The 114,227-nt window shown below is 71.1% G+C and carries 97 protein-coding genes (2 of these 97 only partly in view); 58 read left to right on the forward strand and 39 right to left on the reverse strand.

The annotated features are described in order from the left end of the window. The 3 genes from ACSHV8_RS09580 to ACSHV8_RS09590 all read left to right on the forward strand — a co-directional run. Nucleotides 1-1,724, forward strand: the end of a protein-coding gene (locus ACSHV8_RS09580; protein ID WP_436531475.1) for a HEAT repeat domain-containing protein. Its footprint begins 2,548 nt before the window's first position; only the last 1,724 of its 4,272 coding nucleotides appear in the window; the start codon falls outside the window, past its left edge; the stop codon is at nt 1,722-1,724. 87 nt (nt 1,725-1,811) lie between these two features. Beyond that, entirely contained in the window at nt 1,812-2,534 is a 723-nt protein-coding gene (locus ACSHV8_RS09585) for an alpha/beta fold hydrolase (protein WP_436531477.1), read from the forward strand. A gap of 20 nt (nt 2,535-2,554) precedes the next feature. Further along, nucleotides 2,555-3,238 carry a hypothetical protein gene (locus ACSHV8_RS09590; protein ID WP_436531479.1) on the forward strand — a complete coding sequence of 228 codons (684 nt, stop codon included), beginning with the start codon at nt 2,555-2,557 and terminating at the stop codon, nt 3,236-3,238. A gap of 40 nt (nt 3,239-3,278) precedes the next feature. Here the strand turns inward: ACSHV8_RS09590 and ACSHV8_RS09595 are convergent, their stop codons facing one another. Beyond that, nucleotides 3,279-4,184 carry an NmrA family NAD(P)-binding protein gene (locus ACSHV8_RS09595; RefSeq protein WP_436531480.1) on the reverse strand — a complete coding sequence of 302 codons (906 nt, stop codon included), beginning with the start codon at nt 4,182-4,184 and terminating at the stop codon, nt 3,279-3,281. Between the two features lie 93 nt (nt 4,185-4,277). Between ACSHV8_RS09595 and ACSHV8_RS09600 the strand changes: the two genes are divergently transcribed. Then, entirely contained in the window at nt 4,278-4,838 is a 561-nt protein-coding gene (locus ACSHV8_RS09600; RefSeq protein WP_436531482.1) for a TetR/AcrR family transcriptional regulator, read from the forward strand. A 19-nt stretch (nt 4,839-4,857) separates the two neighbouring features. On the opposite strand, the gene ACSHV8_RS09605 is transcribed toward ACSHV8_RS09600, so the two are convergent. Then, complete coding sequence (locus ACSHV8_RS09605; RefSeq protein ID WP_436531484.1) at nt 4,858-5,967, reverse strand: FAD-dependent oxidoreductase; 1,110 nt, start codon at nt 5,965-5,967, stop codon at nt 4,858-4,860. Nucleotides 5,968-6,030: 63 nt separating this feature from the next. Between ACSHV8_RS09605 and ACSHV8_RS09610 the strand changes: the two genes are divergently transcribed. From ACSHV8_RS09610 to ACSHV8_RS09625, 4 genes are all read left to right on the forward strand, one after another. Beyond that, nucleotides 6,031-6,492 (forward strand): MarR family winged helix-turn-helix transcriptional regulator, encoded by a 462-nt coding sequence (locus tag ACSHV8_RS09610; RefSeq protein WP_436531486.1) that lies wholly within the window; start codon nt 6,031-6,033, stop codon nt 6,490-6,492. Nucleotides 6,493-6,503: 11 nt separating this feature from the next. Further along, nucleotides 6,504-6,671 carry a hypothetical protein gene (locus ACSHV8_RS09615; RefSeq protein WP_436531488.1) on the forward strand — a complete coding sequence of 56 codons (168 nt, stop codon included), beginning with the start codon at nt 6,504-6,506 and terminating at the stop codon, nt 6,669-6,671. 175 nt (nt 6,672-6,846) lie between these two features. Next, complete coding sequence (locus ACSHV8_RS09620) at nt 6,847-10,014, forward strand: LamG-like jellyroll fold domain-containing protein (RefSeq protein WP_436531489.1); 3,168 nt, start codon at nt 6,847-6,849, stop codon at nt 10,012-10,014. A 98-nt stretch (nt 10,015-10,112) separates the two neighbouring features. Continuing rightward, entirely contained in the window at nt 10,113-12,920 is a 2,808-nt protein-coding gene (locus tag ACSHV8_RS09625; RefSeq protein WP_436531491.1) for an ATP-binding protein, read from the forward strand. Nucleotides 12,921-13,261: 341 nt separating this feature from the next. Here ACSHV8_RS09625 and ACSHV8_RS09630 read toward each other — a convergent pair whose 3' ends face one another. Together ACSHV8_RS09630 and ACSHV8_RS09635 are read right to left on the reverse strand one after the other, a co-directional pair. Then, on the reverse strand, nt 13,262-14,512 hold the full coding sequence (locus ACSHV8_RS09630) for an Ig-like domain-containing protein (protein ID WP_436531493.1): 1,251 nt from the start codon (nt 14,510-14,512) through the stop codon (nt 13,262-13,264). 137 nt (nt 14,513-14,649) lie between these two features. Continuing rightward, nucleotides 14,650-16,710, reverse strand: coding sequence for a serine/threonine protein kinase (locus ACSHV8_RS09635; protein ID WP_436531495.1), 2,061 nt, complete (start codon nt 16,708-16,710; stop codon nt 14,650-14,652). 101 nt (nt 16,711-16,811) lie between these two features. On the opposite strand from ACSHV8_RS09635, the gene ACSHV8_RS09640 reads away from it, so the two are divergent. The 4 genes from ACSHV8_RS09640 (at nt 16,812) to ACSHV8_RS09655 (ending at nt 27,935) form a co-directional block, all read left to right on the forward strand. After that, a complete protein-coding gene (locus ACSHV8_RS09640) occupies nt 16,812-17,471 on the forward strand; it encodes a Type 1 glutamine amidotransferase-like domain-containing protein (protein WP_436531497.1) in 660 nt (219 codons plus the stop codon). Between the two features lie 457 nt (nt 17,472-17,928). Continuing rightward, nucleotides 17,929-21,165 carry a LamG domain-containing protein gene (locus ACSHV8_RS09645; RefSeq protein ID WP_436531498.1) on the forward strand — a complete coding sequence of 1,079 codons (3,237 nt, stop codon included), beginning with the start codon at nt 17,929-17,931 and terminating at the stop codon, nt 21,163-21,165. Between the two features lie 8 nt (nt 21,166-21,173). Continuing rightward, nucleotides 21,174-27,314 (forward strand): RHS repeat-associated core domain-containing protein, encoded by a 6,141-nt coding sequence (locus ACSHV8_RS09650; protein WP_436531500.1) that lies wholly within the window; start codon nt 21,174-21,176, stop codon nt 27,312-27,314. A 117-nt stretch (nt 27,315-27,431) separates the two neighbouring features. Continuing rightward, nucleotides 27,432-27,935 (forward strand): hypothetical protein, encoded by a 504-nt coding sequence (locus ACSHV8_RS09655; RefSeq protein WP_436531502.1) that lies wholly within the window; start codon nt 27,432-27,434, stop codon nt 27,933-27,935. Between the two features lie 23 nt (nt 27,936-27,958). On the opposite strand, the gene ACSHV8_RS09660 is transcribed toward ACSHV8_RS09655, so the two are convergent. Beyond that, nucleotides 27,959-31,522, reverse strand: a complete 3,564-nt coding sequence (locus tag ACSHV8_RS09660) for an nSTAND1 domain-containing NTPase (protein ID WP_436531504.1) — start codon at nt 31,520-31,522, stop codon at nt 27,959-27,961. Nucleotides 31,523-31,525: 3 nt separating this feature from the next. Then, entirely contained in the window at nt 31,526-31,933 is a 408-nt protein-coding gene (locus tag ACSHV8_RS09665) for a hypothetical protein (RefSeq protein ID WP_436531506.1), read from the reverse strand. A 190-nt stretch (nt 31,934-32,123) separates the two neighbouring features. On the opposite strand from ACSHV8_RS09665, the gene ACSHV8_RS09670 reads away from it, so the two are divergent. The 5 genes from ACSHV8_RS09670 to ACSHV8_RS09690 all read left to right on the forward strand — a co-directional run bounded on the left by ACSHV8_RS09670 (nt 32,124) and on the right by ACSHV8_RS09690 (nt 34,811). After that, nucleotides 32,124-32,552: a VOC family protein gene (locus ACSHV8_RS09670; protein WP_436531508.1), complete on the forward strand. Its 429-nt coding sequence runs from the start codon at nt 32,124-32,126 to the stop codon at nt 32,550-32,552. Between the two features lie 167 nt (nt 32,553-32,719). After that, on the forward strand, nt 32,720-33,226 hold the full coding sequence (locus ACSHV8_RS09675; RefSeq protein ID WP_436531510.1) for a MarR family winged helix-turn-helix transcriptional regulator: 507 nt from the start codon (nt 32,720-32,722) through the stop codon (nt 33,224-33,226). A 73-nt stretch (nt 33,227-33,299) separates the two neighbouring features. Then, a complete protein-coding gene (locus ACSHV8_RS09680; protein WP_436531511.1) occupies nt 33,300-33,494 on the forward strand; it encodes a hypothetical protein in 195 nt (64 codons plus the stop codon). Further along, complete coding sequence (locus ACSHV8_RS09685; protein ID WP_436531512.1) at nt 33,491-34,213, forward strand: molybdopterin-dependent oxidoreductase; 723 nt, start codon at nt 33,491-33,493, stop codon at nt 34,211-34,213. The genes ACSHV8_RS09680 and ACSHV8_RS09685 overlap by 4 nt, the downstream gene beginning before the upstream one ends. Beyond that, nucleotides 34,194-34,811 (forward strand): cytochrome b/b6 domain-containing protein, encoded by a 618-nt coding sequence (locus ACSHV8_RS09690; RefSeq protein WP_436531514.1) that lies wholly within the window; start codon nt 34,194-34,196, stop codon nt 34,809-34,811. The genes ACSHV8_RS09685 and ACSHV8_RS09690 overlap by 20 nt, the downstream gene beginning before the upstream one ends. A 3-nt stretch (nt 34,812-34,814) precedes the next feature. Here ACSHV8_RS09690 and ACSHV8_RS09695 read toward each other — a convergent pair whose 3' ends face one another. Further along, nucleotides 34,815-35,375: a TetR/AcrR family transcriptional regulator gene (locus ACSHV8_RS09695; RefSeq protein ID WP_436531516.1), complete on the reverse strand. Its 561-nt coding sequence runs from the start codon at nt 35,373-35,375 to the stop codon at nt 34,815-34,817. Between the two features lie 107 nt (nt 35,376-35,482). Here ACSHV8_RS09695 and ACSHV8_RS09700 point away from each other — a divergent pair, with 107 nt between their 5' ends. Beyond that, on the forward strand, nt 35,483-36,520 hold the full coding sequence (locus ACSHV8_RS09700; RefSeq protein ID WP_436531518.1) for a lysylphosphatidylglycerol synthase transmembrane domain-containing protein: 1,038 nt from the start codon (nt 35,483-35,485) through the stop codon (nt 36,518-36,520). Nucleotides 36,521-37,040: 520 nt separating this feature from the next. On the opposite strand, the gene ACSHV8_RS09705 is transcribed toward ACSHV8_RS09700, so the two are convergent. Beyond that, a complete protein-coding gene (locus tag ACSHV8_RS09705; RefSeq protein WP_436531520.1) occupies nt 37,041-37,409 on the reverse strand; it encodes a VOC family protein in 369 nt (122 codons plus the stop codon). 62 nt (nt 37,410-37,471) lie between these two features. Between ACSHV8_RS09705 and ACSHV8_RS09710 the strand changes: the two genes are divergently transcribed. After that, a complete protein-coding gene (locus ACSHV8_RS09710) occupies nt 37,472-37,915 on the forward strand; it encodes a MarR family winged helix-turn-helix transcriptional regulator (protein ID WP_436531522.1) in 444 nt (147 codons plus the stop codon). Here the strand turns inward: ACSHV8_RS09710 and ACSHV8_RS09715 are convergent, their stop codons facing one another. After that, complete coding sequence (locus tag ACSHV8_RS09715) at nt 37,916-40,732, reverse strand: BTAD domain-containing putative transcriptional regulator (RefSeq protein WP_436531524.1); 2,817 nt, start codon at nt 40,730-40,732, stop codon at nt 37,916-37,918. Between the two features lie 78 nt (nt 40,733-40,810). Here ACSHV8_RS09715 and ACSHV8_RS09720 point away from each other — a divergent pair, with 78 nt between their 5' ends. From ACSHV8_RS09720 to ACSHV8_RS09730, 3 genes are all read left to right on the forward strand, one after another. Beyond that, a complete protein-coding gene (locus ACSHV8_RS09720; protein WP_436531525.1) occupies nt 40,811-42,331 on the forward strand; it encodes an MFS transporter in 1,521 nt (506 codons plus the stop codon). 30 nt (nt 42,332-42,361) lie between these two features. After that, complete coding sequence (locus ACSHV8_RS09725; RefSeq protein ID WP_436531527.1) at nt 42,362-43,096, forward strand: SGNH/GDSL hydrolase family protein; 735 nt, start codon at nt 42,362-42,364, stop codon at nt 43,094-43,096. Nucleotides 43,097-43,234: 138 nt separating this feature from the next. Continuing rightward, entirely contained in the window at nt 43,235-44,755 is a 1,521-nt protein-coding gene (locus tag ACSHV8_RS09730) for an alpha-N-arabinofuranosidase (RefSeq protein WP_436531529.1), read from the forward strand. On the opposite strand, the gene ACSHV8_RS09735 is transcribed toward ACSHV8_RS09730, so the two are convergent. The 3 genes from ACSHV8_RS09735 to ACSHV8_RS09745 form a co-directional block, all read right to left on the reverse strand. Continuing rightward, complete coding sequence (locus tag ACSHV8_RS09735) at nt 44,722-46,395, reverse strand: glycoside hydrolase family 43 protein (protein WP_436531531.1); 1,674 nt, start codon at nt 46,393-46,395, stop codon at nt 44,722-44,724. The two genes, ACSHV8_RS09730 and ACSHV8_RS09735, sit on opposite strands and share 34 nt — an antisense overlap. 298 nt (nt 46,396-46,693) lie before the next feature. Then, nucleotides 46,694-47,989, reverse strand: coding sequence for a cellulose binding domain-containing protein (locus tag ACSHV8_RS09740; RefSeq protein ID WP_436531533.1), 1,296 nt, complete (start codon nt 47,987-47,989; stop codon nt 46,694-46,696). Nucleotides 47,990-48,009: 20 nt separating this feature from the next. Continuing rightward, nucleotides 48,010-49,368: an endo-1,4-beta-xylanase gene (locus ACSHV8_RS09745; protein ID WP_436531535.1), complete on the reverse strand. Its 1,359-nt coding sequence runs from the start codon at nt 49,366-49,368 to the stop codon at nt 48,010-48,012. 394 nt (nt 49,369-49,762) lie between these two features. Between ACSHV8_RS09745 and ACSHV8_RS09750 the strand changes: the two genes are divergently transcribed. The 11 genes from ACSHV8_RS09750 (at nt 49,763) to ACSHV8_RS09800 (ending at nt 66,484) form a co-directional block, all read left to right on the forward strand. Beyond that, nucleotides 49,763-50,842 carry an RICIN domain-containing protein gene (locus ACSHV8_RS09750; RefSeq protein ID WP_436531536.1) on the forward strand — a complete coding sequence of 360 codons (1,080 nt, stop codon included), beginning with the start codon at nt 49,763-49,765 and terminating at the stop codon, nt 50,840-50,842. Next, nucleotides 50,842-52,464 (forward strand): glycoside hydrolase family 27 protein, encoded by a 1,623-nt coding sequence (locus tag ACSHV8_RS09755; protein ID WP_436531537.1) that lies wholly within the window; start codon nt 50,842-50,844, stop codon nt 52,462-52,464. Before ACSHV8_RS09750 ends, ACSHV8_RS09755 begins: the two co-directional genes overlap by 1 nt. Then, nucleotides 52,464-53,840 carry a glycoside hydrolase family 43 protein gene (locus ACSHV8_RS09760; RefSeq protein WP_436531539.1) on the forward strand — a complete coding sequence of 459 codons (1,377 nt, stop codon included), beginning with the start codon at nt 52,464-52,466 and terminating at the stop codon, nt 53,838-53,840. The genes ACSHV8_RS09755 and ACSHV8_RS09760 overlap by 1 nt, the downstream gene beginning before the upstream one ends. Before the next feature lie 62 nt (nt 53,841-53,902). After that, a complete protein-coding gene (locus ACSHV8_RS09765) occupies nt 53,903-55,411 on the forward strand; it encodes a sigma-70 family RNA polymerase sigma factor (RefSeq protein ID WP_436531541.1) in 1,509 nt (502 codons plus the stop codon). Between the two features lie 221 nt (nt 55,412-55,632). Beyond that, nucleotides 55,633-57,684 carry a family 43 glycosylhydrolase gene (locus ACSHV8_RS09770; RefSeq protein ID WP_436531542.1) on the forward strand — a complete coding sequence of 684 codons (2,052 nt, stop codon included), beginning with the start codon at nt 55,633-55,635 and terminating at the stop codon, nt 57,682-57,684. 10 nt (nt 57,685-57,694) lie between these two features. After that, nucleotides 57,695-59,164, forward strand: a complete 1,470-nt coding sequence (locus ACSHV8_RS09775; RefSeq protein ID WP_436531543.1) for a non-reducing end alpha-L-arabinofuranosidase family hydrolase — start codon at nt 57,695-57,697, stop codon at nt 59,162-59,164. Between the two features lie 67 nt (nt 59,165-59,231). Beyond that, nucleotides 59,232-61,523 (forward strand): beta-L-arabinofuranosidase domain-containing protein, encoded by a 2,292-nt coding sequence (locus ACSHV8_RS09780; protein ID WP_436531544.1) that lies wholly within the window; start codon nt 59,232-59,234, stop codon nt 61,521-61,523. Between the two features lie 22 nt (nt 61,524-61,545). After that, a complete protein-coding gene (locus ACSHV8_RS09785) occupies nt 61,546-62,922 on the forward strand; it encodes a non-reducing end alpha-L-arabinofuranosidase family hydrolase (RefSeq protein ID WP_436531546.1) in 1,377 nt (458 codons plus the stop codon). Between the two features lie 410 nt (nt 62,923-63,332). Beyond that, nucleotides 63,333-64,808 carry an endo-1,4-beta-xylanase gene (locus ACSHV8_RS09790; RefSeq protein ID WP_436531548.1) on the forward strand — a complete coding sequence of 492 codons (1,476 nt, stop codon included), beginning with the start codon at nt 63,333-63,335 and terminating at the stop codon, nt 64,806-64,808. Nucleotides 64,809-64,919: 111 nt separating this feature from the next. After that, on the forward strand, nt 64,920-65,438 hold the full coding sequence (locus ACSHV8_RS09795) for a DUF3558 family protein (protein ID WP_436531550.1): 519 nt from the start codon (nt 64,920-64,922) through the stop codon (nt 65,436-65,438). A gap of 173 nt (nt 65,439-65,611) precedes the next feature. Then, nucleotides 65,612-66,484 carry a fructosamine kinase family protein gene (locus tag ACSHV8_RS09800; protein ID WP_436531552.1) on the forward strand — a complete coding sequence of 291 codons (873 nt, stop codon included), beginning with the start codon at nt 65,612-65,614 and terminating at the stop codon, nt 66,482-66,484. On the opposite strand, the gene ACSHV8_RS09805 is transcribed toward ACSHV8_RS09800, so the two are convergent. Together ACSHV8_RS09805 and ACSHV8_RS09810 are read right to left on the reverse strand one after the other, a co-directional pair. Continuing rightward, nucleotides 66,481-66,936, reverse strand: a complete 456-nt coding sequence (locus tag ACSHV8_RS09805) for an NADAR family protein (protein WP_436531554.1) — start codon at nt 66,934-66,936, stop codon at nt 66,481-66,483. The genes ACSHV8_RS09800 and ACSHV8_RS09805 overlap by 4 nt on opposite strands. Before the next feature lie 43 nt (nt 66,937-66,979). Further along, nucleotides 66,980-67,810 (reverse strand): helix-turn-helix transcriptional regulator, encoded by an 831-nt coding sequence (locus ACSHV8_RS09810; protein ID WP_436531556.1) that lies wholly within the window; start codon nt 67,808-67,810, stop codon nt 66,980-66,982. Between the two features lie 102 nt (nt 67,811-67,912). On the opposite strand from ACSHV8_RS09810, the gene ACSHV8_RS09815 reads away from it, so the two are divergent. After that, entirely contained in the window at nt 67,913-68,746 is an 834-nt protein-coding gene (locus ACSHV8_RS09815) for an oxidoreductase (protein ID WP_436531558.1), read from the forward strand. A 97-nt stretch (nt 68,747-68,843) separates the two neighbouring features. On the opposite strand, the gene ACSHV8_RS09820 is transcribed toward ACSHV8_RS09815, so the two are convergent. Both ACSHV8_RS09820 and ACSHV8_RS09825 read right to left on the reverse strand, forming a co-directional pair. Then, complete coding sequence (locus tag ACSHV8_RS09820) at nt 68,844-69,011, reverse strand: hypothetical protein (RefSeq protein ID WP_436531560.1); 168 nt, start codon at nt 69,009-69,011, stop codon at nt 68,844-68,846. Between the two features lie 214 nt (nt 69,012-69,225). After that, nucleotides 69,226-69,804, reverse strand: a complete 579-nt coding sequence (locus tag ACSHV8_RS09825; protein ID WP_436531561.1) for a TetR/AcrR family transcriptional regulator — start codon at nt 69,802-69,804, stop codon at nt 69,226-69,228. A gap of 91 nt (nt 69,805-69,895) precedes the next feature. Between ACSHV8_RS09825 and ACSHV8_RS09830 the strand changes: the two genes are divergently transcribed. Next, a complete protein-coding gene (locus ACSHV8_RS09830; protein ID WP_436531563.1) occupies nt 69,896-70,342 on the forward strand; it encodes an anthrone oxygenase family protein in 447 nt (148 codons plus the stop codon). Nucleotides 70,343-70,422: 80 nt separating this feature from the next. Here the strand turns inward: ACSHV8_RS09830 and efeU are convergent, their stop codons facing one another. The 3 genes from efeU to ACSHV8_RS09845 form a co-directional block, all read right to left on the reverse strand. Continuing rightward, nucleotides 70,423-71,256: an iron uptake transporter permease EfeU gene (gene efeU, locus ACSHV8_RS09835; protein WP_436531564.1), complete on the reverse strand. Its 834-nt coding sequence runs from the start codon at nt 71,254-71,256 to the stop codon at nt 70,423-70,425. Between the two features lie 65 nt (nt 71,257-71,321). Then, the gene (locus tag ACSHV8_RS09840; RefSeq protein ID WP_436531566.1) at nt 71,322-72,041 is read right to left on the reverse strand and encodes a polysaccharide deacetylase family protein; all 720 of its coding nucleotides are present in this window, start codon (nt 72,039-72,041) and stop codon (nt 71,322-71,324) included. Nucleotides 72,042-72,052: 11 nt separating this feature from the next. Continuing rightward, complete coding sequence (locus tag ACSHV8_RS09845) at nt 72,053-73,180, reverse strand: glycosyltransferase (protein ID WP_436531568.1); 1,128 nt, start codon at nt 73,178-73,180, stop codon at nt 72,053-72,055. A 90-nt stretch (nt 73,181-73,270) separates the two neighbouring features. On the opposite strand from ACSHV8_RS09845, the gene ACSHV8_RS09850 reads away from it, so the two are divergent. Next, nucleotides 73,271-73,894 carry a DedA family protein gene (locus ACSHV8_RS09850; protein ID WP_436531569.1) on the forward strand — a complete coding sequence of 208 codons (624 nt, stop codon included), beginning with the start codon at nt 73,271-73,273 and terminating at the stop codon, nt 73,892-73,894. On the opposite strand, the gene ACSHV8_RS09855 is transcribed toward ACSHV8_RS09850, so the two are convergent. After that, nucleotides 73,870-74,553, reverse strand: coding sequence for a response regulator transcription factor (locus tag ACSHV8_RS09855; RefSeq protein ID WP_436531571.1), 684 nt, complete (start codon nt 74,551-74,553; stop codon nt 73,870-73,872). The genes ACSHV8_RS09850 and ACSHV8_RS09855 overlap by 25 nt on opposite strands. Before the next feature lie 86 nt (nt 74,554-74,639). On the opposite strand from ACSHV8_RS09855, the gene ACSHV8_RS09860 reads away from it, so the two are divergent. Beyond that, entirely contained in the window at nt 74,640-76,001 is a 1,362-nt protein-coding gene (locus tag ACSHV8_RS09860) for an ATP-binding protein (protein ID WP_436531573.1), read from the forward strand. A gap of 42 nt (nt 76,002-76,043) precedes the next feature. Here ACSHV8_RS09860 and ACSHV8_RS09865 read toward each other — a convergent pair whose 3' ends face one another. Beyond that, nucleotides 76,044-76,937 carry a M56 family metallopeptidase gene (locus ACSHV8_RS09865; protein ID WP_436531575.1) on the reverse strand — a complete coding sequence of 298 codons (894 nt, stop codon included), beginning with the start codon at nt 76,935-76,937 and terminating at the stop codon, nt 76,044-76,046. Further along, the gene (locus ACSHV8_RS09870) at nt 76,934-77,302 is read right to left on the reverse strand and encodes a BlaI/MecI/CopY family transcriptional regulator (protein WP_436531576.1); all 369 of its coding nucleotides are present in this window, start codon (nt 77,300-77,302) and stop codon (nt 76,934-76,936) included. The genes ACSHV8_RS09865 and ACSHV8_RS09870 overlap by 4 nt, the downstream gene beginning before the upstream one ends. Nucleotides 77,303-77,359: 57 nt before the next feature. Here ACSHV8_RS09870 and ACSHV8_RS09875 point away from each other — a divergent pair, with 57 nt between their 5' ends. Further along, entirely contained in the window at nt 77,360-78,025 is a 666-nt protein-coding gene (locus tag ACSHV8_RS09875; protein WP_436531577.1) for a phosphatase PAP2 family protein, read from the forward strand. Here the strand turns inward: ACSHV8_RS09875 and ACSHV8_RS09880 are convergent. Genes ACSHV8_RS09880 through ACSHV8_RS09900 form a run of 5 tightly spaced genes read right to left on the reverse strand, consistent with a single transcriptional unit; the run spans nt 77,994 to nt 82,751 of the window. Continuing rightward, nucleotides 77,994-78,863: a decaprenyl-phosphate phosphoribosyltransferase gene (locus ACSHV8_RS09880; protein ID WP_436531579.1), complete on the reverse strand. Its 870-nt coding sequence runs from the start codon at nt 78,861-78,863 to the stop codon at nt 77,994-77,996. The genes ACSHV8_RS09875 and ACSHV8_RS09880 overlap by 32 nt on opposite strands. Before the next feature lies 1 nt (nt 78,864). Next, complete coding sequence (locus tag ACSHV8_RS09885; protein ID WP_436531581.1) at nt 78,865-79,947, reverse strand: phosphodiester glycosidase family protein; 1,083 nt, start codon at nt 79,945-79,947, stop codon at nt 78,865-78,867. Further along, nucleotides 79,944-80,639, reverse strand: coding sequence for an HAD-IB family hydrolase (locus tag ACSHV8_RS09890; RefSeq protein ID WP_436531582.1), 696 nt, complete (start codon nt 80,637-80,639; stop codon nt 79,944-79,946). Before ACSHV8_RS09890 ends, ACSHV8_RS09885 begins: the two co-directional genes overlap by 4 nt. Beyond that, a complete protein-coding gene (locus ACSHV8_RS09895; RefSeq protein WP_436531584.1) occupies nt 80,636-81,403 on the reverse strand; it encodes an SDR family NAD(P)-dependent oxidoreductase in 768 nt (255 codons plus the stop codon). The genes ACSHV8_RS09890 and ACSHV8_RS09895 overlap by 4 nt, the downstream gene beginning before the upstream one ends. Further along, nucleotides 81,396-82,751 (reverse strand): FAD-binding protein, encoded by a 1,356-nt coding sequence (locus ACSHV8_RS09900; protein WP_436531586.1) that lies wholly within the window; start codon nt 82,749-82,751, stop codon nt 81,396-81,398. Before ACSHV8_RS09900 ends, ACSHV8_RS09895 begins: the two co-directional genes overlap by 8 nt. 136 nt (nt 82,752-82,887) lie before the next feature. Between ACSHV8_RS09900 and efeO the strand changes: the two genes are divergently transcribed. Both efeO and ACSHV8_RS09910 read left to right on the forward strand, forming a co-directional pair. Further along, nucleotides 82,888-84,024 carry an iron uptake system protein EfeO gene (gene efeO, locus ACSHV8_RS09905; protein WP_436531588.1) on the forward strand — a complete coding sequence of 379 codons (1,137 nt, stop codon included), beginning with the start codon at nt 82,888-82,890 and terminating at the stop codon, nt 84,022-84,024. 47 nt (nt 84,025-84,071) lie between these two features. After that, entirely contained in the window at nt 84,072-85,034 is a 963-nt protein-coding gene (locus tag ACSHV8_RS09910) for an undecaprenyl-diphosphate phosphatase (RefSeq protein ID WP_436531589.1), read from the forward strand. 17 nt (nt 85,035-85,051) lie between these two features. Here ACSHV8_RS09910 and ACSHV8_RS09915 read toward each other — a convergent pair whose 3' ends face one another. Further along, nucleotides 85,052-85,705 (reverse strand): DedA family protein, encoded by a 654-nt coding sequence (locus ACSHV8_RS09915; protein ID WP_436531591.1) that lies wholly within the window; start codon nt 85,703-85,705, stop codon nt 85,052-85,054. Between the two features lie 123 nt (nt 85,706-85,828). Between ACSHV8_RS09915 and ACSHV8_RS09920 the strand changes: the two genes are divergently transcribed. Both ACSHV8_RS09920 and ACSHV8_RS09925 read left to right on the forward strand, forming a co-directional pair. Then, nucleotides 85,829-86,362: a phosphatase PAP2 family protein gene (locus tag ACSHV8_RS09920; protein ID WP_436531593.1), complete on the forward strand. Its 534-nt coding sequence runs from the start codon at nt 85,829-85,831 to the stop codon at nt 86,360-86,362. Nucleotides 86,363-86,376: 14 nt separating this feature from the next. Further along, a complete protein-coding gene (locus ACSHV8_RS09925; RefSeq protein WP_436531595.1) occupies nt 86,377-87,075 on the forward strand; it encodes a response regulator transcription factor in 699 nt (232 codons plus the stop codon). On the opposite strand, the gene ACSHV8_RS09930 is transcribed toward ACSHV8_RS09925, so the two are convergent. Further along, nucleotides 87,054-88,247: a sensor histidine kinase gene (locus tag ACSHV8_RS09930; protein WP_436536735.1), complete on the reverse strand. Its 1,194-nt coding sequence runs from the start codon at nt 88,245-88,247 to the stop codon at nt 87,054-87,056. The two genes, ACSHV8_RS09925 and ACSHV8_RS09930, sit on opposite strands and share 22 nt — an antisense overlap. Before the next feature lie 90 nt (nt 88,248-88,337). On the opposite strand from ACSHV8_RS09930, the gene ACSHV8_RS09935 reads away from it, so the two are divergent. Genes ACSHV8_RS09935 through ACSHV8_RS09950 form a run of 4 tightly spaced genes read left to right on the forward strand, consistent with a single transcriptional unit; the run spans nt 88,338 to nt 92,795 of the window. Further along, the gene (locus ACSHV8_RS09935; RefSeq protein ID WP_436531597.1) at nt 88,338-88,940 is read left to right on the forward strand and encodes a hypothetical protein; all 603 of its coding nucleotides are present in this window, start codon (nt 88,338-88,340) and stop codon (nt 88,938-88,940) included. Next, nucleotides 88,937-89,590 carry an ABC transporter ATP-binding protein gene (locus tag ACSHV8_RS09940; protein WP_436531599.1) on the forward strand — a complete coding sequence of 218 codons (654 nt, stop codon included), beginning with the start codon at nt 88,937-88,939 and terminating at the stop codon, nt 89,588-89,590. The genes ACSHV8_RS09935 and ACSHV8_RS09940 overlap by 4 nt, the downstream gene beginning before the upstream one ends. Next, complete coding sequence (locus ACSHV8_RS09945) at nt 89,587-90,201, forward strand: ABC transporter ATP-binding protein (RefSeq protein WP_436531601.1); 615 nt, start codon at nt 89,587-89,589, stop codon at nt 90,199-90,201. Before ACSHV8_RS09940 ends, ACSHV8_RS09945 begins: the two co-directional genes overlap by 4 nt. After that, a complete protein-coding gene (locus ACSHV8_RS09950; RefSeq protein WP_436531603.1) occupies nt 90,198-92,795 on the forward strand; it encodes an ABC transporter permease in 2,598 nt (865 codons plus the stop codon). Before ACSHV8_RS09945 ends, ACSHV8_RS09950 begins: the two co-directional genes overlap by 4 nt. Nucleotides 92,796-92,798: 3 nt before the next feature. On the opposite strand, the gene ACSHV8_RS09955 is transcribed toward ACSHV8_RS09950, so the two are convergent. After that, nucleotides 92,799-93,239: a flagellar basal body-associated FliL family protein gene (locus tag ACSHV8_RS09955; RefSeq protein ID WP_436531604.1), complete on the reverse strand. Its 441-nt coding sequence runs from the start codon at nt 93,237-93,239 to the stop codon at nt 92,799-92,801. Between the two features lie 327 nt (nt 93,240-93,566). Between ACSHV8_RS09955 and ACSHV8_RS09960 the strand changes: the two genes are divergently transcribed. After that, nucleotides 93,567-94,028, forward strand: a complete 462-nt coding sequence (locus ACSHV8_RS09960) for a hypothetical protein (RefSeq protein ID WP_436531606.1) — start codon at nt 93,567-93,569, stop codon at nt 94,026-94,028. A 16-nt stretch (nt 94,029-94,044) separates the two neighbouring features. On the opposite strand, the gene ACSHV8_RS09965 is transcribed toward ACSHV8_RS09960, so the two are convergent. Together ACSHV8_RS09965 and ACSHV8_RS09970 are read right to left on the reverse strand one after the other, a co-directional pair. After that, nucleotides 94,045-94,701: a response regulator gene (locus ACSHV8_RS09965; protein ID WP_436531608.1), complete on the reverse strand. Its 657-nt coding sequence runs from the start codon at nt 94,699-94,701 to the stop codon at nt 94,045-94,047. After that, entirely contained in the window at nt 94,698-95,894 is a 1,197-nt protein-coding gene (locus ACSHV8_RS09970) for a histidine kinase (RefSeq protein WP_436531610.1), read from the reverse strand. Before ACSHV8_RS09970 ends, ACSHV8_RS09965 begins: the two co-directional genes overlap by 4 nt. 99 nt (nt 95,895-95,993) lie before the next feature. Here ACSHV8_RS09970 and ACSHV8_RS09975 point away from each other — a divergent pair, with 99 nt between their 5' ends. The 3 genes from ACSHV8_RS09975 (at nt 95,994) to ACSHV8_RS09985 (ending at nt 98,429) form a co-directional block, all read left to right on the forward strand. After that, nucleotides 95,994-96,719, forward strand: a complete 726-nt coding sequence (locus ACSHV8_RS09975) for an ABC transporter ATP-binding protein (RefSeq protein ID WP_436531612.1) — start codon at nt 95,994-95,996, stop codon at nt 96,717-96,719. Next, a complete protein-coding gene (locus ACSHV8_RS09980; protein ID WP_436531614.1) occupies nt 96,716-97,504 on the forward strand; it encodes an ABC transporter permease in 789 nt (262 codons plus the stop codon). Before ACSHV8_RS09975 ends, ACSHV8_RS09980 begins: the two co-directional genes overlap by 4 nt. 91 nt (nt 97,505-97,595) lie before the next feature. Next, a complete protein-coding gene (locus ACSHV8_RS09985) occupies nt 97,596-98,429 on the forward strand; it encodes a COG4705 family protein (protein ID WP_436531616.1) in 834 nt (277 codons plus the stop codon). Nucleotides 98,430-98,493: 64 nt separating this feature from the next. Here the strand turns inward: ACSHV8_RS09985 and ACSHV8_RS09990 are convergent, their stop codons facing one another. From ACSHV8_RS09990 to ACSHV8_RS10005, 4 genes are read right to left on the reverse strand one after another with little or no spacing between them, the layout of a single operon-like run. Further along, on the reverse strand, nt 98,494-99,681 hold the full coding sequence (locus ACSHV8_RS09990) for an ABC transporter permease (RefSeq protein WP_436531617.1): 1,188 nt from the start codon (nt 99,679-99,681) through the stop codon (nt 98,494-98,496). Next, complete coding sequence (locus ACSHV8_RS09995; protein ID WP_436531619.1) at nt 99,678-100,364, reverse strand: ABC transporter ATP-binding protein; 687 nt, start codon at nt 100,362-100,364, stop codon at nt 99,678-99,680. Before ACSHV8_RS09995 ends, ACSHV8_RS09990 begins: the two co-directional genes overlap by 4 nt. Next, complete coding sequence (locus ACSHV8_RS10000) at nt 100,361-101,449, reverse strand: hypothetical protein (RefSeq protein ID WP_436531621.1); 1,089 nt, start codon at nt 101,447-101,449, stop codon at nt 100,361-100,363. The genes ACSHV8_RS09995 and ACSHV8_RS10000 overlap by 4 nt, the downstream gene beginning before the upstream one ends. After that, nucleotides 101,446-101,988 (reverse strand): hypothetical protein, encoded by a 543-nt coding sequence (locus ACSHV8_RS10005; RefSeq protein WP_436531623.1) that lies wholly within the window; start codon nt 101,986-101,988, stop codon nt 101,446-101,448. Before ACSHV8_RS10005 ends, ACSHV8_RS10000 begins: the two co-directional genes overlap by 4 nt. Before the next feature lie 129 nt (nt 101,989-102,117). Between ACSHV8_RS10005 and ACSHV8_RS10010 the strand changes: the two genes are divergently transcribed. The 3 genes from ACSHV8_RS10010 to ACSHV8_RS10020 all read left to right on the forward strand — a co-directional run bounded on the left by ACSHV8_RS10010 (nt 102,118) and on the right by ACSHV8_RS10020 (nt 105,372). Further along, a complete protein-coding gene (locus ACSHV8_RS10010) occupies nt 102,118-103,611 on the forward strand; it encodes a sensor histidine kinase (RefSeq protein WP_436531625.1) in 1,494 nt (497 codons plus the stop codon). Next, entirely contained in the window at nt 103,608-104,261 is a 654-nt protein-coding gene (locus ACSHV8_RS10015) for a response regulator (protein WP_436531627.1), read from the forward strand. Before ACSHV8_RS10010 ends, ACSHV8_RS10015 begins: the two co-directional genes overlap by 4 nt. A gap of 328 nt (nt 104,262-104,589) precedes the next feature. Then, entirely contained in the window at nt 104,590-105,372 is a 783-nt protein-coding gene (locus tag ACSHV8_RS10020; RefSeq protein ID WP_436531629.1) for a COG4705 family protein, read from the forward strand. A 102-nt stretch (nt 105,373-105,474) separates the two neighbouring features. Here the strand turns inward: ACSHV8_RS10020 and ACSHV8_RS10025 are convergent, their stop codons facing one another. The 3 genes from ACSHV8_RS10025 to ACSHV8_RS10035 all read right to left on the reverse strand — a co-directional run bounded on the left by ACSHV8_RS10025 (nt 105,475) and on the right by ACSHV8_RS10035 (nt 108,030). Next, entirely contained in the window at nt 105,475-106,071 is a 597-nt protein-coding gene (locus ACSHV8_RS10025) for a cadmium resistance transporter (RefSeq protein ID WP_436531631.1), read from the reverse strand. A gap of 159 nt (nt 106,072-106,230) precedes the next feature. Next, complete coding sequence (locus tag ACSHV8_RS10030) at nt 106,231-106,761, reverse strand: RICIN domain-containing protein (protein WP_436531633.1); 531 nt, start codon at nt 106,759-106,761, stop codon at nt 106,231-106,233. 54 nt (nt 106,762-106,815) lie between these two features. Then, a complete protein-coding gene (locus ACSHV8_RS10035) occupies nt 106,816-108,030 on the reverse strand; it encodes an MFS transporter (protein WP_436531635.1) in 1,215 nt (404 codons plus the stop codon). A 115-nt stretch (nt 108,031-108,145) separates the two neighbouring features. Between ACSHV8_RS10035 and ACSHV8_RS10040 the strand changes: the two genes are divergently transcribed. From ACSHV8_RS10040 to ACSHV8_RS10060, 5 genes are all read left to right on the forward strand, one after another. Beyond that, nucleotides 108,146-109,069 carry a LysR family transcriptional regulator gene (locus ACSHV8_RS10040; protein ID WP_436531637.1) on the forward strand — a complete coding sequence of 308 codons (924 nt, stop codon included), beginning with the start codon at nt 108,146-108,148 and terminating at the stop codon, nt 109,067-109,069. A gap of 155 nt (nt 109,070-109,224) precedes the next feature. Then, complete coding sequence (locus tag ACSHV8_RS10045; RefSeq protein WP_436531639.1) at nt 109,225-110,718, forward strand: CHAP domain-containing protein; 1,494 nt, start codon at nt 109,225-109,227, stop codon at nt 110,716-110,718. A 45-nt stretch (nt 110,719-110,763) separates the two neighbouring features. Then, a complete protein-coding gene (locus ACSHV8_RS10050) occupies nt 110,764-112,224 on the forward strand; it encodes a hypothetical protein (protein WP_436531641.1) in 1,461 nt (486 codons plus the stop codon). Between the two features lie 192 nt (nt 112,225-112,416). Beyond that, the gene (locus tag ACSHV8_RS10055) at nt 112,417-114,003 is read left to right on the forward strand and encodes a BTAD domain-containing putative transcriptional regulator (protein WP_436531643.1); all 1,587 of its coding nucleotides are present in this window, start codon (nt 112,417-112,419) and stop codon (nt 114,001-114,003) included. A gap of 150 nt (nt 114,004-114,153) precedes the next feature. Then, nucleotides 114,154-114,227, forward strand: partial view of an AfsR/SARP family transcriptional regulator gene (locus tag ACSHV8_RS10060; protein ID WP_436531645.1) — the 5' end (the start) only. It continues 790 nt past the right edge of the window; only the first 74 of its 864 coding nucleotides appear in the window; it begins with the start codon at nt 114,154-114,156; its stop codon lies off the right edge, out of view.

Below are 114,227 nucleotides of genomic sequence, written 5' to 3' on the forward strand. Positions count from 1 at the left end.
CCGGGTCCGACCCGCACATCCGCCCGGCCGTTCTGCGTCTCACCCTGCGGATCTGCCCCGCTCCCTGGTCACCGGCCGAGGTCGAGTCCTTCGCCCGGGCCGCCGCCACCCTGATCGACGGCCTGGCCGACGACCGCGACGAACTCTTCGGCGTGCTCGACGCGGTCGTGCCCACCATGAACGCGGCCCAGGCCCTCGACATCGCTTCCCGGATCCGCGCGCTCGCCCCGGCTCCGGCCGGGCGCCGATCGCCGCTGGCGCTGCTTCGCCGATGCGGAGCAATTCTTTCCCGTACGGACGTGGATCACGCGCTGGCCTCGGCCTCCCTGGGACCCGACCCGTGGCCGGCCGAGAGCGCCCGGCTGCGCGAGGCGTTCGCGCCCGGACCGGACCACGACGCGGAGTGGCGGCGCATGCTTGAGAGTGCGGTGCTCACGCCGTACACAATCGGGAATTTGCGGTTGAGAAATGACGACACGGTGTCGTCGCGGGCGAAGCTCAACGCGCTGATCGACGTCTTCCCGTCGGCCGGTCCCGAGGCGCGCGCCGCCGTGCTCGACTGGATGGAGTCGCTGCAGCCGATCGACGCACCACGATGGACCCTCGCCGAGAACGCAGGTCCACCTGCGGCTCCGGCCCGGATCCCGCACGACGGCGATCTGGACCAGCCAAGGTCAAAGGCTTTGCGCGTACGTCTTCTGGCCCTTCTCGACGCCCCGGAAGCCACCCGCCGTGACGCCGCCGCAGCCGCCCTGCGCGACTGGCCAGAACCGGACACCCGGCGGGCCGTGCTCCGCGCGTTCCTGCACGGGCGGGCCGACGTGGCACTCACCCCCGATCTCGCCGCCGCCCTGACCGAGGTCGACGAGAACGCCGTTCCCGAGCGGGTGGCTCGCGTGGCGTCGCACCTGGATCCGTCGGGTCTGGAGCGGCTGATCCCGCAGTTGTTGTCGTGGTGGGAGCACGGCGACCCGGCCACCCGGGCGGCGGCCGGACGCGCCCTGCGGAAGGTTCCGGCGGATCACCTCGCCGACAAGCTGCGGGAACGCCTCGCCGCCGGCAACTGGGGTTTCCTCGACCTGTTGGCTCGGCGGCCCCTGTTGCGTACGCCGGCCCTGGACGAGATCTCCCGTCAGCTGCGCGATCCGCTCCTGCTCGTGGACGGCCCGCTCCGCAGTGCCGGTGCCGCCGCCGACGACGCGGCCTCCCTGGCGGCGCTGCGTGAACGACCGCAGCCCGCGTCCGGCCCGGACGGCCCGTCCCGGCCGGAGCTGATCGACCTGATCCGTAACGGTCAGCCGGGTCAGATCCGGCGCGCGCTCACCGAGCTCGCCGAGACCGGCGACCCCGAGCTGGAGAAGTTGCTGGCCGAGCTGCTGCACCACCCCGAGTCCCGGGTGCGGGTGCACGCGCACCGCATCGGTCGCCGGGTTCTCGACCGCGCCACCTACCTGGATTACACACTGGTGCTGCTCGACGACCCCGAACCCGGCGTGATCAGGTCGGCGGTCGCCACCGTCAGCCACGCCGGGCACCGGCCCGCGATCCCGGCCGTCGTCGGCCTGCTCGCGCACGGCCGGGCCACGGTCCGGCAGGTCGCGGCCGACGGGCTCGTCCGATTCGGGCCGGCGGCGGTCCCCGCGCTCACCCGCGCGGCCGCCCACGCCCGCCCGGACCGGCGGCAGCGGTACACCGACGTGCTCGAACGGATCGACCGAGCTTGATTCATTGACGGTTCAGTGTTTCTCCACAGCCGGCCACCAGCATCAGGGGTGTCTTCGTCGTCACGAACCTCGGGCTGGGAGTCCACCATGGTGAAACCTACGATCGTCCTCGTGCACGGCGCCTGGGCCGACGCGTCGAGCTGGAACGGGGTCGCGTCGCGGCTGCGTGAGCAGGGCTTCGACGTGCTGGTGCCGCCGAACCCGCTGCGCGGGGTGGCCTCCGACGCGGCGTACCTGTCGTCGTTCCTCACCCAGCGGACCAGCGGGCCGGTCGTGCTGGCCGGCCACTCGTACGGCGGTGTCGTCATCGGCAACGCCGCCGGTGGTGACGTGCGGGCCCTGGTCTACGTGAACGCGTTCATCCCGGCCGAGGGCGAGAGCATCTTCCAGATCCTCGGCGGCTCGGGGTCGGCGCTCGACGTCCCGGACCCGACCACCGTTCTGGACGTCGTCGGCTACCCGGGCGCCCCCGAGGGTGACGCCGAGGCCTTCCTCAAGCCGGACACCGTGTACCGGCTGTTCGCGCAGGACCTCCCCGAGTCCGACGGCTGGCTCGTGCTGGCCGGCCAGCGGCCGATCACGCTGAGCGCCAACGCCGCGCCGACCGAGGCCACCGCGTGGCGGACGCTGCCCAGCTGGGCCGTCATCGGCACCGACGACCTGGTCATCCCCGAGGCGACCCAGCGGTCCATGGCCGAGCGGGCCGGGGCGAAGATCTCCGAGGTCGCGGCCTCCCACCTGTCGATGGTGTCGCACCCGGAGGTGACGGTCGAGGCGATCCTGGCGGCGGCCGCGCACGTCGCCGGATGATGCGGCGCCGGAGAACACAGGTGCGTTTAACCCGTCTCGTCGTCGCCGGGGTGGCCGGCCTGGTCACCACCGTGCTGGCGGCCTGCGGCGACAGCCCGCCCACGCCGGCCGCCGCCGCTTCCTCGCCGGCCGCCCCGCCGTCCGTTCCGGCCGCGTCGCCGACCACGGCAGCGACCACCGCACCGGCGACCACCTCGCCGACCCGCAGACCGACCACGACCCCGGCCACCACCACGACCGGATCCAAGCCGGGGACCGTGTCGGACGTGTCCGCGCTCAAGGCGGTCGGCATCGACATCGACACCAGCGTGATCCTCGACGTCGCCGACGACGGCGTGGACCGGTTCCTGCAGGTCGGCAGGGGTGGCGTCGTCGACTTCACCGGCACCACGAGGACCGACTCCACGATGATGGCGCTGCGGGCGGCCGAGGTGAAGGCGGCCGGCCGGGTGGTCATCAAGCCGCCGTTCTGGAACGAGGACCTGGGTGCCGGCTCCTGCGTGGCCGACACGTCCGGCGCCGCGCTGAAACTGGAGACGTGCCGGCCGGGGAAGGCCTCGCAGACCTGGCAGGTGATCCCGGCCGGGGACTCCGGCCAGTTCGAGCTCAAGGGCGCCTACGGCATCCTCAGCATCGACAACGGCAAGCTCACGACCGGTTCGGGTGGCCGCACGGGCCTGCAGACCCTCGACTTCGCGAGCTGACCGATCGGCCCGCGACCGGAAGCGGTCGCGGGCCCGCCATTCACCCCGCGGCCGGGGCCATGTGGGTGTGGGCCCACTCGTCGAAGGACGTGACCGGGATGCCGAGCGCCCGGGCGAACTCCGGCCGGGCCGGCTGGCCGGCCACGTTCATCAGCTCCATGGGCAGGCCCGCGTAGGCCGGCATGCCCGCGGCCAGGGCCTGCGCCTCGGTCATGTCCGGGGCGGTGAGCGGCACGCCGAGCGCGCGCGACAGGATCTCCGCGATCGACGTCATCGGCCGGTAGTCGCCGGCCAGTTCCAGCTCCACCTCGTGGAAGCGCTCCGGCTCGGCCACGGCCGCCGCGACCGCCGCGCCGATGTCCTCGACCGCGATCAGGGACAGGAACGTCGACGGTTTGAGCACCGTCGCGATGCCCCCGGCCACGCCCCGCGGCAGCAGGTAGGCCGCCGAGAGCAGGAAGTTCTCCATGAAGAAGGCCGGCTTGAGCAGCGTCCACGATTCAAAATCGGCTTCCCGTACGGCATCCTCCACGCCCTGCTTGGCGGCGTAATACGGTTCGAGCGGCCTCCACCGGCCGGTCTCGTGGCCGGGTGCGGTCGCGAGCCGCCCGGAGCCGGACACCGACGAGTGCACGAACTGGGGCACGCCGGCCGACCGGGCGGCGTCGATCAGGTTGACCGCCTGGCGCAGTTCACCGTCGAAGTCGTAGGCGCCGTCGCGCACCTCGGGCATCTGCATCGAGAAGACGGCCCGGACGCCGTCGACCGCTCCGGTCAGCGATTCCCGGTCGCGCAGGTCGCCGACGACGGTCTCGACGCCGAGGGCGGACGCTTTGGCCGGGTCGCGGACCAGTGCCCGTACGGGAAAATCGGCTTTGCGAAGTGCCCGGAGGACGGCGCCGCCCTGCTGCCCGGTGGCGCCGACGACGAGGACAGGATCGGACATGGTGCCTCCCTGGAGATAAACGGCGGACCCCGCCGTTTCCATGGGAGTTAAGATACGGCGGCCCCCGCCACTTGGCAACCGTGAGGAGACGCGATGACCGGCCAGCGCGCCGACGCCCGCCGCAACTACGCGCTGCTGCTGGCCGTGGCCGAGCAGGCCATCGCCGACCAGGGGGCCGACGCGTCACTGGAGCAGATCGCGCGCACCGCGGGCGTCGGATCGGGCACCGTCCGGCGGCACTTCCCGACCCGGCACGCCCTGCTCACGGCCGTTTTCCAGAAGCAGACCGACGTGCTCGCCGACCGCGCCCGCGACCTGGCCGACCGCCCGGACAGCCGGGCCGCCCTGCTGGACTGGCTGGGCGACCTGCTGAGGTTCGCCGCGACCACCCGCGGCCTGGCCGAAGCCCTCAACCGCGACCACAGCGCCGCCGACGAGACGCACGACCACTGCGCCACCGCCCGCCTGATCGAAGCCGGCCGGCCCCTGGTCGACCGCGCCGCGGCCGACGGTGTGCTGACGCCGGGCGTGACCATCGGCGACCTGCTCAGCCTGATCACCGGCATCGCCCTGGCCACCGAACACCACCCGGACGCCTCCGTCGAGGCCGGCCGCCTGCTCACCCTCACGATCGCCGGCATCAGCCCACCCTGACTCGGGCGACGGTCGTGTCTCAGCCGGTGAAGACGCTGATCAGATTCTCGGCGGCGTCGGGGCCGAGCAGGTTCTGGTTGAGGATGCGGCCCTCGGTCGCGGCTTCGGTGGCTCGCGGGAACATCGGGGCCTCGTAGGCGGCCAGCGCGGCCTCCACGTCGCCCGGGTGGGCGGCGATGGCGGTGGCGAGTTCGGCCGCCTCCAGCATGGCCAGGTTGGCGCCCTCGCCGTTCGGGGGCTGGACGTGGGCGGCGTCGCCGAGCAGGGTGACGCCGGGGACGCGGTTCCAGCGGTGGTCGATCGGCAGGCCGAAGTGGGGGCGGTGCGCCGGCGGGGTGTCGCTGTCGGTGATCAGCGCGGCCAGTTCGGGCGACCAGCCCTCGATCTCGGCGGCGAAGCGGGCGGGCGCGTCCGGGCCGGTGAACCAGTCCAGCGGGCGCGACAACCACAGGTAGGCGTGCAGGTTGCCGTCGCTCTCGCGGTGGGCCAGCAGCAGTTTGCCGCTGACCGAGCGGTCGAAGACGAACAGGGAGCCACCGCCGACGGCCTTGGCCGAGGCGGGGTGGCGGCTGTCGGCGTCGAACAGGAACGTCTCGACGGCCGAGGCGCCCCGATACTCCGGCACGGCGTCGCTGAGCAGCGGGCGGACCCGCGACCAGGTGCCGTCGGCGCCGACCAGCAGGTCCGTGGCGACGGTGCCGCCGTCGGCGAAGGTCAGCTCGTGGCGGCCGTCGCCGAGCGGTCGGGCCGCGCGGACCCGGTGACCCCAGCGGACCGTGCCGGCCGGGAGCGAGTCGAGCAGCATCGTCCGCAGCGCTCCGCGCTGGACCTCGGGGCTGTCGCCCGTACCCTCGTCGGCCTTGTCGAACAGGATGCGGCCGTCGCGGTCGGTGACCCGGTAGGACTCGCGGCCCGGGAGGACCAGGCGGCGGAACTCGGCGGTCAGGCCGGCCGCGGCCAGGGCGGGCTGGCCGTTGTAGTCGTGGATGTCGAGCATGCCGCCCTGGGTGCGGGACGTGGGGGAGGGCTCGGCCTCGAACACGGTGGCCGGGATCCCGTGCCGGTGCAGGACGCGGGCCAGGGTGAGGCCGCCGAGACCGGCGCCGACGATGGTGACAGGAGTGGACATAGTTGCTCCCTCGTGAAGTAGCTCCGCGATAAAGCTACTTCACCGGGGTGCTAGATTCAACCCGTGACCGACGAGCACGAGCGGGTTGTCCAGAGCCTGCAGACCTTCGCCTCGACCCGGGGTGAGCTGGCCCGGCTCTTCGCCCGCAGCCAGCGCCTGCACACCACCGACGCCGCCGCGATCGTCGAGATCATCAACGCCGAGGAGCGGGGGCAGGCCCTGACCCCGGCACGTCTCGCCGAGCGGCTCGCCCTCACCACCGGGGCGACCTCGACGCTGCTGAACCGGCTGGAGGACGGCGGATTCGTCAGCCGGTCCCGGGGGCACAGCGACCGGCGCATGGTCACGCTGCACGCGACAGCGGCGGTCGAGAGCGCGGCCGACGCGTTCTTCGACCCGCTCGCCCAGCAGCTCAGGGCCGCGACGAGCGGCTACTCGGCGGCCGAGCTGGCCCTGGTCGGCGAGTTCGTCGACCGGCTGCGCGCGACCATGACCGCGTACATGGAATCGGTCGACCTGGAGTAGAACATCGCGTCGTGCGGCCAGGCGGCGTGCTGGGCGATCCGGACGCGGCCGCGGTGCTGCACGACGCCCTGACCGACGCCGCCCGGGGCGGCGCCACCGAGCATCCGGTCATCGTCGAGTCGCTGTTGGAGGCGCTGCGCACCAAGGTCGTCCGAGCCTGCGACGGCCTGCGCTTTTAGCCCGGCCGCACGGTCCGGGAGGTGTCGCGGCGGTCCGGAGCGGTGGCACGGGCCGGACCGCGCCGTACGGGAAAATCTTGCGAACGCGTTTGTTCCTGTTTCTTTTCGTTGACATCACACATGTAACTGCCTCAATGTGAACGTGTTACGTCGTATGGCGAAGGGAAACAACTCGATGCCGCGATCGCCGTGGAGACCGCTGCTCCTGGCCGCCCTCTTGGTCCTTTCCGTCCTGGTCGCGCCGGTGGGAGCGCAGGCCGCCGTCACCGTGCACGGCCTCAAGGGCGAGTACTTCCGGATGTCCGCCCCGGGCGCCCGGGACTTCGCCGAGCTGGGCGGGATCTCGCTGGACCCGAACATCGACCTGTCCGACCTGACCGGCAGCTTCCAGTCGTTCCTCGGGCGCACCGAGAACACGACGGCCCGCTGGACCGGCAAGCTGACCGCCCCGGCGACCGGGGACTACACGTTTTTCATGATCGGCGACAACGGTTTCCGGTTCTTCCTCGACGGGCAGCCGGTGATCGACCACTGGGTCGGTGACTGGGACGTGGAGCAGACCAGCGCGTCGGTGCACCTGACCGCGGGCGAGGCCCATGACGTCCGGGTCGAGATGTTCCAGGACGTCGGTGGCGCGAATCTGTTCCTGCGCTGGTCGGGCGCCGGGCTCGCGAAGCAGATCGTCCCGGAGAGCGCTTTCACGCCGCCGGACGGCTTCCAGGTCTTCCCGGTGAGTTTCGAGGTCGGTGCCGACGGCCGCAAACTGGTCGCCACCTTCGACGCGCCGGTCACCGCGCTCGGCTCGATCGCCACGCACCTGACGGTCGAGGCCGACACCACCCCGATGCCGATCGCGTCGGTCAGGAAGAGCGGCACGAAGCTGACCGTCACCCTGGCCGAGCCGATTCAGGCCGGTCAGAAGGTGCGGGTCAACTACGACGGCGCGGGCGGCCTGGTCGTCGACGGCGAGACCGTCCCGCAGATCATCCGCTCGGCGACCAACGCGTCCACGCATCGCCTGACCACGCCGTGGGGCGACAAGGTCGACACCCGGCACCCGCTGCCGGAGTACCCGCGCCCGCAGCTGACCCGCGATCAGTGGCTGAATCTGAACGGCCCGTGGGAGTTCGCCGGCGCCACCGCGACCCAGCAGCCGGTCTTCGGTCAGAAGCTGGCCGAGCGGATCATCGTGCCGTACCCGGTGGAGTCGCAGCTGTCCGGCATCGAGCGGCGCGAGTCGCACATGTTCTACCGCAAGCTGGTGACCGTCCCGAAGGGCTGGAAGGACCGGGTCAAGCTCAACTTCGGCGCGGTCGACTACCAGGCCAAGGTGTACGTCAACGGCACGCTGGTCACCGAGCACACCGGCGGCTACACCGCGTTCACCGCCGACATCACGAGCGCGCTGCGCGGTCACGGCCCGCAGGAGATCCTGGTCGACGTCACCGACGTGACCGGTCCGGATCAGCCGAAGGGCAAGCAGTCGCTGAACCCGGGCGGCATCGTCTACACCCCGTCGTCGGGCATCTGGCAGACGGTCTGGCTGGAGCCGGTCGCCGACGCGAGCATCGACGCGATCGTCACCACGCCTGACCTGACCACCAACTCGCTCAAGGTGGTCGTGAAGTCGGCGTCGGCGAAGGCCGGCACGAAGGTGACCGCCGTCGCGAGGGACAAGAAGGGCCGCAAGGTCGGGACCGTCACCGGGGTCGTCGGGGCGGAACTGAACCTGAAGATCGACAAGCCGCACCTGTGGACGCCGGACGACCCCTACCTGTACGACCTGGACGTCACGCTCGGCCGGGACGCGGTCGGCAGCTACTTCGGGATGCGGTCCATCGCCGTACAGAAGGTGGCCGGTTTTCCGAAGTTGGTGTTGAACGGGAAGCCGATCTTCTCCCTGGCCACCCTGGATCAGGGCTTCTTCCCGGACGGGCTGTACACCGCGCCGAGTGACGCGGCGCTCAAGTTCGACCTGGTGGAGACGAAGAAGCTCGGCTTCAACGCGGTCCGCAAACACATCAAGGTCGAGCCGGCGCGCTGGTACCGGCACGCCGACGAGCTCGGTCTGCTGGTCTGGCAGGACTTCGTCTCGGCCGACATCACCGGCCCGGCCGGGCAGCAGGCCTGGTACAGCCAGGGCCGGGAGATGATGGACCAGCTGCACAACGCGCCGTCGGTGATCGGCTGGGTGGTGTTCAACGAGGGCTGGGGCGAGTGGGACCGCACCGCCACCGGCCAGATCGCCGAGCAGGTCAAGGCCGCCGACCCGACCCGGATCGTGAACGCGCACAGCGGCGTCAACTGCTGCAATTCGCACGGCGACTCGGGTAAGGGTGACGTCATCGATCACCACGACTACAACAACACCGACCCGGCCTACCCGGACGCGACCCGGATCGCCATGGACGGCGAGCACGGCGGCTTCACGCTGCGCACCCCCGGGCACATGTGGCCGGGCACGCCCGCGGTGATCTACAGCGGGGTCGCCGACAAGGCGGCGCTGACTGCCAAGTACGTCGACAACACCGAGCGCTTCTACCTGGAGGCGGCCGGGGCCGAACTGTCCGGTTCGGTCTACACGCAGATCACCGATCTGGAGACCGAGCTGAACGGCCTCTGGACCTACGACCGGCGTCAGATCAAGGTCGACCCCGCGGCGGTACGGGCGGTGAACCAGCGCGTGATCGCCGCCGGGGCGAGCGCCGCGCAGAAGCCGCCACCGCCCGGTCACGGTGACTGGGCCCTGGACGAGAACTCCGGCCCGGTCGCGCACGACAGCGGCGGGACCAGCGACCTCACCCTGGCCGGGAACGCCACGTGGACGCCGGGCGTGTCCGGGTCGGCGCTGAAGTTCGACGGCGACGGCGACTACGCGGACAGTGCCGCGCCGGTCGTCGACACCACCGGCGACTACACGGTCACGGCCTGGGTCACCCTGGACAGGCTGCCGGGCAACTACGCGACCGTGGTCAGCCAGGACGGCCGGGTCACCGAGAATCCGTTCTACCTGCAGTACGGGCAGGGCGCGTTCGCGTTCAGCACACCCGGCGGCAACCGGGCCCGGCTGGTGGTCACCCCCGACCTGAACCGCTGGTACCAGCTGGCCGGGGTTCGCGACCACGCCACCGGCCAGGTCCGGCTCTACGTCGACGGCAAGCGGGTCGCGGCCACCGCCGCGGGACCGGATGTGATCAGCACCGGGCCGCTGTCGGTCGGTCGGGCGAAGTACGCCGGCAACAAGACCGACTACTGGTCCGGGAACATCGACCAGGTTCACGCCTTCGGGCGGGCCCTGACCGACGAGGAGATCGGCGCCCTGTACGCAGCCGAGGTCCGCTGAGGCGACGGTGGCGCGGGCCGGACGCCCGCGCCACCGTTTGTTGCTACGGGGGAGCGGATTTTCTCAAGCGCTCAGAGCAGTCACCGATAGTGCGGGGCATGTCGCAGAGTGTGAAGGAACGGCGCCGCCAGGCATTGCGCTCCACCGGCCTTCTCGATGCCGGGCAGGTGCCCTCGCTGGACAGGTTGACGTCTCTGGCCGCGCGTCTCCTGGACGCCGGCGGGGCCCTGGTCACCCTGATCGACACCGACCGCCAGCATTTCGTGAGCGCGCACGGCTTCCCCGGCCTGCCTGCGCACACGCCGCTACGCGGCTCCTACTGCAAGTTCGTGGTGCAGGACGAGGCGCCGCTGATCGTGCCCGACGCGCGCCTCGACGACCGGCTCCGGGAGATCGCCGACGTGCGGGCCGTCGCCTACGCCGGATACCCGCTGGCCACCCCCGACGGCTGCGTGCTCGGCTCGTTCTGCGTCGTCGACTCCCAGCGCCGCGACTGGAACGCCGACGAGCTCGGCATCCTCGAGGACCTGGCCGCGGCCGCCTCGATGGAGGTCGCCCTGCGGCTGGCCTGCGCCCGGGAGAGCACCGCCCGGATCCGCACCGAGGCGATCCTGCAGGGCACGCACGACGCGTTCGTCTCCACCGACCACTCCGGCCACGTCCTGACCTGGAACGCCGCCGCCGAGCGGATGTTCGGCTACACGGCCGCGCAGGCCCGGGGCCGGTCCCTGGCCGAGCTGATCATCCCGGCCCGCTTCCACGACCTGCCGTCGGTGCTCGGCCAGCAGATGTCGGTGACCGTGTCCGGCAGCGCCGGCAAGGAGTTCCCGGCCGAGATGATGTCGCAGGTCGTCGACGACGTGCTCTACTACTCGTTCGCCCCGGACAGCGCGTTCCTGCAGGCGCTGCTGGACAGCCTGGACGCCGGGGTGGCCGCCTGCGACAGCCAGGGCCGGCTCACCTACTTCAACCGCAGCCTGCGCAAGATGCTCGACGGCAAGGATGCCGACGCCGACCTGCCGATGGCCGAGTGGGGGAACTACTACGGGGTCTACACGCCGGACGGCCGGAACCGGGTCGAGCGGCCGCCACTGGTCCGCGCCCAGGCCGGTGAGATCGTCCGGGGTGAACACCTGATGATCCGCAACGGCGAGCAGCGCCTGCACGTGGTCTCCAACGCGCGCCCGATCGACACCGCCGACGGCCGGCGGCTCGGCGCCGTCGCGGTGCTCGGGGACGTCACCGACGCGTACCGGGCCGAGGGACTGCGCCGGGCCCGGCACGCGGTCGCGCAGGTCCTGTCCGACGCGACCAACGCCGAGGACGCGGCCATCCGCTCGGTCGCGGCGATCACCGACGAACTGGGCTGGCTCTGCGGCGAGTACTGGCAGGTCACCGACGACCGCCAGCAGATCGTGCGGCTCAGCTCGCACACCACCGGCGACCGCGACCTGACCCGGTTCACCGGAGACGAGGGGCTCAGCTTCGTACGCGGAGAAGGTCTTCCCGGTCTGGTCTGGCACCGCAACAACGAGGTGTGGTGGCACACCGGCACGATGCCCGAGGACATGGTGTCGTTCGGCCGCGGCGCGCTGCGCGAGGTCGGCATCCGGGTCGCGGTCGGCGTGCCGGTGCGCTCCGGCCGCCGCACCCTCGGGGTGCTCGCCTTCTACACCGAGACCGACCTGCCGTACGACCCGGACACGGCCGGCATGTTCGACGCGGTCGGCGCCCACCTCGGGCACTTCCTGGAACGCCGCTGGGCCGAGGAGATGTCCCTGGCCCTGGCCGACGCCCGGCGCAGCTTCAACCGGGTCGTCGAACAGGTCAACGACTACGTCTGGACGGTCGAGGGAGTCGGTGGCGAACCGCCGCGGCTCGTCTACGGCAGCCCCAACGCCTCCGGCGTGTTCGGTGTCATCCCCGACGACCTGGACACCACCCCGACCCTGAGCGCGCGACTCCACCCCGACGACGCCGACCTCATGGTGACTTTCCAGCGGGAACTGGCCGACGGGGACACTGCCGAACTGGAGTGCCGCATCCTCGGATTCGACGGCGAGACCCGCTGGGTCTGGACCCGGGCCAAGGCGCGCTGGGAGGACGACCGGTACTTCGTCGACGGGCTCAGCACCAACGTCACCGAACGCCGCGAACTGGCCGACCGGCGCGAAGAACTGCTCGAACAGGAACGCCGGCAGGTCGAGCAACTGCGCGCCCTGGACCAGATGAAGGACGAACTGGCCGCCGTAGTCATCCACGAACTGCGCAACCCGGTCGGGGTGATCCGCGGCTACAGCGAAACCCTGCTGGACTCGCCGTCGCTGACCGGAACCGAACGCCGCTACGCCGACGTCATCGAACGCACCACCCTGCACCTGCAAGGACTCGTCGACGACCTGCTCGACCTGGCCCGGCTGGCCGCCGGCCACCTCAGCGTCGACCCGCGCCCGCTCGCCGTCGGCGACCTGATCCGCGACGTGATCGAGAACCACACACCCAGCGCGGCCACCAAACGGCTCACCGTCGTGGACCGGGTCGAGGCACCGCTGACCCTGCACGCGGACGGGCGGCGGCTGCGGCAGGCCCTCGACAACGTGATGTCCAACGCGATCAAGTACACGCCCGAGGGCGGCACGGTGACCGTCACCGCGTTCCGGGACGGCGACGAGATCGCCATCGAGATCAGCGACAACGGCATCGGCATCCCGGCCGAACAGTATCCACACCTGTTCAGCCGGTTCTTCCGGGCCAGCAACGCCACCCAGGCCGGCATCAAGGGCACCGGCCTCGGCCTGGCCGTGACCAGGGCCATCCTCGAAGCGCACGCGGGCACGGTCACGGCCGGCCCGGCCGAGGGCGGCGGGACCACGTTCACCTTCCGGATGCCGCTGGCACCACCCTGACTACGCGCTGCGGGCCAACGCGGCCAGGAAGCGTGCGCCGGAACTCGGGATGCGACACCGACCGGTTCGCCGCCTCCCGCACCGCCGCGCGCACCTCGGGTGACGACATGCCACGGCGTCCGCCCCGGCGTTCGTCGGCCGGCGCGAACTCCAGATGGGCCTCCACGCGGCCAGCCGGTCGTATCGGCGGCGGGCTTCGGCCTGGCCCGTCTGCAAGCCGCGAGCCGTGGTGAGCCGGATCGTCCAGAGCGCGGGGTCGTCGGCCAGATCGTGGCCGACCACCCGGTGCAACAACGGCGCGACGCCGGGAACCTCGGACCCGAAAACGGATCAGTCGGGTGCTAGTTGCCGTACTTGTCGAAGGAGACCGTCCAGTCGCCCAGGCCGTTGGTCAGGCCCAGGGTGCGCGGGCTGTTCTTGACGTCGACCACGTCACCGACCATGAAGTTGTCGAACACCCACTTGGCGTCCTCGACGCTCAGGTTGACGCAGCCGTGCGACTTGTTGGCCACACCCAGCGAATGGTTCCACGGCGCGGCGTGCAGGAACTCGCCCGAGTAGGAGATGCGGGTGCACCACTGGACCTTGTCGTCGCCGTAGTAGTACGGGTTGTTGGGGTCGGTCACCCCGTAACTCGACGAGTTCATCGTGTGCCACTCCTCCTTGGAGAGCACGACGTGCGGGCCACCGGCGGTCCAGAAGTTGATCTCCTGACCCTGGGCGCCCTTGGTGGTGCCGCCCATGCCGAGGCTGCTCTTCATGGTGCGCACGACCTTGCCGTCGATATACACCTTCGTGATGTGGGTCCGGTTGTCGGCGACCGCGATCAGCTGGCGGCCGATCCGGAAGTTGGTCGACGCGTTCTTCTCGCCGTAGACGCCCTTGCCCAGGTCCTTGCCGAGCATGTTGACGCTCACCTTGACGGTGGAGCCGGCCGCCCAGTATTTCGCCGGGCGCCAGTGCACGATGCTGTTGCTGACCCAGTGGAACTTGCCCTCGACCGACGGCGAGGTGGTGATCTCGATCGCCTTCTCGGCCACCTCCTTGTCGACCGAGTGGCTGAACGCGACGATCACCGGCTGGCCGGCACCGTAGGTCCCGCCGGTCTTGAGGGCGTTCAGCCCGTTCGCCTGGAAGGTGACGTGGGTGGTGGCCTTCGGCTTCACGGTCGCGAAGGTCGACGTCTGCTCGCTCGCGGTGCCGGCGCTGTCGGTGGCCTTCACGACCACCTTGTACGACTTGTTGTAGGCCAGATCGTCGGTCGACTGCCAGGTGCCGTCGGACTGGATCTCGCCGGCGACCTTCGTCTTGCCGGCGGTCACGGTGACCGACTGCAGCGTGCCACCCTGGGCGGCGACGGTGATCGGCTTGGACAGGGCGACGCCGGTGGCCTTGTCGGCCGGGGTCACGGTCAGCTGCACGGTGGACGCGGCCTCGGTGGTGGGCGCGGCCGACGCGGCCTCGTTGTCCGCCACCGGGTCGGTCCAGACGGCGTTGCCGGAACTGGCCGAAGCGCGTGCGGAACAGCCGGCGGCCGTGGCCGTGGCGGCCACACCGAGTGTGCCGATGATGACCTTACGTCGCTGAATCATGGTTCTCGCAATCGAGGGGGTCGCGCCGGTTGCTGCATCTTAGAAGACGCGCCGGCGACCGAAAACGTTGACCGCCAGATCGGTCAATTTTTCGACATTCAAGATCTTAGTCAAGACCCTTTCCCCGTACGGGGGGGTCACGGCGTGTAGACCTCGGCCACGCCCGTGACGACGCCGTCGGCGGTCGTCACCTCGGCCAGCCCGTCGCCCGCGAGCCGCTCGGCCAGGGCGTTTCCGCTGATCTTGCAGGTCCCGACGGTCACCGGGTCGCCGGCGCAGCGCTCCGGATCGTCGAACGTGCTGGTGAGCTTGGGGGAGGCGGAAGTGGGCAGGGTCACCGTCATGCGGCTGTCCTCGGTCACCCATTCCCGCTCGCACGGGGTGTCGGCGGACGGCTTCAGGCCGAACGTCTTGCAGTACTCGTCGCCGGACATGAACAGCACCGGTTCGACGACGACGGACCGGGACTTCGGGTCGTAGGCGTGCACGATCACGATCGACGTGGCGCTTTCCCGCCGTACGTCGGTGAAAGGTTGTGATCTGGTGGTCGGCGCCGAAGGTGCCGGGGTGGCCGAAATGGGCCGGATCTCCGCGTGGGCGACCATAGCGGCGGCCGGTTTGTCGCTGTTGCCGACCGGCGCGACCCCGAAGGCCACCTTCCCGGCGAGCAGACTCGGGTCGGGCAGCTGGGCATCGAGGATCGCCGATCCGTCGACGGCCAGCGTCGCCCGCTCGTCGAGCACGGTCAACGCGACCTTGCGGGTCCGGCCCGGGGTGAACACGGCGGTGGCCTTCTCGCTCAGCGTGTCCCGGCGGACGGCGCCCTGGTGGCGGAACCGCACGGTCGCCGGGCAGAGATCGAGCCAGTAGGCGCCGTCGCCGGCGGCCCGGAACGAGATCGTGGCGCAGGACTGCGCGGTCTTCAGCGTGACATCGACGGTGATCGACTGATCGCCGGCGAACGTCTGGGTCGGGCCCGGGCACTCGATGCCGATGTCGGGCGTGGTCATGACCAGGCCTTGGTCGAATGTGCAGCGGCCGCCGTAGTTGTCGGTGGAGTTCTTCCACTGCCCGGGCCGCGTCAGCGCGTCGACCACCCAGGGCCCGCGCACCGCGCCCGGCGTGGGCATCGTGGGCTGCGCGACCGCCGGGGTCACGGCCGCCTCCGGCGTCGGCGTCGGCTCCGGCGCCAGCTCGTGCGCGAGATAGAGGCCGGTCCCGGCCGCGAGCAGCGTGGCCGCGGCGGCGGAGGCGACGACCGTGCGGGCGCGGCGGCGCTTGCGATGTGTCCCGGAGGCGTAGCGGCCGGAGAGCTGCGCGGCCTCGGCCGCCTCGCGCAGGAGCGGATCGAGCGTGTGGCCGCGGCTCGGCGACTGACCGCCGGTGTGCTGGGCCAGCAGCAGGTTGAGCAGCTCGTGGGCGGTCGGGCGTTCCACCGGGTCCTTGGCCAGCGACAGCGCCACCAGATCGGCCAGCGGCCCCGACAATCCGGTCAGATCCGGGGCCTGGGTGAGGATCCGGGCCGCGGTCGCCACCGGGGAATCGGCGCGGAACGGGGTGCGGCCGGTGCCCGCGTACGCGATGACCGCGCCCCAGGCGAACACGTCGGCGGCCGGCGTGATGTCGCGGTGCGCGCCGTCGAAGCGTTCCGGCGCCATGTAGGCGACCGTGCCGACCATCTGGTCCGGATGTGTGTGCTGGCTGGTCACCTCCAGGGCCCGGGCGATACCGAAGTCGATCACCTTGGGGGCGCCGAGGGCGAGCAGCACGTTGCGCGGCTTGAGGTCACGGTGGATGACCCCGGCGCCGTGGATCGCGGTCAGCGCGGTCGCCACCCCGACCGCGACACTGTGCAGCCGGCCGTCGGTCATCGGGCCGTCGCGCAGGATCACCTCGTCCAGGCTGGGGCCGTCGACGTACTCGACCACCAGGTACGGCGTGCGGTGTTCGGGATCGGCGTCGAGCACCGCGGCCGTGCAGAACGGCGGGACCTGGCGGGCGCGCTTGACCTCGCTGCGGAACCGCCCACGGAACTCTTCCTCATGGGCGTACTCGGGCTTGATGATTTTGATCGCGACCGCGAGACCGTCGGAGCGCCGCCCGAGGAAGACCGAGCCCATGCCGCCCTCGCCGAGCCGGGCCAGCAGCTCGTAGCCGCCCAGCTCGCTCGGGTCGCCGGGGCGCAGGGGGCTCTTCATCGGCCACACCCATCCAAGGTCATGGACAAGACCGGCCATACAGTACGCAGTCCGCCCGCCCCGCGTCGCGCGGGCCCGTCCGCGCGTGGTTGGGTGGCCCGGTGGATCTTCTGCTGACGTCGAACGGCCTGCGCAACGACACGTTGCGGGACGCGCTGCGGGACATGCTGGGCAAACCGTTCGGGTCGGCCGACGTCGTGTACGTGCCGACCGCGGCGACGGCCGAGCCCGGCGACCACGGGTGGCTGGTGGCCGACATGGTCCGGCTGCACGGGCTCGGCTGGCGCTCGTTCGACGTCCTGGAGCTGAACGGTCTGCCCCGGCCGATGGTGCTGGACCGGTTGGCCCGGGCCGACGTCGTCTACGTCGAGGGCGGCAGCCACTACCATCTCGCGCGCAGCATCAGCGGCAACGACCTGGCCGAGGGTTTCCGGTCGGTCCCGGTCTACGTGGGCGTCAGCGCCGGCTCGATGATCTTCAGCCGGAACCTGACCGCGCACGCGGCCGAGGTCATCGGCGACGTGGCCGACCTGCACGTGCTCGGCGCGACGACGGTGGAATCACCGTTCGGCCTCTTCGACTGGTATCTGAAGCCGCACCTGGGCTCGCCGGAGTTCCCGGAGCGCGACGACGCCTGGGCCGATCGGATCGTCGAGCGGGCCGACTTCCCGATCTATTTCATCGACGACGAGACCGCCGTCCGCGTCCGCGACGGCCGGCCCGACGTCATCTCCGAGGGCCGGTGGCGCTTCCACCCGTGACCCGGCGCCGGGCCGATCGCCGGAATTCCACCGGTCGATGGGAAATGGCCGAGTTCTTCGATATCCTCGGCAAAAGCAAGAAAGATCCTATTTGGACGTACGGCGATAGCGCGCCCCGCGATCGGCCGCATTAACTCACGCCGGGCTCCGATGTGGCCTGACATTCGTCATTGATCAGTGCATGCAAATGTCATGCCTCGGTGATCAAGCCGTTACTGATCATGAGCGAGTGACGGCGGCAAATAGAGACCTGGCTCAATCACGAGACGGTTCACGGGGACGACCGACGATCGCGCGATGGGTGGCCCTCACGGGTCTGACCCTCGCCGCAATCCTGGTTGCCGCCGGAGGACCCCCTACTACATCCAGTGCCGCCGAGGCGGCCTGTGCGACCCGGGGACGCCCGGACGCGGCGTCGGCGTCGAGGCTGGCGCAGTCCTGCCGGACGACGGTGAAGGTGGAGAACGCCACCACCTCCACGTCCACGCTGGTGGCGAACGCGAACGGCTCGTTCACGGCGACCGAGTCGGCCGTCCCGGAGCGCATCCGGCGGGCCGACGGCACCTGGGCCCAGGTCGACACCACGCTGCACGTGAACGGCGACGGCACCGTGTCGCCGATCGCCTCGCCGACCGCGGTCGTGCTCTCCGGCGGCGGCACCGGACCGCTCGCGCGGGTGGCCAGCCAGGGCCGCGAGCTGGTCTGGACCTGGACCGGCGTGGCTCTTCCGGCGCCGACGATGTCGGGCCCGGTGGCGACGTACGCCGAAGTGCTTCCCGGTGTTGATCTGAAGTTGCACGTGGACGAGTGGGGCTTCGCCGAGGTGCTGGTCGTGAAGACCGCCGAGGCGGCGCGGAACCCGGAGCTGGCGGCGCTGCGGTTCGCGCTCTCGGGCACCGGGCTGACCGCGGCCGGAGCGGCCGGCCGGGCGACGACCCCGGCCGCGGCGGTCGGCGACGCCTTCGACATCGGCCCGGCCGCCATGTGGGACTCGACGCTGCCGGCCATCAAGCCGTCGGCCTCGATGCCGGCCGAGGACGTGCTCTCCGAGACGGTGTCCACCTTCGACGGGCCCGGCTCGGGCGCGCACACCGCGACGATGCCGACCCGGATGTCCGGGACGACGCTGGTGATGACCCCGGCGCACAGCATGCTGACCGATCCGGCCACGACGTTCCCGGTCTTCATCGACCCGAAGTCGTCGTCGCCGGCCCGCACCTACTGGGCGATGATCAACAAGGGTCACCCGAGCCAGCAGTACTGGAGTTACGACCGGTCCGACCACGCCAAGGTCGGCAACGCCGGCGACGGCACCGACATGTACCGGTCGCTGTTCCAGTTCTCCACCTCGACCTGGCAGGGCAAGCACGTCACCGCGGCGACCTTCTCGGACAACCTGCTGCACTCGTGGAGCTGCAGCAACACCGTGACCCAGCTGCACCACGTCACCCAGGCGCTGAGCTCGACGACCACCTGGACGTCGAACTCGGCCGCGTGGGGATCGTCGCTGGCGACCGCGTCCAACCAGAACTGCAACGACGCCACCGGCGTGCACACCGAGTGGAGCACGACCGCTCTGACCAGTGAGGTCGCCGCGGCCAACGGCAACGCGACGATCACCTTCGGACTGCGGGCGGCCGACGAGACGGTCTCCACGAACGGGTCGAACGGCTGGAAGAAGTTCGACGAGACGGCCACCTCGACCGGCGCGCACCTGTCGGTCACGTACAACACCGCGCCGGTGATCAGCAACGGTCACACCGACGCCGCCACCTGCACGACCACCGCGGCCAGTGCCCCGGCTCTGGCCACGCTCGGCAGCCCGGCGCACAACCCGGTCCCGGTCGTGACGGTCACCGACGCCGAGGGTGATGCCTCGACGGTCTCGTTCACCTACCCGGCGGCCGGCGGCGGGACCACGACCACGTCGTACCCGAACGTGGCCAGTGGCACCAGCCAGAAACTGGTCAACGGCATCCCGGCCGCGGCGGTCCCGACCGGCGCGACCTACTCGTGGAGCGTGTCGGTCACCGACGGCACCGACTCGTCGTCCGCAACCTGCTACTTCAAGATCGACAACACCGTTCCCGAGCCACCGTCGATCACCTCGGCCGACGGCCGCTACCCGGACGACAACCAGCTCCACGGCGGTGTGGGCAAGCCCGGGACGTTCACCATCGCGGCGCCCGAGGCCACCAAGGCATCCGTGGTCAAGTACACCTGGGGGCCACCCGGTGCACTGCAGACCGTGACCACCACGGCCGGCGCCCCGGTGACCGTCTCCTACACGCCGACCGCGGCGGGGGACAACACCCTGCAGGCGTACGCGTACACCGGCACCGGTGCGGTGTCGGCCATGGGCAGCGCGGAGTTCCTGGTCGCCGCGCCCGACGCGCCGGTCGGTGACTGGGCCCTGGACGGCAACGGAACCGACGGCGGCACCGGCGCCCACCCGGCCACCGCGGCCAACCTGACCTGGACGGCCGACGGCCGGCAGATCGGGCACAGCGTCGGGCACTTCAACGGCACCAGCTCGCAGCTGACCGCGACCGCCCCGATCCACACCGACACGTCCTTCTCGGTGGCTGCCTGGGTGCGCCCGTCCGGCACCTCCTGCACGACCAACGCGGTCGGCCAGGACGGCGTGCACACCAGCGGCTTCTACCTCGGCTGCTTCCAGGGCAAGTTCACCTTCGACGTGATCGCCTCGGACTCCAGCTCGGTGGTGACCACCCGGACGCTGTCGACCGCGACCGCGCCGGTCGGGTCGTGGAGCAGCCTGCTCGGCGTCTACGACCTGTCGGCCAACCAGATCCGCCTCTACGTCAACGGTGTCCTGCAGCAGACCGCCGCGCTGACCGGCCCGCTCTGGGACGCGACCGGCCCGTTCGTCATCGGCCGGGAACGCTACGTCGACGCCTCCAGCGGCTGGTGGGCCGGCGACATCTCGGCCGTACGGGTCTGGGACCGGGTCGCCTACCAGGCCGACATCGCGACGCTCAGCGCCTCCAGCTGGGCCGACCAGTACCCGCTCGGTCTCGTCCCCGCGCAGAACGCCAAGGACCCGGTCGCGAACCCGCTGACCTGGACCGGCAGCCCGCAGGTGGGGATCGACGACATGAACCCGCCCGGCACCGGCGGCACCCCGGCGGCCATTCTCACGCCGACCCACCCGGACTACGGCCTCTCGGCCCGTCCCTCGGTGCGCACCGACGGCTCGTTCACGGTGTCGGCCTGGGTCGACCCGGCCGCGCCGAACAGCACCTACACCAACGCGGTCTCGCAGAACGGCGCCGTGACGGCCAACTTCGGCCTGGGTCTGAGCAGCACCAACCACTACGACTTCTGGATGCACGGCTCGGACGTGACCAGCCCGACGGCCACGGTCGCCCAGTCGACGGCCACCGCCACGGCCGGGACCTGGGTGCACCTGATCGGCGCGTTCGACGCCACCACCAAGGTGCTGACGCTCTACGTCAACGGCACGGTGGCCGGCACCGCGACGTTCACCGCAGCCCCCTGGTACACCAGCGGATCCGTCGCGGTCGGCAGCGGGCGCTGGCAGAACGCCAACGCCTACCTGTGGAACGGCGGCATCGACAACGTGGGCCTGTTCAACGGGGTGCTGAGCGCCACCGAGATCAGCAACCTCTACCGGTTCAACGACCCCTACTACGTCCTGGCCAACCAGTGAGACGCCTGATGGAGGCTGCCGTGACCGGCCGCGCCCTGCTCACCGCGGGCCTGGCGATCGTCCTGTCCGTCGGGGTCGTGGGCAACCAGCCCGCGTACGCCGCCGTGGACCGGACCGCCAAGCTGACCGCCCCCGACACCCCCAGCGTCGCCCCCGGAAAGGCGAAGCCGGCCGCCAAGCGGCCGGCCGACCCGGCCGGGGCCGCCGCCCTGCGCAAGGCCCCCGGAGTCACCTGGCCGGCCGCGTCGGACACCGTCGTCGCCGCTCCGGCCGGTCGCCGTGCGGTCGCGGTGACCGGCACCCCGGTCAGCGTCGGCACCACCGCCAAGTCCTCGGTCCGGGTCCGGATCCTCGGGCACGACGACGCCGTCCGGGCCAAGCGGGACATGCTGATCAAGGTCAGCCGGACCGCCGCCGCGCCGAGCGCCGGACCGGTCGACGTCGCGGTCGACTACGGCTCGTTCCGGTCGGCCTACGGCGCCGACTGGGCCGGGCGTCTCCGGCTGGTCCAGGTGCCCGACTGCGCCACCACCACCCCGGACGCGGCCGCCTGCCAGCCGGTCGAGGTGCCGTCGCGCAACGACACCACGGCCGCGAAGGTCACCGCGACCGTCACGCTGGCCGCCACCACGCAGGCCACCACGCTCGCGCTGACCTCGGGACCGTCCGGCGACGCCGGTGACTTCACGGCCACCCCGCTCAAGGCGTCGGCGACCTGGACCGGCGGCAACCAGTCGGGCGACTTCACCTGGTCGTACCCGATGCGGGTGCCGCCCGCACAGGGCGGCCCGGAGCCGGCCGTCGCGCTGAACTACTCGTCGGCGTCGGTCGACGGGGAGATGGCGGCCTCCAACAACCAGCCCGGCTGGGTCGGTGAGGGCTTCAGCTACCAGCCCGGCTCGATCGTGCGCAACTACAAGGCGTGCGCCGAGGACATGGGCGGCACGGCCACGAACAAGACCAAGACCGGCGACCTGTGCTGGGGCACGGCCAACGCGACGCTGGCCATGCCCGGCCACGCCGGCGAACTGGTCCGCGACGACACCGACGGGCACTGGTCGCTCAAGGGCGACGACGGCTCCAAGGTGCAGCTGCTGACCGGCGCGACCAACGGCGACAACGACGGCGAGTACTGGAAGGTCACCACCACCGACGGCACCCAGTACTTCTTCGGCCTCAACCACATCGCCGGCTGGGCGACCGGCAACCCGGTCACCAACTCGGCGTACACCGTGCCGGTGTTCGGCAACAACTCCGGCGAGCCCTGCTACAACGCCACGTTCGCGTCGGCGTCGTGCAGCCAGGCCTACGAGTGGAACCTCGACTACGTCGTCGACCCGCACGGCGACACGATGTCGCTGTGGTACACCCCGGAGACCAACAAGTACGCCCGGAACCTGACCAAGAGCTCGATCTCGACCTACACCCGGGGCGGCTACCTGAGCCGCATCGACTACGGCACCGACCAGCACACCGGGGCCAAGGACAGCGACCTGACCACCAAGGCGCCCAACAAGGTCGACTTCACGCCGGCCGACCGGTGTGTCACCGCGGGCGCGACCTGTGTGTCGAGCACCCCGTCGAACTGGCCGGACGTTCCCTGGGACCAGTCCTGCACGTCGACCACCTCGTGCACCGACTACGCGCCGACGTTCTTCACCCAGAAGCGCCTGGACACCGTGCAGACCTCCGTCTGGAACGCCGCGACCAGCGCCTACGTCCCGGTGGAGAAGTGGACGCTGCACCAGAGCTACCCGGATCCGGGTGACAGCACGCGGGCCGGCCTGTGGCTGTCGTCGATCTCGCACACCGGCCTCTACGGCGGCACGGCGACCCTGCCCGACGTCTCGTTCACCGGCATCCAGAAGGCCAACCGGGTCGACACCGCCACCGACAACACGGCCAAGATGAACTGGTGGCGGATCGCCTCGATCACCACCGAGACCGGTGACCTGATCGGGGTCACCTACTCCGATCAGGAGTGCGTGGCCGGGTCGACGCCGACCCCCGACGCCAACACCACGAGCTGCTATCCGAGCTTCTGGACGCGGCCGACCGAGACCAACCCGCGCATCGACTGGTTCAACAAGTACCGGGTCACCGCGGTCTCGGAGAACGACCAGACCGGCGGCGGTCCCCGCGTCTACACCACCTACGACTACGGCACGCCGGCCTGGCACTACGACGAGGACAACGGCCTGGTGCCGGCCTCACGCAAGACGTGGGCCCAGTTCCGCGGCTACAGCACGGTCACCACCACGACCGGCGACACCGGCGACCCGAAGTCGAGCACCACGGTCCGCTACTTCCAGGGCATGAACGGCGACAAGACCTCGTCCGGCACCCGCTCCGCGCAGGTGACCGACTCGACCGGGGCCACGGTCGCCGACGACAACGCGTACGCCGGCATGAAGCGCGAGACGATCGTGACCAACGGCCCTGGCGGTGCCGAGGTCAGCGGCGAGATCGACGACCCGTGGAAATCCGCGGCGATCGCGACGCGCACGATCAACGGCCTCACCGTGGCGGCCTACCGCACCGGTGTCGCCGCCACGCACTCGCGCACCGACCTGGACGGCGGCCGTTCGCCGCAGCGCACCGAGAAGGTCAACACCCTCGACGCGTACGGCATGACCACGCAGGTGTGGGACAAGGGTGACCTCGCCAAGAGCGACGACGACACCTGCACGATCACCACCTACAACCGCAACACGACCGCGAACCTGCTGGACACGGTCGGACGGACCCAGGAGTACGCCAAGCCCTGCGGCACCGCGCCGGCCACCCAGGACGACGTGATCTCCGACGTCGAGAGCAGCTTCGACGGCCAGGCCTACGGCACCGCCCCGACCAAGGGCGACATCACCAAGGAGCAGACCGCCAAGGCGTGGACGACGTCGTCCATCACGTGGCTGACCACGGCGGCCCGGGTCTACGACGCGTACGGCCGGGTCACCGACACCACCGACGTGCGCGGCAACCACACGCTCACCGAGTTCACCCCGGCGACCGGCGGTCCGGTCACCGCGACCAAGACCACCAAGAACCCGCTCGGCTGGGTCGTCTCCGCGGAGATCGCCCCCGGCTACGGCGTGGTCACCGGGTCGGTCGACGAGAACAACAAGCGGACCGACACGACCTACGACCCGTTCGGCCGCAAGACCGCGATCTGGAAACCGACCCGGTCCAAGAGCGGTAACGCCACGGCCAACACCACGTTCGCCTACCTGATCAGCCAGACGGCGCCGTCGGTGGTGACCACCAGCAACCTCGACTCGCAGGCCACCTACGTGCCGACGTACGCGTTCTACGACGGCCTGCTGCGCGAGCGGCAGACGCAGGAGCTCGCGCCCGGCGGCGGCCGTACCGTCTCGGACGTCTTCTACGACTCGCTCGGGCAGACGGTGAAGGAGAGCGGGCCCTACTACAACGCCGACGCGCCCGGCACCACGCTCTTCCCGGCGCCGCTCGACCAGGCCGTGCCGGCGCAGACGCTCACCACCTACGACGGGGCCGGCCGGGAGACCCGATCGGCGTTCGTCGCCCACGGCGTCACCCAATGGCACACCACCACGGCGTACGGCGGTGACCGGGTCGACGTCACCCCGGCCGCCGACGCCGCGACCCCGTCGGCCGGCACGCCCACCTCGACCGTCACCGACGCGCTGGGCAACACGGTCGAGCTGCGGCGCTACCTCGGCACCACGATCAGCGGCACGTACGAGTCGACCAAGTACACCTACAACGAGAAGGGCGAGCAGACCGTCGTCACCGACAACGGCGGCAGCCAGTGGAAGTACGCGTTCGACCTGCTCGGCCGCACGGTCAGCAGCACCGACCCGGACAGCGGCACCACCACGACGGCCTACGACGACGCCGGCGACGTCACCAGCACGACCGACGCGCTGAGCCGGACCCTGTCGTACGACTACACGCTGCCCGCCGGTTACGTCGACCCGCTCGGCCGCCGGACCGCCACCTGGCTCGGCGCCGTCGGCACCGGCACCAAGCTGGCCACCTGGACGTACGACACCCTGGCCAAGGGTCACCTGACCTCGTCCAGCCGGTTCGTCGGCACCAATGAGTACAAGAGCACGGTGATCGGCTACAACAACCTCTACCAGCAGGCCGGCACGATCGCCACGATTCCGGATTCCGAGGGGACCCTGGCCGGGACGTACGGGTTCAGCGCGACCTACAACCTCGACGGCACGATGAACAGCAAGACGCTCCCGGCCACCGGGGACGTGCCCACCGAGACGCTCAACTACAGCTACGACCAGGCGACCGGACGTCCGTACAGCCTCAAGACGGACATCGGTGGCACGACCAAGCAGATCGTGCTCTCCACCCAGTACACGAGCTACGGCGAGCCGGCGATCACCACCTTCGCCGACAGCAGCACCGCACCGTTCGCCCAGCAGGCGCTGACCTACGACGAGAGCACCCACCGGCTCGTGGAGGCCAAGACCCTCAAGTCGACCGCGTCCACCATCGTCGGGGACGTGCACTACACCTACGACGCGCTGGGCAACATCACCAAGGCCGCCGACACGCCCGCATCGGGCACGGCCGAGACCCAGTGCTACACCTACGACGGGTTGCAGCGCCTGAACGGCGCGTGGACCCCGGCCGGCGGCGACTGTGCGGTGACGCCGGCGACCGCGCAGCTCGGCGGGGCCGCGCCGTACTGGAAGTCCTGGACCTTCGACGGCAGCACCGGTAACCGGCAGACCGAGGTCACCCACACGGCGGCGGCGACCACCACGGTCACCTCGGCCTACGGTCAGGCCGGCCACCCGCACGCGGTGAGCGGCACGACCAGCACCACCGGGACGGCCAAGGCGTACACGTACGACGCGGCCGGCAACACGATCAGCCGGCCGGGCACGAGCGGGCAGCAGACCCTGCAGTGGGACGCCGAGAACCACCTGGTCTCGCTCACCGAGGGCAGCAGCCACTACACCTACGTCTACGACCCGGACGGCAACCGGCTGATCGCCCACGACCCGACCGGTACGACGCTCTACATCGGTGACGTGGAGCTGCGGCTCTCCACCACCGGTGTGAAGACGGCGACCCGGTACTACTCGTTCAACAACCAGACGGTCGCCCAGCGCACCGCCGCCGGACTGCAGTACCTGAGCTGCGACCCGAACGGCACCAGCACGATCGCGATCGACGACACGGCGGCGCAGGCCACCACCAAGCGGTACCAGGATCCGTACGGCAACGCGGTCGGACCGGCCGTGACCTGGGTCGGCACCAAGTCGTTCGTCGGCGGCGACCAGGATCCGACCGGCCTGATCCACGAGGGCGCGCGGGAGTACGACTCCTCGCTGGGTGCGTTCATCAGCCGGGACCCGGTGGTCGACCCGGACGATCCGTCGCAGCTCAACGGGTTCGCCTACGCCGGGGACAGCCCGGTGACGCACTCCGACCCGACCGGTCTGCGCACCGACTACTTCGACGACGTGCACGGCAACTCCAAGCCCAAGCCGAAGCCGGTGGTCACCGTGCACACCGACCCGCGGCACGCGGCGCTGGTGCGGCACCACGCGCCGCACGCCCGGATCGTGACCAGCTCGCATACGTACACGCCGGGCCGGCGCACTCCGCAGCGCCCGCCCACGGTGCGGTGGGTCCCGACCAAGACCAACATCAAGGGGCATCCGGTACCGCACCCGACGCCCTGGGGTGACACGCTGCCGACCACCGGTATTCCGGAGCCGGGCACGTACACCGGAAGCTTCGGGTTCTGCCTCGGCGGTGGTGTCGGCATCTACATCGCGTCGGTCTCCGTGTCGGGTTGCCTGATGTTCGACGACCAGGGGTCCGGGGGCACCCTCACCTTCGACCACTCGAACGGGCTCACCAGCGGGCCGACGTCCAAGGGCAAGATCGGCGCCAACTGGGGCGGCGGTGTGACCTGGTCGAACGGGCGCGTCCAGGACCAGGCGGGGCCGTTCCACACGAACAACTACGGCGCCGGCTACGTCGCGTCGGGGACCGTCACCAAATCCACCGGGTCGAAACTGGACGGCTCGCCGGAGACCACGTGGAACGTCACGATCGGCCCCGGTTACGGACTCACCCTGACCGACGGCAATTCGTACACCATCCTCCACTACGACAAAGATCCCGAGTGAGCGGCGTGATCCGCTGACGCAAGAATGATCCGAAGCGCGGGGGAACGAGGGGCACTGCCTCACGTTCCCCCGCATCCGACGTACAGGCGGGATGGTTCACCCATGACAGGTCGAGGCTTGGCACGTCTCCTGGACACGCTCGTCGTGATCGCGGCGGTGGTGCCGGCTCTGACCCTGCTCGCCGTGATCTGGGCCGCGATCCCGGCCCTGCCGCCGCTGCCCCTCGGGGTGGTGGTTCTCGGGGTGCTGCCGGCCATCGCGTTGCTGATCGCGAGCGACCGGACCCGGAAGACGCTGAACAAGCGGGGGATCGCCGAGCGCCCGCTGACGGCCGACCGCTGGCGCCAGGTCCTCACCGCGGCGGCAGCAATGTTCGCGGTGCTGGCCGTCACCGTCATCGCGGTCAAGATTGCCGGGACGGGCGGCTGGCCCGCCGGGCAGCCGACCATCTCCGGCGGTCACTACTACCTGAACGTGCACGGCGGACTTCTCCCGGTCACCGAGTCCGAGTACCGGCAGGCACTCAAGTCCCTCGTGCTGCTTTTCATGAGCGGCAGCGTGGTCCTCGAACTCGCGGCCCTGACCACCCTGGGGCTGGCCGGCAAGAGGCTGAGCGCGTGACGACCGGGCCGGCCGGTCCCTGATCAGCGGGGGCAGGTCGGCTCGTACGTCTCACCGGACAGATATTGACGCCACTCGTCCCTGGTCAGATCCCGGTTGATGGTGGCGCACAAGCGACGGCTGAGGTCGGTGGCGTCGAAGTCGGTCTGCCACAGCCGGACCGATCCGTCGCGGGCGGCCGAGGCGAGGGTCAGCCCGTCCGGGGCGAAAGCGACCGCCGTGACCGGCGCGGTGTGCCGGTTCTCGAAGCTCGTCAGCTGTGTCTGACCGGCCCGGTCCCAGGTCATCACGTTGTTCTCGACGTCGCCCGAGGCCAGGTGTCGGCCGTCGCGGCTGATGGCCAGCGACAGGACCAGGCCGCGGTGCCCCCGTAACGTGCCGGCCGGTGCTCCGGTCGCGGTGTCCCAGACGCGTAGGTAGCGGTCGCCGCCCGCGCTGATGATCTGCCGGCTGTCCGGCGTGAAGACGATGCCGTAGACCGGGCTGAGGTGCCCGTCGATCATGCGGATCGGCCGGCCGGTCGCGGCGTCGAACACCCCGATCCGGTTGTCGGCGCCGGCGGTGGCCAGCAGCCGCCCGTCCGGGCTGAACACGGCCCGGTCGACGCCGGCCGGGTGGGCGGTGATCCGGTAGAGGACGCGCCGGGACGCGACGTCCCAGACCAGGGTCACGCAGTCGGGTCCGGAGGTGGCGAGCCGCCGGCCGTCGGGGCTGAACTCCGCGTACGCCCAGTCGGACCGGCCGGTCGTGAGGACGCCGCGCGGGGCGTAGGTGTGCCCGTCCCAGAACCGCACGGTGCCGTCGTATCCGGCGGTGACCAGGAGATCCCCGGACGGGCTGAAGGCAGCCCCACCGACCGCCCCGGTGTGCCCGGCGAGGGTCTGCACGGTGCGCCCGGCCGACACGTCCCAGATCCGGGTGCTGCCGTCCCGGCCGGCGCTGGCCAGCACCCGCCCGTCGGGCCGCCAGCCGACGCCGTTGACCGCGTCGGTGTGCCCGGTCAGGGCCGGGGTGCGCCACAGCCGCACCGACTGGTCGGCGCCGCCGGTCATGAGCTGCCGCCCGTCGGGGGCCCAGGCCAGGGCGAGGACGGATCCGGTGTGGCCGGTACGTCGTTCCATCTGGGACCACAGCTTGGCGTTCCACAGCCGGACGGTGAAGTCTCGGCTGGTCGAGGCGATCTGTGAGCCGTCCGGGCTGAACGACACCTGGTTGATGTCCCAGGTGTGGTTCGACAGTGTCGTCGTGGCGGTGCCGGTGCGCGGGTCCCAGACGGTGATCAGGCAGGACTCGCCGTCGCCGCTGATCAGGGTACGACCGTCCGGGCTGAACGACAGCGACGTGACCGCGTACTCGCTCACCGTCCCGCACCGCCCGCCGGCCGGTTTGCGCTGCAGTCGTACGCGTTCCCGGCGGGTGCCCACGTCCCAGATCCGCAGGTCGTGACCGTCCCCACCGGCCGCGACGCCACGACCGTCGGGGCTGAGCGCCACCGCGTTCAGCGGCACCCCCGTGTTGATGACACCGGTGGCCGTCCCGGTCGTGAGGTCCCACAGCCGGACCGTGCCGTCGCGGCTCGCGCTGGCCAGGGTCCGCCCGTCCGCCGCGAGCGCGGTCACCGGCCCGTGGTGCCCGGCCAGTGTCCGCGCGGTCCGGGTGGCCACGTCCCACCGGTACACGTTGCCGTCCGAACCGCCCGTGACCAGCCCTTTCCCGCCCGCCGTGAAGGTCACCGAGGAGGCGCCGCCGGGCTGCTCCAGGCGGGCGATCGGGGTGCGGCCGGCGACGTCCCACAGCCGTACGTCATCGGGCCCGGCCGTCGCCAGCAGGTGACCGCTCGCGTCGAAGGCGGCGCCGGTGACCGCGCCCCGATGCCCGTCGAGCCGGGCCAGCAGATGCTGGTTCTCGGCCGAGACCGCGGACGCCCGGGCCTCGATCGTCGGCGAGCGGCGCACCGCCTCGGCACCGAGCAGGATGGCCAGGTCGGCGTCGACCTCGCGCACGTCGCCGGATTCCAGCGCGACCTGCCGGGACAGGTTGACCGAGGCCTGGCCGAGCGCGTCGGCGCGCTGGTCGGCGGCGACGATCCCGGCCGTGGTGGCCACCAGCAGCAGCGCGGCCAGCAGGGCGACCAGTCCGCGCAGCCGGCGGGCCCGCTGGGCGGCGGCGTCCCGTTCGCGGTCGCGCAGTTCGACGCCGGCGGCCAGGAACTCCCGTTCCAGCGAGGTCAGGTCGGCGGTGTGCCGGGCGTGCCACGCGGTCGCGGTGTCCAGGCGCTGCCCGCGGTAGAGCGTGCCCGGATCGCGGTCGGCGGCCTGCCATTCGGTGGCCGCCTCGGCCAGGCGTTGCTGGGTGAGCCGGCCCTCCCGGTCGTCGTCGATCCACGACCGCAGGCGGGGCCAGGCGTGCAGCAGGACCTCGTGGGTGATCTCGACGGCGTCGTCGTGGGCGGTCAGCAGACGGCTGTCGACGAACTCGTCGACCACCGCGGTCAGGGCGGTCACGTTGCCGATGGCTGCTATTTCCGTACGGGATAATCGTCTTCTGGTGTCCTCGGCGTCCGCGTCGATGCGGACCATGCGCAGGAACACCGTCCGGGCCAGACCCCGCTGGGCGTCGTCGAGCCGCAGGTAGACGTGCTCGGCCGTGGTCGCGACGGCGTGCCGGATGCCCCCGGTCGCCTGGTATCCGTCGACCGTCAGTTCGCGCCCGTGCAGCTGGTGCCAGCAGGCGCGCAGCGCGTGCGCGAGCAGCGGCAGGCGACCGGCCGGGTATTCGTCGTCCGAGTCCGGGCCGCGCACCGTGCCCAGGTCGCGCAGCAGCAGCTCGACCAGCCCCGGTTCGATCCGCACCCCGGTGTCCGGCCCGCGCAGCGGCAGCTGGATCGCCTGGCGCAGTTCCTCCTCGCGCATCGCGCCGAGCACGATCTGGTTGCGTTGCAGCACGCGCCGCAGCCACGGATGCCCGGTGCACTGCGTGTAGAAGTCGGACCGCATCCCGAGAACCAGCAAATTACCTTGGGGTACGGCGGCCAGCAGCTCCACGAAGTCGCGGCGTTCCCCGGGGCCGCACTGCGTGAACAACTCCTCCAGCTGGTCGACGACGACGGCGACCGGGCCGTCGGCGGTCACCTCGGCCCACACCTTGTCCGGGTCGCCCGCCGCCACCCCGGTCGCGGCCGCGAACACGAGCAGCGGATGCGCGGTCGGCGTCAGGACGAAGCACCGGAACTGGCGCCCGCCGTCCAGCAGCTGCCGTTCCAGCGCCGGGAGCACACCGGCGTTGAGCAGCGAGGACTTGCCGGCGCCGGAGGGGCCGACCAGAGCCAGCGGGGTGCCGTCGCGCAGGCTCTGGTCGAGCCGCACCAGCACGTCCGCGGTGACCGTGTCCCGCCCGAAGAACCATCGGCTCTGCCCGGCGCCGAAGGCCTGCAATCCGGGGTACGGGCACTCGACGCCCCCACCGGCCGGGAGGGCCCGGCGGACCCGGCGCAGGCTCTCCTCGAAGTGCAGGTGCAGGTCGTTCCCGGCCTGATAGACGGTTGAACCGTCCGTCGCGGTGGCGACCAGCCGCTCCTCGGCGGTCATCGGTCAGCCGTGGACGTGCAGGTCGCCGCCCGCCTGGAAAATCTTGCTGGAGTCGGCCGACCGGGCCGACATCGAGACCGATCCCGTACGCCGTGAATCGCCCTCGTCGCCGCCCCACTCGCCGTCCGCGAACCGCGCCAGCCGCCCGCTCACCTCGGGATGCGCCAGCAGCAGCAGCTGCAGCCGGGCCTGCCACTCGGCCAGCACCAGATCGCCGACCAGGGCGGCCTGCTCGGGGCGGGCCGTGACCAGCCGCCGCTCGGCCAGCACCAGATCGGACTCGACCAGCTCGGCCTGCTCGGGGACGGTCCGACGCCAGAGGGCGACCACCGCCGATTTCGCCGCCTCCCACGAGTCCGTGGCGACCGCGCTGAACAGTGTTGCCGCCACACTTGCCGCAACCGGATCCATCGGTCCCCTGCCCGTCCTGATCGGCCTGTGAAAACGGGGACCATCAGACCACCGCGGCGCCCACCGGCACAGCGGCCCGAACCGTCGGGCCGCCGGGCGGACCGTCCTGACCAGGTCGTCGTCGCCCGAAGTGCCGCGCCACAGTGCCCGAAGGGCCTAGCCGGAACGGGGTAGCCCCTATCCTGATCGGATGGCTTCGATCAAACAGTTCCAGGTCACCTTCGACTGCGCCGACCCGGAGCGCGTCGGCCGGTTCTGGTGCGAGGTGCTCGGGTACGAGGCGCCGGCGCCGAAGGGCTTCACGAGCTGGGACGACTACTACGCCGAGCACCCGAAGGCCCGCGGTCAGTGGTTCGCCTGCACCGACCCGACCGGGGTGGGGCCGCGCCTGTACTTCCAGCGGGTGCCCGAGGGCCGGGTCGTCAAGAACCGGGTGCACCTCGACGTCCGGGCCGGCACCGGCCTGGTCGGGGAGGAGCGGCTGGCCGCGCTCACGGCCGAGCAGGCCCGGCTGACCGCGCTGGGCGCGACGACCGTGCAGGTCCTGATCGCCGACGGGGAGAACGAGTCCTGCATCGCCATGCAGGACGTCGAGGGCAACGAGTTCTGCCTCGACTGATCGTTTCCGGTTCGGTCACGCGGTCACGAGGGGCCGGACCTCGACTGTCCCTCGGGCGTGACCACGATCGGCGGCCTGGCAACGGCGCGCTGCCGGTCGGGTCCAACAGTTGGACGTCCGACTATCGGACATGCTGGGGTATGTGGGGAACCGATAGGATTCCGTACGTGTCCGCTCCCGATCGCCTGCACCTGGATCCCATCGCCGAGGCCCGCCGGCAGTGGGCCGACCACGGCTGGGAGGAAGCGGCCGACGGCATGGCCGCGGTGACGTCCCTGATGCGCGCCCAGCAGATCGCGCTCGGGCGGGTCGAGGCCGTGCTGCGCCGGCACGGCGTGACCTTCGCGCGGTACGAGTTGCTGATGCTCCTCTACTTCAGCCGGGCCGGCGCGCTGCCGATGGCCAAGATCGGTGAGCGCCTGCAGGTTCACCCGACGAGCGTCACCAACGCGGTCGACCGGCTCGAATCGGCCGGGCTGGTCCGCCGGGCCGGGCACCCCACCGACCGCCGCACCACCCTCGTCGAGCTGCTCGACCCCGGGCGTGAGCTGGCCCTGGCCGCGACCAAGGACCTCAACGCCGAGGTGTTCAAGGATCCCGGCGTCTCCCCGGCCGGGGTGACCGCACTGGTCGACATCCTCACCGAGATGCGCCAAGGCGCGGGCGACTTCTGACGCCCCGTTGCGCCCGGCTCCACCTCGTGGAACTGTTCGTGCGTAACGGCCGACGATGAAGCTGGGTGGACTGATGACGGTCTGGATTCGCGTGGTCGGCGGAGCGTTGCTGCTGCTGATCGGGGTCGTCTGGTGCCTGCAGGGTTCCGGCGCCACCGGGGGCAGCGGTGGCATGAACGGGCAGTCCCAGTGGCTGGTGATCGGCCTGGTGGTCGCCCTGGCCGGCCTGGTGCTGCTGGTCGGCGGAATCCGGCGACGGCGGCGGTGACCGAGGACGACGACCGGGCGGGCACACCGGTCGGCCGGCGGATCGTGCTCGGCGTGCTCGCGCTCGGTGCCCTCGGCGTGGCCACCGGCGCCCGGGTGCAGAAGTCGACCGAGGGGCTGCTGGCGGCCGTCAGCGCCAAGGACCCGACCGGGCTGACCGGCCTGCTGCCCGGGGGTGGCGGCTTCCGCTTCTACTCGGTCGCCGCGAGTGTCCCGCACCGCTCGGACACCGACTACCGGCTCACCGTGGACGGGCTGGTGGACCGGCCGGGCACGTACACCCTGGAGCAGTTGAGGGCGATGCCGCGGACCCGCCTGGTCCGCGACGTCCAGTGCGTCACCGGCTGGCGGGTGCCGCAGACCGCGTTCGCCGGGGTGCTGCTCTCCGACCTGCTGACCGCGGCCGGCGTGCAGCCGGGCGCGACGGCGCTGCGGTTCAGCTGCTTCGACGGCGTCTACACCGAGAGCCTGACGCTGGAGCAGGCGCGGCGCCCGGACATGCTCGTCGCCTACGAGATGCGCGACGAACCGGTCAGTGCCGCGCACGGCGGTCCGGTACGCCTGTACGCCGCGCCGATGTACTTCTACAAGTCGGCCAAGTGGCTGTCCGGGATCACCGTCACCGATCAGGTCACGCCCGGCTACTGGGAGGAGCGCGGCTACGACGTCGACGGATGGGTCGGCCGATCGAACGGACGTGATGATCATCCAACCTCGTGACGCACCCCGGCGCCGTTTCACCGCCGCCGAGCGCTGGATCCACCGCGGCACCGCCGCGCTGCTGGGCACCGCCATGATCACCGCCGCGTTCCTGTACCTGCCCCTGCTGAGCGAACTCGCCGGCCGGCGCGACCTGCTGGTCACCGTGCACGAGTGGACGGGCGTCGCCGGGCTGGTCCCCGCGCTCGCCGGCCTGGTGTCCCGGGCGTTCCGGGCCGATCTGGCCCGGCTGAACCGTTTCGGGCGACACGATCGGGGCTGGCTACGGGCGACCCTGCGCCGCCGGCCGCACCCGTCGGGCAAGTTCAACGCCGGCCAGAAGATGTTCGCGGCGCTCACCGCCGGGGGCGTCCTGGTGATGTTCGGGACCGGCCTGGTCATGTGGTTCCCGAATCTGACCCCGCTGGTCGTTCGCACCGGGTCCACCTTCGTCCACGACTGGGGTGCCCTGCTGCTGGGCACCGCGGTCATCGGGCACATGTGGATGGCCTCGAACGACCCGGAGGCCCGCCTGGGTCTGCGCACCGGCTTCGTGTCCCGCTCCTGGGCCGAACGCCACCATCCGCTCTGGCCCGAGGAGAAGCCCGCCGAGCGCTGAGGGTCACTCGCCCCCGAGGACCTCCAGGGCCACGGTCAGCGCCGTTTCCATGATCTCCTTCTCGTCGGCGTCCTCCCACTCGGCCGAGATCGCCGCGCTCTGGATGGCGATGAACGCGGTCCGCGCCCGGATCCGGTCCATCAGCGTCGCGTCCGGCCCGGCCAGCGCCTCGAACAGCCGCCGCTGACCGTTCTTGATCTCGGCGCCGAGCGGCAGGTTGGTGATCTCGGTGAAGTTCTCCCGGATCAGCCGGATCAGGTGCACGCTGCGCGCGGCCTGATACTCGGCGAGCCGGCGCAGGAAGTCCTGCCGCCCGGCCAGGGTCGTGGCGTGCTCGGCGGCGTCGTCGACGAGGGCGTTGATGTGGTCGAGGTGGCCGAGCAGGATCCCGTTGAGGATGTCTTCCTTGGTCTTGAAGTGGAAGTACAACGCGGCCTTGGTCACCCCGAGCTCGTCGGCGATCTCCCGCAGCGAGGTGTTGGCGTAGCCCTGGGTCGCGAACAACCTCAGCGCGACGGTGAGGATCCGCTCGCGGGTGTCGGTGCGCCGGTTGTCGACCGTCATGTGTTGCCTCCCACTCGCCATTGAATAACTTGACGGAAGGCTAGTCAAATACCTACGGTCAGATTACCTAACCGGCCGACTAGTAAAGACCCGCGAGAGGAGGCCACATGACCACGACCGTGCTCAGCCGACCGATCCACACCGCGACCGGTCGCCGCCGGTGGCTCCGGCACGGCGCTGTGGCCGCGTTGCTCCTGGTGTTCGGGGTCGAGCTGGTGCTCGGCTGGCCCTCGCTGTCCTCGGCGCTGTCCCAGCTGCACGACCCGAACCTGGGCTGGCTGGCCGCCGGGCTGGCCGTCGAGATGCTGGCCATGGGCGCCTACGCCCGCATGCAGCGCCGCCTGCTGCTCTCGGCCGGCCTGCGCGTGCCGGTCTACCGGTCCACCGCGCTGGCCTACGCCGCCCACTCGCTCAACGAGACACTGCCCGGCGGGCCGGCGTTCTCCACGCCGTTCAACTACCAGCAGATGCGCCGCTTCGGCGCCAGCCCGGCCATCGCGACCTGGTGCATCGCCCTGTCCGGCATCCTGTCCACCACCGCCCTGGCCGTGGTCACCGCGGCCGGTGCCGTCCTGTCCGACGGCACCCCGCAGTGGTGGAGCCTGGCCGCCCTGATCGCCGCCACCGCGCTCCTGGCCGCCGGATTCCAGCAGGTCAACCGCCGCCCGTCGCTCGCCTTGGCCCCGGCCCGTGTCGTCCTCGCCTGGATCAACCGGCTGCGTCACCGCCCCGACGACCACGGCCTGACCCAGGTCGAGGGTTTCGTCGGCCAGCTCGGCTCGGCCCGCCTCACCCCCGGCCACGGCGCCGCCGCCGCCATCTTCGCGGTCCTCAACTGGGGTTTCGACGCCGTCTGCCTGTGGGCGTGCGTCCGCGCGGTCAGCGACGCCCCGATCAACCCGGCCCAGCTGCTGCTCGCGTTCTGCGCCGGCATGGCCGCCGGCACCATCACGATCGTCCCCGGCGGCCTCGGCATCATCGACAGCGCCCTCATCCTGGGCCTGGTCACCGGCGGCATCGCCACCTCGACCGCCATCGCCGCGGTCGTCCTCTACCGCATCATCAGCTTCGGCTTCATCATCGGCGCCGGCTGGATCACCTGGCTCGTCATCCGCCACCGCCACCCCACCCCGGAAAACCCATGACAATCAAAATCCCGCTTTCGTACGGCGTGAAGCCCGCCCCGCCGCACCGTTCCCCGCTGTGGCGTCTGATCCGGGCCGCTCTCCGCGCCCTGATCGCCACGGCCCGTTTCCTGGCCGCCAACCGCCGTCACCAGCGCGCCGCTCGCAGGCACCAACTAGCCGACCGCCGCCGGCAGTCACTTGCGACCCGCCGCCGCCAGTCACTCGCTGACCAGCGTCGGCAGTCACGTGTTGACCGGAGTCAGCCGCCGCCCGCCGACCGTGGTCGCCGACTGCCCGCTGCCCCGATGTCGCCGGCGCAGCCGACCGGACCGTCGGCCCACCCGGCCGGCCGACACGTGGCCTCGCGCCTGATGCGGTGCGGCGTGTGCGGCCAGGACCTGCGCCGTTCGGCAACCCGTCGCCCGGCCCACCCCGGAAACCGCCCGGCCCCACGCAACCGCGGCTGACCCTGCCCTCCCGAAGCCCGGCGGCCCGCCCGTTTCATCGACGCTTTTGTGTGAGCGGCCCGGCAGATACCTCAGGCCCGGTCGTGGAGGGTGATCTGGTAGCCGTCGGGGTCGGCGAAGGTGAACGTCCGCCCGAACGGCCCGTCGATCGGCGCCGAGACGATGGTGTGACCATCGGCGACGAGAGCATCGTGAATATCCTGGACGTCGGTCGCGTGAAGCCAGATCGCGGCCCCGATCCCGGGCTGCGCCACGGATGCCAGGTCGGTGCCGGGAACCACGCTGCGCAGGGCGAACGCGATCGGCTTGGTCTCGAAGACCACGGCGTGCGGCGGCCCGGCCGGCGAGCGCACCAGCCCGAGATACCGCTCGTAGAACGCCCGCGAGGCGTCGAGGTCGCGCGCCTGCAGCGAGATGAAGTCGGGTCCGGTGACAGCCATGTGATGCTCCTTCTCTCCATGTCAGGATCCTGACATGCCCAACGGTATGTCAGAATCCTGACATGAGTCAAGACGGTGCCGGCATCGACCTGGAAAAGTCCCTGGGCTACCTGCTGAAGGAGGCATCGAGCGCCCTCCGCACGGCGATGGAGGAGGTGCTGCGCCCGCTGGGCATGAACGTGACCCGCTACTCCTGTCTGGAACTGCTGGCCCAGCGCCCCGGCCTGTCCAACTCCGACCTGGCCCGAGGTGCGTTCGTCACCCGCCAGTCGATGAACGTCCTGCTCCAGTCCCTGGAACGAGAGGGCTACGTCACCCGCCCGGCCGAGGCCCCCGTCGGCAAGGCCCTCCCGACGCAGCTCACCCCACGCGGCCGCCAGCTCCTCGACCAGGCCACGGTCGCGGTCCGCTCGGTCGAACTCCGAATGCTCACCGCCCTGACCGAAGCCCAGCAGCAGGACACGTTCCGCAACCTGCAGAGCATGATCCGTTCCCTGCGCGACTAGCTACGGGTTCGGCACTCCGAGGGCGTCCAGAGAAGCTCGGATGCGGGCGGTGCCCCGGTGGTGGCGGCTTTGGAGGATGGCCAGGGCGTCGCGGCGGGACCGTTCGAATCGGGGCCGGTCGCCGAGGGTGTGGTAGCAGTGGGCCAGGCCGGTGAGGGCGTCGGCCTGCATCTCCGGGACGTCGGAGGCCAGTTCCAGGGCCTGGCGGTAGGACGTGAGCGCGGCGTCGGTCGCGCCGAGGCGGCGGTGCATGTGGCCGAGGTCCAGGCGGGCGTTGGCGACGCCGTAGGTGTAGCCGATCAGCTGCAGGACGGCGAGGGACGCTTCGAGGTGGGCGATCGCCTTCTCGTGGCCGCCCGGCTGGTAGAAGGCGTGCCAGGCGAGGTGGGCCAGGGCGGTGGCCTCGCTGCCCGGACGGTCCTCGGGCAGCAGGCTCGGGAGCAGATCGAGCGCTTCGAGCACGTACGGGAAGGATTCTTCGGTGTTTTCTCTGGTGGGAAGGCCTCGGTTGGTCGCGGCGGCGGCGCCGAGCAGGCCCTGGCTGAGGCGGAACGTGTCGCCGGAGGCGCGGGACGAGGTGATGACCTGCTCGAACAGGACGCGGCTGTCGTCGTAGCGGTCGAGCCGGTAGTAGCAGCGGGCCAGGGCGTAGCCGAGGTAGGCGATCCAGCGCTGGTTGCCGGCCTTCTCGGCCATGGCCAGGGCGCGTTGCAGCAGGGTGCGGGTGTCGTCGAGGCGGCGCCGCAGATCCTGCAGGTAGTGGGCGAGCGCCCAGTTGAGTTGCCAGCAGTAGGGGCCGTCGTTGCGGTGTTCGGCCAGGGTGATGGCGGCGACCAGGTTCGGGTATTCGGCGTCGAACCAGGTCAGGGCCTCGTCCGCGGTGGCCGGGACTTCCGGGGTGACTCCGGGGGCGGGTGCTGCGGCGGTTTCGATCGGGTTCCGGAACGGATGCAGCACGGCGGTGGCGGCCAGCGCCGAGTGCAGGTAGTGGTCGAGGCCGCGGCGCACGACGAGGTCCCGCTCGGCGGGGGTGTCGTGTTCGGCGGCGAGTTCCACCGCGTACGCGCGCAAAAGGTCGTGGAATTGGAATCGTCCGTGCTGATGTTCTCTGATCAAATGCGCTTCGACCAGGAGGTTCATTGCTGAGCGGACGGACGATCGGGACGTCCCGGTGAGGCCGGCCGCGGCCGCGATCGTGGCGTCGGGGCCCGGATTGAGGGCGAGCCGGCGGAACAGTGCCGCCGCGGTGTCCGGAAGATGCCGATAGGACCAGGAGATTACGGTACGGGGGTCACGGCTGACCCCGGGAGCGGCGAACCCGTCGAGTCCTTCGCTCTCGCGCAGCTCCCGCGCGATCGAGGCCAGCGTGAACGACGGGTTGGTGGCGACCCGGGCGGCGACGACGGCCAGGGCCAGCGGAAGCCCGTCGCACACCGTGATGATCGCCGTGGTCGCCTCCGGTTCGGCCGAGGTGCGTTCCGGCCCGATCCGCTGGGACAGGTAGCGGGCGGCGTCGGCCTGACCGAACGCGGTCAGGCCGATCGGATGGGCGTGATGGGTTGTGACCAGGTCGTTCAGCAGCACCCGGCTGGTCACCAGTACGGCGCAGCCGGCTGCCGCCGGGATCAGGTCGCGGACCTGGTCGGCGTCGCGGGCGTTGTCGAGGATGAGCAGCATCCGCCGCCCGGCCAGCATGCTGCGCAGCAGCGCGGCCCGATCAGGAACGGTCACCGGCAGCCCGTCGGCCGGGGCGCCGAGCGCGGTCAGGAAACCGTGCAGCGCCTCGGCGACCGGCAGCGGCTCGGCCGCCGGGGCGAAGCCGCCCAGGTCGACGTAGAGCTGGCCGTCCGGATAGTCGTCGCGGTGCTGGTGGGCCCAGCGGACGGCCAGCGCCGTCTTGCCGACCCCGCCCATCCCGGTGATCGCCGCGACCAGCACGGTCGACGCCGAGGCCCGAGCCAGCCCGGTCAGTTCGTCCAGTTCGCCGTCGCGGCCGGTGAACGCGGCCAGCTGCAGGGGGAGCTGGGCCGGTCGCAGCGCCGCGGGCGGGCCGAGTTCGGCGTCCAGCAGGTCCTCGCGCTGGTGCAGGACGGCCTGCTCCAAAGCGGTCAGTGTGGGCGCCGGGTCGAGGCCCAGTTCGTCGCGGATCGTCTCGCGGTGTGTGCGCAGCGCGGCCAGCGCGTCGGGTTCCCGGCCGGCCGCCCACAGGGTGATCGCGAGCAGCCGGCAGGCCTCGGTCCGCAGCGGCTCGTCGCGGACCAGCTGCTGGGCCTCGACCAGGGCGCCGGTGTCGCCCCGCATCCGCAGGGCGGCCTGGATCGCCTGCTCCCGGGCGAGGAGCCGCAGCTCGTCGAGGCGGGCCGCGTCGGCGATCGCCCAGGGCTCGTCGCGGAACTCGCCGTGGACGGGACCCCGCCACGACCGCAGCGCCTCGGTCAGCAGCGGCCGGGCCTGGTCGGCGGGCCGGCCGCGGGCCTCGGCCAGGATCCGTTCGAAACGCCAGGCGTCCACGGCGTCGTCCGGCAGGCACAGTGCGTAGGCGGCGGCCCGGCGGACCAGGACGCCGGACGGGCCGCGACTCGCCCGATCCGGTTCCAGGGCCCGTCGCAAATTTGACACGTAGGCCTGCAGTGACGCGATCGCCCGGGCCGGGGGTTTGCCCCGCCACAGCTCCTCGACGAGACGGTCGGTCGAGACCGCCTCACCCCGCGCGACGACCAGGATTCCCAGCAGGGCCCGCTGGCGGGGACGTCCCAGGTCAACCGGCCGGCCGTCGATGTCGGCCTCGATCGAGCCCAGCACTCGCACGTTCAGCATGACGGCGAAGCATAGGCAACGCCAAGTAATCGCCAAGTGGCCGACCACATCCTGGGCGCTCCCGAAAAAGGAGACCGGATGTCGAGGCCACAATGGACTCTCACCGTGGTATGTGCCGCGATCTTCATGCTCACGCTGGACGTGACGATCGTGTCGGTGGCGCTGGCCGGGATCCAGGACGAGCTCGACGCGTCGCTGTCGGCGTTGCAGTGGGTGGTCGACGGCTACACGCTGCCACTGGCCGGCGGGTTGCTCAGCGCGGCCGTCCTCGGTGACCGGATCGGCCGCCGCCGGATCTTCGTGGCCGGGCTGTCGGTCTTCACCGTGGCGTCGCTGGCCTGTGCCCTGGCCGGTACGGCGACGACGCTGATCGCCGCCCGCGCCGTGCAGGGGCTGGGGGCGGCGCTGCTCTTCGGCACCGCGTTGCCGCTGCTCGGGGCCGCCTACACCGAGACCGCCGAGCGGGCCCGGGCGGTCGGCCTGTTCGGGGCCAGCTACGCGGCGGCGACCGCGGCCGGGCCGCTGATCGGCGGGGTTCTGGTCGACGGGCCCGGCTGGCGGTGGATCTTCCTGATCAACGTGCCGCTCGGCCTGCTCGCGCTGCTCGGCTGCCTGCGGCTGCGGGAGTCGCGCCCGGAGCGGGCGCCGCGCAACGACTGGGCCGGGGCCGCCCTGCTCAGCGGGGCCCTGCTGGTGCTGCTGCTGGCGCTGATCCGGGGCAACGACGACGGATGGGGGAGTCCGCGCATCCTGGGCCTGTTCGCGGGCGGGGCCATGCTGCTGGCCGCGTTCGTCGGCTGGGAGCGCCGGGTCACCGATCCGATGCTGTCGCTGCGGCTGTTCCTGCGGCCGGCGTTCGCCGGGGTCGCGCTGCAGTCGTTCGCGACCGCGGCCACGCTCGTCGCGGCCACCTACTACCTGGCGTTGCACCTGCAGAACGTGGCCGGCTACTCGCCGCTGGGCACCGGGCTGCGGGTCCTGCCGCTGACCGCGACGGCACTGGTGGCGGCCCCGATCACGGCGGCCCTGCTGCGCCGGACCGGCACCACGCCGCCGCTGATCGCCGGTCTGCTGCTGGCCGGGGCCGGGCTGCTGTGCATGGCGCTGATCGACACCTCGGGCTCGCTGACCGTGCTGGCGCCCGGCTTCGTCCTGGCCGGCGCCGGCCTCGGGGCGGGTGCGGCGGCGACCGCGTCGGCCGGGCTGGCCGCGGTCGAGCCGGCCGACGCCGGGATGGCCACCGGGACGGTCAACACGATGCGGCAGATCGGGACGTCGGCCGGGGTGGCCGCGCTCGGCGCGCTGATGCAGTCGCAGGCCCGGCACAACGCCACGCCCTCGCTCGACGGCCTCGGACCGGGCGTGCCCCGGGAGCGGCTGCTCGACGAGATCGGCGCCGGGCTCGGCCGGCACGCCGGGCAGTACCTGCCGGCCGGCGTGCGCGAGACGGTCGCGTCGATCGCGACGTCGGCCACCGGCGACGCGGTCGGGACGGTCTTCCTGACCGCGGGCGCGGCCGCCCTGGCCGCCGCCGTGATCTGCGGGGTGCTGCTGACCCGGCGCACCCGGCGCCCGATGGCCTCGACCCTTTCCCAGTAGATGTCCCGGCAATACCGATTGGCGAATGTCATGAGTGCACTGTTTCTACCGGTCGTCGCCGTCCAGGCGATGTGGATGCGCCACCGGAAGGTGACGATCCCGGCGGCCGCCGGCCCCTCCTCGGGCGTGCTGCACGCCGGCGCGGAGACCCTGCGGATCGCCGTGGTCGGCGACTCCATCGCCGCCGGGTACGGCGTCGAGAGCCACGACCAGGGCTTCAGCGGGTCGCTGGCCCGGGAGCTGAGCGAGCGTACGGGCCGGACGGTCGCGTGGTCGGCCGTCGGGCAGTACGGCGCGACGGTGCGGCGGGTCCGCCACCGGCTGCTCCGGCGGCTCACCGGCCCGTACGACGTCGTGCTGGTCGTCGCCGGGGCCAACGACGTGCTGGGCGGACGGCAGCCGCACGAGTGGGCCGAGGACCTGACCGCCGTCGTCGAGGCGTTGAGCCGGGAGGCGACACGGGTGATGGTGGCCGGGATCCCGCCGTTCGCGCAGTTGCCGTGCATGCCCCGGATCCTGGGCCGGCACCTGGCGCGACGGGCGGAGGCCCTGGACCGGGCGTCACGGGAGGTCTGCGCGTCGTTCCCGGCCGCGGCCTGGGTGGACGGGGAGGTGCTGCTGCCGTACCGGTCGGAGTACTTCGCGCCGGACGGCTTCCACCCGTCGGCGCTCGGCTGCCGCCGGTGGTCGGCGGCGGTGGCCGAGGACCTCCCGACGCCGAGCATCGACGCCCTCGCCCCCCGGTCGGTGACCGCAACTTCCTGACGTACATCCGGAAGTTCCGAATGTTTTTCCGGCCTGGCGCAGCGAGCCTTGATGCACTAGGAAGATCACAACGGTATTGGTGGTGTGCGTAGGCAAACCCCGAAACTATCGGAACCGGGTTCCCAGGAAAGGCGCAGGATGACCCTCGAAGCCGTCATCAACGTGGACCTCGACGGTCCGCGGATCAACCGCCACGTGTACGGCCATTTCGCCGAACACCTGGGCCGGTGCATCTACGGCGGCTTCTACGTCGGGGAGGATTCCGGCGTCCCGAACCGGGCCGGCATCCGCCTCGACGTCGTCGAGGCGCTGCGGGACCTGGACATTCCGAACCTGCGCTGGCCGGGCGGCTGCTTCGCCGACGAGTACCACTGGCGCGACGGCATCGGGCCGCGGGACGAGCGGCCGGTCATGATCAACACGCACTGGGGCAACGTCGAGGAGAACAACCACTTCGGCACCCACGAGTTCATGACCCTGTGCGAACTGCTCGGCGCCGAGCCGTACATCAGCGGCAACGTCGGCTCCGGCACCGTGCGTGAGATGAGCGAGTGGGTGGAGTACCTGACCCGCGACGGTGACTCGCCGATGGCCCGGCTGCGCAAGGCCAACGGGCGCGACCAGCCGTGGCCGGTGCGGTTCTGGGGTCTGGGCAACGAGGCGTGGGGCTGCGGCGGGAACATGACCGCCGAGCACTACGCGCAGGAGGCCCGGCGGTACGGCACCTACTGCCGCGACTACGGCGACAACAAGCTGTACAAGATCGCGGCCGGGGCCAACTCGGACGACTACGCCTGGACCGAGACGCTGATGAAGCAGGTCGGGCACCTGGGTTGTCAGCACATCCGCAGCACCGGCTACCACGCGCTGTCCGTGCACTACTACACGATCACCGGCCCGACCTGGGAGGAGAAGGGCTCGGCGACCGTCTTCGACACCGGCGAGTACTACACGACCATGGCGGCCGCCGCCCGGATCGAGGAGATCCTGGCCGGGCACGCGGCGGTCATGGACTGCTACGACCCGACCAGGAGCGTCGGCCTGGTCCTGGACGAGTGGGGCACCTGGTTCGACGTGGCCCGCGGCACCAACCCGGGCTTTCTGTACCAGCAGAACACGCTGCGGGACGCGCTGGTGGCGAGCGTGCACTTCGACGTCTTCCACCGGCATGCCGACCGGCTCGTGATGGCCAACATCGCGCAGACCGTGAACGTGCTGCAGGCCATGATCCTCACCGACCCGGACACGAAGGCCATGGTCCTCACGCCCACCTACCACGTCTTCCGGATGAACCGGGGACACCAGGACGCGACGTCGCTGCGGGTGGATTTCCGGACGCCGCTGCCGTCCCGGCCGGTCGGTGACGCGACGCTGACCACGATCTCGGTGTCGGCCAGCCGCAAGGACGGCCGGCTGCTGGTCTCGCTGTCCAACCTCGACGCCTCGGCCCCCGCCGACGTCGAGATCGACCTGCGGGGCGGCGCCGTGGACGAGGTGGAGGCGCTGATCCTGACCTCCGAGGCGATCCAGGACCACAACACGCCGCAGGCGCCGTCAGTGGTGGCGCCGCGCCCCTACGACGGCGTGTCGGTGACCGGCGGCCGGCTGCGGGTGCGGCTTCCGGCTCACTCGTTCGTGACGGTGAGCGGTTCGCTGTAGACGGCCCGGTCGAAGTCGGCGTAACCGCCCTCGGCGCCCAGGTCCTGGACCCAGAGGCCGAGGAACGCCCCGGTGAAGCCCCACGCCTCGGGCTCGCCGGGGACGATCGTCGCCGCGTACTCGTCCGACAGGGTGGTGGCGTCGAAGGTCCGGCCGAGCTCGTGCCAGACGGCGTCGCCGTCCGGGCCGGTGGTGTACGCGAACGTCAGCTCCGGGCCGTCGAGGCGGGCCCGCAGACCCAGCCGGCGCACGTCACCGAGCATGATGCGCAGCTCCGGCGCGGCCGTGACCCGGGCGCTGTCGCAGCACAGCACGTCGAGAACCGCGGCGCCGTCGTCGTCGGCGGTCACGTGCAGGTAGTACCAGTTGCGGGTGTTGTAGTACGCGGTGATGCCGGCCAGGTCCCGATAGGTACGCGGCTCGAACTCGAGCGTCGCCTCGAAGACACACCGCTGAGCCGTCACCCGGCGGGCCACCAGGCTCGGCCGGTGCCGGGCCATCGGCGACTGCCCGCCGTGCAGGCGCAGGTGTGAGGGGCGGCTGGTCAGATCGACCCAGTCCGGTGTGGCCGGGCGGCGCAGCGTCGACCAGTCCGGGCCCAGCACCGGGGCGTCGAAGTGGTCGTCACCGCTCGGCGCGGGCGCGGTCGGCCGGGGTGCGGCCGGGACCGGGACGTGCTCGGCCGGCACGCCGTCGCGGATGCGGGGCCACTCGCCGGCCGGCCACTCCACCAGCTGCAGGGCCGTCTCGCGGCCGAGGACACAGCGGCCGCTCGGCGCGTACGGCCGGGCGACCAGATGGGCCAGGTACCACTCGCCGGACGGGGTCTGCACGAGACTGCCGTGACCGGCCTTCTGCAGGGCCAGCTCCGGGTGCCCGGACGAGGTGAGCAGCGGACCGGCCGGGTCGGCCTCGTAGCGCCCGAGCAGCTGACGGGACCGAGCGACGGTGACCTGATGGGTGAAGGTCGTGCCACCCTCGGCGGTGACCAGGTAGTACCAGCCGTCCTTGCGGTAGATGTTGGGCGCCTCGGTCAGGCCGGCCTCGGTGCCCTCGAAGATGACGTGCTCCGGGCCGACCAGGCGGTGCTGCCCGCAGTCGTACCTCTGCAGGGAGATGCCGGCGAAACGGTCGCGGCCGGGACGCCAGTCGGCGCGCATCGACAGCATCCAGGTCGTGCCGTCCTCGTCGTGGAACAGCGAGGCGTCGAAACCGCGGCCGTGCAGAACCACCGGATCCGACCACGGGCCGGTGATCTCCGGCGCGGTGACCAGGTAGTTCTGCGGATCCCAGTAACCCCCGGCGAACGTGGCCACGTCCGTGTAGAGCAGGTGGAACAGGCCGTTCGCGTACGTGAGGTTGGGCGCCCAGACGCCGCACGAATCGGCCGTCCCGGTGAGGTCGAGCAGCCGCCGCTCGGTCAGCGCGCCGCCGAGCGGCCGCCAGGTGAGCAGGTCGGTCGAGTGGTGCAGGCGCACACCCGGATACCACTCGAAGGTCGAGGTGGCGATGTAGTAGTCGGTGCCGACCCGCAGGATCGACGGATCCGGATGGAACCCGGGCAGCACCGGGTTGCGGATCAGGCGGGCGCCGGACTCGTGGTCGCCGGTGGCGGAGGCGGCGGTCTTGGCGATCGTCATGCGTTACCTCCGCGGGCGGCCGTCATTTCGAGATCGTGGCCCGGAAGGTGTGAGCCTGTCAACAACTATCGGAAATGTTACGGAAATATCGAGTCGATCTTTCAGCGTCCAGCGACGATAGAAGCGCAGGAAGAGGCCACTATTCGGCGTTTCTGGTGGCAGCGGCGGACGTTTAGCGGTCGATGCCGAATCGGCCCATCTCGCTGATTTCCGAAACTTTCGAAGCTCGAAGCCGGAACTTTTGTCCGGCTCGGGCCGTGATGAGGGGTGCGCCGCGGTGTGCGGCGCACCCCTCGGATCAGGCGACGGCGCAGGTGAGCGTCGGCACGGTGGCCGGGTTGCCGGTCGCCAGCAGCCCGAACGTGGTGCCGGCGCCGGGTGCGACCGACCCGTTCCAGGCCGTGTTGGTCACCGTGGCACTGCCGCCGCCGGTGGTCAGCGACCCGTTCCAGACCTGGCTGATCGCCTGACCGCTGGGCACGGTCCAGCTCACCCGCCACCCGGTGATGCCGGCCGCGCCGGTGTTGCTGACGGTCACCTCGGCCTGGAAGCCGCCCGGCCAGCTGTTGACCACCCGGTAGGCCGTGGTGCAACCGTTCGGCGAGCCGCTGGGGCCGGTGGACGGTGATGTCGACGGGGTCGGGGACGACGACGTGCTGGGGGAGGGGGAGGAGGTCGTGGTGCTGGGCAGCTGGGAGAAGAACTTCCAGATCTCGCCGCCAGTCCAGGTGCGAGCCCCGTCGGTGCTCGTCGACCCGTCGACCGGCTCCGGGGTGTGATCCCCGTCGAAGGCGGCCCACCGCACCGGATATCCCGTCCGGCAGCCGCTGTACGAGGTCACGACGTGGGTGAGGCTGCCCCGCGCCGGCTCCGGCGGGTTCTGGCCGGTGCACCCGTTGTTGCGCACGAACGTGTCCCGCAGCGAACGGCCGAGCGAGATGTCCAGCACGCTGTCGTGGGTGCCGTGGATGCCCAGGTAGGCCACCGGCTGGGTACCCCCGGAGCAGCCGCTGAGGTTCGCCCCGGACAGCACCGCGACCGCCCGGAACACAGCCGGTCGGGCGCAGGCGACGGCGTAGCTCATCGCGCCGCCGTAACTCCAGCCGAGGGCGAACACCTGCGAGGTGTCGACGCACAGATCGCCCTCGATCAGGGCGGTCAGGTCGTCGACCAGGGTCAGGTCCCGGCCACCGGTGTTGGCCCAGCCGTTGTCGATGCCCTGCGGCGCGACCAGGATCGCGCCGTTGTCGGACAGCCGCTGCTGCCCGTAGTAGGCCCAGGTGGATCCGGCCGAGCCGCCGGTCGCGACGTCGTTCGCGGTCCCGTTGAGCCAATGGAAGGCGAACATCAGCTTGTACGGCCGATTCCGGTCGTAGCCGTCCGGAACGCGCAGGATGTAGCTCCGGTTCTGGCTGCCGCTGCGGATCGACCGCGTGCCGCTGGCCAGCGTCGGAGTCCTGCCGCATCCGGCCGTCGCCGCGGCGACCGCCGGAGCGGCCGACGCGGTGCCGCCGAGTACGCCGGTGAGCATCGCAGCGGTCACGGCCAGCGTGGCCAGGACCGCGGTCAGCGGCGCGAGGAGTCGTCGGGACATCAGGGTCTCCCTTCCCGGTGTCAGCCGGCCGAGCAGGTCGGGGTGGCGGTCGGCCCGGTGCCGGTGCCCTGGAAGCCGAACTCGGTCGAGGCGCCGGCCGCGAGCTGCCCGTTGTAGGAGACGTTGCCGAAGCTCACCGTGCCGGTGGTGCCGCTGTTGCCGGCGCTCCACGTGCTGGTCACGGCGCTCCCGGACGGCAGGGTGAGGCCGACGGTCCAGCCGTTGACGCCGGAGGAGCCGGCGGTGACCCGGACGGTCGCGACGAAGCCGCCGTTCCACGAGTTGAGCGACACGGTGGCGCTGCAGGCGCCGGACGGCACCGGCGGCGTACTGGTGCTGGGCGACGGGGACGACGGCGACGGCGAGGAGGTGCTGCCACCGGCGTTGAGGGCGTTCAGGACCGAGGTGTAGGCGGCCTTCTTGTTGCCCGAGTTGTCGAACAGCAGCGGGTTCTCGCCGGTGCGCCACGAGTCGCTGTCCCGGATGCCCCAGACCGTGATGCCGGTGCACCGCGACACCGCCATGCAAGCCCGGGTCACGCTCGCGTAGATGTTGGCCTGGTTGCCGCCCTGCGCCACGTCGAGCTCGGTGATCTGCACGTCGACGCCGAGGTCGGCGAAGCGCTGCAGGTTGGACTGGTAGTCGCCGGGAAGGCCGGTGCCCAGGTGGGACTGGAAGCCGACGCAGTCGATCGGCACGCCGCGGGACTTGAAGTCGCGGACCATGTTGTAGACGCCGGTCGACTTCGCGTTGACGCCGTCGGTGTTGTAGTCGTTGTAGCAGAGCTTGGCGTTCGGGTCGGCGGCGCGCGCGGCCCGGAACGCGGCCTCGATCCAGTCGTTGCCGGTGCGCTGCAGGTTGGAGTCACGCCGGCCGCCGCCACCACCGTCGGCGAAGGCCTCGTTGACCACGTCCCAGGCGTAGATCTTGCCCTTGTAGTGGGTGGCGACCTGGGTGACGTGGTTCATCATCGCGCTGCGCAGCGCGGTGCCGGACATCGACTGCGCCCAGCCCGGTTCCTGCTGGTACCAGAGGAGGGCGTGGCCGCGGACCTTGGCGCCCATGGAGATGCCCTGGTTGAGGATGCGGTCGCCGTTGGTGTAGGTGAACCGCCCCTGGGACGGCTCGGTGGCGTCCCATTTCATCTCGTTCTCCGGAGTGACCGAGTTGAACTCGCGGTTCAGGATTCCGGTGTAGGTGGCGTCGCCGAGCTTGCCGGCGGCGATCGCCGCGCCGAAGTAGCGCCCGGACTGTGCGGCCGAGGCGCCGAGCGTACTGGCGGCCTCGGCGGTGCCCATCACACTGACACCGGCCGTGACGACCACGCCCGCGGTGGCCACGGCGAGCAGCAGGGAGCGGCTTCTCTTGAACAATTCCATGTGGGGGAAACCTTTCGGGGGCAAGGCACTTTGGGAGCGTTCCCAAAGATAGTGGCCAATGTTGCCAGCGCATTTCCCGAGAAGGCAAGACACGACCATTGAGCCTGGGTCGGCATAACGGTTTCCGGGCGTCGATTCGGCGGCATGAGAAAAAATCTTCGGCCGGAAGTGTTATGCCGACGGATTCGGAGAAGTCGCCCACCGGTTCCGGTCGGCCGTCGGCAAATGAGCCCTTGAATGTCTCGAAACATCCTGGCAACCTTCGAAGTCCAGCTGTTAGCGCTCCCATCCCCAGACCGTTTTGATCCTGCACCTCTTTGCACCAGGTGTCGGACGTGTGTGAGCGATAACAGAACCCCCCGGTTTGCCAGAAGTGTCAGGGAGGCGCATCGCCATGCCCAGAAGAAGACGGTGGTTGCTCGCGGCCGTTCTCGCCGCCGCCGGTGTCCTGATCCAGCCCGGTGCGGCCGGCGCCGAATCCAACGGCGGAACCCGGGTCATGCCGCTCGGTGATTCGATCACCGAGGGGACGCAGGTACCCGGCGGTTACCGGATCGGCCTGTGGCAGCGCATGGCGGCCGCCGGTTACCGCGTGGACCTGGTCGGTTCACAGTTCAACGGGCCGGCCGCGCTCGGCGACCACGACCATGAGGGTCACCCCGGCTGGCGGATCGACCAGATCGACGCGAACATCAGCGGCTGGCTGCGCAACACCACCCCGCGCACGGTCCTGCTGCACATCGGCACCAACGACATCCTGCAGAACTACAACGTGGCCGGCGCCCCCGGGCGGCTCTCCGCCCTGCTGGATCACATCCAGGCGGCCACACCCTCGGCCGACGTCTTCGTGGCCACCCTCATCCCGCTGGCCAACTCCGGTCAGGAAGCCGCGGCCCGTACCTTCAACGCGGCCCTGCCGGGCATCGTCGCCGGTAAGGGTTCACGATTCCACCTCGTCGACATGCATGCCGCACTCACCACCGGGGACCTGATCGACGGTGTCCATCCCACCGCCGCCGGCTACGACAAGATGGCCGCCACCTGGTACACCGCGCTGCGGTCGGTTCCGGGAACGATCGGCGACCCGGCCACCGGCACCGGCACCGCGCTGGTCGGCGCCGCCTCGGGGCGTTGCCTGGACGTACCCGGCAGCAGCACCACCAACGGCACCCAGCCGATCATCTGGGACTGCAGCGGCGGCACCAACCAGCGGTGGGCGTACGACGGCCAGACCCTGCAGTCGATGGGCAAGTGTCTCGACTCGCCCACCGGAGCGGTCGCCGGCAGCAAGGCGCAGCTGTGGGACTGCAGCGGCGCGGCCAACCAGCGATGGACGTTCACGTCGGGCTCCACGATCCGCAACGCGCAATCCGGCCTGTGCCTGGACGTCACCGGCAACGCCACCGCCAACGGCACCGCGGTGGTGCTCTGGACCTGCACCGGTGCCTCCAACCAGCTCTGGACGAGGCGATGATGAAGAAGATCAGGACCATGCTGGCCGCGGGCCTGCTGTTGCTCGGCAGCGCCGTGGCCGCCCTGCCCGGCTCGGCTGCCCAGGCGCTCGAGAACGGCGTGGCCCGGACCCCGCCGATGGGCTGGAACAGCTGGAACACCTTCGGCTGCAACATCAGTGAGAGCCTGATCCGCGGCATGGCCGACGCCATGGTCAGCAGCGGTATGCGCGACCTCGGCTACCAGTACGTCGTCGTCGACGACTGCTGGTTCAACCCGAACCGGGACTCCTCGGGCAACCTGCAGGGCGATCCGACCCGATTCCCCAGCGGGATGAAGGCGCTCGGCGACTACCTGCACGGCAAGGGCCTCAAGTTCGGCATCTACCAGGGGCCGCTGGACAAGACCTGCGCGCAGTACTTCAACAGCTATCCGGGCGCCACCGGCAGCCTGGGCCACGAGGCGCAGGACGCCCGGCAGTTCGCCGCCTGGGGCGTCGACTATCTCAAGTACGACTGGTGCTCACCCAACGGCACGATCAACGACCAGGTCACCACGTTCGCCAAGATGCGCGACGCGCTGGCCGCGACCGGCCGCCCGATCCTGTACAGCATCAACTCGAACAGCGTGCACGCCAAGACCGGGCCGCAGCGCGACTGGGGCGACGTCGCCAACATCTGGCGGACCACCGAGGACATCCAGGACGTGTGGGACACCGGGCAGACCAACGGCTACCCGATGGGCGTGAAGAACATCGTCGACGTCACCGTGCCCTTGGCGGGTTACGCCCGGCCCGGTGCCTTCAACGACCCGGACATGATGGAGGTCGGCCGCGGCGGCCTGACCGACACCGAGCAGCGCAGTCATTTCGCGCTCTGGGCGATGATGGCCTCGCCGCTGATCGCCGGCAACGACCTGCGCTCGATGAGCACGGCCACCCAGACCATTCTGAAGAACCCCCGGCTCATCGCGATCAACCAGGACACCCTCGGCCTTCAGGCCAACCAGATCTCGTACGACGGCACGCGCCGGGTGCTGGCCAAGAAGCTCGCCGGCGGTGACGTCGCGGTCGCCCTGTTCAACCAGGGTGGTTCGGCCACCACGGTGTCGACCAGCGCCGCGGCGATCGGCAAGTCCGGCGGCTCCTTCACCCTGCAGGACGCCTGGAGCGGCGCCACCACGACCACCACCGGCGGCATCAGCGCCAGTGTTCCGGCCCACGGCACGGTGGTCTACCGGGTCAGCGGCGGCACCACGACGACGCCGGCCACCACCACGATCGTCAGCGCTCCCTCGGGACGCTGCCTGGACGTGCCGAACAGCAGCACCGCCAACGGCACCCAGCCGGTCATCTGGGACTGCAACGGCGGCACGAACCAGCGCTGGACCGTCACCGGTGGCACCGTCCAGGCGCTCGGCAAGTGCCTGGACGCGCCGGTGGGAGCCGCCGCCGGCGCCAAGGTCCAGCTCTGGGACTGCAACGGCCAGACCAACCAGCAGTGGACCCTGCAGTCCGACGGCACCGTCCGGGGCACCGCCTCCGGGCTCTGCCTGGACGTCGACCACAACCTCACCGCCAACGGCACGCTCGTCCTGCTCTGGACCTGCACTGCCGCCACCAACCAGCGATGGAGCCGAATCTGATGTTCAGAAGATCGTTCGCCGGCCTGCTCTGTGCGCTGGCCCTGGTGGCGCTGAGCGCCGTCACCCCGTCGGCCGCGCACGCGGACAACCCGATCGTGCAGACCGTCTACACCGCGGACCCGGCGCCGCTGGTGTACAACGGCCGCGTCTACCTCTACACCGGGCACGACGAGGACAACTCGACCTGGTTCACGATGAAGGAGTGGCGGGTCTACTCGTCGTCCGACATGGTCAACTGGACCGATCACGGATCGCCGATGAGCCTGACCACGTTCAGCTGGGCCAAGAGTGACGCGTGGGCCGGGCAGGTCGTGGCCCGCAACGGCAAGTTCTACTGGTACGTGCCGGTGACCAACCGCGCGACCGGCCGGATGGCCATCGGCGTCGGCGTGGCCACCAGCCCGACCGGCCCGTTCACCGACGCGCTGGGGCATCCGCTGGCCGAGAACGGTGAGATCGACCCGACCGTGTTCATCGACGACAACGGGCAGGCCTACCTCTACTGGGGCAACCCCAACCTCTGGTACGTGCGGCTGAACACCGACATGATCAGCTACAGCGGCAGCGTGACCCAGATCCCGCTCACCACCTCCGGGTTCGGCACCCGCACCGGTGATGCGAGCCGGCCCACCCTCTACGAGGAGGGCCCCTGGGTCTACAAGCGCAACGGGCTCTACTACAACGTGTTCGCGGCCAAGTGCTGCTCGGAGTTCATCGGTTACTCCACCGCGACCGGGCCGACCGGGCCGTGGACCTACCGCGGAACGGTCATGCCGACGCAGGGCAGCAGTTTCACCAACCACCCGGGCGTCATCGACTTCAACGGCGGATCGTACTTCTTCTACCACAACGGCGCACTGCCCGGCGGCGGCGGATTCACCCGCTCGGTCGCGGTGGAGAAGTTCACCTACAACTCGGACGGCACCATCCCGACGATCACCATGACGACCGGGGGAGCGCCGCAGAGCGGGACGCTCAACCCGTACGTCCGGCAGGAGGCCGAGACCATCGCCTGGAGCTCCGGGGTCGAGACCGAACGGGCCGCTGACGGTGGCATGAACGTCGGTTACCTCGACAACGGCGACTACATCAAGGTCAAAGGCGTCGCTTTCGGTACGGGCGCAACCTCGTTCTCGGCCCGGGTCGCCTCCGCGGCCTCCGGCGGCCGTATCGAGCTTCGGCTGGGCAGCCCCACCGGCACGCTCGCCGGGACGTGCACGGTCCCGGCCACCGGCGGCTGGCAGACCTGGACCACGGTCAGCTGCCCGGTCAGTGGCGCCACCGGCACCCGGGACCTGTACCTGCGGTTCACCGGCGGCAGCGGCTATCTGTTCAACATCGACTGGTGGCAATTCGCCGGTACGTCGATGCGATAGGGCAGGATCGGCCATGGTGCACAGGAGACACACAGGTTTGCGGCGACGGTGACAGGAACGACATGGGAGTGACCCGGACGAGCGGATCCGGCCTGGTGCGAGCGGCCCAGGCCGGGGACCGTGCCGCGCTGGACGAGCTGGTCGCGGCCCACCTGCCGATGGTCTACACGATCGTGCGGCAGGCGCTCGACGGGCATCCCGACGTCGACGACGTCACGCAGGACGTGATGGTGCGGGCCCTGCGGCAGCTCGGGTCGCTGCGCTCGCCGGACAGCTTCCGGTCGTGGCTCGTGGCCATCGCGCTGCGGCAGGTCAGCACCCACCAGCACCGCGTCGCCCGGGACGCCGCCCGGGTGGCGCCGCTGGTCGACGCCACCGAGCTGCCGGACGCCGGGGCCCGCTTCGAGGGGGTCACCGACCTGCGGGTCGAGCTGTCGGCCCAGCGCCGCCAGGTGCAGCGGGCCGGGCGCTGGCTCGACCCGGACGACCGGGCGTTGCTGTCGCTGTGGTGGCTGGAGGTGGCCGGGCGGCTGTCGCGGGCGGAGCTCGCGGAGGCGCTCGGCATCACCGTCGTGCACGCCGGGGTCCGCGTCCAGCGGATGCGGGCCCAGCTCGAGGCCGGCCGGGCCATCGTGGCCGCGCTCGACGCCCGGCCGCGCTGCCCGGACCTGGACGCCGAGCTGACCGGCTGGCCCGGGACGCCGGCGCCGCGCTGGCGCAAACGCCTGGCCCGGCACGTGCGGACCTGCCCGGTGTGCGCCCGGGCGGCCGGTGACCGGGTGCCGACCGAGCGGTTGCTGCCCAGCCTGGCGCTGCTGCCGGTGCCGGTGGCCCTGACGGCGGCCGTCCTGAACAAGGGCGGCGGGGCGGCGCTGGCCGGTGCCGCGGGCAAGGCCGGCCTGTTCGGGGCGCTGGCGGCGCATCCGGTGGTGGCCGTGGTCACCGCGGGAACCCTGATCGTGGGCGCCGCGGCCGGGGCGGTCGCGGTGACCGGACCGTCGGTGCCCCGGCCGGCGACGGTCGCGGAAACCCCGCAGCCGAGGTCGATCGCGGCCCCGACAGCGGCCCGGTCGAGCGCGGCCACGGCTACGCCCACCGCTCGCGGGTCGGCCTCGGCCGGGGAGACCGGCGTTCTGCGGGCCGGACCGGTGTCGCTGGAGGCGGCCGACGCCACCGGCCGCTACGTCACCGCGGCCGGCGGCTACGGCGTACTGACCGCGGTCACCGCCGGCAACACCGTGACCGCCCGGCGGCAGGCCAGCTTCCAGGCGGTGGCCGGGCTCAACGATCCGGAGTGCTTCTCGTTCCGCGCGTCCGACGGCGGCTACCTGCGGCACTCGTCGTGGCGGCTGCGGCTCAACCCCTACGACGGTTCCAAGCTGTTCCGGGGGGATGCGACCTTCTGTCCGAAACCCGGTCGGATCGCCGGCTCGTTCATGCTGGAATCGTCCAACTATCCCGGCTGGTTCCTGCGGCACCGCGGCGACGAGTTGTGGGTCGATCAGATCGACGGATCGGCGGCATTCCTGGCCGACGGTTCGTTCCTGGCCCGCCCGGCCTTCGCCGGCTGAGCCGACCCCGGCGCCCGGCCACACATAACAAAAACGCGGGAGCGCTTTTTCCCGCGATATGACGGAGGAATTCTCCGCGATTTGTTATGCCCGCACGGCCGTGCTGGTCGGGCGGTTAAGGAATTGAAACGCATGAAACCGTCTGGCAATATCGCTGACGAATGTGAGCGTTCCCAATTTGGTGCCGGTGCAAAAAAATCACCCGATTCGAGGAGCTGACGATGAGGGCTTCCCCCGACATCCCCCGCCGGTCGCGGCGCCTGCTCGCCGCCGCCCTGACCGCCGTCCTGACCGTGGCGCTGACGGTCACCGCCACCACCCCGGCGTCGGCCGCGACGATCGACACCAGCGCGTCCTATGTCCTGGTCAACCGCAACAGCGGCAAGGCCCTGGACCTGTACAACCTGGCCACCAACGACGGCGCGCGGATCACCCAGTGGACCCGCAACGACCAGTCCCAGCAGCAGTGGCAGTTCGTCGACTCCGGTAGCGGCTACTACCGGCTGAAGTCGAAACTGTCCGGCAAGGTGCTCGACGTCTCCGGCGCCTCGACCGCCGACGGCGGCGCGGTCGTGCAGTGGACCGACAACAACGCCACCAACCAGCAGTTCAGCATCCAGGACGTCGACGGCTACATCCAGCTGATCAACCGCAACAGCGGCAAGGCGGTCGAGGTGCAGAACGCGGCGACCACCGACGGCGCCAACATCGTGCAGTACGGCGACTGGAACGGCGCCAACCAGCAGTGGCAGCTCGTGAAGACCGGCGGCTCCACGTCCACCGGCACCTTCACCAATCCGGTGGTGTGGCAGGACTTCGCCGACGGCGACATCATCCGGGTCGGCGACGCCTACTACTACTCGGCGTCGACCATGCACTATTCGCCCGGTGCGCCGATCCTGCGCTCCTACGACCTGGTCAACTGGGAATACGCCGGGCACTCGGTGCCGCGACTGGACTTCGACTCGAACGCCTACGACCTGAACGGCTCCCGGGCGTACGTCAAAGGCATCTGGGCCTCGGCCTTCAACTACCGGCCCAGTAACGGTACGTATTACTGGCTGGGCTGCACCGAATTCAACCGGACCTACGTCTACACCGCCTCCGCGGTCGACGGGACCTGGTCGAAGAAGGCCCGGATCAACAACTGTTACTACGACGCCGGGCTGCTGTTCGACAACGACACCCCCTATGTCGCCTACGGCAATGGCACGATCAGCGTCGCCCAGTTGTCCTCCGACCTGACGTCGCAGGTGCGGTCCCAGGCCGTCTACACGACACCGTCGAGCATCGGCACGCTCGAAGGCTCCCGGATGTACAAGCGCGGCAACTACTACTACATCTGGGTGACCCGCCCGGCCAACGGCCAGTACGTGCTGCGGTCGACCAGCCCCTGGGGTCCGTACGAGCAGAGGCAGGTCCTTCTTGATCTTCCCGGGCCGATCTCCGGGGGCGGTGTGCCGCACCAGGGCGGGCTCGTGCAGACCCAGAACGGTGACTGGTGGTACATGGCGTTCACCGACGCCTACCCCGGCGGCCGGGTGCCGACCCTGGCCCCGATCACCTGGAGCAACGACTGGCCGGTTCTGACCACGGTCAACGGCCGGTGGGGCGCCTCCTATCCGAGGCCGAACATCACCACGTCGAGGACCGTGCAGTCGATGATCGGCGCCGACACGTTCACCGGCAGCACGCTGGGACCGCGCTGGGAGTGGAACCACAACCCGGACACCAGCAGGTTCAGTGTCGGCAACGGGCTGCGGCTGTCCACCGCGACGGTCACGAACGACCTCTACAACGCGCGGAACACGCTCACCCACCGGATCCAGGGGCCGACGTCGACCGCCACGATCGCGCTGGACTACTCACAGATGGTCAACGGTGACCGGTCCGGCCTGGCGATGCTGCGCGACTCGTCGGCCTGGATCGGCATCCGCAAGGACAACGGGGTCACCCGGGTGTCGATGACCAACGGGCTGACCATGAACTCCAGCTGGGCGACCACCGGCACCGGCAACGAGGCGGCCGGCGCGACCGTGAGCGGTGGCCGGATCTGGCTGCGGGCCAGCGCCGACATCCGGCCCGGCTCCGGCCGCACCGCGACGTTCTCGTACAGCACCGACGGCAGCACGTTCACCACGCTCGGCCCGGCCTTCACGCTCAACAACGCCTGGCAGTTCTTCATGGGCTACCGCTTCGGCATCTTCAACTACGCCACCCAGGCCCTGGGCGGCGCGGTAACGGTCAGCAAATTCGATCTCACCACCCCCTAGGGAGACCGACATGCCATTACGTCTGAAAGTGTTCGCCGCGACGATGATGCTCGCCGCCGCCGGTGGCGTCGCGGTCACCGCCTCGGCCGCGTCGGCCGCGACGATCGACACCAGCGCCTCCTACGTGCTGGTCAACCGCAACAGCGGCAAGGCGCTGGACCTGTACAACCTGGCCACCAACGACGGTGCCCGGATCACCCAGTGGACCCGCAACGACCAGTCCCAGCAGCAGTGGCAGTTCGTCGACTCGGGCAGCGGCTACTACCGGCTCAAGTCCAAGCTGTCCGGCAAGGTGCTCGACGTCTACAACCTGTCGACCGCCGACGGCGGCGCGATCGTGCAGTGGACCGACAACAACACCACCAACCAGCAGTTCAGCATCCAGGACATCGACGGCTACATCCAGCTGATCAACCGCAACAGCGGGAAGGCGGTCGAGGTGCAGGGCGCCTCGACCGCGGACAGCGCCAACATCGTGCAGTACAGCGACTGGAACGGCGCCAACCAGCAGTGGCAGCTCGTGAAACTCGGCGGCGGTGGTGGTACCCCGAGCTCGCCGCCCCCCTCCGGATCCTGCACGCTGCCGTCGACCTACCGCTGGTCGTCGACCGGTTCGCTGGCCAACCCCAAGTCCGGCTGGGTCTCGCTGAAGGACTTCACCGTCGTCCCCTACAACGGCAAGCACCTGGTCTACGCGACCACGCACGACACCGGATCGACCTGGGGCTCGATGAACTTCAGCCCGTTCACCAACTGGTCGGACATGGCCTCGGCGAGCCAGAACGGGATGAGCCAGGGCACGGTCGCGCCGACCCTGTTCTACTTCGCGCCGAAGAACATCTGGGTGCTCACCTACCAGTGGGGTGGCACCGCGTTCTCCTACAAGACGTCGAGCGACCCGACCAACCCCAACGGCTGGTCGTCGGCGCAGCCGCTGTTCACCGGCAGCATCTCCGGCTCCGGCACCGGGCCGATCGACCAGACGCTGATCGGCGACGGGTCGAACATGTACCTGTTCTTCGCCGGGGACAACGGCAAGATCTACCGCGCGAGCATGCCGATCGGGAACTTCCCGGGCAGCTTCGGTTCGTCCTACACGACGATCATGAGTGACTCGACCAACAACCTGTTCGAGGCGCCGCAGGTCTACAAGGTGCAGGGCCAGAACCAGTACCTGATGATCGTCGAGGCCATCGGTGGCAACGGCCGCTACTTCCGGTCGTTCACCGCGAGCAGCCTGAGCGGGTCGTGGACGCCGCAGGCGGCGAGCGAGAGCAACCCGTTCGCCGGTAAGGCCAACAGCGGCGCGAGCTGGACCAACGACATCAGCCACGGCGAGCTGATCCGGTCCACGGCCGACCAGACCATGACGATCGACCCGTGCAACCTGCAGCTGCTCTACCAGGGCCGCTCCCCGAGCTCGGGCGGCGACTACGGGCTGCTTCCGTACCGGCCGGGCGTACTCACGCTGCAGCGGTAACCGATCCACCCCGATGGGCCGGCCCCCTTCCGGCCCATCGGGGCCCCTTTCCCCGTCAGGAGTCCCCATGACCCCGTTCCCGATCAGCCGCCGACGCCTGTTACAGGCCGCCGGAGCCGGCGCGGTCGCCACCACGCTCGGCGGCGTCACCCCGGCCCGGGCCGCGGCGGTGACCCCGGCCCGCGCCGACCTCGGCGTCTCGGCCTACCCGTTCGCGCTCGGCCAGGTCCGCCTGACCGCCGGGCGCTGGCTCGACAACCAGAGCCGCACCCTCACCTACCTGCGGTTCGTCGACGTCGACCGGCTGCTCTACAACTTCCGGGCCAACCACGGCCGATCCACCGGCGGCGCCGCCGCCAACGGCGGCTGGGACGCGCCGAACTTCCCCTTCCGTACGCACATGCAGGGCCACTTCCTGACCGCCTGGGCCCAGGCGTGGGCCGCCCTGGGCGACACCACCTGCCGGGACAAGGCGAACTACATGGTCGCCGAATTGGCCGCGTGCCAGGCGTCCAACGGTTACCTCTCCGGGTTCCCCGAGTCCGACTTCACCGCCCTGGAAGCGCGCACCCTGAGCAACGGCAACGTGCCCTACTACTGCGTCCACAAGACCCTCGCCGGGCTGCTCGACGTGTGGCGGCTGATCGGCAACACCACCGCCCGCGACGTCCTGCTGCGCCTGGCCGGCTGGGTCGACACCCGGACCGCACGGCTCAGCAGCAGCCAGATGCAGGCGATGCTGGGCACCGAGTTCGGCGGCATGAACGAGGTGCTGGCCGACATCTACCAGCAGACCGGCGACTCCCGGTGGCTCACCACGGCCCAGCGCTTCGACCACGCCGCCGTGTTCGCTCCGCTCGCGTCCGGGACCGACCAGCTCAACGGGCTGCACGCCAACACCCAGGTGCCCAAGTGGGTGGGTGCGGTTCGCGAGTACAAGGCGACCGGCACGACCCGCTACCGCGACATCGGGCTCAACGCCTGGAACCTCACCACCGGCGCGCACAGCTATGTCATCGGCGGCAACAGCCAGGCCGAGCACTTCCGCGCCCCGAACGCCATCGCCGGGTATCTGACCAACGACACGTGCGAGCACTGCAACACGTACAACATGCTCAAGCTGACCCGCGAGCTGTGGCTGACCGATCCCGGTCGCGCCGCCTACTTCGACTTCTTCGAACGGGCGCTGCTCAACCATCTGATCGGCGCGCAGAACCCGGCCGACAGCCATGGGCACATCACCTACTTCACGCCGCTGAAGGCCGGTGGGCGTCGCGGCGTCGGGCCGGCCTGGGGCGGCGGGACCTGGTCGACCGACTACAACAGCTTCTGGTGCTGCCAGGGCACCGGCGTCGAGACCAACACCAGGCTGATGGACTCGATCTACTTCTACAACGGCACGACCCTGACCGTGAACCTGTTCACGCCGTCGGTGCTCAGCTGGGCCGAGCGCGGCCTCACGGTCACCCAGGCCACGTCGTACCCGGTCGGCGACACCACCACGCTGACCCTGTCCGGCACGATGAGCGGGTCCTGGAGCATCCGGGTCCGCATTCCCGGCTGGGCCACCGGCGCGAGCCTCGCGGTCAACGGCGTCACCCAGAACGTCAGCGCCACCGCGGGCAGCTACGCCACCGTCACCCGGACCTGGGCGGCCGGGGACGTGCTGACCGTGCGACTGCCGATGCGCGTGATCCCGCAACCCACCAACGACAACCCCAACATCCAGGCCATCACGTACGGCCCGGTGGTGCTGGCCGGCAATTACGGCAGCACCACGTTGTCCGGCAACCCGGTGCTGACCGTGTCGTCGATCGCCCGGACCGGCACCAGCAGTCTGGCCTTCACCGCGACCGCCAACGGCGCCACGGTCAACCTCGGTCCGTTCCACGACGCGCAGGGCTTCAACTACGCCGTCTACTGGAACACCTCCGGAGACGTCTCCTACAAGCTGGTGAACGTCGCGTCCGGCCTGGTCCTGGGCGTGCAGGACATGTCCGTGGCCGACGGTGGCTCGGCCGTCGTCTGGGGTGACACCGGCACCGCCGACCACCTCTGGGTCCAGATCGCCGACAACGGCGCCGTGCGGTTCCGCAACGTCAACAGCGGCAAGGTCCTCGGCGTCGAGAACATGGCCACCACCGACAACGCCCGCGTCCTGCAGTGGGCCGACAACGGCACCGCCGATCACCGGTGGATCCCGGTCGCCAACAGCGACGGCTCCTACCGCCTGCGCAACGTCAACAGCGGCAAGGTCCTGGCCGTGCTGAACGCCTCGACCGCCTGGGGGAGTCAGGTCGTGCAGGACTCCGACAACGGCAGTGCCGACAACAACTGGCGACTCGTACGGGTCGCCTGATGCTCGTCCGAACGGAGAGATCATGATCAGATCCAGGCTCCTGATGTCGGCCGGCGTCGCCGTGCTGGCCTCCACCGCGGTCGTCGCGGCGATGCCCGCGGACGCGGCCGCGGCCGGCTGCTCGGTGAAGTACGCCGTGTCCTCGCAGTGGCAGGGCGGCTTCAACGCCGACGTGTCGATCACCAACCTCGGGGACGCGGTCTCCAGCTGGGCGCTGACCTGGTCGTACGGTTCCGGCCAGACGGTCACGCAGGCGTGGAACGCGACGGTGACGCAGAGCGGATCGGCGGTGACGGCGAAGAACGTGAGCTACAACGGTGCGATCGCGACCGGCGGCACCGTGTCGTTCGGTTTCACCGGGGCGTGGAGCGGGGCCAACCCCGTACCGTCGAATTTTGCTGTGAATGGGGTGAATTGCGGCGGAGGGACCGTGCCCTCCAGCCCGCCCCCGTCGTCGCCGTCCTCCTCGCCCTCGCCCTCGACGTCCGGTGGCACGTGCACCCTGCCGTCGAGTTACCGCTGGTCGTCGACGGGTTCCCTGGCCAATCCCAAGTCCGGCTGGGTGTCGCTGAAGGACTTCACCAACGTCGTCTACAACGGCAAGCATCTGGTCTACGCGTCCAACGTCTCCGGCTCGGGCTACGGCTCGATGAACTTCGGCCTGTTCACCAACTGGTCCGACATGGCCTCGGCCAGTCAGAACGGGATGAGTCAGGGCACGGTGGCGCCCACCCTGTTCTATTTCGCGCCGAAGAACATCTGGGTGCTCGCCTACCAGTGGGGTCCGACCGCGTTCAGCTACAAGACCTCCAGCGATCCGACCAACGCCAACGGCTGGTCGTCGGCGCAGACGCTGTTCACCGGCTCGATCACCGGATCCGGCACCGGCGTGATCGACCAGACGCTGATCGGCGACGGCACCAACATGTACCTGTTCTTCGCCGGGGACAACGGCAAGATCTATCGGGCCAGCATGCCGATCGGGAACTTCCCGGGCAGCTTCGGCTCGTCCTACACGACGATCATGAGCGACTCGACCAACAACCTGTTCGAGGCGGTCGAGGTGTACAAGGTGCAGGGTCAGAACCAGTACCTGATGATCGTCGAGGCGATCGGCAGCCAGGGCCGCTACTTCCGGTCGTTCACGGCGAGCAGCCTGAGCGGGTCGTGGACGCCGCAGGCGGCGAGCGAGAGCAACCCGTTCGCCGGTAAGGCCAACAGCGGCGCGAGCTGGACCAACGACATCAGCCACGGCGATCTGGTCCGCACCAACCCGGATCAGACCAAGACCGTCGACCCGTGCAACCTGCAGCTGCTCTACCAGGGCAAGGACCCGAGCGCGGGTGGCGCCTACGACCAGCTGCCGTGGCGGCCGGGTCTGCTCACGCTTCAACGGTAACCGGTGGGGAGCCGGCCCGGTGCGCTTCGTCTGGTACGAGCGCGCCGGGCCGGCGTTTTTTGTTATGTGCGGCCCTCACGGAAAGTCGGCGGCAATGCAATTCTCGGATTTTTTGCCGAAACTTTCGGAATTGCTCTTCTGTGTTACGCCGGAGATCTCGTTGTTGCGTTGATCAGGATCCCTGTAACTGCAGGTGAGGGCGGCTTTATCTGCTTTCTTAAGTCTCTGATACTTCCGGAATATTTCCGGAAGCACTTGTTTCGGCGGTGTTACCGTGCCAGCATTGCACTGCATTGAAGCCCGTCTTTACGAGATGGCTCTGCGGTCAACCGACTTTCTTTCGCGTGCACGGTCCCCGCCGTGTGCGTGATCCTTGGCGGCCTCGCGCGGAGCCGATGAGGGAGGCCTTCGTGACCACCGAATCCCCGATCCGCCAACGGTCGACGAGACGCCGGGCGCTGCTGGCCGCCGGCGCCGCCGCCGTCGCGGCCCTCGGCGTCCTGCTCGTGGCCCCCGGCGCCAACGCCGCGGCCAGCACCCTGGGCGCCGCCGCCGCGCAATCCGGCCGCTACTTCGGTACGGCCATCGCCGCCAGCCGGCTCAACGACAGCACCTACTCCACGATCGCCGGCCGCGAGTTCAACATGATCACGGCCGAGAACGAGATGAAGCCGGACGCCACCGAGCCGTCACGCGGCCAGTTCAACTTCAGCGCCGGCGACCAGATCTACAACTGGGCGACCCAGCGCGGCCTGAAGGTGCGCGGCCACACGCTGGCCTGGCACTCCCAGCAGCCGAGCTGGTGGTCGGGCCTGAGCGGCAGCAGCCTGCGCCAGGCGATGATCGACCACATCAACGGCGTGATGGCCCACTACAAGGGCAAACTCGCCGCCTGGGACGTCGTCAACGAGGCGTTCAACGAGGACGGCAGCCGGCGCAACTCCAACCTGCAGAACACCGGCAACGACTGGATCGAGGTCGCGTTCAAGACCGCCCGCAACGCCGACCCGAACGTCAAGCTCTGCTACAACGACTACAACATCGAGAACTGGTCGTACGGGAAGACGCAGGGCGTCTACAACATGATCCGCGACTTCAAGTCCCGGGGCGTGCCGATCGACTGCGTGGGCCTGCAGACCCACTTCACCGGCGGCAGCTCGCTGCCCTCCAACTTCCAGACCACCCTGCAGAACTTCGCCTCCCTCGGCGTGGACGTAGCCCTGACCGAGGTCGACGTCACCAACGCGTCCACCTCGCAGTACTCCGGACTGACCCAGGCCTGCATGAACGTGTCCCGCTGCATCGGCATCACCGTCTGGGGTGTCCGCGACAGCGACTCGTGGCGCTCCGGTGAGAGCCCGCTGCTGTTCGACGGCAACGGCAACAAGAAATCCGCCTACACCTCGGTGCTCAACGCTCTCAACGCCGCCGGACCGGGCCCGTCCTCGCCCGCCCCGAGCGGCAGCACCGGATCGCCGTCGCCGTCACCGTCGACCTCCACCCCGCCGGCCGGCGGCGGACGGATCGTCGGCGCCCAGTCCGGCCGGTGCATCGACGTGCCCAACGCGACCCAGACCAACGGCACCCGGGTCCAGCTCTACGACTGCAACGGCCAGAGCAACCAGGCCTGGACGTACACCTCCAGCAAGCAGCTGACCGTGTACGGCAGCCGGTGCCTGGACGCGGCCGGCTCCGGCAACGGCGCGGCCGTGCAGATCTACGCCTGCAACGGCCAGACCAACCAGCAGTGGAACGTCAACAGCAACGGCACCATCACCGGAGTCCAGTCCGGGCGCTGCCTGGACGTCTGGGGCACCGGCAACGGCCAGCAGGTCCAGCTCTACGACTGCAGCGGCCAGGCCAACCAGCGGTTCGGCCTGAGCTGATCCGGCCCTCGGGGAGACGGTGTGCTCCCACGCCGTCTCCCCGAGGCCCGCTGGCACGATCGTGTGATGTGACCCCTCGGCCGATCCTGCGATGATCACCGAGTGAGATCAATGAGTCACACGGTCGTTGCCGGCGTTTCCCTTCTCGCCCTGCTCGGCGCGGCCGCGGGCTGCTCCAGCGACACCAGCACCAGCGCGGATCAACCCGCTGCCGCCGGCGCCCCCGCCGCGGCCAAGACCAAGAAGACCCCGGCCGTCGACTCCTGCACCCTGCTCAAAGCCGCCGAGGTCAAGGACATCATCGGCGCCAACGACGGCGGCCAGCCCGGCAACGGCGTCGGCGAGAGCGTCTGCACCTGGGAGAACCAGGACAACTACCACTCGGTGACCGTGAGCATCGGCAGCCCGAAAACCACCCTCGACGGGAAAGTGCCGGTCGACGAGGTGGCCGGCCCGGGCGAACCCGGCCCGGACGGCATCCGGTTCGCCAGCGACAACACCGCCACCTACGTGATCGGCGACCGCGTCTGCTACGTCCAGGTCGTCACCGACCCGACCAGCAACAAGGACCGCGACATCGACATCCGCCTCATCAAACTGATCCGCGCCCGCACCGCCGGCAAGCTCTGACCCGCGATACCGCTTTCGCCCTCGGGCTCGCGTCCGATGTGCGTGCGCGAGGCCCGCTCCCGTCCGTGGAGCGGGCCTTTCCCGCGGAGAACCCACCGGTCACGGACCTCCCCGGCACAACGGGCAGCCGCCGGGCCCAGGTTCCTCAGGGCCATCCGAAAGAGGACCTTCCCGTGACTTTCCTGCTGGACCGCCTGCATCGGGCGGGTATGACCGACGTCGTCTCGGTCGAGGCGGTGGCCGGCGGGCTGGCCGCCGTCGCGGGTATCGCCAGGCGGCGGGACGGGTCGGCGGTGTTCGTCAAGGCGTTCGCCGAGACCCCGGAGGACGACGTCTTCGCCGCCGAGGCCGAGGGGCTGACGGCACTGCGGGAGCTCGGCGGGGTGGCGACGCCCGAGGTGATCCGGGCCGACCGGGAGCTGCTGGTGTTGTCGGTGCTGCGGCCGCGGCCGTCCGATGAGGGTTTCTGGGAGCGGTTGGCGCACGCGGTCGCCCGGCTGCATACGAGTACGACCCATCCGCGCTTCGGCTGGCATCGTGACAACTGGCTGGGCCGTCGCCGGCAGGTCAACACGTGGGCCGATGACGGTTTCGCGTTCTTCGCCGAGCATCGGCTGCTGCGGTGGCTGGGGGAGCCGCGTGTCGAGGCGGCCCTGGACGCCGGTGACCGGGCCGCCCTGGAACGTCTGTGCACGCGCCTGCCCGACCTGCTGCCGGATCGGCCGGCCGGTCTGACCCACGGTGACCTGTGGACTCAGAACGTCATGGCCACGGCCGACGGGCGGCCGGCGCTGATCGACCCGGCGGTGTCCTACATGTGGGCCGAGGTCGACCTGGCCCACGTGTGGACGACGGCGCCGCCGCCCGAGGCGCGACGGTTCTTCGCGGTCTACGCCGAGTTGACCTCGCTGGACGGGGGCTGGCCGGACCGGATGCCGATCATTCAGTTGCGGCAGCACCTGGCCGTGCTGGCTCAGTTCGACGACGACTGGGGTGCGGCCGACCTGATCCGCGCCACTCTCGCCCCGTTCCGGCCGCGCCGTTAGCGCTGCCCGGGGCCGGGCTCGCGCAACTGGTTGCGGGTCTGCGCCAGGATCCGACCGAGCATGTTCCGGCCGTTCCCGGTCCGGCCCCGGCCCCAGTAGTGGTCGGTGGTGGTGTCCTCGACGATCTCTTCGTCACCGGTGGACAGCAGGATGTCCCGGATGTCGGCGTGGGCGCGGAACTTGGTGCCGACTGCCCGGCGCATCACGTCGTCCTTGACCCGCTCCCAGTCCCTGCGCAGGGGTTTCGACGAGTCGCGGCCCAGCTCGGCCGCTCGCAGTGGTGTGCGAGCCCGCCGCACGAGATCCGCGTGGCGGGTGCCCTTGAATTTCTGCGCCTGGAAGTAGTGTTCCGAGGTCGGCCACCAGACCCCGTCGAGGTCGAAGCCGTGATCGGAGAAGTTCGAGAAGCACCCGTAGGGGACCTCGTCGGCGCCGTAGAAGTAGATCGTCACGGAAACCTCGCGGGTGTCGCGGAAACCGGCAGAGTAACCGCACTCACCGCGCGGACATCTCCTGGGTGCCGATGGCGGCCAGCAGGTCGAGTTTGCCGCGGGCGTCCGTGCCCGGCCGCGGGGTGTAGACGACCAGGTGCAGGTCGGAGCCCTGGGTGGTGAGCACGTCGCAGTCCAGGGCGATGTCGCCGACCTCCGGATGTTCGACGATCTTGCTGGCGCCCTGGTGTGCGGCGACCGATCGGCGGGTCCACAGCTCACGGAAGCGCGGGCTGCGGTGCAGGCGCGCGATGAGCGCGGTCACGGCCGGGTCGTCCGGGTAGCGGCTGGTGGTTCCGCGCAGGTCGGCGACCAGGGATTCCTCGAACGCGGCCCGTTCGGCCGGGCTCTGCCGGATCCGGCTCATGCTGCCCTCGAAGTGCATGAGCAGCACGTTTCGGGCTTCCGGGCCGCGCACGGTCGGGTCGCCGAAGGTGGCCGCGAGCAGCGGATTCCAGTGCAGCAGCTGCCAGGCGGCGTCGTAGACGGCGAGCGGGTGGCCGTCGAGCCGTTCGATGATCCGGTACAGACTGCCGGGGATGATCCGGGGGACCCGGTCCGGGCCGGCGGCGTGCCCGGCCAGGCGCATCAGGTGGGCCTGCTCGTCGTCGGTGAGCCGCAGCGCGCGGGCCAGCGCCGAGCAGACCTGGGCGGACGGTGTCGGGGCGCGGCCCTGTTCGAGACGGACCACGTACTCGGCCGAGATGCCGGCCAGCACGGCCAGTTCCTCGCGGCGCAGGCCGGGCACGCGGCGCGGCGAGTGGTGCGGCAGCCCGGCGGCGGCCGGGTCGAGGCGGTCGCGCCAGGAGCGCAGCGTCGCACCGAGTTGATCCATGGGTTCCATGCTGCCACCGGTCGCCGGTACCAGCCTGGTACCGGTTGTACCAGGACGATCCGTAGCTGCCGGATCCGGTTCGGGCGCAGCACGATCGGTGGCATGAACCGAGACACCATCACTCTTGCCGACGACCTGGTCCTGACCCGCATGGGTTACGGCGCGATGCAGCTCGCCGGGCCCGGCGCGTTCGGACCGGTGCGGGACCGGGCCGAGGCCGTGCGGGTCCTGCGCACCGCCGTCGGGCTGGGCATCAACCACATCGACACCAGCGACTTCTACGGCCCGGTGGAGACCAACGAGATCATCCGGGAGGCGCTTCATCCGTACGCGGAAGATCTGCGCATCGTCACCAAGATCGGCTTTCGGCGTGGGCCGGACGGCAGCTGGGACCCGTCGCCGGACAACCTGCGTGAGCAGGTGCAGGACAACCTGAAGCACCTCGGGCTGGATGCGCTCGACGCCGTGAATCTGCGCGTGGAGGGGCCGGGGTCACTGGCCGACCGCTTCGGCGAGCTCGTCGAGATGCGACGGGAGGGTCTCGTACGCCATCTGGGTCTGTCGAATGTGACCGCGGAGCAGGTCGCCGAGGCGCGGGAGATCGCCCCGGTCGTCTTCGTGCAGAACCTCTACAACATCGTGCTGCGCGACGGCGACGCCCTGATCGACGAGCTGGCCGCCGACGGGATCGGGTTCGTGCCGTTCTTCCCGCTGGGCGGTTTCACCCCGGTGCAGTCCGGGGTTCTGGAGGAGGTGGCCGCCTCGGTCGGCGCGTCGGTGCAGCAGACCGCGCTGGCCTGGTTGCTGCGGCGGTCGCCGAACATCCTTCTCATTCCCGGTACGTCATCGGTCGCGCACCTGCGTGAGAATGTCGCCGCCGCGGACCTCGACCTGCCGGATGAGGCGCTCGCCCGATTGAACGCCTTGGTGAACTGAATACGCCATTGCGGGTCGTGACCATGCGACTGCGAAACGCACGACCCCAACAAATGATTACCGGATCGTCATGTCCTGATCACCACTCGTACAAGGGTCAGCCACCGATCACCCGCACGGCCCAGACCAGCGCGAAGCTCGGCACCGCCATCACCGCGAGGACCACGCCGACCATGGCGAAGACCGTGCCGGAAAGAGAGCCTATTCGCTCCCGGAAGGGTGCACTTTGGATTTGTACATCGGTCTCGTACTCGAAATCGAACATGGCTGGAACGGTACACGAAACTGTCCGTTCGGGCCGAACGCCATCATCGATTCGTTATTTTCTGAATAGACATCGGGCCATGCACCGCCCGCCGGGGACCGAGTCCGCCAAAAGCCTTCTCGGGCCCGGAAATCTACCCGAAATACCCCGGCAGGCTCACGGCCGGTTCCAGTCGCGTCGCGGGGCGTGGCCCCGGCCGGGCCGGCGAGGTGTCTCAGATCACGGCGAGTCGATCGACCAGAAGTGCGATCCGCCGCTCGGCGTCCTCGGCCGGTAGCCGCCCGGCCCGGGTCAGCGTGGCCAGCCCGTGCAGGGCGGCCCAGAACAGCTCGGTGAACAGCCCGGGGGAGACGCCGTCGCCGGTGACCTCGCCGAGGTTCTCCAGCAGGGCGGTGAAGGCGTCCTTCAGCGGTTCCGGAGTGTCGTCGCGCGCCCAGGCCAGGCCGCCGTCGAGCTGGAACATGGCGTCGTAGACGGCCGGGCTGCGGGTGGCGAAGTCGAGGTAGGCGCGGGCCAGGGCGGTGACCCGGGCGTGCGGGCCGTCCGCGCCGGCGGCGGCGGCCCGCAGCGCCGCGGCCATCTCGGTGGCGCCGGTCAGGGCGATCGCGCCGATGATCTCCCGCTTGCCACGGAAGTGGCTGTACAGAACCGGCTGGCTGTACTCGATCCGCTCGGCCAGCCGGCGGGTGGTGACCGCGTCCCAGCCCTGCTGCTCGGCGATCTCGCGGGCGGTGGCCAGGATGAGGCGCTCGCGCTCGGCCCGTTCGCGTTCCTTGCGTTCCTGCACTGACATGACCCGATCCTAGCACCGCTAGCCAATCGAGCGGCAGCAATGCTAGCGTTGGCACATCAGCTATCAACGCTAGAATTCAGGAGGAGTCGTCATGCTCAGCGCACTCCAGGTGCTCACCGTCGTGGTCGTCGGCGTCATGGTCGGAGTGGAGTTCTCCGTCGCCTTCGTCATCAACCGGATCCTCGACGCCCTCCCGGACGACAGCTCCCAGCTCGGCCGCGCTCACGGCGGCCGGATGCTCGGCGCGCTCATGCCGTTCTGGTACATCGGCTCGCTCGTGCTGGCCGCGATCTGGGCCGTCGCCGCGTGGCACCACGACGGCACCGGTCTCGTCGTCGTCGCCGGCGGCCTGCTGATCCTCAGCGTGATCATGTCGATCCTGCTGCTCGTCCCGATCAACAACCGCAGCAAGACGTGGACCCCGCAGACCCGGCCGGCCGACTGGAAGCAGCAGCTGAACCGCTGGGACCGCTTCCACTACCTGCGGGTCGCCGTCATCATCGCCGCGTTCGCCCTGCTCGTCGCCGCTCTCGTCTGAGGCCGGCGGGTGACCGGAAAGATCCGCCCCCGGAAGCCGGGCTTCCGGGGGCGAACCCTTTCCAGGGGAGAGAGGAAGGCTTATGCGGCGACCGCGGTCCGCTTTCCGGCCGGGCGCAAGAACAAGATCAAGACCACGATGGCGTACGTGGTGAACGCCGCGACCTCGAGCACGGTCGCCACCGGGGTGATGTTGACGGTGGCCGCCAGCAGCGTGCCGTACCAGGAGGCCGGCTCGATCGTCGCCGACCAGTCGTAGGCGACGGTGGTGGAGCCGGGCAGGTAGCCGGCGACCTGGAAGCCGTGCACGGCGTACTTGGCGATCCCGGCCGCGACCACCACCAGCAGCACGCCGGTGGCGGTGAACAGCCGGCCGAGGTTGACCCGGGCGACCGCCGCGTACATGAGCACGCCCAGCAGTACGGCCGAGACCACGCCGGCCAGCATGCCGAGCAGCGGCGCCACGGTCTCGCTGGCCGCCTGCGCGGCCGAGAAGACCAGCAGCACCATCTCGACGCTCTCCCGGATGACCGCGACGAACGCGAGCGCGGCGACCGCGTACCGGCCCAGGCCGAACGCCTCGGTGAGCTTGCCGGTCAGCTCGGTCTTGATGGTCCGCGCGCTGCTGCGCATCCAGAAGATCATCCAGGTGACCATGGCCACCGCAAGCAGCGAGGTGACGGCCTCGAACAGCTCCAGCCGGACGCCGGAGAGCACGGACGTGGCGACGTAGGTCAGGATCGCGCCGAGTGCGGCGGCGCAGACGATCGCCAGGGCGACCCCGATCCACAGGGGGAGCAGGCCGTCCCGGCGCTGGGAGCGGGCCAGCAGCGTGACCAGGATGGACACGACGAGCGCGGCCTCCAGGCCGTCACGCAGACCGATGAGATAACTGGCGAAGAACGCGCCGCCCACGGAGACATCCCCAAGTTAGTAGCCTTACCTGACCTGGCCAAGCTCCTACATTTCGTAGGAGATTGTCAAGCGGCGGCCAGGCCGTGCTCGCTCAGCGGGCCGACCGCGAAGCCCCGGGCCCGGCAGTGGACCAGGATCGCCGGCAGCGCGCCGATCATCGACTCCCACGAACGCGCGACGGCCGCGTGGTCGCTGTCGTGCAGCAGGATCGTGCCACCCGGGGCGAGACCGCGGCGCACGGCCCGGAACACCGAGTCCGAGGTGGCGCTCCGCGTCCAGTCCCGGCCCCAGCAGGTCCAGAGCACCGGGGCCAGGCCGAGCCGGCGGGCCCCGACCAGCGCCGCGGTGCTGGCCACCCCGTAGGGCGGGCGCCACCAGCGCGGCTCCTGCCCGGTGACCGCGGTGATCGCGGCGGTGGCCCGGGCCAGGTCCTCGACGGTCTCGGCCGGGCCGCGTTTGAGCAGCAGCCGGTGCTCGTAGCCGTGCACCGCGACCTCGTGCCCGGCGGTCACGATCGACCGGGCCACCGTCGGGTGCCGCTCGGCCATCTCGCCGAGAAGGAAGAACGTCGCGCGTACGCCGTGGGCGTCGAGAATGCGCAGCAGCCGCGGCGTCGCCTCCGGGTGCGGGCCGTCGTCGAAGGTCAGCGCGACGTGACCGGGGGAGCCGATCCCGGACAGCGCGGGCAGCAGGCGGCGGCGCAGCGGTCCGATCGCGGCGAGCGCGGGTCCGGCGTGCGCGGCGGCCAGGGCGGTGACGACTCCGGCGGTGGCGGCGAGTTTCATGGCGAGGCCTCTCAGGCGGGGATCAGGGTCGTCCGGCGGTCGTGGAGGGCGACGACGTCGGCGGCGTCGAGGTCGTCCCGGAAGGTCGTGAAGACGTCCTGCTGCCGCTGCCGGGACGGCCCGTCGACGGCGGCGTACAACTCGGCGGCGAGCTCGACCCGGGTCTGCGGCCACGGCGACAGCCGGCCGGCGGCCAGGACCGCCGCGTTGGCGGTGCCGTGCCCGGGCAGGCAGCGGTAGCTGATCACCGGGACGCCGCTGGCCATCGCCTCGGTGCTGGACAGCCCGCCGGCGTTGTGGACGGCGACGTCGGCCGCGCGCAGCAGATCGGGCATCGTGTCGACCCAGCCGAGCGCGACCGCGGTCCCGGTCTCGTGCAGGCGTCGCCGCAGCGTCTCGTTGCGACCGCAGACGACCACCGGCAGGGCCGCCCCGGTCGCGGCGATGTCGGCGGCGGTCCGCTCGACGTCACCGACGCCCCACGATCCGGCGATCACCAGGGCCAGGCGTTCGTCGGCGGGCAGACCCAGCCGCCGCCGGATCGCCGCCTTCTCGGCACGGTCGTACACGGGCCGGAACGCCGGGTCGACGATCGGGGACACGGTCAGGACCGGCGCGTTCATGGCGTGGATCTGGTCGGCCGTGTGCCGGCCGGGCGCCAGGTGCAGGTCGATGCCGTCGGCCACGCAGAGCGGGTGCACCGACGGGTCGGTCATGACCGCGGCGGCCGGCACGGTCAGCCGCCCGCTCCGGCGCAGCCGCCCCAGCACCTGGCTGGCCAGCGGATACGTGGAGACCACGGCGGACGCGTCGGCGCCGATCGCGGCCAGCATCCGGGTCGCGGCCAGCCCGGACGACAGCGCGCCGGCGCCGGCCGACATCCGCGGCCCGGCCATCTTGTCGAGCAGCCAGCCCCAGCTGTCCGGCACGGAACGCAACTGGCGGGCATAGGTGTCGCGCAGGGCCCGGCCCAGCCCAGCCGGGAGCATGTCGAGGAAGTCGTGCCGGACCGAGGGAACACCCCGCTCGGTGAGCCGGCGGGCGAGCTCCCGGGCGGCGCCGTCATGACCGGCCCCGATACTGGCCGAGAAGATCACGACGGGCGGGGTGGCGGGTCGGCGGGGCGGTCGCGCTGTCATGGCCGGAACGATGGTCGCGCCGGACTGAGGATTTCCTGAACGCGGACGCCTTCAACGGTTTCTCAGCTTCCCGCTCCTACCTTGCGGGACATGCATTCGCTGCTCGATCCTCAGTCGCTGATCACCACGGTCGGCCTGGCCGGAATCCTGGCGATCGTCTTCGCCGAGTCCGGCCTGCTCGTCGGGTTCCTCCTGCCCGGCGACTCGCTGCTGTTCACCGCCGGGCTGCTCGTGGCCGGGGGCACGCTGCTGCATCAGCCGCTGTGGCTGGTGTGCCTGCTCGTGTCGGTCGCCGCGGTGCTCGGCGACCAGGCCGGCTACCTGTTCGGCCGCAAGGTCGGGCCGGCCCTGTTCCGGCGGCCCGACTCCCGGCTGTTCAAGCAGGAGAACCTGGCCAAGGCGGGCACGTTCTTCGAGCGGCACGGTGCCAAGTCGCTGGTGCTGGCCCGCTTCGTGCCGGTGATCCGCACGTTCACGCCGATCGTGGCCGGGGCGGCGCTCATGCCGTACGGCAAATTCGTGATTTTCAATGTCGTGGGCGGCGTGCTCTGGGGCTGCGGCGTGACCACGCTCGGGTATTTCCTCGGGCAGATCGCGTTCGTGAAATCGAACATCGAGCTGATCCTGATCGGCATCGTCGCGGTGTCCGTCATTCCGGTCGCCGTGGAAATCCTCCGGGCCCGCCGCGCTCAGCCCTCCTCGGCCAGGCGATAACCGGCGCCGCGGACCGTCTCGATCGCGGCCCGGCCGAACGGGTGGTCGATCTTCTTGCGCAGGTAACCGATGTACACCTCGACGATGTTCGGATCCCCGTCGAAATGCGCGTCCCAGACGTTCTCGATGATCGCGGTCTTGGTCATCGCCTGCCCGCGATGCCGCATCAGGAATTCGAGCAGGGCGAACTCGCGCGGCGTCACCGAAACGGGCGTGTCGCCGCGCAGCACCCGCCGCTCGGCCGGATCCAGCGAGAGGTCACCGGCGCGCAACACCGCAGGTCGCTGCGGTGCACCGCGACGGATCAGCGCACGCAGACGGGCGATCAGAACGACGAACGAGAACGGTTTGATCAGGTAGTCGTCGGCCCCCAGATCGAGAGCGTCGGCCTGGTCGTACTCGCCGTCCTTGGCCGTCAGCATCAGGATCGGCGTCCACACCTCGCGGGTCCGCAACTGCCGGCAGACCTCGTATCCGGACAGGCCGGGAAGCATGATGTCCAGCACGATCGCGTCGTAGGAACCGTGCGGATTCTCGGTCGCGGTCCACAAACCCTCGGTCCCGTCATGGACCAGATCGACGGTGAACCCCTCCCGGGCGAGCCCGTCGCGGATCGTCTCCGCCATCGCCACTTCGTCCTCGACCACCAGCACTCGCATGCGCGCACCCTTTTTCATTCGACCTGAGAAACCGCTGAAATCCACTTTCAGTACGTCCTCAGAAAGGCCCGGTTACCGTGACCGTCATGCTCCGATTGTTGCGGAAACGACTCGGCGTTCGGATGCGCTCCGCCCTGGCCGCCGGAATCGTGGTCGTCCTCGCCTCGGTCTTCGCCGGCGCGATCCTGCTGTTCACCGCCCGGGGCATCCTGCTCGACAACGTCAACTCGGCCGCCAGCGACCGGACCGCCCAGGTCACCGCCGCGCTCACCGCGCAGAACGCGGCCGCGCTCGACGTCGCCCTGCGCTCCTCGAAAGCCGGCCGCAGCCTGGTCCAGGTGGTCACCCAGGACGGGCAGGTCGTCGGCGCGTCCACCGCGATCGCCGACCTGCCCGCAATGTCCGGCCTGCGCCCGGCGGTCGGCCGCCGCGAGCAGGAGAGCAAAAATCTGCCGGTCGGCGAGGGTGAGCCGTGGCGGGTGGTGGCGACCGGGGTCAACACCGCCGACGGCAAACGGATCGTGCTGGTGGCCGAGTCCATGGACGCGGTCAGCGACAGCACCGAGGCGATCCTCGTCGCGCTGCTGCTGGGGCTGCCGGTGCTGGCGCTGATGGTCGGGGTGGCCACGTTCTACTTCGTCGGGCGGACCCTGCTGCCGGTCGAGGCGATGCGCCGACGGGCCGCGACCATCACCGCCACCAACCTGCACGCCCGGCTGCCGCTGCCGGAGGCCGACGACGAGATCGCGGCGCTGGCCACCACCATGAACACGATGCTGGACCGGATCGAGGCGTCGGCCGCGGCCCAGCGGCGGTTCGTCGGGGACGCCAGCCACGAGCTGCGCAGCCCGCTCACCACCATCCGGGCCAACGCCGACCTGTTGGCCGGCACCGACCGGTCGCCGTCGGTGCGGCGCATCCAGTCCGAGAGCGCGCGGATGTCGCGCCTGGTCGAGGACCTGCTGCTGCTGGCCCGGGTCGACGATCAACCGGTGCCGGCCCGCCGGGAGGACGTCGACCTGGACGATCTGGTCTTCGCCGAACGGGAGCGGATCTCGGTGGAGCATCCGCACCTGCGGGTCGAGGGCGGGGTGTCGCCGGTGCGGGTCACCGGGGACCGGGATCAGCTGACCCGCGTACTGCGGAATCTTGTCGACAACACCGTGCGGCATGCCCGCGAACGGGTCACCGTCAGCCTGACCGGCCGGGACGGGCAGGGCGAGATCGTGGTCGGCAACGACGGTCCGCCGATCCCGCGGGCCGACCGCGAGCGGATCTTCGACCGGTTCGTGCGGCTCGACGACAGCCGGTCCCGCGACGGCGGCGGGTCCGGGCTGGGGCTGGCCATCGCCCGCGACATCATCACCACGCATCAGGGGACGCTCACGGTGGACGACCTGTCCGAGGGCGCGGCCATGCGCCTGCGCCTCCCGGCCTCCCCCGAGTAACGCGGTCTCTCCGGCCGGCGAGGCGCGGGCCGGGTCGACTTCTCAGTTCAGCCAGGCGCGGGCCAGGTCGACGAACGCCTCGGTGGCGATCGCCGCGACCGCCACGAACCCGGCCGCGAGCAGAGCCGGGACGATCAGGCGGCGGCGGAGCCGGTCCGGTGTGGCCTGGCCCAGCGCCCGGACCCGGCGCACCGCGGCGCCGCCGTCGATGCCCAGCGCCGGCCCCGGTTCCGGCCCGGAGCCGGCCAGGGCGGCCCGGGCCACCGCCTTGGCGGTCAGGCGCCGGTCGCCGACCCGGGTCGCCGCCACCTCGTCGGCCCAGCGCTCGACCAGGTAGGCGACCGCGTCCCGGACCGGGATGAGCAGCGGGTTGACCGCCGCGGCGGCGGCCGCCGCGGCGACCAGCCGGTGATGCCGGTGCTCCAGGTGAGCCTGCTCGTGGGCGAACAGCACGCGCCGCTCGTCGGCGTCGAGCAGCCGCAGGATCCCGGTGGTGACCAGCAGATGCCCGGGCCGGCCGACGGTGCCGGGAACGGCGACCGCCATCGGTCGGGCCCAGTCGGCGATGACCAGGCCGTCCTGGACCTGGCCGACCGCCCGCAACCGCCGATGCGTGCCGAGCCGCCGGCGCGCGTCGGCCAGCAGCCGGACCCCGCCCCAGACCAGGATGATCCCGGCGACCAGGGCGATCGGCCCGGGCACCGGCTCCGGCAGCTCCAGGGTGGGGGAGTCGTCCAGGGCCGACAGCGGCGGCACGTCGTCGAGCATGGTCAGCGCCAGCATCGTCAGCGACCAGGTGGACGAGACGGCGGCGACCACGGCGGTGGCGGCCAGCGCGCGTGCGGCCGGGCCGGGCGCGCCCCGGGCGGCCACCCGCGGCGCGATCAGCGCCAGCGGCAGGGCCAGCAGCAGCGGAAGGTAGATGGCGACGGTCATGCGGGGCGTTCGGCGTCGGCCAGCAGGTCGCGCAGGATCGCGGCGTCGGTGGCGTCGAGCGACTCGGCGAACTGCCGGAGCACGGCGTGGCGGTCGGTGCCGTCCGGCAGTGCGGCGCGCATCTGGGCGACCGCGGCGGTGGCCGCGTCCCGCGCCGGCCAGTACTCGTGCCCGCGGCCGGCCCGGCGGCGCTGCACCTGACCCTTCTCGTGCAGGCGGATCAGGATCGTCTGCACGGTGTTGTACGCCAGGTCGTCGCCGATCTGCAGCTGCACCTGCGCCGCGGTCATCGGCGCGTCGGCCGCCCACAGGGACGTCATGACGGCCGCTTCCAGGGCGCCCGGGCGTCGTCTGTCCTTGGTCACACGCTGAGAATATCGGGAAACCTTCACCTACAGGATGTAGGAGCTAGGCTCGGTGGCGTGACCCTCTTCGTGATCGGCCGACCGGCGGCCGCGTTCCTGCTGCTGACCCTCGCCGTGGCCGGCCGGGCCACCCCGCTGATGACGTTCGACGCGTGGGTCAGCCACGGGGCGCACACCCTGGCCCTGGCCCATCCGGTGTGGCGTTCGATCATGGCGGCGGTGACCGTCACCGGCAGCTTCGCCGTGATCACCCCGCTCGCGGTGGCCGGCTGCGCGTTCCTGCTGGCCACCGGCCGCCGGTGGCCGGCGGTCTTCGCCGCGCTGGCCCTGACCGTGACCCCGCTGGTCCGGCTGGTCGTGCTCGCCCTGGTGGCCCGGCCACGCCCGGTCGACCAGCTGGCGCCGGCCGCGAACTACTCGTACCCGTCCGGTCACAGCAGCGCCTCGGCGACGGCGGCCCTGGTCCTGATCATGGTCGGGTGGCCGTTGCTGCGCACCCGCCGGAGCCGGATCGTGCTGGCCGTCGCCGCCGGGAGCTGGGCGGTGACCGTCGGGGTGAGCCGGGTCGCACTCGTCGTGCACTGGCCCAGCGACGTGGTCGGCGCCTGGCTGTTCTCCGTGACCATGGTGCTGAGCATCGCCGCGCTGGTCCGCCGGCTGGCCGGGGCCGCACCGGTGCATCCGTCGCTCCCTACGAGAAATAGATCGCGCCGGTGGCCATGACCGCCCACGCGAAGCCGGCGACCAGCAGGAAGCGGTCGGAGACGAGCAGGTTCTCCGGCGCCTCGCCGTCCCCGCGCGACACCAGCAGGCTGTACCGCATCAGCGCGGCCAGGAACGGCACCAGCGACAACCCCAGCAGCGGCAGCGACGTGTCGTCACCGGCGAAATCGAAGGCCCATCCCGCGTACGCGAGGACGGTCCCGGTCAGCGTCATGGTCATCGTCTGCTGCAGCCACGACGTCGGGTAGGCGGCGAGCACGGCCCGGCCGCTGCCGTCGCGGCGCAGCTCGCTCAGCCGCTTGCCGGTGACCAGGAACAGCGACCCGAGCAGCGCGGTGAGCAGGAACCAGCTCGACATCGGCACCTTGGCCGCGTAGGCGCCGCCGATCGTGCGCAGCAGGAACCCGCCGGCCACGGCCAGGATGTCGATCACCGCGACCCGCTTGAGCCACGAGCTGTAGGCGAACGTCAGGGCCAGGTACGCGACCACGCATCCGGCGGTGGCCGGGCCGGCCAGGGCGGCGACCAGGGGAGCCGCCGCCGACAGGCCGAGCCCGATCAGCCAGGCCGTCCGGACCGGGACCAGGCCGGCCGCCACCGGGCGCCGGGACTTGACCGGGTGCCGCCGGTCGGCCGCCACGTCGGACGCGTCGTTGACGAAATAGGTGCCGGCCGAGGCGAGGACGAACGCGGCCAGCGCGACGAGACTGCCCGGCCGCACCAGCAGGCCGGCCGCCAGGGGTGCCGCGAACACCAGCACGTTCTTGATCCACTGCCGGGGCCGGGCGGTGACCAGCAGCGGTGACGCGGCCGGGGCGGCGAACGTGCCCAGCGCCATGTCAGCCCGCCGTCACGTAGAAGAAGTCGCGCTGATCCGGTTGCAGGTAGCGGTTCGCCGAGCGGCTCATCGCGGGCAGCAGCTTGGTCGCTGTCCCGGACGGTTGCCAGGACGCGAAGCTCGACATGCCGGTGTGGATGTCCAGTTGCATGCCACGGACGATCCCGGCGTCGACCATGGCCGCGGCCAGGGTCGTCAGGTTCATCTTGTCGCCGGCCACGTAGATCAGGTTGCCGTCGCGGTCGAGGCCGGCCCCGGAGCGCCAGGTGTACTGGTACTGGTTGCGCGGCGACCCCCAGCGCCCGTTGGCGTTGGTGGCGATCCCGTCCACCGGCCGGCCGTGGTCGACGACCAGGTGAAGGTTCTGCCGGACGGCGACCACGTCCGGGCCCATCGCCACGTCCGTACCCCAGGATCCGATCGTCATGGAACCGTCGCGCCTGATCACCAGGGATGCCAGCCCGTCGGTCAGCGGCTGCGAGTACCGGCCGCCGAGGAAGAAGCCGCCCGGCGTGTCCTTCATCTTGAAACCGGAGTTGAACGTGGCGACCAGCTTCCCGACGTCGCCGGAGGGGACGGCGGCGTTGCCCGGCCAGGGTGCTCCGCCCGGCTGCGCGGTGCCGGCGACCAGGTGCGTGACCGTTCCGGCGGCGCGGATCCAGGCGACCCCGGCGACGATGCTCAGGTGCTGCCGGTCGGGGCGCAGGAACCCGGTGTAGATCAGCGGCTGCCCGTTCGCGCCGGTGCGCCCGGCCGACCAGGTCGCCTCGCCCGGCAGCGGTGTGACGTCCTTGAGCAGGGGAAGCTGCGGTGGGCCGACCACGCGGGCGGTGCCGGTGCCGATCGACGGCAGGGTGCCGGCGTCGGGCGGTCCGGCGGCCGGCTTGTGCCGGGTGTACCACCAGTTCTCGATCGCGTTGACCACCCCGTTGCCGTTGTTCGACCGGACCCAGTCGACCGTCCGCATGGTGAAGGTGGCGCTGCCCGGGGCGGTCAGCGCCCGGGCGTACGAGACGGCCGGCCAGACCAGCAGCAGCACCGCGACCAGGGCGATGATCCGGAGCACCCGCCGTCGCGGCCTCATCGGATCTCCCCGGTCCGGATCCGACGGTACGGCCGCACCCGCACCCCGACGTCGGCCAGCTCCAGCAGCGGCGTGTCGACGTCACCGTCGGCGTAGGCCCACACCTGCGCGGCCGGTTTCGCGGCCAGGTACTCCCGCACCCGCCGCGCCTTCTCCGGCCCGCGGCAGTTACCACCGGCGATCGCGCCGGTGAGCCGCCCGTTGACGACGGCCATCTCGGTGCAGATCACCTCGTCGGCGCCGAGCAGCCGGCCGAGGTGACGCACGTACAGGCCGGGCGACGCCGAGGCGATGATCATGCGATGCCGGTTGCGGCGGTGCCAGAGCCACTGGTGCAGGGAGTCGGTCCGCACCTGGGCGGCCATCAGCCGCTCGGCGTAGCGGCGGGCCACCCGGTCCACCTCGGTCGCCTCGCGCCCGCCGAGCAGCCGCTGCAGGACCAGGGCCTTGACCGCGTCCCGGTGCGGCAACTCGCGGGCGGCGGCGGTCAGTGCCCGGAACACCGCGGCCGTCCCGGCGACCCGGCGCAGGAACGGTACCAGCGTGTCGGTCCTGGTCAGGGTGCCGTCCAGATCCCAGATGGCGGCCGGTCGGCCCCGGTCCGGCCCGCTCCCGGCGGCCCCCGGGTCGCCGAGGCGCAGGACCCGGGGTGGTTCGACGACGGTCAGTGGCGGTATCCGGCCGTTGATCATGAGTTCGTTCCTTCCTGGAGGCGCCGGTAGACCGCGGCCGGCAGCAGCCGCAGCGCGGTCATCACCGGTCGCAGCACGGCGGGGGAGTGGACGAGCGCGGCCCGGCCGTTCAGCGCCCGGCCGACCCGGGCGGCGACGTCGCCGGGACCGGTGGTGAACGGCGGTTCGGGCAGTCCGGCGGTCATCCGGGTCCGGACGTGGCCGGGCCGGACCACCAGCACCCGGACGCCGCTGCCGCGCAGCGACCGGCCGATCCGGCGGGCGTAGACGTCGAGCGCCGCCTTGGCGACGCCGTAGCTGAACAGGCCGTCGCGGGTGCGTACGGCGGCGACCGAGGAGAGCACGATCAGCGTCCCGTGCCCCTGCTCACGCAGCCGGGCCGCGGCGGCGTGCACGGCCAGCACCGGCCCGAGCAGGTTGGTGCGCAGGGCCCGCTCGACCGCGGGTGTCCCGGTCAGCGCGGCCTCGTCGGTGAGCACCCCGACGGCCAGCACGACCACGTCCAGGTCGCCGTGCCGGGCCGCGGCCGTGGCCAGCACGTCGACGGTCGCGGCGGCCGGGGCGAGCGCGTCGTAGTGCAGGGTGGAGACCGGCCGCCGGGGTGCGGCCAGGCGCCGCGCCGCCTCGGCCAGGGCGTCCGGGTCGCGTCCGGCGAGAATTAGATTCCCCGCGTACGGCAGCAGTTGCGCGGCGACGGCCTGCCCGATCTCCGAGGTGCCGCCGAGCAGCAGCACGGTCTGCGTGCGCCCGAGCCCGTCACGCACGGCCGGCCTCGACCAGGTCGCTGATCCGCTGCTCGGTCAGCCGCAGCCGCCGGGCCAGGTCGGAGACCAGCCGATGCTCCGGGTCGAGCATCGACCGCACGGCCCGCCAGCGGGCCAGCCCCGGATACATCGCGTCGACCAGATCCGGGCGCACCCGGCTGTCCTTGACCAGGTAGACCCGGCCGCCGGCCGCGGCCACCCGCTCGTCCAGCCGGTCCAGCACCGGCGCCAGGGTCGCTCGCGCGGCGAAATCCATCGCCAGGCTCCAGCCCGGGGCCGGGAACGACAGCGGCGCCGGGTTCGCCTCGGCAAACAATTTGAGTACGGACAGTGACGGCGCGAACCCGGCCGCCCGCGTCGCACCCAGCGCCTCCTCGAGGACGTCCTCGGCCCCGAACGGCACCGTGAACTGGTACTGGACCAGCCCCCGCCGCCCGTGCAGCCCCGGCCAGCCGGGCAGCGTGTCCAGCGGGAAGTGCAGCCGGTCCAGGGACCGCTCGTGGCGTGGCCGCACCCGCACGGTGAGCCGGCGGGCCCGGTCGGCGACCGCGGTGAGCGGCGGCCAGGCGATCCCCCGTCCCGGCAGCACGGGTGTCCGGTGGGCGGTCGGGGGCCGTCCCGGGCTGAGCGCCCCGGCCCGCGCCGGTCGTGCCCCGGTCACCACCCCGGCCCCGCCGTGATCGACCCAGGCGACCGCGTGATCGCTGGTCGCGGCCACCGCCCGCAGCCGGTCCAGGACCCGGTCCAGGCTCGGCTGTTCCTCGTCCACGGTGGTCACCCACCACGAGCCGAGCGGGACCAGCCGCAGCCGGGCCCGCCGGATGATCCCGGTCAGGCCGAGGCCGCCCACGGTTGCCCAGAACTGTTCCGGGTTGACCGTCGGACTCATCTCCGTCGTCCCGTGCGCCGGGGTCAGCACGGTCATCGCGGCCACCTGGGCGCCGAACGTCCCGTACCGCCGATGGTTCTTGCCGTGCACGTCGGCGGCGATCGCCCCGCCCACGGTGACCCCGGCCGAACCCGGCACCACCGGCAGCGTCCACCCGCCCGGGGCCAGGTGCCGGATCAGCGCGCCGACGGTGACCCCGGCTCCGACCTCGACGGTCGCGGTGACCCGGTCGACGCTCCCGATGTCGCCCGGTCCGGACGTGGCGACGACCAGCCCACCCGCGTTCTGCGCCGCGTCGCCGTACGACCGGCCGCCTCCTCGGGCGATGAGCCCGCGCGGTCCGGCGGCGGCGAACACCGCGGCCCATTCGTCGTCCGAACCCGGCGTGACGACGGCGGCCCGGCTGCCCGTGGCCCGGCCCCACCCTTCGACAAGTGTCTGTTGCCCGAAGCTCTTCACGCCGCCCACCATGCGGCCCCGCACCTGAACAGCTCCTGAAACGCAACGGTGGCGGTTTCGCGGTGGAGTTGACTAGCACCTACAAGATGTAGGAGATTCAGGGCTTAGGTTAGCCTGCCCTCAAGGAGCATTCCCCATGCGTAACTCCCGGCTGCTCGTGACCGCCCTCGCCACGGGCGCGACCGTGGCCTGCCTGACCGCCTGCTCCGACGCGACCACCTCGGCCGGCCCGGCCGCCGACGGCAAGATCGCGATCCGGGCCGGTGACACGAGCTGCGCCGCGGGCGTGAGCACCGCCCCGGCCGGGACCGCGGTGTTCGCGGTCGTCAACGAGGGCTCCAAGGTCACCGAGTTCTACGTCTACGCCGACGGGGACCGGGTCCTGGGCGAGGTGGAGAACATCCTCCCGGACGTCACCCGGGACCTGCGCGTCGAGCTGCCGGCCGGCGCCTACCAGCTGGCCTGCAAGCCCGGCATGGTCGGCGCCGGGGTCCGCACCGCCCTGCACGTCACCGGTTCGTCGGCGCCGCTGGCCGCGGACGCCGCCCTGGCCGAGGCGACCGCGAGCTACCGGCGCTACGTCCGGACCGAGAGCGCCGGCCTGCAGCAGAAGACCAAAGAGTTCACCGACGCCGTCAAGGCCGGGGACATCGCCAAGGCCAAGGCGCTCTACCCGATCGCCCGCACCTACTGGGAACGCATCGAACCGGTCGCCTCCAGCTTTGGTGACCTCGACCCGAAGGTCGACGGCCGGGCCGACACGATCGAGCCGGGCACCGAGTTCACCGGCTTCCACCGCCTGGAGCAGGACCTCTGGCAGGCCGGGGACGTCAGCCGGTCCGGGCCGATCGCCGACCGTCTGACCAGTGACATCGCCGAGATCGCGACCCGCTCGAACGCGGTCCAGCTGTCCCCGCTGAGCCTGGCCAACGGCGCCAAGAGCCTGCTCGACGAGATCGCCACCGGCAAGATCACCGGCGAGGAGGACCGCTACTCGCACACCGACCTGTGGGACTTCGCGGCCAACATCGAGGGCTCCAAGGCCGCGATCGCCGCCCTGCGACCGGCCCTTCAGCAGCGCGCGCCCGACCTGATCGCCCAGGTCGACGCCGGTTTCGCCACGGTCGACGCGGCCCTGGCCAAGCACCGCGCGGGCGACGGCTACCGGCTGCACACCGAGCTGTCCAAGGCCGAGCTGAAGGAGCTCTCCGACGTGATCAACGCACTCGCCGAGCCGGTCAGCCGGGTCGCCGCCGCCATCACCCCGCGGTAGCCCGCTCTCAGCGTTTTCTCATCGACCGGCCGGGACCATGCGCGACCATGACCGTGCCCGCACTCACCTACCCGGAAGCCGTCGTCATCGGACTGCTGCAGGGTGTCACCGAGCTCTTCCCCGTCTCCAGCCTCGGGCACAGCGTGCTGCTGCCGGCCGCGATCGGCGGCAGCTGGGCGCGCGACCTGAGCCTCGGGGCCGACCAGTCGCCGTACCTGGCCTTCCTGGTCGCCGTCCACGTCGCCACCGCGGCCGCGCTGGTCTGGTTCTTCCGGGCCGACTGGGTCCGGATCGTCCGCGGGCTGTTCACCTCGGTCCGCGACCGCCGGATCGCCGACCCGGATCAGCGGCTGGCCTGGCTGCTGATCGCCGCCACCGTCCCGGTCGGGGTCGCCGGGCTGCTGCTCGAACACACCGTCCGCACCACGCTGGGCAAACCCCTTCCCGCGTCGGTGTTCCTGATCGTCAACGGTCTCCTGCTGGCCGCTGTCGAAAGAATCCGCCGGCGTACGGGCGAGCGCCGTGTCCCGGTTCCGGCCGGGCCCGGCGCGACCGGCGTGTACGTCGCCTCGTCGGCGCGCGCGGGCGTGTCGGCCGGCCACGGTGACGTGGAGTCCGACCACCGGCTGGCCGACCTGGGCTGGAAGCAGGCCACGGCGATCGGTGCCGCGCAGATCCTCGCCCTGCTGCCCGGGGTCAGCCGTTCGGGCGTCACGATCGGGGCCGGCCTGCTGCGCGGGCTGTCCCACGAGGACGCCGCCCGGTTCGCGTTCCTGCTGGCCACGCCGGTGATCGCGGCGGCCGGCGTGCTGAAGCTGCCGGAACTCGCGGGTCCGGCCGGTCAGGGCGTCGCCGGCCCGGTGCTGGTCGGCAGCGTCGTGGCCGGGCTCGCCGCGTACGTCTCCTTGAGGTTCTTGACCCGGTATTTCGAGACCCGGACGCTGAACCCGTTCGCCATCTATTGCGTCGTGGCCGGCCTGGCCGGGGTGGCCTGGTTCGGCACGCACTGAAGCCCCGCCGGCCGCGGCTACCGCGTGGGTGCCTGGTGGCCGCGGCGGCGGGCTCGCAGCAGCTCGAACGCGATCGGGATGACCGAGACGACGACGATGCCGATCAGGATGAACTCGATGTTGTTCCTCACGAACGCGATCTGGCCCAGGAAGTAGCCGAGCGTGGTGACCCCGCAGCCCCACACGGTTCCGCCGATCACGTTGTAGAGCAGGAACGTGCGGTAGTGCATGTGACTCGCGCCGGCCACGACGGGTGTGAACGTCCGCACGACGGGTACGAAGCGGGCCAGGACGATGGAGCGGGCCCCGTACTTCCGGAAGAAGTTCTGGGCTTTGGTCAGGTTGTCCTGCTTGAACAGGCGGGAGTCGGGGCGGCGGAACAGGGACGGTCCGAAGCGCCGGCCGAACAGGTAGCCGAACTGGTCACCGGCGACGGCGGCGATCGAGATCAGCAGGCACATCAGCCACAGCGGCTGGTGGAGGTAGGTGTCGTCGGCGACCAGCAGGCCGGCCGTGAACAGCAGTGCGTCACCCGGCAGGAAGAGCCCGATGAGCAGCCCGGACTCGGCGAAGACGATCGCCAGGATGCCGACCAGGCCGAACGTCGAGATCAGCCAGTTCGGATCCAGGAACGACGGTCCCACGGCGAGGATGGTCTGGGCTTCCGGCATCGAGGCGTCCTTCGTCGAGGGGCGGAGCGCTAAAACCTACACGATGTAGGTTTCCGATGCGGGCGCCGGTAAACCACACGGCGATTCAGCGAATTCTCAACACCGGCCGGGCAGCCTGCGACCGTGAACTATCAACTGTTCCAGCTGCTCAACGGCCTGGCCGGCCGGGTCGACAGCGTCGACGACCTCATGGAGTTCGCCGCCGAACTGCTGATCTTCGTGTCCTTCGCGATCACCGGCTGGCTGGCCGCCCGCTCGTGGTGGCAGGGCCGGCGCCGACCGGTGATCGACCTCGGCGGCGCGCTGGCGATCGCGTTCCTGATGGGTACCGCACTGAGCCGCCTCAACCATCAGGTGCGCCCGTTCCAGACCCACCAGGTGACCCAGCTGATCGCCCACGACCCGGGCGTCTCGCTGCCCAGCGACCACGCCACCGCCGCGTTCGCGATGGCCTTCGCCGTCGCGGCCTTCCTGCACCGGCGCTGGGGCGTCGCACTGACCGTGATCGCGGCCGCCGTCGGGTTCGCCCGGGTGTGGGTGGGCGTGCACTACCTGGGCGACATCGCCGCCGCCGCGATCATCGCCGCCCTCGGCGTCGGCACGGTGGTTCTCCTACGCCGGCTCTCGCCGGACGAGGTCACGGCCCGCCGCGGATGAGACCGGAGGCGACGGTGAGCGACAGTGGGGACGCACCACCGCGGGTCCTGGTCGTCGAGGATGATCGCGACGTCGGCTCGGGGCTGGCCGGCGCTCTCGCCCTGGACGGCTACGAGGTGAGCTGGGCCCGCACCTCGGCCGACGCGACGCGACTGGTGGCCGACCGCGTACCGGATCTGATTCTTCTGGATCTTGGTTTGCCGGACGGGGACGGCCTGGAACTGTGTGCGTCGATCCGGGAGCGGTCGGCCGCGGTCGTCGTGGTCGTGGTGACCGCCCGCACCGACGAGGCCGACGCGGTCCGGGCCCTGGACGGCGGCGCCGACGACTTCGTGATGAAGCCGTTCCGGCCGGTCGAGTTGCGGGCCCGGCTCCGGGCCCACCTGCGGCGGCGTGGCGAGTCCGGGCCGCCGGAGCTGTCGGCCGGGCCGGTGCGGCTGGATCAGCGGGCCCGCCGGGCCTGGGTCGGCGGCCGGGAGATCGAGCTGCGGCCCAAGGAGCACGAGCTGCTCGCGGTGCTGGTGGCCGCGGCCGGCGAGGCGGTGCGCCGGGAGCACCTGATGGACGTGGTGTGGGACGAGCACTGGTCGCGGTCGACCAAGACTCTCGACGTGCACGTGGCCAGTGTGCGCCGCAAGCTGGCCGACGCGGGGGACCGGTGGGACCGCATCACGACCCTGCGGGGGTACGGCTACCGGTTCGAGGCCGACTGAAGCGGCACCAGCAGCGCGACGCGCGGGTGGGTGCCGCGGCGGCGGATCAGCAGTGACCCGCCGGCCCGTTCGACCATGCCGGTGACCATGGTCAGGCCGTTGCCGAGCGGTGTTCCGTCGGCGAACCCGCCGCCCTCGTCGGCCACGCTGATCAGCACCGATTCGCCGTACGGTTCGACGGTCACCGTGACCGTCCCGCCGCCGTGCCGGATCGCGTTGTCGAGCAGCACGTCGAGGCTCTGCCGCAGGGCCGGCCCGCTGAGCGCGACCGGCTCGTCGATGTCGCTGTGCAGCCGCACCGGTCGTTCCGGGGTGTGCCAGCGCCGGACGGCCTCGCCGGCGATCCGGTTCGGGTCGCCCGCGCCGGTACCGGTCCGGGCGCGCAGCGCGAGCAGGTCCGCGATGGTCGTCTCCAGGTCCCGGGCCCGGGCCAGCGCGGCGCTCACGTCCGGTTCGGGCCGGTCCAGGGCCAGCACGAGCCCGGCCAGCGGGGTTCGCAGCTGGTGGGAGGCGTCCCGGACGAATTCGCGCTCGTGCCGTACGAGATCCGCGATCTGGGTGGCGCTGTCGCGCAGGGCGTCCCCGGCCGCGTCCGCCTCGGTGATGCCCCAGCGCGGTAGCCGCAGGTCGTAGCGTCCGTCCCCGAGGCCGCGGGCCGCCCCGGTCAGCGTCTCGAACGGCCGGGCGATCCGGGCCGCCGAGCGCCGGGCCAGCAGGATCGCCACGGCGATGACCAGCAGCGCGAGTCCGGCCAGCAGCCCCCAGATCCGGTAGCTGCTGGCCCGCAGCCGATCCCGGGGTACGGCCGCGCGGACACTGCCGGCGACCGTGGTGTCGGAGATGACCGGCACCACCACGGCCAGGTCGGCGCCGTCGTTCCCGTCGTGTTCGTGCCCGTCGACGGCGAGCGCGGCCAGCGCCGAGCGGTCCGGGCCGGTGCCCGCGAGCCGGACGCCCCGGGCGTCGTAGACCGCGATGCCGGCCGGCACCCGCAGCGAGGTGCCGAGGAAGTCGTCGGGTACGGCCGCGACCGCGCGGGTGGCGTCCCGCTGCAGTCCGGCCAGGGCCTGGCTGCTCACGAGCCGGTCCAGCACTACGGCCAGCGGCAGGCCGAACAGCAGCAGCGACAACGCCACGACCAGCAGGATGGCGTTTCGCACCCGGGTACGCATCACCTACGTACTGTAGGAAGCCGGAAGGCAAAATGCGCCTTTACCTTTCGCTGGCCGGGCGCTGGCCCGGGGTTCTCTAGCGTCGCGGCCATGCCACGAATCAGCCCCTGGGTCGCGCTCGTGCTGACCCTCGCCGCTTGCAGCAACCCGAGCAGTCCGGCGGCCGCTCCGGCCACGTCGGTCACCGCCCCGGCCGGCCAGGAGACGGCGGTGCCGGCCGAGAACAATCCGCCGGGCGACATCCCGGACAACGTCGCCTTCGTCGAATACGCCAACACCGCCGGGAAATATCGCTTCACCCACCCCGAGGGCTGGGCCGAGAAGACCCAGGGCGCCACGGTCACCTTCACCGACAAGCTCAACGGGGTGCAGGCCACGGTCGGCTCGGCCACCACCGTCCCGACCGGCGCGTCGGCCACCGGGCAGGACGTGCCGGCCCTGCAGAGCAGCCAGGCCGCCTTCGAGCTGCGTGGCATCACCGAGGTGAGCGTGCCCGCCGGCTCCGGTGTGCGGATCGTCTACCGCCGCAACTCGGCCCCGGACGCGGTCACCGGCCGGCAGTACCGCGACGAGGTGGAACGCTACGAGATCGTCGCCGGCGGCCGCGAAGTGATCATCGAGCTGTTCGGGCCGGTCGGCGCCGACAACGTGGACGCGTACCGCACCATGATCAACAGCTTGAAGATCGCATGAACCCCCTTGAGGCGTACGGGATCCATCGCTTCTACCGGCGCGGCGACACCGAGATCGCCGCCCTGCGAGACGTCTCGCTCACCTGCGCGGCCGGGGAGACGGTCGCCGTCACCGGGCCGTCCGGCTCCGGCAAGTCGACGTTGCTGCACCTGCTCGCCGGTCTGGACGACCCGGACGGCGGCCGGATCGACGTCGCCGGGCAACGCCTGAGCCACCAGAGCCCGTCGCGGGCGGCCCGGCTGCGGGCCGCGCACATCGGCGTGCTCACCCAGAGCAGCGGCCTGCTCGGACACCTGAGCGTGCAGGAGAACGTCCGCTTCGCCGCCTCGCTGGGCCACGCCCGCGGGCCCGCACCGGCGGAGCTGATCGACCGGCTCGGCCTGCACGCCGTACGGCACAGCCTGCCCCGCACCCTGTCCGGTGGCGAGACCGCTCGCGCCGGGCTGGCGGTCGCCCTGGCCGGCGCCCCCGACGTCCTGCTCGCCGACGAGCCGACGGCCGAGGTCAGCCGCGACGAGGAGACCACGATCCTCGACCTGCTCACCCGCTGGCGCCCACCCGGGGGTACGACCGTGATCGTCACCCACGCCGCCGCCGTCGCCGAGCACGCGGACCGGGTCCTGCACCTGGTCGACGGGAGACTGACGTGATCCTGTCGGCCACCGCCGTCACGGTCGTCCTCGGCGGCCGGACCGTCCTCGGCGCCACCTCGGTCGCGCTGGCGGCCGGCGAGCAGCACGCGGTGACCGGCCGCTCCGGCTCGGGCAAGACCACCCTGCTGCTCGTACTGGCCGGCCTGCTCGCGCCGTCCACCGGAACCGTCGAGCGGAGTCTCGACCGGGCCGAGGTGATGTACGTACCGCAGGCCCCGTCGCTGGTCCCGGAGCTGACCGCCCTGCAGAACGCCACCCTGGGACTGCGGATCCGCGGTGTCGCCCCGGCCGAGGCCCGCGACCGCGCCCGCGCCCTGCTCGCCGAGTTCGGCCTGGCCGACGCGGGCGACGCGCTGCCGGCCGAACTGTCCGGCGGCATGCAGCAGCGGGTCGCCCTGGCGCGGGCTCTGGCCGTACGTCCGCGGCTGGTGCTCGCCGACGAGCCCACCGCCGCCCTGGACCAGGCCACCGGGGCCCGCACCCTGGACACCCTGATCGGGTACGCGCGGGAGTCCGGCGCCGCCCTGATGGTCGCCACCCACGATCCGGCCCTCGCGGCCCGTTTCCCGGCCCGAACCGTGACCGCCGCTCAAGAGGTGCTCCGATGATCCTTCGCTACGTGATGCGCGGACTGCTGCGCCGCCCGGCCGAGACCGTCGCGGCCGCGGTCGCCGTCGCCCTGACCGTCGCCTTCCTCGTCCTGCTCGGCTCGTTCACCGCGCGGACCGGGGCCCGCCTGACCGAGCGCGCCGCCGCCCGGGTGCCGGTCGACTGGCAGGTCCAGGTCACCGCCGGCAGCGACCCGAAGGGGGCGCGGGACGCGCTCGCGGCGGTGCCGGGACTGACCGGATTCCGCGCCGTCGACTACGCCCGGATTCCCGGCCTGACCGCGGTCTCGGCCGGGAACGGCACCCGGACCACCGGCGCCGCCTACGTCGTGGCCCTGCCCGCCGACTATCCGGCCTTCGCCCCGAGCGAGATCCGGATGCTGCTCGGCCGCGACGGCGCGGTGCTGCAGCAGCAGACCGCGTCCAACCTCGGGGCCGCCCCCGGCGACATCGTCACCGTGCTCGGCGCCGGCCGGCCGGTCCAGGTCACCGGCGTGGCCGAGCTGCCCAACGCCGACTCGTTCTTCCAGGTCGTGGGGGCTCCGGCCGGGTCCGGCGCCAGTGCCCCGCCGGACAACGTCCTGCTGGTCGGCCCGGAACGGTTCGCCGCCCTGACCGGCGGCGCCACCGTCGTGCACCAGTTCCACCTGCGGCTGGACCGCGCGTCCCTGCCGGCCGATCCGGCCGGGGCCGCGGCCGAGGACACCCGGCGGGCCAACCACTACGTGGCGGCGGTGGCCGGGGGCGCCCTGATCGGCGACAACCTGCAGGTCGCGCTCTCCGCGGCGCGTGAGGACGCGATCTACGCCCGTCTGCTGGTGCTGCTGCTCGGCGTACCCGGCCTGATCCTGGCCGCGGTCGTCACCGCCCTGGTCGTCTCCCTGCGCAACGACCGGCAGCGCCGTGACCTGGCCCTGCTGCGTCTGCGCGGGGTCACCCCGCGCCGCGCGGCGATCCTGTTCGGCGGCACCGCCCTGGCCGACGGGCTGCTCGGCGCCGCGCTCGGACTCGGCGCCGCGATGCTGGCCTCCCGGGCCGGGCCGTTCGGGCCGGTCACGGCCGGCTGGCTGACCGCCGGCGCGATCGCCGGTGTGCTGCTCGCGGCCGGCACCGAGCTGGTCCCGGTCGCCGCCACCCTGCGCGGCTCGGCGCCCGCGGTCACCGACGCCGTGCACCGGATGCCGCCCACCCGGCTGCCGTTGCCGCTGCGGCTCGGCCTCGACGTCCTGCTGCTGGCCGGTTCGGCGATCGTCTTCTGGCTCACCGCCCGTGGCAAGTATCAGGTGGTCGTCGTCCCGGAGGGGGTCCCGGTCACCTCGGTCAACTATGCCGCGCTGCTCGCCCCGGCCCTGGCCTGGCCCGGCCTGGCCCTGCTGATCTGGCGGGTCACCGTGCTGATCCTCGACCGGCCCGCGCGGATCCCGGCCGCGGATCCCGGCGGCCGGTTCGCCGACCTGCGCCACGACGTCGTCCGCCGCCGCCGCGTGCTGATCGCCCGGGGCGTGACCGGGCTGGCCGTCGCGGTGGCGGTGACCGTCTCGGCCGCCGTCTTCACCCACACCTACGACCAGCAGGCCCGTCTGGACACGGCGCTCACCGTCGGCTCGGACGTCGCCGTCACCGTGGCCCCGGACAGCACCACCGGCCTCGACCCGGCGATCGCCGCGGTGCCCGGCGTCACCGCCGTCGAGGCGGTCAGCCACCGGCTCGTCTACGTCGGCCCGGACCTGCAGGACCTGTACGGCATCGACCCCGCCACCATCGGCCGGGCCGCCCCGCTGCAGGACGCGTTCACCCCGGGAAGCTCCGTCCACGACGTGTTCGCCCGCCTGGCCGCCACCCCGGACGGCGCGCTGCTGTCCCAGGAGACGCTGCACGACTACCAGCTGCATCCCGGCGACCAGGTGCAGCTGCGTCTCAAGGACGCGAGCGGCACCTACCGGCCGGTGCCGTTCCACGTGGTCGGTGTCATCACCGAGTTCGCGACCGCCCCGCGGGACAGCTTCGTGCTGGCCAACCGCTCCTACGTGGCCTCGGCGACCGGCCTGGACGCCGTGCAGACCCTGTTGGTGCGGACTGCGGCCCCGGCCGCGGTGGCCGCCGCCGTCCACGCGCCGCCGGCCGCCCTGGTCAACGACATCACCGCACCCCGGGTGGCCGTGCCGTCCGCGTCCGGCCTGGCCGCCGGGAGCCTGGCCGGACTGTCCGGTCTCACCCTGGCCTTCGGGATCCTGCTCGCCGCGGCCGGCGCCGGCCTGGTCCTGGTGGTCGGGGCCACCCAGCGCCGCCGGTCGATCACCGCCCTGGCCGTCCTCGGCGCCTCGGCCCGCCGGCGGGCCGGGCTGCTGTGGACCGAGGCGCGGATCCTGACCATCGCCGGTGTGCTCGGCGGCCTCGTCGCCGGCGCGGTGATCGCGGCCGAACTGATCAAGGTGCTGACCGGCATCTTCGACCCGCCGCCGGAACATCCGGCGATCCCCTGGACGTTCGTCGCGGCGGTCACGGCGGCCGTCACCGCCACGGCCCTGCTGGCCACGCTGGGCTCGGCCCGCTGGGCGACCCGGGTCGACGCCTCCCGGCTGCGTGATCTGTGAGGCTCACTGGGTGACGAACGCCGTGTAGTAGAGGTCCATCACGTCCGGGCTGCCGCCGGCGGTGTAGTCCTTCTGCACCGCCGCGAGCAGCTCGGCCTTGGCCGTGTCACGACCCTGCGCGGTGGAGAGCGCGGCGATCGTCTTTCCGGTGTAGACGTCGAGCGCCGAGTTGACCGCCGCCGCCGTGTCGACCGCGGTCGTCCCGGACGCGGACGTCTGCTGCATCGCGAAGTTCAGCTTCAGGTAGTGCCCGTCGGCCAGGTTCACCGTCAGCGAATCCTTCAGCGGCGTGACGATGCCCTTGGTCGCCGCGGCCGGCGTGCTGCTCCGCGTCACCGCGTACCAGCCGCCGCCGGCACCGAGCACGGCCAGCGCCGCGACCGCGATGACGACCAGCTTCTTCTTCGACTTCGGCGCGCTCGTGGTGTTCTCGTCCGTGCTCATCGGATCTCCTCGGGTGTGCGGTGGTGGCAACGCCCGAGACCGTCGGCATCGCCCGCGGACCGTTGAGCATTCCCGGCCGCACTCGCCTTCAGCGCCGTCTCAGCTTCCGTCTCAGCTCCCGGCGACCTGAGAGAACGCTGAAGGAGCCGGCGTCGGCCGGCCGCGTTCTTACGCCGCTCTTAAGGACACATAACAGCTGCTCTTAGCCGCGCTGCCGATCGTGAACCACGTACCGCCCGGCGCTCGTCCCGGCGATTCAAGACCAAAGACCACCGCCGATTAGGTACGGACAGAGCACCGCCCCCACCTCTCGAAGGAATACGAACCATGAGCGACCTGAACCCGAGCCGGCCCCACGACGACGACACCTCCGCCGAGCACGTCGCCGGCGCCCCCGCAGCCGGCCCGGCCCCCGACCAGCAGCCCCCCGCCCCGCCCGCTCCCGCCACGCCTGCTCCCGCCGCCTCGACCGGTGACCGCCGGTACCGCCGCCGCCTGCCCCTGGTGACCACCGGCGCCGCCCTGTTCCTCGGCATCCTCCTCGGCGCCGGCGCGGTCGCCGCCGCCTCGGAGTTCGGCGACGGCCACGGCGAGGACCGCGGCAACCACCAGGGCTCCGACACCCGAGCCGACGGAACCGGGAACGACGGCGACAACGGCCGCAACGGCAACGGCAAGGCCGGCCGCAACGGGCGCGACGATCATTCCCGGCCGAACGACGACGGCCGTCCCACCCCGGCGCCGTCGACGTCCAGCACCGGCACGCCGGTCCCGTCCGCGTCCTCCTGAGCCGCCGGGCGACCGGTCAGGGCACGACCAGGCCGGTCCGATAGGCGACGATCACCAGCTGTACGCGGTCGCGCGCCCCGAGCTTGGTCATCAACCGGCTCACGTGGCTCTTCACGGTCGGCATGGTGATGTGGATGCGCTCGGCGATCTCGGCGTTCGACGCGCCCCGGCCGACCAGGGTCAGCACCTCGCGTTCGCGCTCGGTGATGCCGGTCAGGGCCGGGGCGTCACCGGACGGTTCGGGGTGCCGGGCGACCATCTCGATGAGGCGGCGGGTGACGCTCGGGGCGACAAGCGCGTCACCGGCCGCGACCACCCGGATCGCGGAGACGATCTCCTCCATCGCCATGTCCTTGACCAGGAAGCCGGACGCGCCGGCCCGCAGGGCGCCGTACACGTACTCGTCGTCGTCGAACGTGGTCAGCACGACCACCCGGGGCGCGGCCGGTGTCGCACCGATCCGGCGGGTGGCCTCGATGCCGTCCATCCCGGGCATCCGGATGTCCATCACCACCACGTCCGGGCGCAGCGCCCCGGCCAGTCGGACCGCTTCGGCGCCGGTCCCGGCCTCGCCGGCCACCTCGATGTCGGTGGTGTCGGCCAGCACCATCCGCAGCGCGGTGCGGACCAGGGCGTGGTCGTCGGCGAGAAGTACCCGCACCGTCGCGGTCATGCGGCAGCGGGCAGGCAGACCGCCACCCGGAAACCGCCGCCGGGCCGGGTGCCCGCGGCGAACGTGCCGTCGAGCAGGGCGACCCGCTCGCGCAGGCCGATCAGGCCGAACCCGGCGGGTCCCGTGGGGTCGGTGCCGGGGCCGTCGTCGTCCACCTCGATCGCCAGATCGGCCGGGTGGTAGGTGACCGACACCCGGCAGACGCCGGCCCCGGCGTGCCGCAGGACGTTGGTCAGCGACTCCTGGATCACCCGGTAGGCCGACAGCTCCACCTCCTCCGGCAGCGGGCGCCGGGCGCCGTGCCAGGACAGGTCGACGGCGACCCCGGCCGCGACGGTGGCCGCGACCAGCCGGTCCACGTCGGCGAGACCGGCCGGCCGGGGCTGGTCGGCCTCGCGCAGGGTGCCGACCATCCGCCGCAGGCCGGCCAGGGTGTCCCGGCCGGTCGCCTCGACCGCCCGCATCGCCTCCCGGGCCTGCTCAGGCTGCGTGGTGATGACCCGTGCGGCCGCGCCGGCCTGCAGGGCGATGATCCCGATGCTGTGCGCCACCTGATCGTGCAACTCGCGGGAGATACGCAGTCGTTCGGCCATCACGGCCTGGGTGGCGGCCTGTTCGCGCAGGCGTCGCGCGTTGCCGCGGGCCTGACGCACCGAGAACCCGACCAGGCCGGCCACCAGCAGCGGCAGCACCACGAACGCCACCCAGGCGGTCCAGTCCAGGTCCGGGCCGAGGCGTCCGTAGTCGTCCGGATGGCCCGCGAACGCCCGTAGCGCGGCGCCGACCGGTTCGACGGCGAGCACCGGCAGCAGGCCGGCCGGCCAGGTCCGTCGAGGGCGGCTCGCCACCAGATGCGCCATGACCACGTCGGCGGCCAGCAGAAGCATGGCCAGGGAGGTGTCCAGCGAGGCGGCCATCGCATCGTGGCCCAGCACCAGGACCATCACCGTCGCCGCGCCGACCAGCAGGTACAACGCGGGCAGCGGCCGGCGGCGGGCCAGCCCGGCCGCGGCGAGCCCGCCCACGGCGCACACCGCGGTCACCGCCCAGACCCAGGCCGGTGGCGTCGGCAGCCCTGACGGCATGCCCGGCACGCGGGAGAAGCCGCGCAGCGCCCAGAACGTCGCCGCGCACCAGAGCAGCGCGACCCAGGCACCCAGTGGCATCGATCGGCGTTGCGGTGAGCCCGGCATGGGCCGAGCGTATCGATCGCCGGGCCGCCCGGCATCCGACCACGGTATGCCGTCCGTGGTCCGATGACGGGCCGGTCCCCGGCGGGCCATGGTCACTCCATGATTGACGTCGATCAGCTGGTCAAACGGTACGGCCGGACCACCGCGGTGGCCGGGTTGTCGTTCACGGCCCGCCCGGGCCGGGTCACCGGTTTCCTCGGGCCCAACGGCGCCGGCAAGACCACCACCCTGCGTGTGCTGCTCGGCCTGGACCGGCCGGACGGCGGAACCGCCACGATCGGGGGTACTACGTTCGGCCGGCACCACCGCGGCCTGCGCCACGCCGGGGCGCTGCTGGACGCGCAGCAGGCCCACCCCGGCCGCAGCGCCGCGGTGCATCTGGCCGCGCTGGCCCGCAGCAATGACCTGCCAAGGAGCCGGGTCGACGAGGTGCTCGCCGAGGTCGGCCTGACCGAGGTCGCGGGCCGCCGGGTCGGCACGTTCTCGCTCGGCATGCGGCAGCGGCTCGGCGTGGCCACCGCCCTGCTCGGCGACCCACCGGTGCTGATCTTCGACGAGCCGGTCAACGGCCTGGACCCGGAGGGTGTGCGCTGGGTCCGGCTGCTGTTCCGGCGACTGGCGGCCGAGGGCCGCACGGTGTTCCTCTCCAGCCACCTGATCGGCGAGCTGGCCGCGACCGCCGACGACCTGGTCGTGATCGGTCAGGGCCGGCTCCTGGCCGTCGGTTCGGTGGCCGAGCTGACCGGCGCGCACGACTCCCTGGAGGACGCGTTCCTGGAGCTGACCTCGGCGAACGTCGACTACCGGGCGGGCGGCGCCCGATGACCGCGCTCATCGCCGCCGAATGGCTCAAGCTGCGTGCGCTGCGCTCGACCTGGTGGACGCTGGGCCTCACGGTGCTCACCGTGATCGGTGCGGCGGCGTTCTCGGCCCAGCAGGAGTACGTTCGCTTCCCGCAGCTGAGCCCGGCGGAGCAGCTGGACCACGGTTTTGCTCTCAGCGACGCGTTCCCGATGGTCGCCTACCTGTTCGTGCTGGTGATCGCCGCGAGCTCCGGCGCGGCCACGATGGTCGGCGAGTACGGTTCGGGCCTGATCCGGGTCACCCTGGTCGCGGCCCCGGCCCGGTCCCGGGTGCTGCTGGCCAAGGCGGTCGTCGTCACCGCGGCCTGGACCGTGACCGGCGCGTGCGGCGCGGCCGGCGGGTTCGCGGTCTCCCAGTGGATCCTGTCCGGGCGGGGAGCGAACGCCGCGCTGACCGATCCGGGCGCACTCACGGCGCTGGCCGGCGCCACCCTGGCCGGGCCGGTGGCGGCGCTGATCGGTCTCGGCATCGCGGTGCTGCTGCGGCACGGCGGCGCGACCTACGTGACCGCGATCGTGCTGCTCGTGCTCGTGCCGCAGCTGTTCACGACCAAGCAGCATCCGGGCGCGGAGATCCGGATGGCCATGGTGCTCCCGGCCTGGCAGCGCCTGACCTGGTCGTACGGCCCGCCGCAGTTCGTCGGTGACCTCTATCCGCCGCTGGCCGAGGCCTGGCTCGCCTACCTGTGCTGGCCGCTCGCCGTCCTGATCGCGGCGTTCCTGGTGTTCCGCCGACGCGACGCCTGAAACCGCCCGGATATGTCCTGACTTTCAGTGATTCCTCAGGGTCGGTCGCGGATTCTGCTCACTGACGATCCCCACCGCCCGAGGAGAGCTGATGACCGCTAAGGATCACGCAAAGACCGTGCTGAAGAAGTTGCCGGAGATCACCCTGGCCTTCTGGGTCATGAAGATCGCCGCGACCACCCTGGGTGAGACCGCCGGCGACATGATCTCCCAGACCCTCAAGCTGGGTTACTTCCTCAGCACGGTCACGCTCTTCGCGATCTTCGTGGTCACCCTGGTGGTGCAGCTGCGCTCCAGCCGGTACAACCCGATCTACTACTGGACGGTCATCCTCTCCACGAGCATGGCCGGCACCACGTTGTCCGATTTCATGAACCGCGACACCCACAATCTGGCCGCCGGCACCAGTTCGCTCGGCTGGGGCCCGCAGGGCCTGGGCCTCGGCTATCCGGCCGGCGCCGCCATCCTGAGCTCACTGCTGATCATCGTGTTCCTGGTCTGGAAGGCCACCGGCCTGCCGTTCGACATCAACCGGATCAGCACGTTCCGCGGCGAGGCGCTGTTCTGGTCGGCGATCCTGATCTCCAACACGCTCGGCACCTCGATGGGCGACTTCCTCGCCGACAGTTCCGGCCTCGGTTACCTCGGTGGCGCCGTCGTGATCACCACCGTCCTGGCCGTCCTGGCCGCCTGCACCAAGGTCCGCTGGATCCCGAACGTGCTGGTCTTCTGGCTCGCGTTCGTGCTGACCCGCCCGCTCGGCGCGACCGTCGGCGACTTCTTCACCAAGCCGGTCGCCAAGGGCGGTCTCGGCCTGGGCACCTACGGCGCCTCCGCGGTCCTGCTGGCCGTCCTGGCCGGCTTCATGGCCTGGGCCTCGATCCGCGAGCGCCGCCGCCCCGCCCCCATCGCCGCACTCGCCTGACCGCGCGCAGTGACAGCCGCGAGCCGCGAACCGGATCCGGCAACCACCCGCACGCCGGCGCCGGTCACATCGTGCGCAGGGCTTCGGTGGGGGACAGGCGCGCGGCCCGCAGCGCCGGATAAAGACCGGCAAACCCACCTATCAGTACGGCCGTGGCCAGTCCCGCCCCGGCCGCGGCCGCCGGGACCAGCGGCGGCCAGCCCCGCGCCCCGGCCATCCCGTAGGTGATCAGCGCCCCCAGCACCACCCCGGCCGCGCCACCACCGGCCCCGAGCAGCAGCGACTCCGTCAGGAACTGGACGCCGACGTGACCCCGGGTGGCGCCCAGAGCACGCCGCAGGCCGATCTCACCCCGGCGTTCGAGAACCGAGATGACCAGGACGTTGGCGATCCCGATGCCGCCGACCAGCAGCGCGACCGCGCCGAGCCCGAGCAGCAGGACGGTGGTGCCGCCGGTGACCGCGATCCGGGCGGTGAGCGCCTCCGACGGCCGGCTCACCGCCACCTCTTCCGGGTGGGCGGGGCTGGCGGCCCGCCCGAGCAGCCCGGCGACCTCGGCGGTGCGGGACGTCTCGGCCCGTACGAAAATCCGGGTGGGATTGTTCTGATAGCCGAAATCGGCGGTCGCCACCGGAGCGCCGATCAGGGCCGCGGTGTCGAGCTCGGGCGCCAGCTCGACCGGGGCGAGGATGCCGACGACCGTGAACCAGTGGTCGCCGAGGTAGATCCGGGGCCGGTCGGCGACGCCGCCGATGCCGAGCACCGTGGCCGCGTAGTTGCCGAGCACCACCGCCGGGTAGCGGGCCGTCGCCGCGTCCAGGAAACGCCCGTGCACCAGGCGTGCGTCGAGGGTGTCGAGCAGGCCCGGGTCGGTCACGCGCACCCCGAGACCACCGGTCCGGCCGGGGGGAATGCGGTCGCTGCGGTAGACCCGGACCGCCGGCAGGGCCGCGGTCGCGGCCGAGGAGAGCACCCCTTCGGTACGGGCCACCGCCGCCCCCGCCGTCGCCGGGAACTCGGCCTCCCCGCCGCGCAACGTCCGGCCGTTGGCGACGGTCAGCAGGTTGGTGCCGACCCGATCGATCTGCGCGAGCACGTCGGCCTGACTGGACCGGGTCACGCCGAGCACCGCCACCATCGCGGCGATCCCGATCGCCACCCCGAGCACCGACAGCGCCGTGCGACCGGGCCGGGAGCGAAGCCCGACCGTACTGACCGGCAGCAGGTCCCCGAACCGCAGCCGGGACCTCACGGGACACCGGCCGTGTCGTTCACGACCAGGCCGTCGCGCAGGTCGACGCGGCGCCGCATCGCCCCGGCGACCCGGCCGTCGTGGGTGATCACCACAATCGTCACCCCGTCGGCGTTGAGCTCGTGCAACAGCGCCACCACCGCGTCGCCGGCGGCCGAGTCGAGGTTCCCGGTCGGCTCGTCGGCCAGCACGACGGCGGGCCGCCCGACCAGGGCCCGGGCGATCGCCACCCGCTGCCGTTCCCCGCCGGACAGATGCGCGGCCGGGAACCCGGCCCGATGCGCGAGCCCCACCCGGTCCAGCGCGTCCCGCGCGGCCGCCCGCCGCGCGCCGGCCGGCACACCCCGGTAGAGCAGCCCGGTCGCCACGTTGTCGGCCGCGGTCAGCCGTTCCAGCAGCACGAACTGCTGGAAGACGACCCCGAGCCGATGCGCGCGCACCCCGGACAACCGTCGATCGCTGAGCCGCTCGACCGCCTCCCCGGCGATGCGCACCGACCCGCTGGACGGCCGGTCGAGCCCGGCGGCCAGGTTGAGCAGCGTCGTCTTGCCCGACCCGGACGGCCCGGCCACCGCGACCAGGTCACCCGCGTGCACGGTCAGGGTCACCCCGCGCAGCGACTCCACCGGCGGCGTGCCCGGATAGACCTTGCGGACGTCCCGCAGTTCCAGAACGGCGGTCATGAGACCGGCACCTCCACGTTCTGCCCGGCGCTGAGCCCGCCGACGATCTCGACCCGCCCGGTGCTCTCGTCGAATCGACCCAGCTCGACCGGGACGAGCGCGCCCCCGGCCAGCCGGACCTGATAGCCGCCCCCGGGCCGGGCCAGCAGCGCCGCGACCGGCGCGAGCAGCACGTCGTGACCGGTCCCGGTGGTGATGTCGACGGTCACCGGCACCTGGTCCAGCCCGAAACCGCGAGGCAGCGTGACCGCGATCGTGACCGGCACCGTCGCCGCGTTCACATCGGCCGGGGCACCGGGGTCGGCCGACTGCGGCGCGCTGGCCACGTGACCGATTCCGGTCACCCGGCCGTGTACCGGATCCAGGTCCGGGAACGAGACCTCGACCCGGTCGCCGACGTGCACGGTCCCGCGCTCGGCGGTGTCCATCGGGGCGATCACCGCGCGGTTCGGCGAGGTGCCGGTGAGCATCGTGGTGCCCGGCCCGACCGCGGCACCGACCCGGCCCGGCGCCGCGGTGACGCGCAGCGCGGTCGGCAGGAACACCACCTGCCCCAGCGGGATCCGCCCGGTCCGCTGCCACGACGGGCGACCCCAAGCGGCCTCCCAGCGGCGGATCGCGGCGGCGGTGGCCGCGCTGAAATGCCGATCCACGGTGATCCGGCGACGCGGGTCGAAGCCCATCGCGACCAGGTTGGCCTCCAGTTCGCGGACGTCGGGGCCGTCGCTCATCCCGTACCCGAAATCGCGAAAAGCCGGAGTGGCACCCAGCAGCAGGCGGACCGGCTGATCAGCCACCCGGAAGAGAATGCCGCCGCGGCCGATGACCGCGCCCGGCGCGGTCGAGGCGGTGAGAATGCCCGGCAAACCCTGAAAATCAACACCAAGGCTTGCGGCGTACGTCAATGTGCCGCTGAGCTGCACGGTCTGCGTCAACGTGCCGGTGGCGACGGTGGCCGTCCCGGTCGCCACCCCGGCGCCCGGCGACGCGGCGGCGTCCGGCCCGGACCGGGCGGCCCAGGCCACCCCGGCGGCCAGCGGCGCGGTGACGGCGATGGCCAGCACGGTTCCGGCGGCCCGCCTCACTTCTTGCCACCGCCCCCGCCGGAGATCCGCACCTCGCCGGACCAGACGGTGTGACAGGCGGCGTCGGCCTGATCGTGCCGCTTGGCCGGGATGCCGCCGGCCAGGGACGTGCCGCTGAGGTCGAACTCGCCGAGCGCGTTCGGGTCGGGGAAATCGGGGATGCCGTGCTCGCGCACACACTTCGCGTACTCGGCCAGCTTGCGCAGGTCGTCGGCGCTGAACTGATTCTTCGGGCGGAACGCGCCCGGTGGATAGCTGTCCTCGATGGACTGGCAGGCGGCGATGATGTCCTGATGCTTGCGCAGCTCGTCCTTCCAGTTGAAGCCGCTGTCGCCGGCGAACTCGAGGTAGCCGTCCTGGCTGAGTCCGGCGTCGGGCATCCGGGTCAGGCCCTTGTCGCGCAGGCACTGGACCCACTGCTGGCCGAGCGCGAGCAGCTGCTGACGGTTGGCCGAGGGGCTCGGCGTGGCGGTGGGTGAGCCGCCGGAGTGACATCCGGCGACCAGGAGCACGGCGAGAAGCGCTGCTTTCCGGTTCATGCGTCCCACGGTGGCGGCCACGATGATCGATCTCGTCCGACCGTGGTCGGGGCTTCATCCCGTGGTGGTACCTCCGATGTAGGACCTGAGTCTGACGCCGTGGGCGGATTTGCTTCCTACGATGGGCAGATGCTTCGCCGTCTGCTCACCGACGCCGCCCTCGCGCTGGCGTTGATGCTGCTGACCATCGGCCCCGGCCTGGCCCAGGGCCTGCTCGTCACGCCGAAACCGGATGTGGTCGAGACCTATCTGGACCGCACCGGCATCCCGGTCGACCTGCCCTGGTGGCTGTTCGCCACGCTCATCGTCGGCGGCCTGCTGCTGCGGCAGCAACGCCCGGCCGCCGCCCTGGCCCTGGTCGGCGCCGGGACCCTCGGGCACCTGTTCATCCAGACCAAGTGGCAGCTGCTCGACCTGGCGCTGCCACTGGTCATCTACACGGTCGCCGCGACCGCCCGGCACCGGCGGAACTCGTTCACCGTCCTCACCGTCACCATGGTGCTGATCTACGCCGCGATGCTGACCAGCCGCACCAACGTGCAGGGCGATCAGAAGGCGGCCATGGCCGCCAAGAAGCAGCAGGTCATCTCCGTCGAGAGCACGAAGGAGACCCCGGTCAAGGTCGTCCCGATCAGCATCCTGGTCGACACCAGCCAGGCCGTTCTGGAGATGTGGCTGCTGCTGGTCGCCGCGTTCGCGGTCGGCGACGGCATGCGCAGCCGCCGCGCCCACCTGGCCACCGTCGAGCAGCGCACCGCCGACCTGGCCCGGGAGGAACGCCAGCGCGCGGCCCTGGCCGTCGCCGCCGAACGCACCCGGATCACCCGCGAGCTGCACGACGTGGTCGCCCACGGCATGTCGGTGATGGTCGTCCAGGCCCAGGGCGCGGCCGCCGCCCTCGACCGTCATCCGGACCGCACCGCCACCGCGTTGCAGCACGTGATCGAGACCGGCCGCACGTCCCTGGCCGAGATGCGCCGCCTGATCGCCGCCGGCCGCCCCGACCCGTCCGCCACCGGCTGGCCCACCGCCGGCACCGCCCTGTCCACCGCCGGTCCCACTGGCCTTGCCACCGCCGGCACTGCCCTGCCCGCCGGCCCCGACCCGTTCGCCGCCGGCACCGGCTCGTCGGCCGGCGCCGCGCTGGCCCCGCTCCCGGGCGTCGGCGCGGTGCCCGCCCTGATCGACCAGTTACGCGCCGCCGGCATGCGCATCGACCTGCGCATCGAGGGCGTCCCGGATGTGGTTCCGGCCGCCGTCGACCTGTCGGCCTACCGCATCGTCCAGGAGGCCCTCACCAACACCCTCAAACACGCCGGCGACGGCGCTTCCGCCCAGGTCACGCTCGACTTCACCCCCGAGCGCCTCCGCATCGAGGTGATCGACGACGGCCACGGCCCACTCCCACCTTCCGGCCCGCGTTCGTCCTCGGGCCGGCCGTCACCCCTTCCCTCACCTTCGGGCGGGCCAAGGCCTGAAGCTGGGGTCGGGGCCGATACCGGCAACGGGCTGCGGGGGATCGCCGAGCGGGTGGCGATGCTGGGTGGTGTGCTGGAGGCCGGGCCGGGGTTTCCGAGCGGGTTCCGGCTGGGTGTGACGCTGCCGGTGCGGGCTTCGCCGTGAGCATCCGGGTGGTGCTGGTCGATGATCAGACGCTCGTGCGTACCGGCTTCCGGCTGGTGCTCGACGAGACCGGCGACATCGAGGTGGTCGGCGAGGCGGCCGACGGGTCGCAGGCCCTCGCGGTGGTGGCGCAGACCCGGCCCGACGTGGTGCTGATGGACGTCCGGATGCCCGGCCTCGACGGCATCGAGGCGACCCGCCGCATCCGGAGCGGCCCGCACCAGGCCCGCGTGATCATCCTGACCACGTTCGACCTGGACGAGTACGTGCTGGCCGGACTCCGCGCCGGGGCCAGCGGCTTCCTGCTCAAGGACGCGCTCGCCGCCGACCTGATCTCCGCGGTCCGCGTCGTGGCCGCCGGCGAGTCGGTCGCCGCCCCCAGCGTGACCCGCCGGCTGATCGCGCATTACCTGGGCAGTTCACCACCCCGATCGGACGCCGCCCGCCGGCTGGACGCGTTGACCGGCCGCGAACGGGAGGTACTCACACTGGTCACCCGCGGCCTGTCCAACCCGGAGATCGCCGTGGCCCTGGTCCTGTCGGAGAGCACGGTCAAGACACACCTGGGCCGCATCCTGGCCAAACTCGGTCTGCGGGACCGCGTGCAGGCGGTGATCCTGGGCTACGAGTGCGGCCTCGCCGACCGCTGACCCGCCACCGACCCGCCCCCGCCACCGACCCGTCCCCGCCACGGGCCCGCCGCCGCCACGGCCCGCCTCCCGCCACCGGCCTGCCGCCGGTCGGCCCCCCAACGCGACCCGCCTCCCGGCACCGGCCTGCCCGCCCCCGGCCCGCCTCCCGCGGCGTGCCTGCCGCCTGTTGCCGCCGCCTGCCGTCGGCTGCCGCCCGATGCCGACTACCGACCCCGCGGCCCGGAGCCGCGCCTGCGGTGGTCGAGGCTGGGCCGGCCGCACTTGCGGGGGTGAGGGTGACCGGGGTTCAGCGTTTTCTCAGGGGTGGGCGGAGAGCCTTCCCGCCGTGACCGTTCATGAACAGACCCGGCCGGCTTCGCTCGCCGTGAAAGTGCCTCAGGTGACCGCCCTGTTCTGGGTGATCAAAGTGCTGACCACCGGAATGGGCGAGACCGCCTCGGACTTCCTGGCCCGGACCATCGACCCGCCGATCGCCGTGGCCGGGGCCGCGGCGGCCCTGGCGGTGGCGCTGGCCGTGCAGTTGCGCGCCGATCGATATCGGACCGGCGTGTACTGGATCGCGGTGGTGATGGTCAGCATCTTCGGGACGATGGCGGCGGACGTGCTGCACGTCGCGCTCGGGATCCCGTACGCAATCTCGGTCTTGTTCTTTGCCTTTGCCCTGCTCGTAGTCTTGGTGGTCTGGTATCGGACCGAGCGGACGCTGTCGATCCACACCGTGACGAGGGGCCGGCCGGAGCTGTTCTACTGGGCGACCGTCCTGATCACTTTCGCGCTCGGCACCGCTGTCGGCGACCTGACTGCGGCGACGCTGGGGTGGGGTTATCTGGTTTCCGGGCTGGTGTTCACGGCGGCGATCGGGGTTCCGGCGCTGCTGTTCGGGGCCGGCCGGCTCAATGCGATCGCCGCGTTCTGGGCCGCGTATGTGATCACCCGGCCGCTCGGGGCCTCGTTCGCCGACTGGATGGGTGTGCCGGTGAGTCGCGGCGGGCTCGGGTGGGGGACCGGGCCGGTCACCGCCGGGTGGGCGCTGGTCATCGTCGTGCTGGTCGTCGTCCTGGCCACCGTTCCCGAGAAGCGGGCGCTTCCGCGCTTTGATCGTCGCTGAGATCCCGGCCTGTCACAGAAACCGGCCGGGGTGCGTGGCAGCGTATCTCGGCCGATCATCGGCGACGGTGCGACGGAGCCCGCCCCGAGTCGTGGCCGGCGGTCACAGGCCGAAGGCGCCGCCCTCGGCGAGGATCAGCAGACCGATTCCGATCAGGACGACGGGCAGCACGACGTGGCCCCACCGGCTGAGCGCCCGCGCGATGATCGGCCGGGTCGCGAAGAACCGGCCGGCCGCGACCCAGACCGCGACCAGGATCAGGAAGACGACCACGTAAACGGTCATGCCGGCGGCCCCGGCGGTGGCGAGGACCGGGACGTAGACCCCGATGTTGTCGCCGCCGTTGGCGAACGTCACAGCGGCCACGGCGGCGAATGCGGGCGCGCCGCCGCCCGTACCCTCGTCGTCCTCCTCGTCGCGGCGGTGCCGCCAGGCCTGCACCGCGGCCTTGACGCCCAGCGCGAGCGGCAGCAAGCCGAGGTAGGGCACGACCTGGGAGGGCAGGAAGGTCGCCCCGAACGCGGCCGCCACCGCGACCACCAGGATGCCGGCGAAGCCGAGGTACTGACCGATCGCGATGGTGCGGGTCGTGTTCGGGTGCCCCGCCCCCTGGGCGAAGAACAGCGCCAGGATCACGATGTCGTCGATGTTGGTGACCGCGAACAGGCCGACGGCCTGCCCGATGACTCCCAGCTGCATGTTCACCCTCGTGGCTCGCGCTGACGAGGGTGCAGCATCTCAGTACCGGAAGGTCGACACCAATCCGCTGAGCTCGGTGGAGAGCCGCGCGATGCGCCACTGGCCACTGCACCGCGGCGGAACCTGGCTGGGTTCCGCCGCGGCCGAGGGGCGTGTCGTTTACGGAGCGTTCCAGGTGAAGGCCTGGTTGTTCGACGTCGTGTAGCACGTGAACTGCATCATGTCGGCGCCCTCCAGCAGCGAGTTGGCCTCCACGGCCAGGCACTTGCCGCTGTGCCGGTTCTTCAGCTGGTAGAAGTCGACACCCTTGGCCCCGAAGTTCAGGATGGGCAGCCACTGGTCGTTGAGGGTCGGGTTACCACACGTCTGCATGATGACCTTGGCCCGCTCGGTGGTCACCGAGTCCTTGACGCCGAAGCACAGGCCACCGTTGCGGTACGAGATCCGGTAGTAGCCCGCGCTGATCGAGTGGAAGTTCCAGTTCCGGTTGGACGCGTTCTGGCAGAGCTTCTGCTCGACCACGATGCCGGCCGCGGCCGAGTATCCGGCCGGGTGCAGGCAGTGGTCGTTGGTGTAGGGCTGGATCACCCACGGGCCGGTGACGTCGGCTGCCGCCGGGCCCGCGGTGCCGATCAGCGTCGCCGCGATCACGGCGAACAGCGCGACCAGGCCGGTCAACATTCTGCGCATCAAGTGATGCCTTTCGCTCGTCGGTTGTCCGGTGTCGGGCCAGGCTAGCGATCATCATCGATGCTCGCTGCCCCGTACCGGAACCGCGTCCCTGATCTGCCGGGGCAGCAGCAGGGGCGTCGCCAGGAGCAGAGCGCCGGCCACCGCGATCGCGAGGCGCGGGCTGGTCACGGTCGCCAGCAGCCCCCACAGGGCGGTCATCGCGGCGATCGTCGCGTTGCTGGTCACCGACCAGGCCGACAGTGTCCGCGCCACCCGATCCGGTGGCGTCTGCTCCAGGCGGTAGGTCGCGAACACCGGGTTGAACACGCCCATGCACGTGACCAGGCCGAACTGCACGGCGATGACCAGCACGAGCCCGCCCGTCCCGCTCCCGACCAGCGCCAGCCCGACCGACCAGCAGGCCCGAAGGGTGCCGAAGACCCGCAGGATCCGGTGCTCGCCGAAGCGCGTGACCAGCCGCCGCGCCAGCCGCGAACCGATCAGCCCGCCGACGCACGGCAGGCCGAACGCCAGCCCGTACTGCCACGGCGCGAACCCGAGCCGCCCCAGCATGAGGACCGCCAGCAGCGGGGCGGTGGCCAGGATCAGCCCGTTGACCAGCACCGAGTTCACGAACAGGCGGCGCAGCGCCGGATGGGCCAGGATGAACCGCCACCCGTCGAGCAGTTCCCCGGCCCGCGTCCGATTCTGATTACTGCGTACCGGTCGCGGCTCGGCACCGCGGATCGCACCGATCGCCGCCGCCGACAGCAGATAGCTGACCGCGTCCACGACCACGGTGACGACCGGCCCGAACAGCCCGATCGCGGCGTTGCCGAGCGGCGGCCCGACCACCGTCGCGGTCCACGTCGTCGCCTCGAACCGCCCGTTCGCGACCAGCAGCTCCGGCCCGGAGACCAGCGATTTCAGGAAGGCACCGCTGGCCGACCGGAAGGTGATGTCGGCGGCCGCGGCCACGATCGCCACGATCACGAGCTGAAAGAACGAAAGACAATTGACGGCGTACGCGACGGGCACGCTGATCAGCACCACGAACCGCGCCACATCCATCCCGATCATCACCGGCCGCTTGCGGCGGAACTCCACCCACGGCCCGAGCGGCACCGCCACCACCGCGCCCACGGCCAGCCCGGCCGCCGACAGCAGCGACACCTCGACCGGGCCGGCGTGCAACGCCAGGATCGCGATCAACGGGAACGCGTCGAACCCGAGCCACGTACCGAACGTGCTCACCGCGAACGACGCCCACAACCACCGGAATCGCATCGGCCCCCACAACCCTCAGTTGGACCGCCAGATCCAACCAAGCCGGAGCGCCACAGATCAAACAACCGCCACGCCGTCGAGATACAACCCATGGTTGTGTACGTAGGGTGGCCGCATGGACTTCGAGGCCGTCCGCACGTTCGTCGCCGCCGCCGTCGCCGGGCAGTTCCAGGAGGTCGCCGCCGACCTGTCGATCACCCAGCAGGCCGTCTCCAAACGCATCGCCGCCCTGGAGCGTCACCTCGGCGTGCGGCTGTTCACCCGCACCCCGCGCGGCGCCGAGCTCACCATCGACGGCCAGGCGTTCCTGCCTCACGCCCGTGAGCTGCTGCGGGTGGCCGAGCGCGCGACCGCCTCGGTCAGCCCGAGCCGCCGCCCGCTGCGGGTCGACGTGATCGCCTCACGCCTGGCGACATCCGGTCTGATGCGGGAGTTCCACCGCTCGTACGCGCACATCGATCTTGATGTTGTGAAGCTCTTCAACGTCGAAGCGGCGGTGAGCGCCCTGCGCTCCGGAGCGATCGACGCGTCCTTCCGGGCCGTGGCCATGCCCGGCCATTCCCTTCCCGACGACATTTCCTCGGTACGCGTTCTCGACGAATCCCTGCAGCTTCTGGTCGGCCCCGGCCATTCCTTGGCCTCGGCCCGCTCGATTCCCCTGGCCCGGCTCGCCGCCCACCGCATCTGGATGCCAGGAATCGAACCGGGCACGGAATGGGGCGCCTACTACGACGACCTGGCCGGCCAATTCGGCCTGACCATCGAGGCGACCGGTCCCAATTTCGGCTCGGACGCCCTCCTCGACACCATCGCCGACACGCCGTCCCTGGCCACCTTCATCGGCGAACAGACCCGCCTGGTCTGGCCCGAGAGTCACGGCCTGCGCCGCATCCCGGTGACCGACCCGACCCCGGTCTATCCCCACTCCTTGCTGTGGCACCGCGACAACCCCCACCCGGCCCTGGCCACCCTCCGCGCCCACTTGGCCACCAGCGCAACCGCCCAGGAAGAAACCTGGACGCCGTCCTGGGTGATCTGACCGGCCATCGTAGTGCAGTACTACGGACATTCTTCTCGGCGAATGCAATATGCCGAAAATATACGCCCGTCGGCTACAAATCCATCCGCACGGCTGGCTCGGGTTGAAAAACCCATGAGTGGGCCCATTTTCGGAACTCCTGAAATGGATTGCGGATGCACAGAACCCGAACGTGGCGCGGTTGGCCGCTGATCGCTGCACTGGTCGTGGCGATGTTCGCCACCTCCGCCGCAGCGGTGACCTTCCCGGCCGCCGCCTCGGCCGCCACCACGGCGGACATCGCCTCGCTCGCCCTGGACAACGTCGGGCACAAAGCCTGTCAGACGAACAGCCTGGGCACTTCCTACTACTACTCGAGCTGCACCGGCAACGGCGGCGAACCGGAATACTGGTGCGCCGACTTCGCCCGGTGGGTGTGGGCCCAGGAAGGTGTGGACCACACGTCCGATCTGACCGCGGCCGCGCGAAGCTTCTACAGCTACGGCGTCGAATATGACACCTTCTCGACGAGCGGCCCGCAGGTCGGCGACGCGGCGGTGTTCAGCAAGACCGGCAGCGATCCGACCACGGCCAACACGAATGAGATCCATCATGTCGGGATCGTCGTGTCGGTTTCCGACGGCCAGGTCCAGATCGTCAGCGGTGACTGGGGTGGGACCGGCAGCACCCAGGCGGAGTTCGCCCGGTCCTCAAGCGTGGTGAAGAACGCCAAGATCTCGGCCGAGCCCGGCTTCAAATCCGAATTCGGCCGCTACCTCGTCGGCTATGTCACGCCGGTCGGCGCGATCGCCCCGACCGGGCGCCGGAACAGCGGCTCGGTGGTTTATGTGCCGGGCAACAATTATCAGGTGTTCGGTATCAAGGGTCAGGCGGGAACGTCCGGTGGGGCGTTGTATCAGAACACGTGGAATGCGACGTGGGGTGGTTGGCACAGTTTGGGTGGCAATCTTGGTGGGGCGCCGGCTGTGCTTTACCGTGACGGTCGTTATGACGTTTTCGCGGTCAACGACGGTGGTACGGCTACTACGGGTTCGGTGTTCCAGCGGACTTATCAGGATGGTTCCTGGGGTGATTGGCATTCGATCGGTGGTGAGTTCAACAATCAGTATGGTGCCGCGGCTATCTATGAGAACGGTAAGTATCATGTTTTTGCGGTGAGTCCGGCCGGCACTCTGATGCAGCGGGTGTGGAACGGTAATTGGGGTGATTGGCAGAATCTTGGCGGTGTGTTGCACGGCACGCCTGCGGTCACCTACACGGGCGGTCGGTTCGATGTTTTTGGGACCGGTAGTAATGGTGAGATGTATCAGAAGAGTTACACCCCGTCGGCTGGTTGGGGTGAGTGGCATTCTCTCGGCGGTGATTTCAAGCTCGGTTTCGGTGCGGCGGCCGTGGTCGACAGCGGCGGCGGTTATCACATTTTCGGGATCAACCCGGCCGGTGCTCTTCAGGAGCGCAATTACCACGGCAGTTGGGGTGACTGGCTGAACATCGGCGGCACGTTGACCGGTACTCCGTCGGTGACTCTGCACGACGGCCGGTACGACGTGTTCGCGATCAGCCCGACCGGCGGATACGCCATGTATCAGAGGTCCTACGTGGACGGCAGCTGGGACGCCTGGCACTCCATCGCCGGCGACTTCCGCTGAACAGACGAACGCTTGTTCGCCCCCACCATTTTGAAAGGCTTTCATATGAGACTGCGTAGATGGGTCGCCGCGGTCGGCGTGCTCGCCGCCGGACTGGCCGGCGTTGTGGCCGGTTCGCCTTCGGCGTCGGCCGCGGTGACGACCACGACGATCGACGACACGAGCCCGGCGGTGACCTATTCCGGCTCCTGGCCGGTGTGTTCCGGCAACTGTCCGCTGTCCGCGGACGGCAGCTTCCGATGGACGCAGGCGACGAATGCGTACCTGTCGTTCAGCTTCACCGGCAACCAGGTTGTTCTCTACGGCATGATGGAACCGCCGGACAACGTCGCCACCGTCTCCATCGACGGCGGCACCCCGGTCGACGTCGACTACTACGCCAGCCCGGCCAGCCCCAGGACCGTGCCGGTCTGGACGTCACCGACCCTGACCGACACCACGCACACCCTGAAGCTCAGCTACACCCCTCGCCACTCCCACACCGGCGTGCCTGCCGGCAACTCGATCACCTTCGACAAGGCGGTGATCACCTCCGGCACCACCACGACCCCGCCCACCGGGGCGAACCTGAGCGGCCTGCCCTGGAACTCGGGCGTCGGCCCCCAGCCGCAGACGTCCGGCGGAGTCGTCAACTTCCAGCAGTGGCGTGGTGCCCCGGTGGACGACATCGTGCTCTTCCCGGCCCGCGACAGCTGGACCTCGCTGCTGAGCACGAACTGGATCACCGGCGGCATCCCGAACGGCTGGAACACCACCAAGGGTGACCTGGTCGCGACCATCCCGCTGTGGCCGGGATCCAACAACGTCAACAACACCGGCACCGAGACGCAGTGGCGGCAACTCGCCGACCACATCGCGACCGCCGACCCGAACGCCTACATCCGGCTCGGCTGGGAGATGAACCTGCCCAGCTCGTACTGGATGATCGGCGACGGCACGAGGCTCGATTACAACAATGTGACCATCCCCGACAACCGGACGGCGTGGCAGAACTCGTTCCTCAAGGCGGCCGGGTGGATCAAGGACGAACGTCCCGAGCTGCGGATCGTGTGGAACCCGAACTACGGCGACGACCAGACCTGCACGAGCTGCTCCCGCGCGGTGTTCCAGGCGGCCAAGCAGTACCTCTCCGTCTATGCCATCGACACCTACGACTCGTGGGCCCCGGACAAGGGCACAGCCGGCACCACCGCGCACCTGAACAGGCTGAAGGACACCCGTGACTACGCGGCGAAGAACTTCATGCCGTGGGCCGTGCCGGAGTGGGGCCTGGGCTGCAACGAGAACGACGGTCACTGCCAGTGGCACGACAACGCCGGCGGCGACAACCCGCAGTACATCCACGACTACCTGACCTTCTTCCGGGACAATGCCTCCACCCTGGCTTTCGAGGCGTACTTCGACGAGCCGGCCAGCTACATCCGCTCGGCGCTGGACGTGACGCCGATCGGGCCGAACGCCCCGGCGAAATACAAGACCGACATCGCGGCCTACAAGACGTCGTGAAGTTCTGAGTGACAGGGCCGGGCGTCGACGACGCCCGGCCCTGTCAGGTCGAGGGCGAAGGCCGTCGCCAGTGAGCCGCGCGGTTTCCCAAACGGGTATTGTGGACATCCTGACCGTCCATTGAGGTCGGTTGCCGGTGCGGTCCGGACTGGGAGGATGCGCGTGGTGGAGGAGCTGCGTCTTCTTGGGCCGATGGAGGTTGCCACCCACAGCGGCGTCGTCCGGGTCGGCGAACCCCGCCGCTTGGCGGTTCTGGCGGCCCTGACCGTCGACGCCGGCCGGGTGGTGCCGACAGCGACGTTGGTCGACCGGGTCTGGGGCGACGCCCCACCCCAGCAGGCGGTGCGGACGCTCGGCACCTACATCACCCGCATCCGCCGGGTGCTCGACGACGCTTTCTCCGACTCGCCGGTGACGGTGGTCAACCACCACGGCGGTTACCGATTGACGGCCCGCCCCGAGCAGGTCGATCTGTTCCGCTTCCGGGAGCTGACTGCTCGGGCGCGAACCGTGGACTGTCCGGCCGACCAGCGGGTCGAGCTGCTCAGGCAAGCTGTCGCTCTGCACCGCGGTGACCCGCTGACGGGGGTGGACGGGGCGTGGGCGAGGCAGACCCGGGAGCAACTGACCGGGGAGTTCCTGACCGCCATGGAGGAGTGGGCCGAGGCCGAACTGGCGGTGGGCAACCCGACGGCGGTGTTGCCGGAACTGACCCGGCTGGCCGACGCCAATCGCCTGGTGGAACCACTTCTGGTGACTCTGATGCGCGCCTTGGTGGCCGCGGGCCGGCCGACCGAGGCGTTGGAGCGGTGCCGTCTCCATCAGAAGCATCTGGCCGAGGAGTACGGCACCGATCCCAGCCCGCAGGTGCTGGCGCTCTACGAGGAGATCCTGCGCACCGACCATCGGGTGGCCTCCGCTCCGGCCGCGAAGGACCTCGAGGCGGCCGACGACCCGGCCTCGGGCGAGCGGAGTTCCGCGCCGTCTCCGGAACTGCCCGGAAGGCCGGCCGGGACGTCGAGCCGGCACCGCCGAGTCTGGGCGGCCGCCGTCGCTCTGATGCTCGTGGTCTGCGCGGCCGTCTACTTCTGGCCCGCTGACCCGCCGTCCAGCGATCCCTTCTCGGCCACCGAGGAGTTCTCGGGCACCCAGTTGCCGCCCGGGCAATGGACCGCTCAACAGACGCAGGGTCAGAACGGTTCGTCGTGGTCTCCGAGCAACGTACGGATCAACGATGGTGAGCTGCAGATCATCGGAACGGGCCGAAGCCCGACCGGCCGCGGCAACATGGCCGGCTCGGTCTGCTGGTGCCTGGCCAACGGGCTCGTCCGCGCCTACGGGGTGTGGCAGGTCCGGGCCAAATTCGACGTCGGGGCCGGCTACGCGCCGGTCATCGGCCTGTACCCGGACGCTGCCGTGGGCACGCCGGGCTGGGGCTATCTCACGGTGGCGCGGTTTGACGGCGGCGACCGCCGCACCATGTATCCCGTCGTCAAGGCCGGCGGTGGTCCGCAGGTCGACGGGACGGCCGTGCCGGGGGACTTCACCGCCTGGAACACCTTCACCATCGAGTGGCGCGCTGATTTCGTGACGGTCTCCGTCAACGATGCGGTCGTCTTCGACACCCGCCGGCAACCGACACCGACGGCCATACCGAGCGTTCCCATGTTCCTTTACCTGCAGATAAACGTGGGGCCGGACGGCCCGGTGCCGGCGCCCGGCCAGGAGACTCCCGATCAGGTGACCATGCACGTCGACTGGGCGAAGTACACGGGCTGACCGGTCTCGTCCGGCACGCGTTCGCCCTGCGCAAGCGGCGTCTCAACAATTCCACAGCCGATCCGTCGGGGTACCCCTGCGAGGTTGTGGCCACGGATCGAGCCCCGGGCGGGCCGTCCGGAGAGGCCGGCCGCGAGGGAGGGGTACGCGATGAGGGTGCACGGTGGTATGCGTTTTCGGCTCCTGGGCACGGTCGAGGTCTGGGACGAACGATCCGTGCCGCT

It is taken from the genome of Actinoplanes sp. HUAS TT8, assembly GCF_051380535.1.
Classification (GTDB): domain Bacteria; phylum Actinomycetota; class Actinomycetes; order Mycobacteriales; family Micromonosporaceae; genus Actinoplanes.

What these genes read in the sequence shown, in the direction of transcription:
- ACSHV8_RS10045 (WP_436531639.1), top strand. Translation starts at nt 109,225, where the DNA reads ATGCACAGAACCCGAACGTGGCGCGGTTGGCCGCTGATCGCTGCACTG.
- ACSHV8_RS09730 (WP_436531529.1), top strand. Translation starts at nt 43,235, where the DNA reads ATGACCCTCGAAGCCGTCATCAACGTGGACCTCGACGGTCCGCGGATC.
- ACSHV8_RS09885 (WP_436531581.1), bottom strand. Translation starts at nt 79,947, where the DNA reads ATGAGGCCGCGACGGCGGGTGCTCCGGATCATCGCCCTGGTCGCGGTG.
- ACSHV8_RS09720 (WP_436531525.1), top strand. Translation starts at nt 40,811, where the DNA reads ATGTCGAGGCCACAATGGACTCTCACCGTGGTATGTGCCGCGATCTTC.
- ACSHV8_RS09840 (WP_436531566.1), bottom strand. Translation starts at nt 72,041, where the DNA reads ATGAAACTCGCCGCCACCGCCGGAGTCGTCACCGCCCTGGCCGCCGCG.
- ACSHV8_RS09690 (WP_436531514.1), top strand. Translation starts at nt 34,194, where the DNA reads ATGATCATCCAACCTCGTGACGCACCCCGGCGCCGTTTCACCGCCGCC.
- ACSHV8_RS10050 (WP_436531641.1), top strand. Translation starts at nt 110,764, where the DNA reads ATGAGACTGCGTAGATGGGTCGCCGCGGTCGGCGTGCTCGCCGCCGGA.
- efeO (WP_436531588.1), top strand. Translation starts at nt 82,888, where the DNA reads ATGCGTAACTCCCGGCTGCTCGTGACCGCCCTCGCCACGGGCGCGACC.
- ACSHV8_RS09605 (WP_436531484.1), bottom strand. Translation starts at nt 5,967, where the DNA reads ATGTCCACTCCTGTCACCATCGTCGGCGCCGGTCTCGGCGGCCTCACC.
- ACSHV8_RS09845 (WP_436531568.1), bottom strand. Translation starts at nt 73,180, where the DNA reads ATGACAGCGCGACCGCCCCGCCGACCCGCCACCCCGCCCGTCGTGATC.
- ACSHV8_RS09750 (WP_436531536.1), top strand. Translation starts at nt 49,763, where the DNA reads ATGCCCAGAAGAAGACGGTGGTTGCTCGCGGCCGTTCTCGCCGCCGCC.
- ACSHV8_RS09860 (WP_436531573.1), top strand. Translation starts at nt 74,640, where the DNA reads ATGCTCCGATTGTTGCGGAAACGACTCGGCGTTCGGATGCGCTCCGCC.
- ACSHV8_RS10005 (WP_436531623.1), bottom strand. Translation starts at nt 101,988, where the DNA reads ATGAACCGGAAAGCAGCGCTTCTCGCCGTGCTCCTGGTCGCCGGATGT.
- ACSHV8_RS09600 (WP_436531482.1), top strand. Translation starts at nt 4,278, where the DNA reads ATGACCGGCCAGCGCGCCGACGCCCGCCGCAACTACGCGCTGCTGCTG.
- ACSHV8_RS09670 (WP_436531508.1), top strand. Translation starts at nt 32,124, where the DNA reads ATGGCTTCGATCAAACAGTTCCAGGTCACCTTCGACTGCGCCGACCCG.
- ACSHV8_RS09765 (WP_436531541.1), top strand. Translation starts at nt 53,903, where the DNA reads ATGGGAGTGACCCGGACGAGCGGATCCGGCCTGGTGCGAGCGGCCCAG.
- ACSHV8_RS09915 (WP_436531591.1), bottom strand. Translation starts at nt 85,705, where the DNA reads ATGCCGGAAGCCCAGACCATCCTCGCCGTGGGACCGTCGTTCCTGGAT.
- ACSHV8_RS10025 (WP_436531631.1), bottom strand. Translation starts at nt 106,071, where the DNA reads ATGCAGCTGGGAGTCATCGGGCAGGCCGTCGGCCTGTTCGCGGTCACC.
- ACSHV8_RS09975 (WP_436531612.1), top strand. Translation starts at nt 95,994, where the DNA reads ATGATTGACGTCGATCAGCTGGTCAAACGGTACGGCCGGACCACCGCG.
- ACSHV8_RS09665 (WP_436531506.1), bottom strand. Translation starts at nt 31,933, where the DNA reads ATGGATCCGGTTGCGGCAAGTGTGGCGGCAACACTGTTCAGCGCGGTC.
- ACSHV8_RS09985 (WP_436531616.1), top strand. Translation starts at nt 97,596, where the DNA reads ATGACCGCTAAGGATCACGCAAAGACCGTGCTGAAGAAGTTGCCGGAG.
- ACSHV8_RS09950 (WP_436531603.1), top strand. Translation starts at nt 90,198, where the DNA reads ATGATCCTTCGCTACGTGATGCGCGGACTGCTGCGCCGCCCGGCCGAG.
- ACSHV8_RS09710 (WP_436531522.1), top strand. Translation starts at nt 37,472, where the DNA reads ATGAGTCAAGACGGTGCCGGCATCGACCTGGAAAAGTCCCTGGGCTAC.
- ACSHV8_RS09700 (WP_436531518.1), top strand. Translation starts at nt 35,483, where the DNA reads ATGACCACGACCGTGCTCAGCCGACCGATCCACACCGCGACCGGTCGC.
- ACSHV8_RS09745 (WP_436531535.1), bottom strand. Translation starts at nt 49,368, where the DNA reads ATGGAATTGTTCAAGAGAAGCCGCTCCCTGCTGCTCGCCGTGGCCACC.
- ACSHV8_RS09740 (WP_436531533.1), bottom strand. Translation starts at nt 47,989, where the DNA reads ATGTCCCGACGACTCCTCGCGCCGCTGACCGCGGTCCTGGCCACGCTG.
- ACSHV8_RS09695 (WP_436531516.1), bottom strand. Translation starts at nt 35,375, where the DNA reads ATGACGGTCGACAACCGGCGCACCGACACCCGCGAGCGGATCCTCACC.
- ACSHV8_RS09970 (WP_436531610.1), bottom strand. Translation starts at nt 95,894, where the DNA reads ATGCCGGGCTCACCGCAACGCCGATCGATGCCACTGGGTGCCTGGGTC.
- ACSHV8_RS09910 (WP_436531589.1), top strand. Translation starts at nt 84,072, where the DNA reads ATGACCGTGCCCGCACTCACCTACCCGGAAGCCGTCGTCATCGGACTG.
- ACSHV8_RS09855 (WP_436531571.1), bottom strand. Translation starts at nt 74,553, where the DNA reads ATGCGAGTGCTGGTGGTCGAGGACGAAGTGGCGATGGCGGAGACGATC.
- ACSHV8_RS09705 (WP_436531520.1), bottom strand. Translation starts at nt 37,409, where the DNA reads ATGGCTGTCACCGGACCCGACTTCATCTCGCTGCAGGCGCGCGACCTC.
- ACSHV8_RS09775 (WP_436531543.1), top strand. Translation starts at nt 57,695, where the DNA reads ATGCCATTACGTCTGAAAGTGTTCGCCGCGACGATGATGCTCGCCGCC.
- ACSHV8_RS09820 (WP_436531560.1), bottom strand. Translation starts at nt 69,011, where the DNA reads ATGTTCGATTTCGAGTACGAGACCGATGTACAAATCCAAAGTGCACCC.
- ACSHV8_RS09755 (WP_436531537.1), top strand. Translation starts at nt 50,842, where the DNA reads ATGAAGAAGATCAGGACCATGCTGGCCGCGGGCCTGCTGTTGCTCGGC.
- ACSHV8_RS09810 (WP_436531556.1), bottom strand. Translation starts at nt 67,810, where the DNA reads ATGGATCAACTCGGTGCGACGCTGCGCTCCTGGCGCGACCGCCTCGAC.
- ACSHV8_RS09620 (WP_436531489.1), top strand. Translation starts at nt 6,847, where the DNA reads ATGCCGCGATCGCCGTGGAGACCGCTGCTCCTGGCCGCCCTCTTGGTC.
- ACSHV8_RS09850 (WP_436531569.1), top strand. Translation starts at nt 73,271, where the DNA reads ATGCATTCGCTGCTCGATCCTCAGTCGCTGATCACCACGGTCGGCCTG.
- ACSHV8_RS09585 (WP_436531477.1), top strand. Translation starts at nt 1,812, where the DNA reads ATGGTGAAACCTACGATCGTCCTCGTGCACGGCGCCTGGGCCGACGCG.
- ACSHV8_RS09625 (WP_436531491.1), top strand. Translation starts at nt 10,113, where the DNA reads ATGTCGCAGAGTGTGAAGGAACGGCGCCGCCAGGCATTGCGCTCCACC.
- ACSHV8_RS09770 (WP_436531542.1), top strand. Translation starts at nt 55,633, where the DNA reads ATGAGGGCTTCCCCCGACATCCCCCGCCGGTCGCGGCGCCTGCTCGCC.
- ACSHV8_RS09890 (WP_436531582.1), bottom strand. Translation starts at nt 80,639, where the DNA reads ATGATCAACGGCCGGATACCGCCACTGACCGTCGTCGAACCACCCCGG.
- ACSHV8_RS09660 (WP_436531504.1), bottom strand. Translation starts at nt 31,522, where the DNA reads ATGACCGCCGAGGAGCGGCTGGTCGCCACCGCGACGGACGGTTCAACC.
- ACSHV8_RS09650 (WP_436531500.1), top strand. Translation starts at nt 21,174, where the DNA reads ATGGAGGCTGCCGTGACCGGCCGCGCCCTGCTCACCGCGGGCCTGGCG.
- ACSHV8_RS09735 (WP_436531531.1), bottom strand. Translation starts at nt 46,395, where the DNA reads ATGACGATCGCCAAGACCGCCGCCTCCGCCACCGGCGACCACGAGTCC.
- ACSHV8_RS09725 (WP_436531527.1), top strand. Translation starts at nt 42,362, where the DNA reads ATGAGTGCACTGTTTCTACCGGTCGTCGCCGTCCAGGCGATGTGGATG.
- ACSHV8_RS10010 (WP_436531625.1), top strand. Translation starts at nt 102,118, where the DNA reads ATGCTTCGCCGTCTGCTCACCGACGCCGCCCTCGCGCTGGCGTTGATG.
- ACSHV8_RS10055 (WP_436531643.1), top strand. Translation starts at nt 112,417, where the DNA reads ATGGAGGTTGCCACCCACAGCGGCGTCGTCCGGGTCGGCGAACCCCGC.
- ACSHV8_RS09940 (WP_436531599.1), top strand. Translation starts at nt 88,937, where the DNA reads ATGAACCCCCTTGAGGCGTACGGGATCCATCGCTTCTACCGGCGCGGC.
- ACSHV8_RS09825 (WP_436531561.1), bottom strand. Translation starts at nt 69,804, where the DNA reads ATGTCAGTGCAGGAACGCAAGGAACGCGAACGGGCCGAGCGCGAGCGC.
- ACSHV8_RS10040 (WP_436531637.1), top strand. Translation starts at nt 108,146, where the DNA reads ATGGACTTCGAGGCCGTCCGCACGTTCGTCGCCGCCGCCGTCGCCGGG.
- ACSHV8_RS09980 (WP_436531614.1), top strand. Translation starts at nt 96,716, where the DNA reads ATGACCGCGCTCATCGCCGCCGAATGGCTCAAGCTGCGTGCGCTGCGC.
- ACSHV8_RS09930 (WP_436536735.1), bottom strand. Translation starts at nt 88,247, where the DNA reads ATGCGTACCCGGGTGCGAAACGCCATCCTGCTGGTCGTGGCGTTGTCG.
- ACSHV8_RS10030 (WP_436531633.1), bottom strand. Translation starts at nt 106,761, where the DNA reads ATGCGCAGAATGTTGACCGGCCTGGTCGCGCTGTTCGCCGTGATCGCG.
- ACSHV8_RS09785 (WP_436531546.1), top strand. Translation starts at nt 61,546, where the DNA reads ATGATCAGATCCAGGCTCCTGATGTCGGCCGGCGTCGCCGTGCTGGCC.
- ACSHV8_RS09955 (WP_436531604.1), bottom strand. Translation starts at nt 93,239, where the DNA reads ATGAGCACGGACGAGAACACCACGAGCGCGCCGAAGTCGAAGAAGAAG.
- ACSHV8_RS09815 (WP_436531558.1), top strand. Translation starts at nt 67,913, where the DNA reads ATGAACCGAGACACCATCACTCTTGCCGACGACCTGGTCCTGACCCGC.
- ACSHV8_RS09795 (WP_436531550.1), top strand. Translation starts at nt 64,920, where the DNA reads ATGAGTCACACGGTCGTTGCCGGCGTTTCCCTTCTCGCCCTGCTCGGC.
- ACSHV8_RS09635 (WP_436531495.1), bottom strand. Translation starts at nt 16,710, where the DNA reads ATGAAGAGCCCCCTGCGCCCCGGCGACCCGAGCGAGCTGGGCGGCTAC.
- ACSHV8_RS09595 (WP_436531480.1), bottom strand. Translation starts at nt 4,184, where the DNA reads ATGTCCGATCCTGTCCTCGTCGTCGGCGCCACCGGGCAGCAGGGCGGC.
- ACSHV8_RS09880 (WP_436531579.1), bottom strand. Translation starts at nt 78,863, where the DNA reads ATGGCGCTGGGCACGTTCGCCGCCCCGGCCGCGTCACCGCTGCTGGTC.
- ACSHV8_RS09780 (WP_436531544.1), top strand. Translation starts at nt 59,232, where the DNA reads ATGACCCCGTTCCCGATCAGCCGCCGACGCCTGTTACAGGCCGCCGGA.
- ACSHV8_RS09935 (WP_436531597.1), top strand. Translation starts at nt 88,338, where the DNA reads ATGCCACGAATCAGCCCCTGGGTCGCGCTCGTGCTGACCCTCGCCGCT.
- ACSHV8_RS09865 (WP_436531575.1), bottom strand. Translation starts at nt 76,937, where the DNA reads ATGACCGTCGCCATCTACCTTCCGCTGCTGCTGGCCCTGCCGCTGGCG.
- ACSHV8_RS09630 (WP_436531493.1), bottom strand. Translation starts at nt 14,512, where the DNA reads ATGATTCAGCGACGTAAGGTCATCATCGGCACACTCGGTGTGGCCGCC.
- ACSHV8_RS10035 (WP_436531635.1), bottom strand. Translation starts at nt 108,030, where the DNA reads ATGCGATTCCGGTGGTTGTGGGCGTCGTTCGCGGTGAGCACGTTCGGT.
- ACSHV8_RS09760 (WP_436531539.1), top strand. Translation starts at nt 52,464, where the DNA reads ATGTTCAGAAGATCGTTCGCCGGCCTGCTCTGTGCGCTGGCCCTGGTG.
- ACSHV8_RS09965 (WP_436531608.1), bottom strand. Translation starts at nt 94,701, where the DNA reads ATGACCGCGACGGTGCGGGTACTTCTCGCCGACGACCACGCCCTGGTC.
- ACSHV8_RS09995 (WP_436531619.1), bottom strand. Translation starts at nt 100,364, where the DNA reads ATGACCGCCGTTCTGGAACTGCGGGACGTCCGCAAGGTCTATCCGGGC.
- ACSHV8_RS09960 (WP_436531606.1), top strand. Translation starts at nt 93,567, where the DNA reads ATGAGCGACCTGAACCCGAGCCGGCCCCACGACGACGACACCTCCGCC.
- ACSHV8_RS09715 (WP_436531524.1), bottom strand. Translation starts at nt 40,732, where the DNA reads ATGCTGAACGTGCGAGTGCTGGGCTCGATCGAGGCCGACATCGACGGC.
- ACSHV8_RS09830 (WP_436531563.1), top strand. Translation starts at nt 69,896, where the DNA reads ATGCTCAGCGCACTCCAGGTGCTCACCGTCGTGGTCGTCGGCGTCATG.
- ACSHV8_RS09680 (WP_436531511.1), top strand. Translation starts at nt 33,300, where the DNA reads ATGACGGTCTGGATTCGCGTGGTCGGCGGAGCGTTGCTGCTGCTGATC.